We start from the raw sequence: 115,343 nt of genomic DNA on the forward strand, positions 1-115,343 counted from the left end.
ATCACAAATGTGTGGTGCAGGAAGACCTTTATAGGTAATGAGTCCTTCTTCTATTGTATGGCTGAGGTCTATCAGCTGTTCTTCAGAAGAGGGCTTATGAGCCGGTTTTCTTTTGTGGGGTTCGCTGAAGATCTCTTTGTTCAGGATATTTACTTTGCCGGCCATCAGAAGTCTCAGGTCTTCGATGATATAGTCTGCAAGCTCCTGATTTGTAATATCATTTCCTGCAATATCAAGCCTGAAGTCTTCTCCTTTGAGGCTTCCTCCATTGGTAAAATATACTTCAAAATCAAATTTTACTCTTTTGTCCATAATTGAATATTTAAGGCAAAAGTGAAGAAAATCAAATCTTATTTACTTGACTTAAATCAATTTGCTTTAATTTTTTACTTCTTATTCTGCTTAAGGTTTCCGGGCTCATTCCCAGATAGGAAGCAATATGGAAAAGGGGAATTCTTTCTTCGGAACGGGGAAACTGTTCCAGGAAATGCAGATAGCGTTCATTGGAATCGTGGAGAAGGAAAGAGCTTTCCCGCCTGCATTTTTTTATAAACTCATTTCTGAGGATCTGATTGAAGAGTATATGCCATTTCTGATCTTGTATTAACAGAGCCTCAAGCAGTGTTTTGGGGATGACCACCATCTCGGATTCTTCCAGACATTGAAAGCTGAGGTTTGTTTTTTCACCGGTTAAAAAGCTTGTCAGGGCGGTCAGGAAATTATTTTCAGGGAAAAACTCAGTATTGATCTCCCGGTGGTCTTTTGTATAGAAGCTTCTTACCATCCCTTTATGCAGGAAGAAAAGGTCATTTGCTACAGTATTTTCCCGGATCAGGAAACTGTCACTTTTTAAATGCAGAAGCTTTGTACCAGATAACAGCATCTCCTTTTCTGTATTCGTAAGGTCAAATAGAGGATACAGAGCCGCTTCAAAGAAAGTATGGAGATTAAAGCCAGTCAAGGTTTTGATGATTTTAGAGTTGGTGCCTTATTAATGCTGAGGTTACTCAACAGAGATATAAAAAACAGCGGGGAATATAAACTTCCCCGGCTGTTAACTCTTTATTTTACTTTTTCCAGAAGATATAGTTTGGCTCCTGAAAATGCCAGTTTAGGCATCAGGTTTCCTTCCAGGACCATAGTCTTGTTATTGGCATCGATGACCGAAATATAATTGTTGGAATTGTATTCAATATAGTTTTCCTTTTCTTTTGTTAAAGGATTTTTTCCAAATTCCAGAGAATATTTAACCCATTCTTCATCTTGTGTACTGCAGTGAACCGGCTTGAATTTGGATTTTTTAGCCTTGAAAATGATCTGGTCATAGCTATCCACACAATCTGAAGTAAAGGAAGCTTCCGGATTCTGGTCTTTGGAGAAATCTTCGAAAGAGCCACGGTAAACGCCTACCACTTTCCAGGTTCCGTCCAGACGGTCCTCATCAATTTTTCCTTTGGCTTTACTTACTGCCCAGCTGATTCCGTTTACGGTTCCTTTTACTGCTTTATACCCCAAATTTACAGCTCCGGATACTACTTTTGTAGCTGTTCTTACTACGCATGAATTCAAAACCAGTACTGCTGAAGCCAGAAATATTATTTTTTTCATATTGTCAGGTTTTATTATTGTTACGAAGATAGGGTTTTTGATAAAAAATATTCATCCAGTGATTCCTGATATGAAAAAATATTTACCGTTTCTGTTTAAATCTGTATAACTACGAAGCTATTACTGCCTGTTATTGTCAACTTTCAGTTTATTAACCAAAGGATTGGCATACATTGCCAGGAAATATTTCCTGGAAACAGGATCGGAAGGATCTATGCGCATTTCCAGTCTTCGGATAAATAACTGTTTTTCCTGCTCCGTATATTCGGAGGTGTATTTATTGGTATTGTGAAGGAGATCATAAGCGATGTACTTGGTAGGCCAGAGCTTATAATGACTGATGATGGAACGGTCAATCACCTGGGCAATTGCCTGAAGTTGCTTGTTTTTATTGTCGATAGTGACAGCAATTTCATCCAGTTCCGTATCAAGAATGTCGCCGGCATGAATGTGAATACGTTTCTTTTGTCCCAGAATTCCGCTCAGGATATTGGTAAAATCTTCATTTTTCCCCTTGATATATTCCTCATCTCTGTGCCGGGCCAGCAATTGTGGCATCTTTAAGGAATCTGTAGGATCATATTCATAGGAGATGGAGATCGGAACAATTTTTAAGGTTTTAAAATAATCTGTCAAAGACAAGTCCCCGGCTGCCATGGCCAGCATTTTCAAAACACCTTGCTGGGTAGAATCGTTACCGTCTTTGGTACGGCCTTCACGCTGGGCAATCCATACGGAACGTTTTTCGTTGTACAGCTGTTCCCTGATATATTCGGACATCGTCTGTGAACTGGTGAGCTGCTCACGAAGAGGAAGGCCTCTTTGCACCAAAAAGTTCCGGTTCAGCTTAGCAAGTACATTTAAAAACTTCTTGCGGACAAGATTATCTCCGATAGCCGAAGCGGTCATAATATAACCACCTTCCAGCAAGACCAGATTAAGCAGCGAAGTATCCAGAACAATATCCCTGTGGTTCGAGATGAAAAGGTAAGGGGTATTTTTATCCAGTTTATCAAAGCCCGAAGTTGTTAAGCCATCAGAGCTTTTCGCAAGGATCTGTCGAACGGCAAACGCCACAAACTGATGCTGGAAATCACTAATGGAATGAACATTTTTGAACTGCTCCAGCCAAACCTGCTCATCCGTATCCGGAAAAGTAAAGTTCATCAGCGCTTTCATCATAGGATCCCGGGCAATACTTCCCAGTGCTTCATTCACTTCATGATCATAGAAATACCGGATTTCATCAAATTTCGACATGCGGTTATTTAAAATTTAAATTTTTTGCAAAAGAACGAAAATTTATCTGGGGATGGAGTATAAAGGTTGTTAAAGTATTATGAAGGGCTTAGGAGTTCGGTGAAATAAACGTATTATAACAAAGCGATCTATGTGCGCGTTCACTTTATATACCAACACTTATGCGTTCACCTTGTCATTCCGCAGGAATCTAACCTGTTATTATCATCATGCATTAAGAAAAACTTTCTGTGTTTGGATTCCTACGGAATGACAAACTGTGCGGATAGTCTAAGTGAGTAATTGGTATTAAGTCTGCATTAAGTCTGGAGCAAGTAAGCGGTTATACACCAACATTTATGCGTCCACTTTGTCATTCCGCAGGAATCTCAACTCTTATTTTACCCTCTGAATTAAAACATTCCCGATGGACTTCTACTTTATGACGATATACAATTTTGTCATTCATATGAATATCCACATCAAAGCCAATTCTCAAATAAATAATTCAAAAATTCTAAGTTAGGATTTGCCCTTCTTATAAGTTCAAGTTTCTTAATTCTTGACCAGTTTTTAATTTCCTTTTCTCTTTCAATAGCATGATGAATCCAATCATATTTTTCGTAATAAATTAGAAATTCAAGATTGTATCTTGCGGTGAAACTACCGGGATTTAACTTTGTTTTGTGTTGATACAATCTCATGTGGAGGTTCCCTGTAATACCAGTATAAAGCACTTTTCTGTTTTTATTGGTAAGGATATAGATATAGTAAGTATGGCTTCCTTTTGAAAACTCATTCATTTGTGTTTGTTTTGCAAAAGTTACGAAAATATCCTACTGGTGTTGCAATAATCTAAACACTTATTTTGCCATTACTTATTACAATTAAAAGCTTTCACTGTGTGCAAATAAATATCCATATATACTTATGAACGCCCACCTTGTCATCCCGCAGGAATCTAAACTGTTTTATTATCAGAAAAATTTTCGCTGTCTGGATTCCTGCGGAATGACAAACGTTGTGGATAGCCTGGGTGAAAAAGTTTGTATTAAGTTTGAAACAAGTATAAAGCACTTCCCCGAAATGAAAGAAGTCCTTTCATTATCATTATAGTTTATATTTCTAAATATTTTAGCTGAATTCCTTCTTCTGTTTTCCATTCTAGGGGGCCGCTTGCTGATCTTGCTAATGTAGCAGCAGCAGCTCTTGAGGAGGAAGTAAAAATATAGTCTTTTGTCAATTTATAAAATCCATTTTCTATTTCTATTATTCCCTCAGACAGCATTTTTCTTCTCTCAGATACAATACCATCAGATAGTGATGGCTGTTCGGTCATCATCAAAAGAGAATCTTTATAGACAATAAAACCTTCAGTGGAAGGACTGCCTTTTCCGCAGGCACCAGCTCCGTTTTTACAAAATAATATCAACTGATTGGTTTCGTCCTGATCTATTGTTTCATCCAGTGATTCAAATATTTTATGTCCCAGAGTAGCTGTCAGTATTTTAATATTTGATAAAAACTCTTCAAGTTCTGCCTGTTCTGCTTCAGACAGTTCTGGGCGGGTAGGGATGTTTTGATTAATAGAATACCGCCCTGCATTTATAGCGAGTTCGTATAAACGGTTTTCTAAATATTTAACACCAGCTTTATTTAAATACTGATCTTTACTGCCAAAAAATAAGACTTCATTCCAGAAATCTCTGTTGGCAATATGATGAGCGAGACGATCAGCAATTACTTCTGCCTCACCAATATAGGCAACGTCTTCATTATTGTCACCCTTACCAATTAATATATATACCCCAGGTTTCCTGAACTCTGGCCGGTTGTTGTATTCTCTTACTTTAATACGTGGGACCTTTATACCTATGCCTGTCCAGTTACTAAGTTCTGCAGTAGTAAGGCCGTTTGGGGTGCCATCTACAAGGAACAGACGTATTGTTTTTCCGAAGATATTCATAAATAATTTAATGATTAATTCATGGAGGCCATGAGTATTAATTTATAGATAGCAATAATAATAAAAATCTTCAGTTTGTGCTTATGGGAAAGCGTAATTTCCTGCAAATCTTTTCTGATTGTATTTTTTTAGAAACTCAAAAATATTTCCCGCAATTATCACACGTCACTCCAAACACTTTTAAAAGTGTCGTGTTCATCAGAAAATGAAAACAGGATAATAGGGTTTGTTCTTTATGGTTTTTTTAAGAAAAAAAGAATGTGTAATGAATGAAATGATGAAATAGTAGGGTAGAGCTTCTTTCAGAGCTTATTATATTGTTTTTTTAGGCAGCGTTTTTCTAAATATTTTTTTATATTTAACTCTTTATAATAGATGATGAATATGGAACACAAAATACATCAGGGACGCAATGTAAAACGATTCAGGGAAATGCTGGGCATCAAGCAGGAAGCATTGGCTCTTGACCTTGGGGACGACTGGAACCAGAAGAAAGTTTCTCTTCTGGAACAGAAAGAAATTATAGAAGACCCTTTACTGAAAAGAATTTCTGAAGTATTGAAAATTCCGGTGGAAGCGTTTCAGAATTTTGATGAAGAGCAGGCGGTGAATATTATTTCTAATACGTTTGGGGAACACGCTTTCAGTAACTCATTCAATTATGGAACAATTAATTTTCATCCTATTGAAAAAATAGTTCAGTTGCATGATGAGAAAATTGCTCTTTATGAAAGGATGCTGAAGGAGAAGGATGAGATGATGGGGAGGCTGGAGAGGTTGATTGAAAAGGGGTAATTTAAGATATTATAAAAAGGTTCAGCTGCTGCTGAACCTTTTTTCATTTATTAGGCATTAACTCCGTCAATGAAAACATCAACAAAATTTTGAACCTTTTGAATAATTCTTCTCCCTATATTATTTCTTTCTGTAAGTTTTGGTTTTACTTCAAGAAGTTTTAAAGTATCACTAATTTTTGGTGTTTTGGAAGTGAAAAGAAAATCATCAATGGCATATCTGAATCTATCTTTATTTAAAAATTCCTCATCAGCAATTTTGTCAAATGCCGAATTTTTTTCTTTGTTCCAAAATTTTTCAAATTCATCATTCACATCATTCCCATCAGAAATATGGGGTAAATTTTCTTCTATAAATTTTTCTATTAACTCTTTTTTACTTCTCAGTTTAGCATCTCCGGAAAGGATATCTCTGATTTCTTTTTTCTTTTGTTCCAGTTTATCGCCTTTCAGATTTGAATCAGTAAGATTAGCTAATAATGAAAGAATATAACTGACATTTATTTCATCACGATGGATTAATTCCAGTTCAAAATCGACATCATCTAGAATACTTACTTTTCCTTCTCCACCTTCACGATTCCCTTTAATTTCAGTCCATAAATCAAGGTATTTGCTTTTATAATCATTAAACTCACTTTCATTCATTTCAAGTTTATCAAAGTTAAAATCAGCAAATGATTTTAAGATGTTTAGAACTCTCATTACTTCACGGAAAGAAGTTATAAATTCAAATTTTTCCTGTTCCGTTTGATAACCATTCACACTGTCAATTTCTGGAGCAACTAGCTTCAATGTCCCTAAGGCAGAATTAAAAAGCTCAATGTAACTTTCAATGGGCTGAATAATGATTTCCTGAATAGCTTCTTTGTTTGAAAATAAAGTCACGGCATCATCTGTTGCTGATTTTAAATTACGGAAGCAGACTATATTTCCTTGCGATTTCTTATCACCCAAAAGCCTATTGGTTCGGGAAAATGCCTGGATTAAGCCATGATATTTTAAATTCTTATCAACAAATAAAGTATTTAGTTGAGGGCTATCGAATCCCGTTAAGAACATATTAACGACAATAATTAAATCAACCTCTTTGCTACGAACTCTTTTGGCGATATCATTATAATAATTGTAAAAAGTTTGGGAGTCTTTTGTAGAAAAATTTGTATCAAACATTTCATTATAATGACCGATATATCTTTCCAATATGTTTCTGCTATGAGAATCACCATATTGAGCCTGCGGCTCTGCAACCATTGCAAAATCAGGTTCTTCATAGATTCCATTTGCATCTTTGGATTCTTCATTAGTTCCATAGCTGAAAATTGTTGCAATTTTCAATTGATGTTTACCTTCTTCTTTTTTCTTTTGGAAAAGGTCATAATACTTCTGCAAAACATCAATACTACTTACACAAAACATAGCATTGAAAGTATTGCTATGCGTTTTTCTTCCGTATTCTGCAATGAGATAATCTGCAATTTTTTCAAGTCTTTTCGGGCTTTCAAGAAGCTCCTGAGTATCTATTGCTTCAACATCAGTATCAATGTAAGTGTTACTCCCTTCTTTTTCCTTATATCTACCAACATATTCTACAGAAAACTTTAAAACATTATCATCCCGAATTGCATCTGTAATTACATATTTATGCAGACAATCTTCGAATAGTCTATTAGTGGTTGCCGGAGCTCCGTCTATTTTCCCAATTGAATTAACTTCAGAAATCGGAGTTCCTGTAAATCCAATCATTTGAGCATTCTTAAAGTACTTTTTGATATTCTGATGCGTATCTCCAAACTGACTTCTGTGACACTCATCAAAAATAAAAACAACTTTTTTGTCTTTTAGTTTTTCAATTTTGTTACCATGTTTTTCTTTGGTAATAGCAGTATTGAGTTTTTGTAAGGTTGTAACAATGAGTTTGGTGTTGTCAGAAAGTTGTTTCACTAAATGAGCCGTATTTTCAGTAGCATCAACGCTTCCTTTTTCAAAAGCATCAAATTCTTTTTGTGTCTGATAATCCAAATCTTTTCTGTCCACTACAAATACTACTTTTTCCACTTTCGGAATTTCTTTCAGAATCTGACTAGCTTTAAAAGAAGTTAATGTTTTTCCTGAACCTGTAGTATGCCAAATAAAACCATTCTTGTCCGTATTTCTTACCCGGTCAACAATTTTTTCCACTGCATAATATTGGTAAGGCCTTAGAACCATTAGTATCTTGTTGGTTTCATTTAAAACAATATACTTGGTAATCATTTTAGCAATGTGACAAGGCTCTAAAAATGCTGGTGCAAAATGATCCAGCTGTGTTATATTGTTGTTTTGATCATCTGACCAATAGAAGGTTTGTTTAAAGGTTTGCTTAGCGTTATTGGAATAATATTTTGTGTTAACTCCGTTGCTGATAATGAATAACTGAACATAATTAAACAGTCCGTTTCCAGAATTAAAGGATTGATGATGATAACGGTTGATTTGATTAAAAGCTTCTTTTAATTCGAGACCACGTCGTTTTAGTTCAATTTGAACCAAAGGCAACCCGTTAATTAGAATTGTTACATCATATCTATTCTTATAATTTCCTTCCTGAGCAATTTGATTGGTTACCTGAAACTGATTCTGGCACCAGTGATCCTGACTGATAAATTCAATCCATTCTGAACTTCCGTCATCCTTTGTAAAGTGAAATTTATCCCGAAGAATTTTTGCTTTCTCGAAAACATTTCCTTTAGAAAGATGATTTAGTATTTTTTCAAACTCTTTATCAGAAAATGTCTTTTTATTATGAATTTCGAGTTGAGTTTTTAGATTTTTAATTAGATCAGCTTCATTGCAGATTTTGACTTTTTTGTGGCCTAATTGCTGCAATTGTTCAACTAATTTCTGTTCTAAAATATATTCTGGTTGGCTTGACATTGTGGTTATTAATTTTTTTAACTTAAAAAGTTATTTCATCTTTAATTTTCTGATGACAAATTATGAAATTTTCTGCATTATCAAATAATTCTATTACTTCATTTCTTGCTATAGAAGTAGGTTTATTACTTAAAATAGTTTGATAAGATGAGTATTTGAATTGTCTGAAATTATCAGTTATTGAATGAAGTTGAGGATTCTGGTGAATATAAATTATGGTATTTCTTAAGTACTCTTCAGAAATAATTTCTTTTCGTCTGAAAGGAGATTCAATAAGAGCTCCATGTCTGTTATTTTCTTTATTAAAAGCTTGTGAGTAAGAATTAAAAACTCTTGAAAACTGTTTGGAAAAGATGTTTTGCAATGAATGTAACCCTTTTTCAGCTTTAGCAACATTATAAAGTCGAGTCTTAGCGAATGAATTTAGCTCCTTTTCTGATTTTATTTTAACCAAAAGATGAAAATGATTTGAAAGAAGACAGTAAGAATAGAGGTCACAGACCGGGACTAATAATTGAAATATTTTTTGAAGAAAGAAATATTGTGATCCGATTTAAAAATTACATCTCCATTTATTCCTCTGTTAAAGATATGATAATATTTATCTGGTTCTATAAAAGTAATTCTATTGTCACCCATCAAATGTTGTTTTTTCAAATATAAGAAATAAAACAATAAAATAAAGGAATGAGATGGGATGGTAGGAAGCCTTGTCAAGGTTTTAAACCTTGACAAGGCTGACAAATTACTTAAGGGCTTTAAACATCTGATCGATTGCTTTTTTCTTTTGTTCCAGATTAGGATGGACATAAAGATTTAGTGTAGTACTGATATTGGAATGGCCTAATAAAACACTAACTGTTTTATAATCACATTTACTTTCTATACATCTTGTTGCAAAACTGTGTCGTAATCCGTGAAATTTAATATCCGGAATTTCCAGATATCGCATCAGATTTTTATAGTAGCTTCGGTAGGTTCTTGGCTCTGTTGGCCTCGAATCATTAGTTAAAACATAAAACGCCGGATTAACAATTTTCTTAAAAGGTTTCAGCATTCTCAAAAGATCTCTACTAATCGGAATCTCACGGATTGAGTTTTTTGTTTTTGGTGTATCAATAAGAAGTTCAGTCCTACGTTCTCCTCCTTCAATAACATAGATTCTTTGGATGGTTTTTCGAATATTGATAATGCCATTGTCTGTATCAATATCTTCCCAAGTCAAGGCACAAATCTCACCAATACGCATTCCAGAGCAAAGACAAATATAAACACCTAAATTTCTAAAGGTAAAATGCTCCTGAATATAATTCATTACTTTTTTCTGATGTGTTCTGCTCAATACCTCTATTGTATGCGTTTCCCGAACCGTAGGGTATTGTACATCAAAATTGATGAACTCAATCCATTTATTTTTTGCTCCAAATTTCAATACCATTTTCAGCACAATGAGAATGTCTTTAATACTTTTCTGGCTTAGTCCCTGTTCCAGTTTTTGAAATACAAACTTTTGTACATCTTCATCTTCAATCTCAGAATAGTCCTTAAATACAGGGAGTAGATGATTTTCCAGCAACAATACATAAGCCGAAAAGGTTGATTTTTTTACATACAACTTTTTGTCATTCTTCCAAAGTTCAGCGATTTCTGCTAATGTTTTCTTTCTTGTCATAAATTTTTTGATTTTTAATGATTTTCTAACTAATCTCAAAAGTTATGAATTAAGATTGGGGATTTATAGTTATTGAGCTTTAACACAGGTTTTAATCAATCTTTGCCTTTCCTAATTTACGATTTCCGGGGTTTGAAGGGGAGTGGGAATCTAAAAGGTTGGGAGAAATTGCCACTTTTTCTAAAGGGAAAGGTATTTCTAAAAATGAAATAGTTGATAATGGCGAAACTGAATGTATAAGATATGGAGAGTTATATACTTTTTATGAAGAAGTAATTTCTGAAATAAAGTCAAAAACGAATACAGATATTTCCTCTCTTGTTTTAAGTGAAACTAATGACGTAATTATCCCTGCTTCGGGAGAGACCCAAATTGATATTGCAACTGCATCTTGTGTTATCAAATCAGGAATTGCATTAGGAGGAGATTTGAATATAATAAAAACTAAAAATAATGGTATTTTTCTATCATATTATTTGAATAGTAAAAAGAAATTAGAAATTGCAAAACTTTCGCAAGGTATCTCAGTTGTTCATTTATATTCTAGCCAATTAGCATCACTAAATTTAAAATTTCCACAATTAGAAGAACAAGAAAAATTATCAAGCTTTTTATCTCTTTTAAATTTTCGTATCCAAACCCAAAAGAAAATAATTGAGGATTTACAAATAACAAAAAAAGAAATATCTATTAAGCTTTTTAAAGAAGGATTTAACTCATCAGAATCCAAAAAAGAAAATTTCCAAAAATTAGGAGAGTTAACCTATATCGTCAATAAAAAAAATAAGGAAAACCTTAAATTACCAGTTTATTCAATCAACAATAAAAAGGGATTTGTAAGTCAGTCAGAACAGTTTGAAGGAATTGATAGTGACGAAAGAGGTTATGATATTTCATTATACAAAATAATAGGGAAAGAAACCTTTGCTTATAATCCCGCAAGAATCAATGTTGGTTCAATTGGTTATAGTGGAAATTTGGAAAACATTATCATTAGCTCTTTGTACGTTTGTTTTAAAACGACAGACACAGTCGATGATGAGTTTTTGTTTCAGTATCTCCGTACTGATATTTTCAGAAAAGAGGTTTTAAGAAATGTAGAAGGAGGTGTAAGAGATTATTTATTCTATGAAAACTTTTCAAGAATAAAAATTAATCTTCCAGATTTGAAAGAACAAATTAAAATAGCTAAATTTTTATCAAAATTTGATGAGAAGGTAAACGTTGAAATCGAGTTATTAACTCAATACGAAAATCAAAAAAAATATTTATTGCAAAATCTTTTTGTTTAGTAGAGTTTTATTTTCTGAAGAACCTTGTCAAGATTTTAAATCTTGACAAGGTTCTGTTTTTCAAACAAACAAATTAGCCAAAAGAAACTTCTTCTGAAGTTCTAATTTTTCTAAAATTTGTTTTTCTGTATCTATTTTTTCTTGAATAGAAGAAAGAAAATTGGCAATTTTATTTTGTTCTTCTAAACATGGAATCATTGATTCATATTTTGCAATATCATTGTTAGAAATATTTGGTTGTGCACTTGCTGTTGGAATTGAATTAATATAGCTAACAAAATTTTCAGTTTGCACTAATTGATAGAAAAATTCCAAACATTGATTAGTTCTAAAAGTAGCAACCCTTTGATTTATATATGCTTCTCCATTACAACTTATTTTCCCAACTTTACCAAATGTAGCACCAGATAAAGCCATTAAAAAATCACCTTTATTCACCATATACTTTTTATCAGGAATTTCTAAAGTAAAGACACCAGTAAACTCTTCTAAGTTAATGTTTCTACTTATATCTCCGATTCTCAAGACTTTTGTTGTCCCTTTATTGAATAAGATACTTTTAAAGGCAAAGCCTCCTTGAATTGTTAATACTTCTCCTAATTTGCTAAACTTCCAATCTGAAAAATGATTTCCTTTTTCATCCTTGAATCTTGATTTTTTTGAAAATAGTTTTTCTCGCCATCCATTAATTAAGGATTCTAATTTCTCAATTATTTTCTTTTGGGTTTGGATACGTTCATCCAAAAGAGATAGAAATTCAGAAATCTTATGTTGTTCTGAAAATGAAGGAAATGATAAATGAATGTTAGAGATTCTACCTACATTAATGCTTAAAACCTTAGAGCCTTGTGCTTCTCTTTTTATTTGATTTCTTACATTATCAGATTTTAATAAAAATCCTAGAAAGCCCTTAGAAAAATATTTTTTTTGTGGTCTTGCTAAAAGGGTATGTAAGCCTGAAAGTAATTTTTCTCCATTAAGATTTGTAATCTCGATACTTTTCCCAACATCATTCAAATCTTCAGAAGCATCTGCAAAAATTACATCTCCTTCTTGACAATAAAAATCTTCTGAAATTCTACTTAGAGAAATATCTTCATTTATATAAGGAACATTTTCATTTTCTAAATCAAATAGGGTTCGAAATTTTGTATGAATATCTCCATAGTGAATATTTTTTATGGTTCCTGATTCATAATTGAGGTTATCTCTTGAATAAGAATTAGTTACTTTGAAAGTCATTAAGGCTCCAAGTTTCTTATTTTCCCATTCATCACTGAATTCAGAAAACCTCAATTTAGGTACATTTCTCGAATTAGGAAAATTCTTCACATTTTTATTTTCTTTTGTCATCTCAGTCATCTATTGTTATAGCTATAAACATTAAGGATTTAATAAAAAATAAAAATTAGCTTACTAAGCCTAATTCTTTTAAATAGACTTCAATTTCGGTATCCAATTGAGAACGTTTGGCTTCAAGTTCTTTAATTTCAGCCATTACCGCCTGAATGTCAATTTCCTCTTCTTCTTCAAAAGTATCAACATAACGAGGAATATTCAAGTTATAATCATTGTCTGCAATCTCTTGTAAAGTAGCTTTATGACTAAATTTTTCAATTACCGTACGGTTTTGATAGGTGTCAACAATTTTGTCAATATGTTCATTGAGAAGTACATTCTGATTTTTCTGTTTTTCAAATTCTTTACTGGCATCTACAAAAAGAATATCTTCATCAGCTTCACGACATTTCTTAAAGATTAAAATACAAGTAGGAATACTGGTACCAAAGAAAATATTAGCAGGTAAACCAATAACAGCATCTAAATAATTTTTTTCTTTAATAAGGTATTTTCGGATAACTAATTCCGCTGCACCACGGAACAGAACACCATGAGGCATAACAACTGCCATAATTCCATTCTCATCCAAATGATGGATCATGTGTTGTATAAAAGCGAAATCTGCTTTTGAAGATGGGGCTAATTTTCCATATTGTGAAAATCTTTCATCTAAAAGATGTAGCTCATTAGCGCTCCATTTAGCAGAGAAAGGTGGGTTGGCAACAATAGCATCAAACGTTTTATCAAGATGTTGAGGCTTTTCCAGTGTATCTTCTTGGCGGATATCAAAATTACTGTAATTAACACCATGAAGAATCATATTCATTCTTGCAAGGTTGTAGGTCGTACGGTTCATTTCCTGACCGTAAAAATCACCTACTTTTGCTTCACGGGCAACACGTAAAAGTAAGGATCCACTACCACAGGTAGGATCATAAACAGATTTTAATTGTGATTTTCTACTGGTAACAATTCTTGCTAAAATTGTAGAAACTTGTTGAGGGGTATAGAACTCACCTGCTTTTTTTCCGGCACCGCTGGCAAACTGTGCAATTAAATACTCATAAGCATCTCCTAAAACGTCAGCATTAGTATCCGATAAATTGAAATCAATATCATCAAGATGGTATAAGACTTTTGAGATCAATGTGTTTTTTTCGTCTTCTGTTCTTCCTAATTTTGCAGAAGTAAGATCCAAATCATCAAACAATCCTTCAAAGTCATCTTCACTATTAGTTCCAAGAGTAGATTGCTCAATATTATTAAGGATTTTGGAAAGCTCAGCTAAGATGAAGTTAGATTTTCCTTCCTGCTTTTGATATCCTTTTTTAGCAATATTACTAAAAAGTTCAGAAGGTTTTAGAAAATAACCCAGATCTTCAACAACTTCTTCATAAATAGCTTCAACAATTTCCTTTCCAGATTCAGAATTTTCATCAACATCATTGTAATCAATATCTTCTCCAGAATCTAATAAAATTTTGCTTGCTGTAAAATGAATTTTTTCAGAAAGATACTTGTAAAAGATAAATCCTAAAATATAATCTCTGAATTCATCAGCATCCATTTTACCGCGTAAAGTATTAGCTATATTCCAAAGTTGCTGCTGCAACTGACGTTTCTGTTCTTCTGACATTTTATCCTTAATTAAAAACTTTAAAGATATTTTATTTTAGATTAAAAAGAAAGAATAGAACTGAAAATATCACATAATATTGAGTGTAAATCATAAAATGTTGTATTATAGGTGGATGATTGTCGTATTTGATGCTTAATCGTAGAGAGTAGGGAAATACAAATGGAGATTATTCTAATTCCCAAACTTCTTCACCCTAATCACCTTCTCCCTTACCTTAATAACAAAAGGCTCGAGACGTACTATTTTCCCGGCTTCCACTTTAAAGTTGGCTGTACTGTGTTCGCAGTAGGTGTTGGCTGGTAAGGAGTTTTTATTCAGCTCAATGCTGTAGATTCCGGACTCCAGAAAAGAAATGAATTCACCATTGTCATCGGTCATCATGTGCTGAACCGGTTGGCGGTTTCGGGAAATATTGAACAGGATGCCTCCGGTTTTAGGACTAAAGTCCAGTGCTGTTTTGGCGTCAAATTCATAGGAGATTTTTCCCTGAACAGTACCATTCTGATGGAGGGGAATTTCTAATGCATACTGATGGCGGTTTACTTCAAACTCAGTTTCATTATAATACCAGCCCTGCTGAATCACCTGTTTTAAAATATATTTACCATATGGAATAGCTTTATAGCTGATATTTCCTGAAGAATCGGTTTTAAAGGAAATGGTATTGAGCATGATGAGGTAGCCTGCCGCTTCTTTATCACCTTCATCGTACACATTGTTTTCGTTCAGGTCATAATAGACAAAAGCTCTGATATCTCCCTTCTTACCGGGGTTCAGGGTGCTGTTGCGCAGGCTCAGCGTAACGCCGGCTTCAATGGTGAAAAGGTTATTGGTAAAATTACCGGAAGAATAATTGAACCAGGAAGAGTTCAGGTAGAATCCATACCTTTCAGTGGCATATTTTATATTCACAAAACCGGAAGGGGATTTCCCGTATAAAACATCCTGTGTATAGGAAAGTCCGGAGGTAATATTCACTTTTTCATCCCATAAATGCTTATTGACAAAAGCAGAAAGAGAAAGTTTCTCATAGGTCTTGTTGATATTGAGCATTCTTGAAAAAGCATATTCAGAAAGGAAATAGCTTCCGTACTGATAAATACCATTCACTGTAAGCCATTTATAATTGTAGGTTGCATTCACTTTCATCTGGTATTGCAGCTGCGGAGTATCGGGATAACGGACCAGTCCGGTTTCCAGCCCCAGCAGGGAAGAGTGTTGTTTATCGGTGCTCAGCCAGGTAAGATATTCGGTAATGCGCTGGGCTTTCAGCTGCTTGGTATCAAGGTTGGGCCGGGTATTGAAAAAACTGTTATAGGTATTGGAACTTTCTTCCTGGTACTGATAGCCAAGTCCCATTCCGAAATTGCCTTTTTTGGAAAAGTTGATTCCGGTGTCCAGCCTCATGCTGCTTGAATCCAGCGTATTGCTGTAAAAATAAAACTTAGGGGAAAAGTGGGAAGCTGTGATATTGGCGTATACATAATGGTCCTTAAAAACCATAGTGGAGATGTTTTGCTGGATTTGTATGATGCCTCTCCGGTTTCCGGGGTAATAATCTGTGCTGTAAAAATAATTCCCGTTCAGGCTTAGTTTCCTGATCATTCCTGAGTACTGGGACTCCAGGGCCAGGGAAGGTTTAGCCTCTTTTGTATTTTCATAGAAGCTGAGCCCGCTGTAGATTTTCGCATTTACTTTCCAGTCGGTCCCGAAAGCATACTGCAGGTCGGTGCCTGCTACATGGTGCCTTGCTTTTTCATAGGGATCGTTCCTGAAAATATAGGTTCCTGAAATATTGCGGGAAGCATTTTGAGCACCCAGGGTTCCCCTGGTATAAAATCCGTATCCGTACTTCAGGAATGAATTTCTTTCAATAAGGCTGTAGGTCTGGTCTACGAAACCTACTTCGATTTTTTTATTCTTATCCGTGGTCGTATAGGTATATTCAGTTCCCCTTCCGAACATGGATAATTCCAGCAGTTTATTGATATTCCCAAACGTAAATTCATTATTTTCCCGGCGGTAGGTAATATAGGTGTTATTAACAACGGGATCACTTTGTTGGTTCATTGTATAGATATTCCCTCTGATAAAAATATAACCTGAAGGAAGGTTAAAACCACCTGATCCAGCCAGCTGGTACATATCCAGGTTGCTACCGGCATGCCGGTAGCTTGCGGTAATGCTGTTCTTCGTAAAATTGGAGAATGTGGTAGATTCCATATCCTCATAGCGCTGTACGGAAGAAACATTCTGTACGGAAACACTGGCATTTCCGAATATTTCTTTATCCGGTTCCCTGAAACCCGCAATATTGACGGAAAGCTGGGAGCTCCTTGCTCCGATTCCTGACGGCAGGAAGCGGAATACAAATACGGAATCCTTCTGAACACCGATGCTTCCTTTTTTCTCCACAAATGACTTTCTCTGGCCGGCTTCCGGAATTTTAAATACAACAGTAACATGCTGCTTTTTATTTCCGAGGTTGGACACCCTGGCCCGGACCTCCACAGAATCAGTGGCCCGGTTCATATAGATGACCGGATTTTCTGCTGTGATGCGCATGGCATTGTTTTCCGCTACGGTATGTGTTATTTGTTTTTCTGCTGCAGTTTGGTTCTTCTGGTCTGCCAGGCGGAAGATAAGGCGTGCTTCGCCGGAACCGGCATTATTACCGGCCAGTATTTTCACCGGAAGGTAAAGCCGTTCGCCGGATTTCAGGCTCACCTGGATGCTGTTTCCTGAAATATTCCTGAAGCCGGCAGGCAGTGCCATTTCAACCTTTCCTTTAAAATCGGTTGCCCCTTCGTTGTTCAGTATGATCATAAGGTCCAGGATCCCGGCTTTTCCGGTTCCGGATTCATTACGGATGTCAAGGCTTATCCCGGAACGTTGCTGTGCCGGAAGTGCTGTCAGGAAAAGAATCGAAAAAAAGGAAAAGAATTTTTTGAGCAGGAGCTGGAACATAATCTACTGGGGAATGATCTCGTATTGAAGGGTCGTGGAATATTCTTCGGACCTGGCATTAATGAGTCTCTCGTCACCTGCCTTTGTAGAATACCTGATATCATAGTATACTTCAGCTCCTCCGGTGGAACTTCCTGTAGCAATACGCTGTGGGGACGGGCTTAACAGGACGGGGGATACATTGGCCTGATTCCCGGAAACAGGGATAAGATTCAGTCCTACAGTTTCCAGCGGAATGGAATTCCCGGCAGGAGAACTGAACTGTCCCTGAAGGGCCCGTATTTTAATCTGGTATAGAGTGTTGCTGTTGACAATCAGTGCGTTGGGGTAGGTGACACTTACACCATTCCTGTAATCATCCATGCTTTTAAACTCAAGTGAACCGTTTACAGCTTTTGCAGAAAGTTTAAGGGAAAGCTCCGGAGTTTCGGCAGGGATACCGCTGAGGGTTCCGATCTGGATCTGGAACTGATGATCCGCTTTACCAATCACGTTATTGTACTGGTCGTAAGCGGTGAACTGTACCGGGACTATGAAACGGGTCCATGAAGGATAGCTTCCAAGGTAGGATCCTCCTGCCACATTCATGCTGTATTTCAGCTGCAGGCTGTAATAGCCTTTTGGAGATACTGGCTGGTTGTATAGCGGGGCATTGGATTGCGGAACCAGGAAAACTTCCTGATTTTCCTGAAGAAAAACGTTCAGGGGCATTCCGATCTGGGAAAGGGTAGGGATGGGACCGGGATAGCCCTGTCCTGTAGAAGATACCGGCTGAAAAGAAATCTTACCGGCTGGTATCATATATTTTCCGTCAGCCGAGGTAGCAGGTTGTTTCAGCCGGGCGGATATTCTCCAGTACGGCATATTGAACGGCCCGTTGCCGGACAGCATCAGGGTATACGCATCCGGATTGGTATTTCCACTGTAAGAACTGACCTGTAAATAGCTGTTCACCCATGAGCTGTATTGTACCTGTGAAAAGCATTGCAGGGAGATTAGAAGTGAAAGGCAGAAGAATGTTTTACTATTCATAACTGAAGCTTAATTCTCCCAGTTCCAGGCTGTTGCTGTCTCCGTAATCCATCATGACGGAAGCTGTATATTTTCCTTTTTCAAGGCCTGCCGGTAATGGAATGTTCATTTCCCGTTTATTTCCGGGCATGGTATAAAAGATTACCGGGTCCAGCGATGTTTTTTTCCCGTTTCCGGTATTGACAAAGTCTGTATATATCTTTCCGTCCGTCCATACGTCTCCCTGGTTTTCAAATAGCAAATTGACCATGTTGGTTGACTTTTCATAAGTAAGGTTACGGATCTCAAGCTTTTTGGTGCCGGCAGCAGGAAGTTTATGGAAAAGTTTGATCCCTGAGCGCACGCTTACTTTGATATGGGCCCCTTTGTGGTCCACATCATCTACGGGATTCATCTGGCTTACATACAGGATTGCCGTATGAACAGGCAGTTGGCCGGAAAAAGTATTAGGTACTGTAATGGTTACATCAATGTCTTTTTTCTCTCCGGGAGCCAGGGTAAAGTAATTGTCTTCTTTTTTTACAGAAACCCAGCTGGCACAGGAAGAGGGAAGGGTATTGGGGGCATAGGTCATGTTTTCACCTTTACCATCATATTCCCAGTCGCCGAGACTTACTGCAAGGTCCAGGGAATTTTTGGCACTTACATTCGTTACTGTTACTTTCTGCGTATTGCTGGTTCCGTTCCCGGATTCAAAATACAGTCTTGGAGGAGATACTGAGATCCCTGTCTGTGCATTTCCGTGGAAAAATAACAGGGAAAGAAAACTGAAAAAGAGAAAAGATAATCTGCTCATGACGGATCATTAGTTTTTAAGGACTGATAAAGTGCTGTGGTATGCAGCACTTTATCAGTACAGATTGATATATCCTATTGAGAAATAATAGTATACGTTAGCTCGGTGGTATATACGGTAGGATCCTGTCCTGCAATATAATTATCCAGGTAAGCGTTTGCTCCGGCACCTTTATATTCAATATTGATCTTTTTGTCTACCCCTCCGTTGGAAGAGCTTACCAGAGTGGTTTCATTGGCAGAAAGCTGAACGTTCTGTGCATACTGGGCACCGTTTACCGCTTCTGAGCCTGCACTTGCTTTGATCTGAATGGTATTGGCCTGGATGTTTTTGTTTCCGTTCTGTAAAGCTGCATTGGCGCTTTTTACTTTTACCTGGAATCCTCCGGTGCTGTAAATGCTCAGGTGATCGGCATTAACGGAAGATACCCCGTTTGCATAATCATCTTTGGTTACATAATCAAGGTTTACCACTTTCTGTGCATTGTTTACCACAAGGGTCTGGATAGGCTTCAGTCTTACGTTAAGGGTTACATTCTGCTGAGCTTTTAAAATTACAGTTCCCAAAAGAGCAAAAGATGCTAAAATACACTTGTTCATAGTTTAAATGATGTTTTTTGTATTAATAATTTTTTAATTCGGCGGCAAAGGTAGACACAAAAATGAACTGCGCTTTTGTGAAAAAATACTTATCATTTGTGAATTTTTACCGATAAATGACTGATTAACAGAAATGATTATTTATGAAGAAGAATACAAAAAGGATCATTTTGAAATTAATAAAATGAAAAAAAAATAAAAATAATGCCATTTTATTCTTAAATCCTCATTTTCACCTGATAGATTGAAAAAATGGAATTCTATGTAGTTATTATGCTTAGCATAATGATTTTTTCTGAATCTTAGTTTATTTTTTACTTAGAAATTAGAGTTAATGTTAAAAAAGTTTCATCTTTAGCGGGATTGCTGTCAAAATTTTTTACAGGATTTTGGATGTCTTTATCCATGGTGAACGTTTTCTGAACGACTCCTTTGTGGCGGCTGATAAGATTATATTCACCTGTTTTGTTGATCATCGGATCTTTGTAAAGAGGATCAGGGCTTTTGCCATAATGGGCTTTTACCTGAAAACCTGAGGGGCTGGATATTGTGACAGACTGAAGTTCGTTCGATGAAGCTCCATATCCGTCATCAGACAATCCTGTATGGATGGCAAGTGTCTGTACCGGATACAGCCGTACATTCAGCCGCAGGCCATCAGCAGCCTGGGCCAGCGACTTTTTGAAAGCAAAAAACAGTATAGCAATTAAAAACCATTTTGAAAGCATATCACCTGAATTTTCAGCAAATGGCTGTTCAGGTAAATATACAGATTATTTCATTTCGGAGGGATTTTTTCCGGTATGTTTTTTTATAAAGTTCGTAAAATTTCCTTCGTTGGTGAAACCCAGCTCATAGGAAATTTCAGAAATGGTGGAACTGGAAAAGTTTAAAGCTTTGCGGCACTCTGTGATGAGCTTTTCGATAATGATGTGCTTTGCGGTTTTACCCAGTACATATTCGGTCATTTCGGTCAGCTTTCTGGATGTAATGTTGAGTTCCCCGGCATAGTAGGAAACCTTTTTCTCTTTTTTGTAATCCCTTTGCAGCAGGATCTTGAACCGGTTGACATAATACATATAATCCAGCTTGATATCCTTTTTGATCTCCTCTGTCGGGATATGGAGAAAAGCATCCAGGATGAGCCTCTCGATGGCATTGTGGGCCGCAGAGACATACAGGCTTTCGTCCTTATTCCGGAAGCTTTCCATCCGTTCCATGAAAACCACTCTCATCTGTTCCTTATTGATAAAAGGAGCAACAAAAACATCAGAATGATAATTGTAAAAAAGCTGGGAATTGATGAAAAGGCTGTCTTTGGTAGACCGCTCATAAAAGCTGGACGAAAAAACGACCGCAAAAACTTCAGAACCTTTGGCAGGACCAAAAACGATTTTTTTCTGCGGACCTACAAATGCAATATGCCCCGATTTTATGGGATAAGGAACATCCTCTACCGTTAATATAATGTCTTCCAGAATAATATAAATGCAAAAATATTCCAGCGTGTTTAGTTCCCTTTTGTTATTGTTTCTGCTGATAATGTAATCTAAACGATTGATACTGAATCCTATATTTTTTAACTGATCCGTGATTTTGTACATAAATTATGCCTGATTCTGTCTGAGAAAATGTTTATTCTTTTTATTGTATAAATATAAAAAATTTGTTATTTATTGTGTTTTAAAGAAAAAAATTAATCTAACCATAAAACCGGAGATAAGTATTCCGGACTTAATACACATGTTATTAAATAAAGCTCCGGATGATAGCGACTAGGACTGTATCCCGGCAGGTACATCAGCCGTTCTGCACATCCATTTTTTCAGCCTCCACACCGGAAGATATACAAAGATCACAGATTGTACTCCGGCAAGCGCTCCCACTACCACAGCCATTGCAGTAGCATCCAGTTTATAATCCTTTGAAAAATTATACTGTCCTAAAAAAAGCATCGCTAAAACCAGAGAACAGGTAATCACACCATGCAGGATACTCAGTCTGGTCATCAGTTTTTTTATATTTAACTGCTCATCTACCGTAAATTCTATAGCCCCTTGCCCGGCGGCATCGGTTACCCTTTTGATGATGTCAATGGTAAGAACTACCGGAAGAAACAGGGACATAGGTAAAGTAAGACGTGCCAGATTCTGGGTTCCTGAGAAGAAATGAGTGTAGCCGAGCTCCTGAAAGCTTGCATAAGCGATAATGAAATTAAAAAATACATTCGGAAGGACATAATAGATCATCCGCTTAATGAGAAAGCGTTTGAGGGTAGTTTTCTTGAGCTTTTTAGGCGGTGCAGGCTTTATTTTAAATTTCATAGAGAGGTGGTCATGAGCTCGATGGCTTTATCTTTTATTTTGATGGCTTCTTCTTTGGGAAGGAAATTTTCGTTGGACATAAAGGTGAAATCCATCTGCTGGTTGTATGTGGTAGCCACCAGGGTATTGGAATTCAGCCACGGAAAGGCAACCGTAGGGCTGAAAATGGTTTCAATCTTAAAGTTTTTATAGTCATCCGGGATATTGATCTTTCCCATATTGGATAAGGTAACGTCATGTCCTCCGTTGCTGGATTTCAGCATGGCGATCATCCGGTCAACAATCGGGTGCATCTGTTCTCCCATCCATAATAATTCCCGGGCTTCCATGGTTTCTATTTTCTGAACCAGGTCAGTTTTGATCTGTCTGGCATTGTTCAGCAGATCAGAGCTTCCTTTTTTAATGGCAAGGTCTACCGTTGGGGCAAAAGCAAATAAATGATCCTGTTTGATTTCCGGAATAAAATGACGGACATCCACCGGACTGATGACTTTTCCTTTTGCTTTTTTACCCTTTATCTCCTGAAAGGCCTGCATAAAAGCAGCACAGAGTATGGCATGCACGGATATTCCGTTTGCTTTACATTTTTCTGTGATCAGGGAAGTGGTTACAGGGTCCAGCTTCCGGTGCAGGGCATAGTTTTTCCCGGTGTTCCTGTTTTTACTTTTCCGTTGCAGTAAAAAGAAAGCTCTGGCAAACAATAAATAAAGCTTTGCCTTGTATTTTTTGTTTTTCGTATCAAAATCCGTAGGCAGAAAATCATTCACTGAATTGAAAGCATAATAAGGTTTCAGCTCGAGGGAAGGGTCATCCAGAAGATCAAACAGTTCGCGCATCAGTGTAACTCCTGTGGTTCCGTCAGAGATACAGTGCGGCATGACCCACAGGATTTCCGAAACGTCCTTTCCCCGGACCCATACCAGTCTTGCCAGCGGCTTCTTTTCCTCATTAAACAGGCTGAACCATTCTGTTTCAGATTCCCGGAGCCAATCTTCGTCAGTGTGGCGCTCCACGATACGGACAGGAATAGGAGCAATTTCCCGATCCTCTACAAATAAAGGATACCGTTCACTTTTTTCATCAATGGAAGCCCTCAGCAGGGGATGTTTCTGCTGGATTTTTACCAGTGCATTTTTAAAGTGCCCTTCCGGAAGCTCACCGGAGATCTTTGCTGTAAATACACAGTTTAAAGGTGTTTTGGAATCCACATACATGATCCTTTCCACCATCATTAATCTTCGTTTCATCATGATACTACCAAATATTCCAGCTGGAGTTTAACGGTTTGAATGATTTCATCACGGATCGCCAGGGCCTCTGTATAAGGAAGATAACCTTCGCTTCCTACAAATGAAAAATCCATTTCACCTTTATAGGTTGAGGCTACCAGGGTGGTGGTATTGCCCAGCGGTCCGATCACTGACGGGCTGAAAATGGCTTCCACTGAAAACGCTTTGTACTGATCCGGGATCTGAATGCGCCCCAGGTTGGAGAACATACAGTCATTGGAGGACTTACCCTGTTTCAACAGTTTTGTGAAACTGTTCAAAGCATCATGCCCCGATTCCATAACCATCATGGTGATATAAGGGTCAAGCTTTGAAGTCTTACGTTCTACAGAAGCCTGCATGGAACGTACATTTTCCAGGAAGCTCAGTTTTTCATTTGCAGAAACCACAATCATCAGCCCAAAGGCGAAAATATGGTCTTCCTTGACCTGTTTGGCAAAACGCCGGATATCAACGGGACAGGAAACTTTATTGAAGGCAGCATTACCCCGCACTTTTTTAAAAGCCTGGAGAACCGTTGCACACAAAAAAGTATTTACTGTGACCTCATTGGCCTTACAGTAAGAAATCAGCTGCTGGCTGGTCTTCTGGTCCAGTTTCCAGTTGATCAGGTAATCGTTCTGCCGGTCAATAGCTTTTTTACCTACAGGAATATACCTGATGGCAGTTGCAGCCAGTCTTCCGATGAATCTGGCCTTTAACTTTTGCGTCCGGCTGTTTAAAATCTTTTCCGGAACTACATCTTCAATACCTAATATCGGATTCTCGGTTCCGATCTCAGCGGAGGGATCATCCAGTACTTTTAAAAATTCATACAGGAAAGCCATTGCAGAGCCCCCATCACATAAACAATGGTGGAACGCAAAAAGCATGTCCGAAACATCTTCACCTTTGATCCAGACAAACCGGATCAGGGGAAGTTTTTCATAATTGAACGGTGTATTCCATTCCCTCCTGGATTCTTCCTGCCACTGGTCTTCGCCCTGCCGGGCCAATATCCTTACAGGTATTGAAAGAGGGTGTTCAGGGATCTGAAACCACGGAATATTTTTTTCATCATGACTGATCAGTGCTCGCAGCCATGGATGTTTATTTTGAATCCGGGCCAGGGCCTGCTGGATTTCCTTTAATGTAAAGTTACCTCTCAATCTGAACGGGATCACTGCGTTAAAAGGCTCTGTACCGTCACCTAATAACATACGTTCCCCAAATAACAGTCTTCTTTTCATAGGCTATGATATGGATGCTGGTGTTGAATGTTCATGTACAAAATTTTCTAACAGTTCTACCGCTTTATCATTACCTCCGGCAAGCGTAAAGGTATTCCTGACTTCCCGGGCGGCTTCCCTGTATCCGGGATTTTCCAATAATTCAAAAACGGTTTCACGGAGAGCTTCTACCCGCAGCCTTTTGTAGCGGATACTGATGCCGCAGCCTGCCTGCTCGATCAGTTTGGCAATATGGAAATGATCATAGGCAATAGGAGTGATCAGCATCGGTAAACCATTACGGAAGGTATCATTAACCGTATTGAAGCCACCATGGCAGATTACCATATCCATTTGCTGCATCACGGCAGATTGAGGGACAAAGCTGTTCACGATAAAATTATCCGGCCATTCTTCAAAAATTTCCGGTGGAGTAGCGGCAACAATGGTAACCGGCTGGTCAGCAAATGCTGCAATGATCTTCTCAAAGAACGCTTTTCTGATGTCTACCAGAAGCGTTCCCAATGATACGAAGATCTTTGGTGTGGTGGAAGCGTTCAATTTATCCCAGTCAAATGGAGCATCGTTCGGACGGCCTTTTACCGGACCTACAAATTTCATATGAGAGGGTACCGTATCAAAACCGGCAAAGGCTTGTGAAGTAAAGACCATATTCAGTTTATGGGAATGGATATAAATACCTTCCTCATGAATGCCTACTTCTTTTTGTAAGTCTTTGATCAGGTTTTGCTGCCATTCCCAGATTTTAGGGGCACTTTTTTCAGTGTCTCCCATTACGTCCGGCGGAACGGGCGTTGTCGTTACACAGGGAATATGATGTTTATGGGCGAAAAGAGCCCCTCCGAAACTGATACAGTCATTCACGATAACATCCGGCATCCAGTGTTCTGTCAGCCTGGTTAATCCCGGCATCATCATTTTGGCAAAAGGAACGTAGGTTTCTTCCAGTGCGAGTTTCATCACTTCAGGTCCGGAACACGCAGGGCCATCATCCTGTCTTTTTAAAATCCGTGCGATTTCTTCCTGATACGGAATAAGATCTTCTTCAGGATAGAAATAAGAACCTCCTTCCGGAATATGTTTGCTGTCTAACGGAGTGATTCCGAACCATTTTACCTCATGGCCGCGGGCAATCAAACTGGCTCCAACACTTAATGTAGGGCTTACATGCCCGAAGAACGGAGGAACAACGAATAAAAACTTAGAGGACTTTTCAGGTTTTGAAGCTTTTGAGATAGCCTGTTCCAATAAACTGGCTGCCGTAGCTGTACCTCCTGCCTCTGCAAAAGATTGTCCCACTTTCTGAGCAGCTTCACGGTAGCCCGGGTTATTTAAAATCTGCTGTACAGCTTCTCTCAGGTGATTGGCTTTAAACCGGTTGAAGTTCAGACGCTCACCTGCTTCTGTACGTACCACACGTCCTGCAACGTGCGACTGGTCGTACGCAATCGGAATAACCACTAAAGGAATTCCGTTGGATAAGGTTTCAGAAACCGTATTATGACCTCCGTGGCAAACCACCCCATCCAGATGAGGTAACAGATCCAGCTGGGGAACCTGCCGGTATACCATAAAATTATCCGGCCATCGCTCAAAAAGCTGTGGATCGGAAACCACTACAACCGTTACATCTTCATCTTTAAAGGCATCTACTACTTTCTGAAAGAATGCTTTTTTATGATCATGATCGAACGTCGTTCCGATGCTTACTAAAATTTTTTTATTGGAAGCATTTTTTAACCGGTCCCAATCAAATTCACATGAGATACGTCTTTCGGTAAGGACCGGACCGGTAAATTTATACTGGGAGGGTAAATCTTCCATTTCACCAAAGAAATAACCGGAGGTTAAAACAAGCGTTAACAGTTCTGACGTTGCCAGAGAACGCTCTTCATGGAATCCCAGTTCTTTTTGTAATCCGATGATCTGATTGACTTCCCATTCATGTACCTTAGGCAGCTCATTCATAATTTTAACAGCCGCCGGCGCGGTAACGGAAGTCGCATAAGGGATTCCAAGGTTTTCTGCAGCAACGGGAGCGGCAAATAACTGGTGGTCACCGATAATGAGATCAGGCTGATATGTTTTTAATAAAGCTACAATTCCCGGATAGCAATGTCTGTTCAGTGGGATAAGAACCTCTTCATAAAGAAACTTAACGCTGTCGATTCCGTACACTACTTTTCTTGAAATAATATCGAGATATTGTTCACTTTCTTTCTTTTCTGCATCGGTCTGATCATATTGGATCAGTAATAACTTCCCCCCTTCCGGAAGCTTAGCCTCTAAAGTAGGATCAAGACTGATCCAGGCTGCTTCATGCCCTCTTTCCAGCAGAGCGGCACCGATGCTTAGGGTAGGGTTGACATGTCCTGTCAGTGGTGGGACTATAAATACAAATTTAGCCATGGTTTTGTGTTAAAGTTTTAGATAAAAACTGAGTGATCGTTTCTGCAATCAGGATGGGTTCCTGAATTGGAATATTATGATCACCCGGGATTAATTCGAGTCCTGAATTTCCGATTTGGGATTGCAGCCACTCTCCTGTAGGTCTGCAGTTGGAACCGGTGCCGTAAAGCAATAAGGTGGAAGCTTTCAGTTGACTGAAATCAGCTTCGCCAAGGAAATCTTTTTCCCTGATCATATCAGCTTTGATGCTGGTTTGATTAAACAGGAATTCATACATACGATGGTTCTTTTCCATTTGTCTTTTACCCATCCGGACTTTGGTGGTATCTGTAAAATTGGCTACATAATGCTCAAGGAATTCCTTGCTGTATTCATCAATGATATTACGGGCTTTTTCATCCTGAGGATCGGGAGCTTCCATTACCACCAGCTGATCAATGCGGTCAGGATATTTTAATGCTGTTTTCAAAACAATAAGTCCCCCGAAACTGTAGCCGGCGAGGTGTACTTTTTCCAGTTGAAGGTGATCCATTAAACCTATCAGATCGGATGACATGTTATCAAGGTCGTACCCATCCGGAAAACGCTCACTCATACCGTGGCTTTTCAGATCGTACATTACCACGTGGAAATGTTTTGCCAGCACAGGGGCAATATTAAAATAATAAATGGACAGGTTGCTGAACATTCCGTGGACCAGTACCACGGTTTGATCAGCACCTTTATTGAGTTCCTGTATATGTACCTGTCTGTTATTGACCGTGATTACTGGCATTCGTAAATGTAATTGATGATCATATTAAGGTCCAGGTTGATCAGTTCATCCAGATCCATAGAAGATAGCCAGCCGGTAAAATCAATCTGATCGCCAAAATGGGCTTTGATCTTTTCGGAAAAGGAAACGATCTCGATGCTGTCCATTTCCAGGTCTCTGGCAAATGAACTTTCCGGAGTAATATCCATCTCTTCTACAAATTCTTCACCTATCACTTCAGTAATAAAACCTTTTAAAAGTGTAAAAAGTTCTTCGTGGTTCATTTTTAATGTTGCGTTTACAGTGTCCATCCGATAATATAATTTTTATGTTTAATAGTTTTGATTTCAATATTGTTGATCCACAGGTGATCGTCTTTTATTATTTCGACTTCGAAGGCTTTAGGATTTCCTTTCAGCCCCGTTCCCAGGAACTTCCCATAGGCTTCTTTAGCTACCCAGAAGCGGGTGGTCCATTCTGCCTGGTCTTTGTCTTTTAATAATGCTAATTCATGGTTGGTAAATACCAGATCATAGAATCCTTCGCTGCGTTCTTCCATGATTTCCATATCAATTCCTACAGATTTTCCATATCTCGCAATTCCTACGGCATCTGTTCCTTTGTGAGCTAAGGAGATATGAATATCCTCTGTAAAATCACTGATGAGGTAAGGTTTCCCCACTTCATCGGAACGGATTTCAAACGTGATCGGGAAGCAGGCATGATTTTTTTCTTTGCGGAGAAGATTTCTAACAGCATCTTTCACGGCTACACGGCTTACCATCCAGTTTTTCTTCTTATTTGGCAATAGTTGCTGATGATGTTGTTTTTCCGTCTGGTTGAAATACCTTTTCAGGATAAAATCCCATGAAGCTACTCTGGTATATGCCTGGTGGAAGAAAAATACTTCCGGAGCAATCTCTTCAGAAAGGCGGTTGTGCAGCGGTGACATGGAAACATTCCATAAAGCGGCATCTATTTCCAGTCTTCTGTTCTGCCAGCCAGTGATGGCACACCAAACTTTTCCGTCTCTTTTCAGAATGATATCTGCGATGGCAAATTCATCATTAAGCTCGGTCAGCATACAGGTACATTCAAAAATACCTTGCTGATCATGCATATCTCCGAAGAATTCAATATCTCTGATCTTCACCGGGAATGCAATACGGTCTTTCACTAAAGTAAGCTGCAGCCAGAGCCCGAACAGCTGTCCTGCATTATCAAGCAAGGAGCCTTTACCACCATTTCCTTTTATTTTTCCGATGATTCCTTTGTCTCCAATGGCCGAAACTTCTGTAATTCCCTGGTATTTTTCTCCATGGAACATGTGCATATCATAGATTTCTTCAGGCTTTCTTTCAATAGGTAAAAGATTACCGATGGAAATACTGAATGCTGGTGTCGGAACAGGAGCAGATTTTAAGACTACCTCTGCATTGGCAAAGTTTTCAATGTCGAGATAAGCGTGATACGGTGAGCGCCATTCTCCTTTTACGGTTTTCCCGAAAGGCTTGGCAACATTCATCCACTGGAATACACTTACGTTCATGATTTTATGAACCTGTGTTCCCGGGATTTCTGCTTCTGCAATTTCTGCCAACTGCTCAAAGATCATCGTCATCGGAATTACCGGTTCCATATCTGCGACATGAGTCCATCCCTTAGGCTGTCTCAATAAACTGTGGTCAATCAGGTAAGGATGACTTTCCAGGGTTACATACAGGTCTTTTGAGAAGATTGTATTCCTTGGTGTCGGTTGAGCAACGTGTGTTACAGGTGCCGGCCCTGGGATTGTGATTTCCGGACGGTTCCGGAACAAAGTCAATACTTCTTCCTGCATACGGATCATATCGGCAACGTTATCCTGGAATGCCTGTACCAGCGGATGACCACTTTTGACACTCATAGCTGAAGCGTTAGCAGTATATTGTTTTGGAACATCAAAGGATGAGGCCAAAGCTTTTACTTCTTTAAAATTACGGACAATAGGAGAGCCTAATTCCAGCTTAATGCCTTTTCCTGTTGGTTTTTTTGACTGATGCTGAACTTCCAGGAAGTCAAGGGCAACGGTTTTTCCTTCCACAAATAATGAAGCTACTACACGTTGCAGCTGTGCCAATGCAGAACGGGTAGGAACACTGGAAGCAATTGTGCTGAATGCTTTTCCTTTTAAGGTATCATCAATAAATCCAATCAGACCGCCGGTACCTACCTGGATGAAAATTCTTGCACCTTCTTCATATAATTTATCCGTCAGTTCACGAAACCGGACAGGTTCAACTAAATGCTCGGCGCTCAGCTTTCTGATGGCTGCCTGGTCTGCCGGATAAGGTTCTAAGGTTGTAGCCGACCACAATGGAATCTTTGTCTGCTGGAACTGTGCTTTTTCCATTCCGGCAAGGATTACATCCAGTTTATCCGCGATAAAAGGAGAGTGGAATCCTGACTGGAAAGGCAGAACCTGGTGGAAAATCTGCTTTGCTTTTAACAATGGAACCAGTTCATCCAAAGCAGCATTGCTTCCGCAGAGAATCACCTGATTAGGACAGTTGTCATTGGAAACATACAGATTTGAAATCTCAGCAATAAAAGGTTTTATGGCTTCAATACCTGCTCCTATGGCAATGAATTTTGAATCTTTTAATTCAAATGTTTCAGGATTCAGCACGTCAATTAAAGCTTTTACAGAATTGGCTTCTGCCAGCTCAGACGAATATCCTGCCAGCCATTCTCCCAGGCTGTGCCCGGCATTCATATCGGGAATAATCCCCAGTTTTTTCAATGAATTGTCAAGGATACTGCAGTTGTTGAAGATATTCAAAGCATCAGTCAAAAGGCCTTCTCCTTCCGTTTCAATAGGTGCTGTTAACCCAAAATAACGGCTTACCGTTTTTACTTCACCTTTTGCCAGACCGTCTAAACCCGGAAATACAAAGGCTACTTTACCACCATCCTTTAATAATGGGGTAGAAGTGTACCAGATGTCCTGTTTATTTTTCCAGATGATATTCTTGGAAACAATTTTAATGGCTTTTTCTATTCTTGTCGGTGTCGGATCGAAGATGGCTACTCTGAAATCTCCTTCTCCAATGGCTGTTTCATTATTTTGTAAGGCTGAAAGCAGTTCTTCACGCGTAGGTCTGGCCAATAGCAATACTTTGTCCTTTTTGGGCATATCATAGCCCTCAAGAACAACATGAGCATTGATTCCTCCAAATCCGAAAGCATTGACAGCAGCTACTTTTGGCAGCCCTGTTTTTGACCAGTTCCTTGCTTCCTGTACCGGTTCAAATCTTGTGTTCCGCATTTCTGCACTAGGATTATCACAATACAGTGTTGGTGGTAAAGTATCGTGATGCAGGGCAAGACAGGCTTTGATCAGTCCTGCAATTCCTGCTGCCGGCATGGCGTGTCCGATATTTGACTTTACAGATCCGATTCCTGCAGCGGGAGTTTCTGCTTCTTTTCCAAAGAACTGAGCAAGGGTCTGCAATTCTGTTTTATCTCCAAGCGGAGTTCCGGTACCATGGGCTTCCAGGTAACCTATATTATTTTTATCCAGATCAGCATTGATCCAGGCCTGTTCCAAAGCTCTCAGCTGACCTTTTACGGATGGGCTCATTACGCTGGTTCCGTTACCATCACTGCTTACTCCAACGCCTTTAATAACCGCATAGATCTTATCCTGATCACGAACGGCATCTTCCAGTCTTTTTAACACAACGAAACCACAGCCTTCTCCAATCAGCAATCCATCCGCATCCATACTGAACGGTTTGATCTGCTCCTGACGGGACATTGCACCCAATTGAGCAAAAATACTCCAGAATGCAGCATTCTGCCCGGTGTGCACTCCTCCGGCGATCATCATATCAGAACGGCCTCTCTGAAGTTCCTGTATGGCATGATCTACAGCAATTAAAGCACTGGCACAGGCTGCATCAACGGTAAAAGCCACCCCTCCAAGATCAAAACGGTTGGCTGCCAATGAAGCTGCCAGATTAGGAATCAGCCCCATTGCAGTATCAGCTGCGAAACGTCCTTTGCGTTCCTGGAAAGCATGTTTTACTTTTTCAATATCAGCGGGAGATATCTGGGGTAAGAGCTCCTGCAATAATGAGGAAATCTGTTCTCCGGTTCTTACAATTTCAATGGCACGGGTAGCTCCCGGTCCGGTATAGTTTCCTTTCCCAATGACAATTCCGGTCTTTTCAAGGGAAGTATTTTTTTGAAATACTCCTGCATCTTCTAATGCTTTCTGAACCAGGTCAAGGGTCAGTAAATGGTCCGGTTCTGTTCCTTCTACAGCAAGGGGTAAAATCCCAAAACGGGTTGGATTAAACTCATAGTCAGGGAGAAATCCACCTCGTTTGCAATAGAAACGGTCCACAGGATTAGTGGCATCACTGAAGTGTACAGGATCTATCCGGTCAGCCGGAACCGGTTGTGTAGAATCTACTTTATTGATAATATTCTGCCAGAAAGTGTCGGCGTCCTGTGCTCCGGGAAAGACACAGGACAGTCCAACTACGGCAACATCTGTTTTTTTCATACGGGTAGATACAGAGGTTTACCAATTATTTCCTGACATAATAAGAACCTGGCTTTCAGTTCCATATTTTATTTCGTTAAGAAAAATTTCTTTCCCTTCGTCCAATGGGATCATAGAAATTCCTCTGCGTTCGTATTCAGATTCAAGGGTGGAAGAGACCATTCCGGCTCCTTTCCATGGCCCCCAGTTGATGGAGATTACTTTTCCTTTTAATCTTTTATTTAAAGCTTTGGCGTAATCATCCAGTACGCTGTTGGCAGCGGCATAATCTGTCTGGCCTTTGTTGCCGTATACAGATGCGATACTTGAGAATAATACGACGAACTGGCAGTCTGTACGAAGTTGTTCAGCCAACACACGAAGCGGTTTTACCTTGGTATCAAATACACGGCCGAAAGAGCTGGTTGTCTTCTGTTTGAATAATTTATCTTCTAAAAGGCCTGCTCCGTGAATTACCCCATCCAGGCGGTTGTATTTCTCATAAATACTGCTGATCAGATTGCTTAATCCTTCTTCGTTGCAAAGATCTAATGATTGATAAATAATTGTATTTCCAAGTGCTTCCATGTCACGGATCGTGCGTAAAATCTGATTGTTTTTGAAAATTTTTGTTGTTTCTTTTTCGATCTCGGCAGGAGAAGTGAATTTTCCGGATTTTATAAGGAAAGCCCTGATTTCTTCTTTTGTCTTCATTCCTTCAAATTCTATTGCAGAAGCTTCATTTCTCGGATCTGCCGATCTTCCTACTAAAATATAAGTACATGGATAGGCCTGAGACATATGTTTCACCAATTCTGCAGTAATTCCCTGTGCACCTCCCAATACCAGTACTACTGATTTCTGATCTAACTGAATGTGGGCTTCATGTAAGCTGGTGGACAGTGGGGAAGGGATGAGATCTACCTGATGTCTTTGTTCGTTTTTATAAATAACTTCAGCCGGTTTATCGTTGGTTAATATTTCTTTTAAGGTAATATCAGCGATTTGATCCACTTCCTGAGGTGTGCTTAAGCTGATCAGTCTGCAGGTGGTGTGGTCAAACTCTCGGGCCAGACTTTTGAAAAGGCCGGGATACCCCTGATGATGACGCAATATTCGGGCATCGGTTACTTCCTGAATATGGGCAGCAATGTCAGAAATTAAATATACCCATTTCACTTTATCAAAATCTAATTTTTTAATCAGGTCAACATGATCGATAATGCTTGGTTTATCTGTAGCGGAGAACAAATCCAGCATGATCAGTCCATCAACATGAGAAAGGTCTTTTTCTGCATCTACCAATTCTGCGATGGCTCCGTGTTTTTCCAGTTCAGCTTTAATTGCTGAGGTTTGCCTGCTGTTGTCACTGGTGATTGCAAAACGTTTTCCCTGCAGAATTTCACTGTTTTGTATTAAAGAAGCCTCTGTAGGAGTGATATCAAAACGAAGACGTGATAAGACATTATTTGTTACTTCAGAGGTATCAGTCTCCTTTATTTCCTCTTCCATGCCTTTGGTTTCTCCGTTCATTTCACTGATCCACCCGGCTAAACCACGAAGGGTTTTTATTGCTGCCAGTTTTTCCATCAGATCATCTGCCTGTTCCATGTCTTTACCAAAGCCAACCTGGGCTTTAAGATCTCCGATAATTTCCATACGTTTAATAGAATCAATGCTGAGATCTGCTTCCAGGTCAAGGTCTAATCCTAACATTTCTTTCGGATATCCTGTTTTTTCACTTACGATATTCAGAATAGCGTTTTGAAGATCTTCCAGAGAGAATGCTGCTTGAGCTTGTGTTTTTGAAACCGCCGGTTCAACTGATGACCCGTTTTTTTCGGACACATCTGCTGTAGCTGCACCTGAGAATTCAGTAAGCCATGAAACGAGACCGCTTAATGTTTTTATTCCGGCAAGCTGTTCCATAACAGTATCTTCACTGGTGTTTGCATTACCCAGAGTACCCAGTTCATTACGAAGTGTTCCGATGATCTCAACTCTCTTAATAGAGTCAATACTTAAATCAGCTTCAAGATCCATTTCCATCCCAAGCATTTCCTGAGGATATCCTGTTTTGTCACTTACTACCTGTAGTAATAAGGATTTGATATCTCTTGAAGGAGTTTGTTTTGTCACAGCAGCTATTGGTCTTTCCTGCTGAACAGGCTGTACGGGAATAGCAGATATTGACTGGTGTGCAGCAACTGGTTCCGGTGAATTGTATACAGGAGCAGGGAATGCCTGAGGGTTTTGTCCCATAAAGGAAAGCATTACATCACGCTGTGCCTGTATCATTAATTTCATACTATTTAAATATTCCTGCAGCATACGTTCAGCGGTAGATTGCGCTTCAGCTGCGGGTGCCTGATGATTCGTAGTAAAATTGTTCATGGGAATAGGGTTTATGAGTGGTAATGCACCATTAGATGGCAGATTACCATGGGTTGGATGGGCAGTTTGCCCGTTAACACGCCAGATGGCTGGACTTTTCTTGTAAAGTTCAGGCTGACTAAGATCAATAATCTTCACGTTTCGGCCATCGAAAAGTTTGTCAATATTAAAGCTTCGGCCTGTTCCTAAATATTGTGCCAGCATGCAAAGCAGATGACTGAATTTATTGTGGCTGTTATCTTCAACATATAGGGTCAGCTGATCTTTTTCCAGACAGGATTTGGTCAGGCCGGTAAGTACTTTTCCTGGTCCTACCTCGATAAATATTCTTGCACCGTCATTATACATCGCCTGCAGCTGTTCTACAAATCTTACAGGCTGTACCAGATGATCGGTAAGTCTTTCTTTTATTTCTGAAGGATCTGCCGGATATACTTCTGCCGTGGTATTAGACCAGACAGGAATCTGCATTTCCGCGAAAGGAATGTCTTTCAATACTTCAGCATATAAATCCCTGGATTTTGCTAATAATGGACTGTGGAATGCACAGGCAACTTCAAGCTTTTTAGCAGAAATACCTTCCTGTTTAAGAACTTCCAGCAATTTGCTGATTGCTTCTGTACTTCCTGCAATGACACACTGTGCAGGAGCATTAAAGTTCACAGGGTAGCATCCTTCTGTTTTAGCAATAATTGGCTGAAGACGTTCCGGTGTGGCACTGGCAGCCAGCATTGAACCCGGATCTCCGCCTTCCACTGAGTCTAAGATAGACTGAGCTCTCTTAACACTTAAATCCACCAGTTTATCTTCTCCAAATACTCCTGCAAAGCACAAAGCTGGTATTTCACCATAGCTGTGGCCGGCCAGCATATCCGGAATAATGCCCAATGATTTTAAGAATTTAGCCAATGCAAGATCAACAATTCCCAGAAGAGGCTGAGCTAAACGGGTATCTTTAATGGTTTCTTTTTGTCTTTTTAAATCAGCCTCATTGAATGTTTTGGATGGGAAAACCACTTTTTCAAGCTCAGGATACTCATTAATAATTTTGCGCATAGCCGGGAAGACTACGAATAAATCACGAGCCATATTGATTCTCTGGCTGCCTTGTCCGGGGAATGTGAAGGCGACTTTACCTTCTTTTTTATTTACAGTAAAGGTGTCTTTTGTCTCAATTCCCAGTAATACCAGTTCCAGCTTCATCATCAGATCTTCAACGGTGTCTGCCACGATGCTGAACTGAATCGGTTTTTCTGAACTGATGCTTAAGCTGTATGCGATATCCTGTAATGGAATACCATCATTAATTTCTAACAAAGCTTTTACCTGGCCGGACTGTCCTTTTGCTTCTTCATAAGTATCTCCACGAAAAACAAACAATTCCGAAGGCCATGACTGCATTGCGATTGAGTTGTCCTGTTTGGGATGACTGGCAATGACTGTATGGAAGTTGGTTCCTCCAAATCCGAAAGCGCTGATTCCTGCATAACGTTTTTTTTCTGACCATAATCCACTTTCTACATGGAATGCAAACGGGCTGGTTTCAGCATTATAGTAAGCATTAGGCTGTTGAAGATGAAGGGTAGGTGGTTTTACCCCGTGGTATACAGCAAGGGAGGCTTTGATTAATCCTGCTAATCCCGCAGCACACTTGGTATGTCCGATTTGTGTTTTCACCGAACCTAAATGGGTCTGACCGGGTAAAGCCCCTGAACGGCTGAATAAATTTGTTAATGCACTCAATTCTGTTTTATCACCTACTACTGTTCCTGTACCGTGAGCTTCTACAAGACCTACGGAAGCAGGACTTATCCCTGCCTGGGAATAGGCACGCTCCAGTGCTCTTACCTGACCTATTTTTCTTGGTGCAGTAAGTCCCAGTGCTTTACCGTCACTGGACCCTCCAACTCCTTTGATCACGGAATAGATACGGTCACCATCATGTACAGCATCCTCATATCTTTTCAGAACAAGAATGGCAATACCTTCTCCAAGGGCAATACCGTCTGCATCACTGTCAAATGTAGCACATCTTCCTTTTCTGGAAAGGGCATGGGTACTGGAGAACATCAGGTAATCATTAATGCCATTGTGTAAGTCTGCTCCTCCTGCAAGAACCATATCAGATTTTCCTAATACAAGTTCCTGGCAAGCCAGATCAATAGCTGCCAATGAAGAGGCACAGGCTGCATCTACGGTAAAGTTTCTGCCGCCAAGGTCCAGGCGGTTTGTAATTCTGCCGGCGATGACATTGGCAAGAATACCCGGGAATGAGTCTTCTGTAGTATGGGGAAAAGCTTCTTTTACTTCTTCATGAAGTTCTCCGAAAACCTGCTTATAGTATCCTCTGAAACTATAGCTGTTGGCAAGGTCGTTACCTCCCTCAGCACCTATAATGACAGAAATATTTTCCCTGTTGATTTGTTTTTCACCATATCCTGCATCTTCCATGGCACGTTTTGCCACCAGTAAAGTAAGCAGTTGTGTAGGCTCAATAGCTGCCAGAGATTGTGGCGGAATTCCGAATGCCAGCGGATCAAAATCAATTTTAGGAATAAAGCCTCCCCATTTGGAATGAGACACATCTGGTCCGTCAGAATCCGGATGGTAATACAATTCTTTATTCCATCTTTCATCCGGTACTTCGGTAACACTGTCTTTTCCTAAAATAATATTTCTCCAGTATTCATTCAGGTTTTTAGCGCCCGGAAAGATACATTCCATCCCTACGATCGCAATATCCAGTGGCTTTTCTGTAGAAACCGGTTCTTCAGGTAATACTGCATTCTGAACAAGCTCAGCATTGTCTGTGATACTTTGATGAAGAGCTGCAAGTGAAATCACGCGGTTGTGCATCGTAGCTACCTGACCAATCATGTACATTCCTAAGTCTAGTTGATCATCTTTAGGAATACTGACCAGTTTATCGCCCTGGCGTTCTATACCTTTAGCCGCAATACGTAAGCGGCCTACATTTAATTTTTCAAGTTGTTCCCATACTTCTTTTTTATCCATTCCGGCAGCCAAAAGCTTTGCTTTTTCTGTGTTGAAATAGTTGGCAAATGCTGTATTTAAGCAACGGGTTTCATGTCCGGGTGCTGTTTCCAGCAAAACGGTATCTTTTGCCTGCATGGCCTGTAGTTGGAATTCTTCCTGAATGGCTCCTGTAAGTACTGCTTCATGGGTATAAAGGTAAGCGGTTCCCATCAGTACCCCTATCTTTACTCCTCTTGCGGCTAATGGTGCTGCCATAATGGAGACAAACGCTGTAGAAAATGCGTTGTGTATCCCTCCTGCAAAAAAAACACTGATGTTTTCAGGATGTTCTTCTTTCAGAATCCGTTCAATCTGCTTTTCCCAAAGTACCATACTGGAAAGGGGTCCCACATGTCCTCCGCATTCACGTCCCTCGAAAATGAAGTTTGTAGCACCTTCTTTCAGGAAAATATCCAGCAGGGCGGGCGAAGGTACATGCAGAAAAGATTTTATTCCTGCTTTTTCAAATACTTTAGCCTGGGTAGGCCTCCCTCCTGCAATAAGAACTACAGGCGGTTTTGCTTCCAGGATATAAGATGTCTGTTCTTCCCTCAGTTCGGGCGGGGCAAATCCGAGGATGCCTACTCCCCAGGTCTTATCTCCGGCAAGTCTTTTAGTTTCCATTACAAGAGCTTTTGCTGAATTGCCCTTAAGTAGTGATAATGCAACGAATGGTAAAGCTCCGGCTTCAGCTACAGCATTGGCAAATAAGGGCACATCACTTACACGGGTCATAGGTCCCTGTGCTATCGGATAGCGCAGGTTAAGTTCCTGCGCTATTGCATTGTTTTCGTTAATTACCTGAAGTGCCTTAGCCTGTTTTACATGGCCGTACATCGCTTCTTTGAATCCAAAGACTAACTTTTTCAGGGTTTTAAAATCCTCATAAAGATCTGTAGCCAGAGAAATATCCTGTCCCATCGGGATATAATTTTTGCTAAGGTCAAAACCGTTAAAGTATGTTCTGAGCTCCTCAGTACTTATCTGGTCAGGTAAAGCAGGAGAATTAGGCCTTACCAATACACGATGGCTGGCAATGATTTTAGTTTCTGTGCCGTTCAGTTTTGAGCATACATCTTTGAGTTCCTGGGGAACTGAACTTTCAGGAAAAAGAGCCAGCTGGCTGTCCAGTATGATCCCTGCTGCACCCAATGCCTTTACGGCAGCGGCAGTATGAAGACCGATTCCGCCCTGTACCCATACTGGTATGCTTTTGACTTCTTTAATAATGCGCTGAAACAGGATGAACGCTGACTCATAACCTACAAGTCCCCCGGCTTCATTTCCTTTTATAATAATTCCTTTTGCTCCGGCTCCTTCTGCCTGTAGAGCCTCTTCCAGGCTTGTTACCTGATAAATGACCGGGATTTCCATATGAAAACTGCTGGAATTTCCAAAAGGAAGGATTATAAATTTTACTTTTTGAGGAATTTTCAATGATATCTGTTTATCATTGGTAATGTGAATGCCATAAGAAGGCGGATCAATCTGGTCAAGCTGACGAAGCACTTCTTCGGCAATTGTTGTATCCTGTCCTAAACTGAGAACGGGAAATGCACCTGCCTGATGCAATTTCGGGATCAGATTAACGTCCGGTTTTTCAAAAGGAGTCAGTCCGATAATGTTTAAATTTTTCATGGCATTTATGGTATTGAAATAGTGGATTAAAAACTGTATAATAAAATATTAAATCCTTTTATATAAAGAATAATTTTTTGTTATGACGGAATAAAAATAGTTAATTTATGTTATATTTTTAATAATAAATTAAAATTGATGATTGTTTTTTAAATAAAACACTATTAACCAACAGGTTATTTGAATCAGTTTTTTGCTTTCGGTTTTTCATCGGGATGTACCCACTAATAGTCAAGGTTTTCATTGCATTATAATATTGAAATGATCACAGTAAATTATATAACAGACAATCTGTTTTTTCTACACGAAAAGTAATTGTCGTTACGATGGAATAAAAGTAATAAAATTGTATTGTATTTTTAATAATACATATGATTTAATAATAATTTTTTAACAAAAGAAATTGATTTGTTTAAATATTATTAAAATTAGCGGTTTATTTTTTTTATTCTTACAAAAAAAATGGTACAATCTGAGAGGTTTAACTATAATCGATTATAGTTGAAATAATGTTAAGCAAAGATAAGAATAAAAAATAAAATATCTCAGTCCGGTGAGATTTGTTTTCTTAATATTACAAAAAGATAATATAGCGAACGTCCATAAAAAGGCAGATGAACCGGATTTATCTGTTCAAAAAAATTAACATATCGTTTTTGAGTAAAAAAACTGCAATGTAAACTTGTAAATGGCGAAACAAAAGAAAATAAAAAATAACCCTGCCTGAAAGAGCAAGGTTAGATCTGAGTAGCTGATGAATTATTTGACCTGAATTATTTGCTTTTGAAATATAAGCTGCTTAAGGTCAAATAATCTGAACCGGAGAGATCCCGGCCAGATATTCTTCGGTGTTGATTACAGTAGAGTAGAAATAGCTTAATGCAGAAAGAAAAGAGTCTTGTACCTCTCCGGCTGGAACTGTCTTTCCCTGGATTTCCATATTTTTTGTTGCACAGGCATCACCGATAATGGTACAGTTAAAACCAAAATCTTTAGCGGCCAGCGCAGTATTTGTTTTCATAAAATAAATAATAAGTTGTCTTGGAAACTAAGATAATGAATGGTTTATCATGCAAAAATTATATGACAGGATTTTTCCGGGATCTTAAACGGTCTATTGAATATTTGCCTGCTCCTTGTACAATAAGGGTAAGACAGATTCCCAATACCAGAAGATGATATTCAAATCCTTCTGCTCCTGCGGGTATTTTGCCAAACCAGTTCATGAAAAAACCGTGGGAAGCATGGTCTACTACAATCATTCCTATGAATAAAAAGAAAACAGCAATTGATGTGAGTTTTGTACAGAGCCCTATCAAAATCAGGAAGGTTCCCAGACATTCTACGATTATTGCAGCTGCTGCAACTAAAGGGTGGAGTCCGACGTGTGTGGTCATATAATCCATCTCTCCACCCAGACCGGGCCCTCCAAACCAGCCAAACAGTTTTTGTACTGCATGCGGAAATAATACAATACCCAGAGTAAGGCGTAAAATAAATGGTCCCCATTCATTTTTGGAAGATATCATCCATTGTTTGATTTTTGTATCCATTTTTTTAAATTTTATTGGACAAAATTAGGATGGGGACATCAAATTATGATGTGATTTTTGATAAAAAAAACCTGTGCTATATATCACAGGTTTTCTGAATGATCTTTATGTTGCTGGCCTCTGAGCCGGCTTAATGTCTCTCTTGTAATTCCTAAAAAAGAAGCAATATGCTGCTGTGACAGGCGTTGTTCAAACCATCCGTAGCTTTTCGTAAATTCAAGATATCTTTCTTCAGCAGGTTTTTGCTGATATAGCACCTTCTTTTGAAGGGAAACAAAAGCCAGCATGAACATTTTACGGAAATAACTTTCCAGTGCCGGTACTTCTGTATACAGCTGTTCCAGTCTTTTTTTTTCAATCATAAAAACTTCGGAATTTTCCAATGCCTCAATATTATACACGGAAGGCTGGTTATGGATCATACTGTACCAGTCGGAAATCCACCAGTTTTCAAAAGCAAACTGTACGGTATTTTCCCGTCCGCTCGGGCTTACTTCATATTGTCTCAGACAGCCACTGATAACAAAAAAATCGTGTGTGCAGATGGTTCCCTCCTGTAAAAGATATTGCTTGCGCCTGATTTTTTTGCAGAGCAGGGAAGAGCAGATGATCTCCTTTTCCTGATCTGTCAGGGAGACATGCTGACCAATATGCTTTAATATGATGTCATAAGGGGGCATATGATGTGTGATGTTTACTCAAATATAGTTACCTTTCTATAAGCTTCTGTAAAAATAAAGACCGGGAAATCAGAATATGCTCAGTCCATATTGTTTAACCATATCCAGGATCATATGATAACCTGCCAATGAATTTCCATGCTGATCCAGTGACGGGCTGAAAACGCCAATACCTATTTTTCCGGGAACACTTACTGTAATTCCTCCTCCTACTCCTGATTTACTTGGCAGGCCAACAGTCCGGGCGTATTCACCACTGAATTCGTACATTCCGGCAACCAGCATCTGTGATTCTACTAATTTTGCGACTTCGGTATTTTTATATTTATCATCTCCGTCAAACCGTACACATTGATGGGCAAAGAAGTATCCTATTTTTGCAAGGTCTTCAGCAGTTAGTTCTATTGAGCATTGTTTAAAGTAATTATCCAGCTGGTCTTCGTTGCCTGAGATCAGTCCGTTGTTTTTCATCAGGTAAAACATCCCGCGGTTACGGTGTCCTGTGGATTTTTCAGATTCATATACCGATTTACTGTAATCAATACCAGGGTTTTTGGTAATATACCTTACCATATCCAGTATTTTAAGAAAAGGTTTCTCTCCTTCTCCTGAAATCAGGGATGTGGTAAGAATAGCACCGGCATTCATCATTGGATTGAGCGGTTTTCCAGTGGTTTCAAGGTTTGAAAAATGATTAAAAGGTTTATCAGATCCGAAATATCCCATCTTGTCAAAAATATGGGCTTCTCCTTTTTCATTCACTGCAATCATTAATGCTATGATTTTTGAAATGCTCTGCATGGTGAATTTTTTGTGTACATCTCCGGTATTGTAGATGTTGCCATTTTTATCTACAACTGAAAGTGCAATAGCTTTGGCATCCATTTTTCCCAATTCAGGAATATAATCAGCAACTTTTCCCTGGGTGTAGTACGATCTGTTTTTTTCCAGGATGCTGCTGAGGGCTTTTTCAGAGACTGTTGAAATATCTGCAGTTTTTTGTGCATATGTCACAGCATTTAAAGAAAGGAAAGCGGCTGTCAGAATTCCTTTTGCAGAAAATAAAAAGCTATTTTTTTTCATATAGAATATATTCGAATACATGTTTAAATACGTCTTGAAAAACAAAGATAAAATATTTCTTACTTGTTAGTTTTAATTGGTGTATTTTTTGTTATGAATGATGACTTAAACAGCATATAATATGAAATTTTATTTGGGAACAGGAATTATAGGTGTATCGTTGATAAGTGTACTGGGGCTTAATTCGGCAGATGCCCGTCAGCCACTAACTTTGGAACCGAAAAAAATATATATTGATTCTGATTCGTTGAAAGTTGAGAATCTGGCTAAAGAATTAAAGAAGCTGAAGCCAATCAGTGCTTATGATCTTAAAAGTAAATTTAAAAATAATATTAATGGTTTTAAGCTTACGGGGGCAGATGCATTTGAAGATAAGGAAAGAGGTTCTGGTGCTACAGCAGATTACATAAAAGGATCACAGAATATTCATATTGTCGTAACAGACGGGGCAGGTCCCGGATCGGAAGAGATCAAAGGTAATCTTCTTAATTATCTGGAGCTGAAAAAAATTGATGAGCGCGGAGACGGTTTGGATATCAAGAGTTATAAAGGCTGGGAAGCTTATTTTGATTCGAGTATGTTTAAGAATGACCGTTTTACCAGTATACAATATCTGGAAAACAACAGGTATGCTGTAGTGGTGTCTGCTAATGAAGTTCCTATAGAAGAACTTAAAAGTTTCACAGATAACTTTACCCTGCAATAATCAGAAGGATTTTATAGTTTTCCTTTGAGATGCAAATACAAAATTCAAAAGTCTCCAATCAGCAACAGCTATTGAAGACTTTTGTGATCAAAAACAAAACTTAAACGGGAGCGTTAAAGCAAAATGCTCCTTCTTTATCTTTTAATCCAGAGGTGAATTCTCTGAAGATTTATTATCCGGTTATTTTACATATTCCAAAATATAGGTGTAGGTACCTCCGGGGTATACCATTGACATGTTGGGAGCACCTGTTATAATAGTCCGGGTTTCAGGACGGAAAGAGTAGACTGTATTCGTAAATAGAGACTTGTCTTTGTTGTAGATTGTAATACGGTACACAGCACTGATATTATTAATGATTGTTGTGTTCAGATCATTAAGGGTTACTGAAGTGCTCACTCCATCTGCTGCAAAAGATCCTTTAAAGCTGTAAACCGGCTTGTCATCAACCGTTACATTTGTCACAGACTCCTCTAAGGAAGTTATGGCAGAGGATCCTAATTTTTTCCATGTACCCCCGTTTAATACACTTCCAAATGAACCTGAATTATCATAATAATAGAAGCCTTTTGTAAGGGTACCCTTGAGTTTACCGCCACCCGGAGGTATTGTCCCACCTTCGGATACATTATAGACCAGAAACCCGTCATAAAGTGATGGGTAGTTTTGCGGGGAAAAAGGGGCAGATCCTCCGAACTGGCTGAAACTGGTAAGCTTTACTCTTGGAAAGAGTAGTCCTTTACCCAGGTTATCACTATCATTATATTCAGGATTAGATGAAGCATCAATGAATGCAGAGCTGCTCTGAGCATTAGAAAATAAACTTCCGTTTGCCATTCTCAGGCCTATCTGGCCAAATGAAAATATTGATAAAAATAATACAAATGCCGATAAGTATTTTTTTTCCATTTTTATAATTTAAAGATTAAATTCCAGAAAGATTGATCCATGGAGACAGATATTTTCCCGGGTCATTCGGGTCAGGGGTGTTTTTATCCCCAATGTACATAAAGACCTGAGTGTATCCGGAATATACTCTGGCAGCCGGAGAATAGTCCCGGGTTCCGGGAAGGTCCGGCTCTCCTTTCTTGTGAACTCCTACCGGAAGCGGATTGTTCCGGTAACTGGTGTTGGAAACATATATTTTTTTCCCGACAGGAAAATCATTGGAATCCCATGGAAGCAGAAGTTTAACAGTACCATTATCTCCTTTTCCCGAAATAAGAATAATATCGTCATCAGGCTTTACTTCATATAAGTAAATTCCCGGATTCAGAGGAGTGCCTGGTACATCAGCGGTAGATATTTTACGTATATTCATTGTGGAACCACTTGTAGCACTTACCCATTTCTGCAGGGTATGGTTGTAGTAGAATATACCGGTGCTCCTGATTTCTGAAGCCTTTCCTGTATAGCTGGCGTTATAGGTGACCGGCTGGGTTATAAACACCATGGTGCCATTCTGGGCTTCTCCATAAGCATTTTCTCTTGCTTTAATTTCATCAGCAGTAAAACGGGGTAATAACAGACCATCAGGAGTGTTGTTCTCGTCCTGTTTTACAATATCAAGAGTCGCTTTAGGTGTTTGTGTATTGATTCCGACCTGAGCGCTGATGTGTGCTGAATATAGCAGTAAGGTAGCTATAAATATATGTTTTTTCATAGATTTATGTTTTTTATTGTTAGATTTATTCAGTTTTTCTTAATTGAGTTTTTATTTTTCATTGGTATTGATAATATATATTATTTATTAAACTTATTTGTTTTATTTGGTTGTTTTTATGTGTTGTTTGTAAGTAATCGTTGATTTTGTTGCAAAATTAATACCTGTTTCGAATTAATGGTTTTAAAACAACAAAACCTTAACTGACATATCGTCAATATTAGTTTATGTTTTTATAATGCGTTGATTTTTAGTATTTTATTTAATTCTCCTGGTCTTGATAAAAATATTGATTCATGATGATTTTATATTGAAAAAAGAAATGAAATATGAATTCAGCAAAGGAATAGAGATGTGTAGAGGTTAAAAACTGATCTTTAATAGTTATCATAGTGAAGATAGTTCATAGTCTTCCTTATATAACTTACGGACACGGCAAGCGCATTGAAAAAACCTTTTATTTACATACAGTAAATGGTTTACGATTATCGTTTGGCTTTGTGTGAAAAGAAGAATGGTTTCAGAAATACCAGGATGGGTAGTATCGGTTTTGGATTAAAATGGGGGAGCCCAGATTTGGAAGAAGATGTAAACTTGTTGAATCATTTTAAGTAAAACAAGCTTCTTATATTTTCATTTATTTTTTTTACCTATTTTGTTGGAAAGTTTAAAATCTTATGAAGATTTTAAATTTATTTCGTCGGATTTAGTTTTTTTAATGCATTTTTTCTTGAAAATAAGTTTTAAAATGATCTTTTTTATATTTATTTTAAAGCTTTATTATTTTTATTTAATTAATTGATTTATAGTAATTTGTGTATATTGTAAAAGTTTTTTGATATTTTGTCAGTTCTGTTTTTTACCTTTTTATCTATGATTGAGAACAGCATATTATAATTTTGCCATGTAAAACAATTCCCTTATTTCTTAATGTTTCCTGTGCTGATTTCTTCGCTCAGTACAATTTTAAAAATTTGTTGGATTAATAAAGGTTAGCAAAATTAGAATAAAATAATATTAAAAAATGATATGCGAGTAAGAAAAATGATAACAACGCTTTCTATGATAGCTTTTATGCATAGTTATGCTCAGGTAGGAATAAATACTACTCAGCCCCATCCGTCATCAGCACTGGATATTGCAGGAGATAATAAAGGATTTTTACCTCCAAGAATTACATTAAAAGGGACTACAGATAATGTAACTATACCCGATCCTGCAAATGGGCTTTTAATTTATAATACAGCATCAGCAGGAAGTGGTATAAATACCGTAATTCCCGGATATTATTATTGGAATGGCAGTATGTGGGCTTTATTAGCAAATTCATTAAATACGTGGAGTACATCAGGAAATTCCGGAACTGATCCGCAATACAATTTTATAGGAACTCAGGATGATAAGGATTTGGTATTTAAGCGTAATGGAATTATATCAGGACGTTTTTTTAAAGAAAGTATAGGGTTGGGCACTAAGGCTTTAGAATCCCTTTCTCCAACCACACGCTTTAATATTGGGATCGGTAGTTTTAGTTTGGCTAAAAATGTTTCAGGGGAACACAATGTTGGAATAGGGATGAATACTCTTGCTGAAAACAGGACAGCTTATAATACAGCTATCGGATCATCAGCCCTGAGCAGGGTTTCTTCAGGAGATGCCAATACAGCTGTGGGAAACGGGGCATCACAAAATTTAATATATGGACGGATGAATACCAGCATAGGCCATAATTCTTTTTATAATGGTGTTACGGGAAGTTATAATACAGGCATCGGAAGTTATACGCTATACAATAACGGTTATGGTGAATATAATACAGCAGTGGGTGTGGAGGCATTGAATAAAACACAATATGGAAGCTTTAATACAGCATTAGGAAACAAGGCACTGTATAATTTAAAGCCTGCTGCAGTGAATGTAGGAGATAAAAATGTTGCATTAGGAAGCAATGCAGGAGATAATCTTGTTTCAGGAAGTAATAATATCATGTTAGGGGCAGATACCAAAGCAGTAAATACTTCGGGGAATAATCAGCTGAATATCGGAAATGGGATTTATGGGATAAATATGGGAAGTAATACCCAGCGTGTAGGAATCGGAATATCTGCTCCTGCAGCTGCTTTTCATAATAACGGAACTACTGCATTTACAGTGGGGACGCAAGGAACGGACAAAACTGTAATTTTGTTAAGTGATGGAATCTTTACTCCTCCTGATGCGGGTAGTAGTAATGGAGTACTATATATTATAAGAAATACCGGAACTGCAACGATTAAGATAAATAATATAGTGGATTATGGCTCTACAGCTGCCGGTCCTTTTCTCTTGACAGGTGCAGTAACCATTATCAGTAACGGAACTGACTGGTACAGAATTCAATAGGATAGTAAATAGGTAAAGAAGATTCTGTATATCCGGACAAAGTTAAATTGTTTATATAAAGCATGTCAGGCTATTGAGTTAATGGTATGTCTTTAAATAAATGATTGACTCTTCGGTAAACTGTTAATGAACAGTAAAACGCCATCGCTTCAAGTGATGGCGTTTTGTTGTTATAATAAATTATATACGCTTTGCAATGGTCGGGGTTATCTTTGAAAAAATCGGACTGATATTTGAATATTGAATTATAAGCTGCTGTTGTCTGCTGACAATAATGTAAAAATATTCACTCAACAATATTTTAACCCATACTAATATGATTGTTATTAATAGTTTTAATGAATATAAGTGTCTTGAAGGCCAGATGATCGGAGTTTCTGCATGGCATACCATAGACCAGGACCAGATCGACAGATTTGCAGATGCCACATTGGATTATCAGTGGATACATACTGATAAAGAAAAAGCGGAAAAGGAAGGTCCGTTTAAATCAACGATAGCCCACGGCTATCTGACATTATCTCTGATCCCATATCTATGGAAACAGATTGCCGATGTGAGGAATGTAAAAATGGAAATCAATTACGGGATCGAGAACCTTAAATTCGGACAGCCCGTTCTGGTAGACAGCGAGGTAAGACTTCAGGCTACTGTAAAGTCGGTAACAGATCTCAGAGGAACGGTAAAAGCAATAGTGGAAGCGAAACTCCTTATAAAGAATGAAACAAAACCGGCGTATACCGGAGATGTTATTTTTCTTTACCATTTCTCCCAGGAGGTTCTCTAAGAGTTGCTTTAACTAAAAATTTTATACCTATATTCTTATTTATTGCTGCTTTAAAGAATGGTATTGAGGAGTAACTTAACTGTTTCAAGAAATATTTATTATTATAGCAATAATTTTTACTTTTTAAAAATACCGTAATTACCTGTTTTTTTGTCTTCTTTAATGATATAACTGTCTTTTAACTGAAGTACCCAGCCATTTCCTTCAGCTCTTTGTTCTTCTGTTTTTGTAGGAATACTAACGGAAATTTTGCTCCAGTCCGGACTCATTAATGCTCCATTCCCGACTTCAAGAATGCCCCAATTGTCCGTAACCCTGATCGTAGGGTAGACAGTTCCCTGGCCTTCTATGGCTAAAATGTTCCTTGGATCAAAAGAGACATTCATTTTTTCAAATTTAATTTCTAAATGGGGCTGTTCAATAAACCTTGCCTGGTATTCAGCGATCTGTTCTTTTATTTTATTCTCCCTTGCCTGTTCTTCCGTGGCAATTATAACTCCATTATAATGATGAGCGTTTTTTTCGGAAGCCGATTTTAAATCTGTCGGGATACTGATTTTAAAATTTTTAATGAAAAAATCAGAAATGCTGGTATTTGTTGAGATCTTCTGATTCCACAATTTATTCTTTACACTTAATAGATATCCGTAAACGGGAATGGTGTAGTAAGCAAAAGATCTGATATAGGTAGGATTTGAGTAAAAAGTATCTATAGAACTGATAAAATGTTTCTTAGCCTGTTCTTGATTTCTTCCGCTGATCATGAATCCGGTGTATTCGGCAATTCCTTCATTCATTTCCAGTTGATTTTCAATAGCTGCTGATTCCGGAAAAAGAGAATTTCTGTATTTCCGGAAAATAAAAGCGTTGGTCAGGTGTTTTTTCTGTTCTTTTTCCGAATCAGAAAGAACCGCTTTTTTAAGGGCTTCCAATTCCATCCGAAGATATATCCTTCCTTCTTTCTGATCCAAATGATTACTCTCCTTATTGCTATGGACGAATCCTAAAGAAGGTTGTGCCTTGTGGAAAAGTTCATGTGCCAGCAGATTTATCCTGTCATAATGATCTTCAGGTAAAGGTAACATAATCATTGCCCAGGATTTTCCATTCCATTGGATTGATGTATTGGCAATATTCATATTGTCAGGTAATTTACCTGTGTATATATTGTTTTGAAGCTTAAAAATGTTATCCGGGTCGGGTTCATTACTGTAGATGTACCGTGTTTTAGGATCAACGAGAAGAATACTTCCATATAAATCTTTGTTCCATAATGTAAATCCTTTTTTAGTGGCATTTTCAATCTCCCTGAAATAACCGGAAATTTTCTCCGGATGTACAAGCATTGGCTCTTGCCCAAATAATGACGTGCCCTGAATTAAACATAAAAATGCAAAGAAAACTTTGTTCATTACCACTTCTTTAGAGATGAATAACCATAGAATATTTTGTCGTTTTTAAAGTTACTGAAAAACTGATTTATACAGAGGTTTAAAAATTAAAATAAATGTGTTGAGTATAATATTGAAAAAATAAAGGATGTAATAACAGTCCTTGAAGTTGTGAGCTAAAAAAAGACTACCTTTCGGGTAGCCTCTCTTTTTTAAGGACATTGGGAGATTTGAGCTTCACTGCACACTGTTTTGTTTAATCTCTCACAATACACACAATAAATTTTAGGTGCCCCGCCGTAAACTGATTTTAATTGGCTTTTGTTTAACTTCTTTAAATTTTTCATATTGTTTTAATTTATGGTTTAATAAATCTATAAAGTTTCTAACGGGATCTTTAATTTTTTATTATGAAATTAAAAATAAAATATTTCAGGTAACGACCTGAGACCTGTATTGTTTACAGCATATATACTTAAAGATTCATCAGGAATGCTCGTACCGGACAGGAGTAAATTTTTTTATTCCATTGATTCCATCCCGAATTTCTGTAAAATTGTGACAGCCATTTGCTTTCAGGATGCTAGCGGCAGTTATACTCCGGTAACCTCCCTGACAATACATATAAAAATGACTGTTATTCTCAATATCAGGAATCCATTGACTGATTTGGTCTAACGGTTTATTAATAGCTCCATCCACATGTCCGGCCAGATATTCGTTCTCTTTACGGACGTCTATAATCAGTTTATTGTTATTTACGATTTCAGTGACAAATTTTTCAGGTGTTATTCTTTCGATCATTTCTATTTTCTCTCCGGCATTTTTCCAGGTATCAAATCCGCCGTCTAAATAACCTGATACATTGTCAAAACCAATCCGTCCCAGTCTGATGACCGTTTCTTTTTCTTTACCGGTTTCTGTAACGAGTAGAACAGGAGTCTTTACATTACCGATTAAAGCTCCGACCCATTGTGCGAAATTTCCATCAAGTCCTATATTTACTGAACCTGGTATAAATCCGCAGGCAAAATCATTATGGTTTCTGGAATCCAGTATCAATACATTCTCACAGACCATTTTAACTTTAAAGTCTTCTATAGACAGCGGTTTCATTTCCCGGTGTAAGACATTATCGAAATGTTCATATCCTTGCTTATTCATCGCTGCATTCATTTCAAAATATCCGGGAGGAGGTAATAAACCATCTGTAACAGCTTTTATAAAAGATTCCTTATCGGGCTGGTTCAGTGCATAATTGGTCCTTTTTTGATTTCCGAGTGTGTCGGTTGTTTCTTTCATCATATTTTTACCACAGGCAGACCCTTCGCCATGCCCCGGGTATACAATAATATGATCGGATAGAGGTAATATTTTGCTGTACAGGCTTTCATAAAGAATTCCCGCCAGCTCTTCTTTACTCAGGTGGGTTGCTTTCTGGGCAAGATCTGGTCTTCCCACATCACCTAAAAAGAGACTGTCTCCGCTGAATAAGGCTGTGTCTTTTCCATCTTTATCGATGAGCAGAAAACATGCACTTTCCATAGTATGTCCCGGAGTATGGATCAGTTTAATGGTAACATCACCCAGTTCAAAAACCTGTCCGTCTTCTGCAATTACAGCTTTGTACTCTGGCTCTGCTGTAGGACCATATATAATAGGAGCTCCTGTTCTTCCGCTTAAATCAAGATGTCCGCTGACAAAATCTGCATGAAAATGAGTTTCAAAAATATATTTAAGTTGTACATCATCTTTTTTAAGCTTATCCAGGTAAGGTTGTATTTCCCGTAAAGGATCTATAATGGCTGCCTCACCATTGGAAGTGATATAATAGGCTCCGTGTGCCAGGCATTTCGTATAAATCTGTTCTACTTTCATTGATCTGTTTTAAAAGTTATAAAAATCCTGCTTTGGCGGCTTTGTTTCCGAGTGAAGTTAGTTGAAAAGATAGTGAATAGAGCCGGTTACAGATCTATATAATAATCAATGTTCTTTATAAATTTTAGTTAATGTAATAATAGAAGTGAATCCTACAAATTTATTATATAGAACAAGCCACCAAAGCGGATTTAATTTTATTCTTCAGGCCAGCCTGAAATATTTATCTGAGATCAAAGGTATTTATTAATTCTGTTCAAGTCCAGTAGGTTTTATTCTAAAATATACCGAAATCCACTAATAGTAATTTATTTTAACGGTATGTATTGATGAGATGAGGATCAATTTAACTATTTGGCAAATAAATTGTTGCATTTATACAGAAGTGTAGATATACTTCAGATTTTATCACCATTTAAAATTATTATTATGAAAAATTATGTTGTAACGCTTTTTGCGGCGGTTACCCTGGTAGCCTGTAAAAAAAATGAAACGACAACTGCCTATTCTTCTACAGATAGTGCAGCTACAGACAGTATGGCCACTATGCCAGTCTCTCCTGATTCCGGAACGGCAGTAAGTGATTCTGCGAATGCAGCCAATACCAATGGTATGAAGAATACCCTTAGTGATCAGGACAAGAAGTTTGCAGATGCAGCTGCACGGGGAGGAATAATGGAGGTCATGATGGGAGAGCTTGCAGGAACTCATGCTACTAATCCTGCAGTCAAATCGTTGGGTGAAATGATGGTCAAAGATCATAGTAAAGCCAATGATGAGCTTAAGAAATGGGCTTCCACGGCAGGATATAATTTACCAACTGGCCTGGATGCAGAAAAACAGAAGAAATACGATGATCTGAAGGCAAAAAACGGAGCTGAGTTTGATCGTATGTACACCGACCTTATGGTTAGTGATCATAAAAAAGATATAGAAGAGTTTAAAAAAGCAGGAGCAGAAAGTAAGGATTCATCCTTAAAAGCATTCGCAAATAAAACTCTTCCGACGCTGGAACATCATTTAATGGAGTCGGAAAAAGCAAAAAAAGCGGTCAGATAGGAATATCGGCCGACACCTCAAAGAAAGTGTATCTGTTGACTGATAGATACACTTTTTTACTTTATTATATTATTGCTGAAGTAGTTTCCAATGGCTATCTTACCATAAAGGATTCGGGCCTTCCCTTAAATTCTTTTTTACATTCCGGGCTGCAAAATCCATAAAGAGATCCTTTATAGACCAGCGTATCATTCAAAGATTCTGAAGTCTTCATATGGCAGACGGGATATACCGTATTAATCACTGCCACATCTTTAAGCATTTTTTTCTGTTCCATTCCTTTAGCTTTTTCCTGTTGACAGGAACTGACAATAAATATCAAAAAACAAATGATCATATAGTTTTTCATAAGTGAAGAAATAATGTTATTATTTAAAATAGTCAAGTTACTTTATAATACAAAGCTTCATTATGATCTCAGTCAGTTATTGAATTAATATCGGAATGGTCAAAGCAAAATTCCGGGGTAATTTCTGTAACAGAGGAGTTTGCCTTCCAATACTTTCTAAAAATCCGTATGTTACTGTCAGTTTCATTATTTTTGCAAAGAATCAACGTTATTTATGAACAACAGATTTTCAGGTTATAATCAGATTGGAGTGGTTTCTACCTTTTCGGAACTTATCAATACAGACTTTCAGGATGCTGTCAATGCGATTTGCTGGTACAGAGATTTAAGGGGAGATTTCAAGGAAATTGTCTCCAAGCTTCAGTTAAAAGATGATATTACAGAAATATATTCTGAAGATCTTTTATCACTTCAGTTATCTGAAAAAGGAAATCTTGCAAGGGAAATTATTTTACATGATTTACAGTTATTAACTGACTTTGGATCATCTCCTTCACTCAATTTGCTGAAGTGCTATGAACGGGATGAGGAGCTGGATTTTATTTCGGCAGATGTATATTCGTATCATGTTGATCGTTCACCCATTGGGACAGATACTCTTTTATGTACCTATCATGGTGCTGCCAGTGATATTATACCCAACGAACAGGTGGACCAGAAAATTTTGATTCCGGAAATCCGGGAGAAACTTAAAGAATTGCATGATGGCACGGAGGAAGAATTTGAGTCTTTTCTGAAGGATTGTTTTTTTGATTTGCATTATCAGGCAAAGCCCAATGCAGAACCTGTTAATCTAGGACTGGGACACCTTTGGAGATTAGCCGTGGATCACCCGGAACAAAAAGTTCTGCCCTGCGTACACCGGGCTCCTGTTGAAAAGGATGGTGAATATAGACTGCTTCTGATTTGCTGATCGAAATGATTGGAATATCATCTTTATAAGGCATTTAGTCTTCGGTTTCACTGAATGCTCATCGGGTTTTTAACCAGACCGGTAGTACTGAAAATAAAGTCAGTTTTCCAGGATATTGTATTAAATGATATCAGCTTGAATAATATCATTATTATTGGTTTCATTTCCTGAAGCTTCATGTTATGTTGTCATAGAATTATATCTATGCTGTTAATTTCTTTTATATCATGCAAATACAGTAATTTTGGACAAACATTAAATGATAAGAAAAATGCGAAACACATTGACTATATATATACACTGATTCTTCAGAATAAAACGACTTGAAATAAAACAGACCGGCAACCAGGAATTTCGTTTAAACAGAAATGCAGTGAGTTATTTGGATTTGTTTATAAAGAAGTTTGTTTTCCCTTTTATTAATCTCAGGCGTTATCCTGACATTTTACCGTAATTCAATCTTTAAAATCATACAAATGAAAAAAAGAAGACCTATTATTATACTCCTTCTGGGGGTAATTTATTCTTGTATTGGTTTTGTACACGCACAGGTAGGTATAAGGACATCATCTCCAATGGGTGTTTTCCATGTAGATGGTGCCAAGGACAATCCAACGGGTGGACTTCCGGATGCAAGCCAGGTGTCCAATGATGTTATTGTTAACAAAACCACAGGATTCATCGGAGTTGGAGTTTCAGCTCCCAAAGTAAAACTGGATATGAGGTCAGCAGGACCAGAAAATTCATTGGGGTTAAGTACCACTACCATGAGTGCTGTTGAGGCAGGAGCCGGAGCAGTTCGTTATGATGCAGTAAATATTCCTGTAGGACCGAAAATTGAGGTTTCAGATGGGGTTGTTTGGCATAAAGCGTATATAGCTCCTCAAAAAGCAGTTATTGTTGCCCGTAAAGTTACCGGCCAGTCAATTGTACAAGGAACTGCTACAAACATTACCAACTGGAATGTTGTACGGGACATGAGCAATAGTTTTGATGGTGCTTCAGGTATTTTTACGGCTCCGCGAAATGGTACATACACCTTTTTGTTTACTTTTAACTTTACCGGAGCTGTCATTAATGACGGGTCCAGGGTAGAGTCACAGTTTTATAATACAACAACGAGTACAGTTCTGGCAAGTGTTTATAAAACTTTCGGTCAATCAATGACAGGAACTGCAGATGATGCAAACGCTACCCGGTCTACTCAGGCAGGAGGCTCAAGTACTGTTACACTGACTCTGACCGCCGGTACAAAAGTAGTGACCAGGCTTTGGCATAATCTGATCTCAAGCGGATCGGTACCTTTAAGAGTTACTACAAATTCCACAGATCCTACCAATCCGGATGACGGGTTTAATAATTTAACAATCATAGAACATTAAGAAACAGATTCCTATGAAAAATAAAAACAATATTGCTTATCAATTCCTTACCTGTATTCTGTTTTTTTCTTCGGCTATGATAGCTGCGCAGGTAGGTTTTTTTACCCCTAATCCCGCACAATCCCTTCAAATAGATGCTGCAAAAGATAATGGGAGTAATCCTGATGCACAAAAGCTTGCGAATGATATTGTAGTGAGCAACACAGGTAACATGGGAGTGGGTGTTTTAAATCCTGTTACTAAAGTAGATCTCCGTTCACCGGATAATAAGGGACTGATTGGCCTTGGAACAGGAACACAAACTCCAGCTGAAGCCGGTGCCGGTGCAATACGTTACAATGCGGGAGGTTTTTTAGAGTATTCTGATGGTGAACAGTGGATTGCTTTGCCACTTACAGCGCCAACAAAAGCACTTGTTAATGCCAGTAAAAGTGTTGCTCAAAGTATTGGATCCGGCGCTACAACCTATATAACAGGCTGGACTGAAACTGTAGATCTGGGTACAGCTCCCAATGGTGATTTTAATCCTTCAACAGGCGTTTTTACCGCTCCCCGTGACGGATTTTATCTCGTATCCTTTACTATTACTTTAGCGAATGGAAATATTCCTAAAAATACCTTTATTGAAACAGCTATAGAAAGTGACCGGAATGTTGAAAATATTCAGGTATTTAAAACAGTGAATTCTTATCCTGCTTTCCAGGCTGGTGCAGTAAGTAACTATCTGAGCGGAAACAGTAATGCTATTTTTAATCTTAAAGCAGGAAATACTATTAAATTCAGTGTCAGACATAATATAGGTTCTGCAAGGAATACCTTAAATGACAGCAAACTTAATAATTTGAGTATTAGTGAATTATAAATAATGAATGATGGCACAACAATATAAAATAAAAAATTTAGTAAAAGTCATTGTACCACTGCTTTTTTGGGCAGCTCAAACCAATGCACAAATAGGATTGGGAGTAGCTGATCCGGTAAATCCTGTCGAAATTAAAACAGATGCAGGTAAAGTTATTGTAGACAAAGCAGGAAGGGTAGGAGTACTGATTGCCAATCCTAAAGTGGCTGTAGATCTGCGGGGCGGAACCAATGGAGCCGTAGCCCTGGGAAATACAGATAAAACCGCTGCACAAGCTGGTGCTGGTGCCTTACGGTATGTTGCAAGTCCGGCTATCGGGGTGAAGGGATATTTAGAATTTTCGGACGGGACCAATTGGGTAAGTTTTTTTCCTAAAGGTAAACCACGAATTGTGGTTATGGCCAGTAAAACAACTCAGGATACCTATGTTTTTGAAAGTGCAAGCCCCACAGAAATTGGTACGAAGTCTGGTATTGTTCAGCGCAGATCGTCTTATCTGACCAACTGGACGGAGAAACTGGACTCTGATTCGGGAGTTCCGACAAACAATTTTAATCCGGCTACCGGAGAATTTATTGCCCCTCGAACAGGGGTGTATTTTGCAACTTTTACTTTTGCTTTACAGTCAAGCCAGGTAAATACCGGCAGCAATAATCAGACGGAAGCAATCTGGGAGGTTAGAAATCCGGCAGGTACCATTACGCAGAGGGTAAAAACAAACAACGGGTATGCTTCTGATACCGGGGCTAGTCCCAATGCTGTACCAGTGGGTTCCGCCTGTACCGTCAGTGTTTATCTGAACAAAGGAGACAAATTAAGACCATTTACATGGATTACTGTAGCGTTTGACGGAACCACAAGCCAGTTTGATGTGTCAGGAAGCGGAGCTTATAATTCCCTTACCATTGTGGAGCAGTAAAAAAAATTTAAAATAATAGAAAATCTAATCTGATTATTTTACAACAGAAAGGTGTAAGGCCGGGAAAATTTTCCCGGCCTTTTATATGGTTCCGCTTTCTTTGCGCACTTAATTTGAATATAAAAACTACGGTATTTCGTACCTTTTTAAATATAGATTTTATTTTAAAATATTGATATTCAGTTATTAATGGGGTGTGGTGTATAGGTTGATCTAAAGTATCCAAATATTAAACTAAGAATTATGAGTACTAAAGAATTCAAGACTTTTGATATGCCTTGGGAAAAGGTATACGGATACGTACAATCAGTTAAAAGCGGTGATACGGTTTGGATCTCCGGGCAGTTGGGACACGATATGGAAGGAAATCTTGCAGAAGGAATGGAAAATCAATTCAGGCAGACATACCAGAATATAAGCAGATTATTAAGTGCGTTCGGATTAAATACCGGTCATATCACAGAAGAGGTTATTTATGTCACCAATATGCAGGAGGGGTTTGCAGGCAGGCAGATCCTGGGTAAAGAATTTTATGGTGATTCCTGTATCGTTGCCAGCACTATAGTAGGGGTAACTGAACTGGCGCTCCCCGGTCAAAAAGTAGAAATTAAAATTACAGCTAAGGTTTAATCTGGATAACCTGTACAGTAATAGTTAAGATCCGTATTGTTATTGGCAGTACGGATTTTTATTAATGGAATCAGAGGAGGATGTGAATACTTTTCCGTTAAAGAAAAACCTTTAATTTAAGAAATGTTGAATGTTCAAACTGATTTATGTGGATATTTTTCCACAAAAGGATCCATATAAATTTACAGGAAATTTTTTACTAGTGCTTTCTCTGATAATAGCTTTGCAAAAGAATTTTAAACTTAAAAAAATGATAAGAATTCCGGCAAAGTTCATTTTGGTATTGATATCTATGTGTCCTGTTGTTGTAATTGCACAGGCTGGAAATATTGGCGTTAATACAGCCCATCCGGGATCAACAATGCATGTCAATGGTTCCCTGGCTGCAAATTACAAAGCTGTAAATACAAGCATCTACAGTTTGACGGGTGAAGATTTCCATGTAGCTTATAACGGGACGACAAATGCTACTTTTACACTCCCTCCGGCAGTTTTAGGACAAGGGAATTTTAAAGGTCGTATTTATAGGATTAAGAACAACAGTAATTTTACCCTTACTGTGAATGCGGCAGCACCGGAAACAATAAACGGAAGCACAAGTTTGGTTGTGGATGCAAACCAAAGTTTACAGTTGATCAGTACAGGCCTTTCCGGAGCTGATTCCACTTGGGAAATATTGTTGTCAGGAAGTGGAAACCTAACAGCTGGTAATGGCTTAACTATAACAGGTTCAGATGTTAAACTGGGAGGGACGCTTTCACAGAATACTGAAATTGCTACTTCAACAAACAATTTGAGCATTACAGGAACAGGTAAACTACTGATGGGAACAAATGTGGTACCTGCGGGTGGGAACACTGCAAAAGTTATTATTGATAATGGAAATACCGGGGGAGCCATTCAGATTAAGGATGGTACACAGCAATTAGGATATGTACTGACAAGTAATGCAGATGGGTTGGCAACGTGGTCCTCCACAGTAACAACGGCATTTGCAGATAACTGGACTTCATATAGTGGAACATTGGTTAATCCGTTCACTGCCGGAGTTGGTGGAGGCGGGCTTTCTACAGGAATCCAGGTGACTGTTCCTGCCAGAGGATGGTATTTTTTCAGATGTGGTATATCCATCAATTCAGATTGTAATGATTACTTTTTCTATATTAATGGAATCGGTGATGTATGGAGAAGCTATTGTGGATCAGCTACAGTGGCTTATATGTTCCCCAGGGATCAGAACAGGGTTTTATATTTTTCCACTCCCGGTACCTATACTGTTTTTGCAGGAAAGACAAACGGCGTTGTACCCACATCTTTCAATGAAGGTAATCCCAATTTCTATTTAGATTTTGTAAAATTCCAAAATTAATATTCAACAAAAAATATATTAGTAGTAGTGGTTCTAGAAACATTAGTGATCAGCTGCATGGATTGTATTCATGCAGTTTTTTAGTTAACGGCATATACCAGGAAGGGGAATTCAGAATAGAACCTATGGTCTAAAATTTGCATTCAGGTAAGCACCAATTTTTTGCTAAGATCTTATAAATTGTAACCAAAAAACAAATGATATGAAGATTGATGAGGATCTGTTGCTCAGTTATGGCGCTATTTATATGGATTATGCTGCAAAGGAAAATATATTTTTTACCGGTCACTATCCAAGGTATTATTTTCAGATTGTTAAGGGTACTGTTGAACTCAGTAATGTACTTGAGGATGGAAAAGAAATTATCCTTGGTGTGTTTCTGGAAGGAAACAGTTTGGCGGAATCATTATTATTTACTGGTCAGCCTTATCCTATGAATGCTGTGGCAAAAACGGATTGTACGGTTTTAAGAATAAGCAGGACCGGTTTTCTCAGACTATTAAAGCATGATCCGGCAATTACTTTAGGAATGCTGGAACGTCTATCTTCTGATCTTTTTTACCAGTATCATATGCACACGATTGTTGCAGAATCGCAACCGCTTTCAAAAATTAAGTCTTTATTTGATTTTTATAAGGATTTCATAGGGGTTAATAACGGCAGAGTATTTAAAGTTCCTTTTACCAGGCAGGAAATTGCTAAAATGGTAGGGCTTCGTGTAGAAACCGTGGTGCGTACCATAAAAAAAATGGAACAGGAATGCCTGCTTACCATCCGGGATCGGAAAATATATTACTGAAGATCAATTACAATATCGGGCAAAATTGATAAAATAACGGACTCATATTATTTTATATAATTGCTTTACTAATCAGATAAGTCTTCTTAGCGGGAGACTTATTTTTGTTTTTATGTTTCTTCAAAACCCTGAGTGCTTACTACCTGTCTGAATGACATAATTTCCTTTCTTCTGACATTTTTTACCGGAGGATACGCTGGTACATACTTTGTAATGAGGATATTATGATTTGATGATTGACTAAAAAAGCTTTGGGTGAAGTAACCCGGATATATTTCATTTTAGTATTTGCAATAAAATTCTAACCGTTAAATACAGAGTATATGCTTTGGACAGTGTGTGTTTTATGTATGACAACGTTGGGACTGATGTTTTTGCTGAAAAAATTGAATCAGCCCTATCTTATTGCCTATATTGTCGCAGGAATACTGCTGGGGCCTTATGTCTTCAGACTATTTACAAGGATAGAGGAAGTAGAAGTAGTAGGAGAAATAGGGATATTGCTGCTGATGTTTTTTATAGGAATGGAAATTAATATTCCAAATAAAAAGACCCTTATTATCAAGCCCATTTTGGCACAAGGGATAAAAATACTGCTGAGTCTTTCCTTTGCTTACATTATCGGAAAGTTTGTGGGGCTTGACTATAAAAGCATTGTGCTTATTGCTATACTTTTTATATTTAACAGTACGGCCGTAGTAGTGGAATTTTTAAAAAAACACGGAACCATAAATACTGCTTTCGGAGTGGTGATTCTAAATATCTTGCTACTGCAGGACCTTCTTCTTGCACCAGCCCTGACTGTACTAAAATTCTGGAATGGAGCCGTTTTCAGCATTTTTAATTTTATACTGCCTTTTGCTTTTTGTGTTGCTATTTTTTATATTTTCAGAAGAATCAGACACCTCAGGGAAATCAAAATTTCTTTTTCTTTTTTAGAAAGTGATCATGATTTGCAGATTTTTTCAGGACTTTTTATTTGTCTGGGATTTGGTCTTCTGGCAGAAGCAATTGGCATGAGTGCTGCTTTAGGAAGCTTTATTGCCGGGGTTCTGGTTGGGAAGATGAAGGCATTCCACTGGCTTGAGCATTCACTGATGCCGTTTAAGATTTTCTTTGTTTCTCTATTTTTTGTATCCATTGGTCTTCGTATGGACCTTCCTTATCTCTGGTCGAACTATAAACTTATTGTTCTGGGCACTTTAGTAGTACTGGTAAGTAATAGTATGATGTCTGCTATTTTCTTCAGAGCTTTAAACTTCAAATGGAAAGATAGCCTTTACGGAGGTGCATTGTTGTCTCAAACGGGAGAATTTGGAATTCTTGCATTATCCATTGCTTATAAAACTCATATCGTTGAATATGATCTTTATAAATCAGGATTGGGAATCACCTGTCTGTCTCTGTTGTTTTCTACCATATGGATCAGTGCCGGAACCAGCTTTATGACCCGGAGAAGCCATAATCATCATTTATGAAATACTTAAGTTATCAAACAATATAATTATGACCAGTATCATAAAAAGACAAGGTCATTTATCACCATCTTTGGAATAATAAAAACAACTGATTTCCATGAAATAAGTACATCATAAGTTTTATACCTTAAAATATACTATTATGAAAGACTTATTTTATTATTCCTTTATTGGAAAAAGAAAAGACCAGGTGATACGCTTTTTTAAAAAAAGGTACAGCCACGTATTGAGAGTAAAAGATAACTGGATTCGTATTACCATTAATCAATGGTATAAGACACAGACAATATCCTGCCTGATGAGGAATGGTTTGGTAACCATGATCATAGTTAGAACCGTAGTTTTCCCGTTCTACGAGAAATATACAGCTTTCTAATCTGTATATAATACAATAAAGAGATGATAGATGTACCGAACATTTCAGAAGGAACAGCCTGACTATAATTGAAGGTGCAGCTTAAAGTGATGAATGGTAATTTAAAAATTATTTGATACAGCATTAAAAAGGTATCAACAACTGTTAAAATTTACCATTATGAAAGCAAAAAGAATTTTTTTTAGAAGTAAGTATATTGCTTTGCTTCTAATTGTTGCCATGATATTTCCGGCAGCGGCACAAGTGGGTATTAATACAACGACCCCTGATCCAAGCTCCATTTTAGATCTCAATTCGACAACCCGCGGATTACTTGCCCCGCGGATGACTACTGCTCAAAGGACAGCAATTACCTCTCCAGCCGATGGACTTTTGGTATATGATACGACCCAAAAACAGTTTTACTACTACACGGCCGGCTCTGCAACCTGGTCACCTGTAGGAAGTAATGTCTCAGAGAGATTGAATTTTAAAAGAATTAAATCTACCGATGTACTGGCTACGGTACTTGCCGCGGAATTAAGTGCAGGGGGAGGTACAAAATATTTGCTGAATGCAAATACGTTGTATGAAATCAACGGACAAATTGTTTTTGACCGTCCTATTGAACTCAACAATGCATACATACATGGACTTGATACAAATAATGATATTATTGTGCGGACGAGTGGGAACATTTTTGAAGGAGCAACAGGAGGAAGTATCAGAAGTGTTACGCTGAGTGCAGCTTCAGGAAGTGTCTTTAATCTGTCCGGAACACCAACACAGAATCTCATTTTCCGGGACAGTGTAGTAGCCAATTCAAGTAATGTAGGGACGGTTTCCGGCTTAGGACTCGTATTTTTCAGTATTATCCAGTTTACCGGTAATGCGAACGGAATTACCTATAATAATATTGGCCAGCTTTTACTCAGTAATATGGGATGGACGGCAAATAATTCAGGGACTTATGAAAAACTGACCGGCACGTTTACCTCAGTAGAAAAACAAGGCGGCTTTAGCCAGGTGAATGGTTCGGCAACCGGCTTTGATGTATCAACAAGCGGGTTAACCATTACGGGAGATGCAGTGATGGAATCAGTGGTTTTCACAGGAACCAATACAGCAGGATATATTAAACCATATACTACAGGAACTTATCCCGGATACAATTTCAACAACAGCTGGACGGTAAGAGCAGCAGGAATTCCGACGGAAGCAGATACGAATGCGGTGGGAGACTTTTCAGTAGATTATGCTGTAGGCACAGGTATAGGAGTTAGTTTTAATAGTTCAAATCCTAGTAATATTGTAAAAATAGGGACTTCAAGCTCTGTTTCTACCTCATCAAACCTGTTCCGCTTTTCAACAGACGGAGTTCCTAACAGGCTGAAGTATTTAGGTAAGAAGAAAAGGATTTTTCAGATAACCGGCTCGGTTTCGTTCCAGGTACCTGCATCAGGAACGTATATCATTTATATTGCTAAAAATGGAACTGCCCTCAGTCAATATAAAATATACGGAAGGGGTTCAGCTGTCAATGATATTGTCGTATTACCGATTAATGGAACAACTGAGTTATCCTCCAATGATTATATTGAAATATTTGCACAACGTTACACCGGAATCATAGGAGATATTGTAGTTCCTAATATGACGATAACGATTAAGTAGGGTCAATTATTTAGCCTTCCTGTCATATTGAGTCTGTTAATTAATCCGGCCAGCTGGCGGGTTGAATTGAAAATTTGTTTTATACAAAGAGCCAACAAAGCACTGCCAGACTAAAAAATGATCAGTTTTTTACCTGTTTCATTTATTATCAACAACAAAATGATAAGAGACTGTTTCAAAAAGACAGTCTTTTTTGATTTTATTTTATTTAGAATTAATCAAAATAATATATCTTTGCTTCCATTAATTAAAACAGGTATAAAAAGTTACCGGACTATTTACAAACAATGAAAGTTAATCAATGCAGCATGGCCAGATTGGCGGCCATACTATTATATTGTTCTTATTCGTTATCTTCAACAGTTTCCGCAGAGGTAACCTCTGTTTATAAAAAAAACTCATCTGTATATTTATTCCAGTTGCAACAAAAAGGAGCTATCTTTGGACGTATTGTCAACGAACAGGGTATTCCTTTGGCCAATGCAAATGTTCAGTTAGCCGGAGCAGGAAAGACCAGTACTGACAAGGATGGATATTTCAAATTTGAAAATATCAATTATGGAAAATATAATTTGGTAATAAGTTCAGAAGGGTTTGAAAACATCATCTATGAAGTTGAGGTGACCGAAGAGCAACATCAGTTTGCTGAACCATTTGTTATGCAGACAACGCGGCGGCATCTGGATGAAGTTGTTGTGACAGCAAGCAGGCTGGCAGAACATATTGACGAAGTTCCTTCATCAGTCACTTATATCGGAGGAAAGACACTTGATCAGCAAAGGCAGATTAACGATAACCTGCCCTCTATCCTGATGCAAAAAGTGCCCAGTATTTCACCCAGTGAAGAAAGCCAGAATAACTTTATTGCCAAGATTCGCGGACGTAATTTCCTTGTCCTGATTGATGGTATCCCGCAATCTACCCCTTTACGTAACGGCGGACGTGATCTCCGAACAATTGATGCCAGCGCCATAGATCATATAGAGGTTATCAATGGAGCTACAGCGATGTATGGTAATGGGGCTGCAGGCGGTGTGATAAACTATATTACTAAAAAGCCTAAGAAAGGTAAAAAACTTAGTTCGTCCACTTATCTCAATAATTCATTAAACCTGGTAAAACCAGCGGAAACTTATGGTTACAATATTGCACAGGTCTTCTCGGGGCAGATTGGCAAATGGGATTATGTTTTACAGGGCAAGATGGGGCGAACAGGGGTGGTAAGGAGCGCTGATGGAGTAGTAGTAAGCCCATTTTACGGGCTTGGTGAGACAAAGTCTTATAACGCATTGGCTAAGATCGGCTATCAAATTGCGCCGGATCATCATATAGAATTGATGGGAAACTATTATCGCAGTGTACAGGACAGCAAGTATGCAGGTACAACGGGCATCTTTGGGCAATCGCCGGCGATTGGTATTCCGTCCGATGCAGCCACTAACGGAGGCACTCCTTATAATAAAGCACTCCATTTAAAATATGACGGGCAGTATGGGAAAACGGCAGCAAACCTGAGCCTGTATTATGAAGATATGAATACAGTTTTTGAAACTTATAATCAGAATTATTCCGATCATAAAGGAGCAAGGCTTAACTTCAACACCCCTTTCCAATTGGGCAGCTTCTCTAAAATTTCGCTGATTTATGGTTTGGACCTGTTGAAGGATCATACAGTACAGAAAACTCTGAAAGACGAATTGGTTACACCGGATATGAATATGAACAATTTTGCTCTTTATCTGCAGAGTAAATTAAATATAGGTGCAGACTGGATTCTAAAGGGAGGAGTACGCTATGAAAATATACGGTTTAAGGTAGGTGATCTGACTAAGAACGGTAAACTAACTGCCGGTGAAAATAATAATTCGGATGCATTTGTATTTAATATAGCAACTCGGTATAATAAATATAATTACATACAGCCCTTTGCTTCTTTTTCGCAGGGGTATTCCATTGGTGATGTGGGGCTTATTCTGCGTAATGGTGTACCATTGAGCCAGATTGACCCCAAACCAGTTGTAGTCAATAATTTTGAATTGGGTATAAACGGTAAGTTATCAATATGGGATTATCAGCTGACAGGCTATTACAGTACTTCCAGGAAAGGGACTAATTTCGCTGAAACCTCTACACCGGGTAATTATGAGCTGATTCAGGTTCCACAGCGTATTTATGGAGTGGAATTTGTCGCAAATGTAAAACCTGTTCGGTGGCTGTCCATCGGAACGGTGCTGGGCTATATGGATGGCCGTCAGGATCTGAAGAATGAAGGAAACTTTAAAGACAAGCTGGACAATTCTATAATTTCCCCTTTCAAAATTAATTTGAATGTTGATTTTAAGCTGACGGAGCAATGGAATGTCTATGTGCAATACCTGCATCTGGGTGGAAGGGACGTCTTTCCTGCTGAAGCCTATAATTATGGAAAATATCCAGTTTCAGGTTATAACCTTGTTGATTTCCAGACCCGATATAAATATCAAAAATTTACTTTTCTATTCTCAGTTAATAATCTGTTCAATGCTGATTATTACCCTATTCATGCCGAAGTACGTGGCGCAACCAATGAAGGTCGCTATTACATTAAGGGATCAGGAACTACAGCAAATCTGGGAATACAGTTTGATCTGTAAATTTTATCAGTTAAGACCGGTCCGGTTAGTAATAATCGGGCTGATATATACTGAATAAAAGTAATATTAAGTTTTGCCTGATAATCTTATCAGGTTTCTTACGCTCATTGCCGATTGTTTTGCAGTACCTCTAAGGTAAGGTTTTCATGCGGCCGGTTTCTAAAATTACCGGTAATGGAATTAAGCCGCTGATCAGGCTCCGGTCTGCCTAAAGTGTTGGAAGTCCAAAATCTAAAAATCTAAAGTTTTTAGCATTGAAAAATGTCTTGCACCAACCAAGTTTAAAATATCAGGTGGAACATGATCCTTAGCGAAAAAAGACTGGACTTCTTTTTCGTTCATATCCCTTTTGAAATTAGGGAGTTCAATGGGTGTCCAATAATTTAATGCCCCGTTCTTTATCCCTACGTCCTCTGAAAAATATAAATACTGTTCTTTAAATCTGATCTCAAAGTCAAACCCATAATGATCAGTAAATATATTGGTAGCCTCTATATGGTCTGTTGAATAAACAGCTTCATCATAAAACTCATCAAAGATTAATTTCACGTGATTTACCTTATCATTAACCGCATACTTCCAGAATATTTCTTTTACATCTTTAAAAATCAGATATGAAAAATCTAATTTATCATATTTTTTTAATGTAGTGGATTGAGAACAGATATCAAATATTTCAAGGTTTATATACGGTATAATAAGATGATTACCAAAAAAATACATCTCTTTATTGTATGACTCAGAAGTATTTACCTCAAATAGAGTGTCTATGTTATTAATGATCATATGATTTCTTTTTAATGATTCATTATTATATTTTTTGTCAGTGTTCCATAATGGGTTTCCAAATCGTTCCAAAATATAATATAAAGTTACTAATATGCTGTAAGATAGATATACTTTTTCATGTATGCTTGTCTGAATTTTAACTTTTCCGGGATAACCCAGGATGCAATACTATTTTTTTGTAATTTTAAATTTATAATCTCAAGGCATGTTCAGAAAATTTAATCTTACGTTATTGTTTTTCTTTTTGTTGATCTCTTGTGAAAGGGACAGTGAGTTCAGCAACGATCCGGGGGATTATAATCATACCCGTTCAGTAGGTTCATCTTCAAATGATCTGCTGAATAATAGCAAATATAATGCTTTAGTTATTGAAATACTCTATATGCCGGGATATGCACCTAATGCCAATGCCATATCGCTGGTTAAAAACTTTCTTTCAACATTTCTTAATAAAGAAGGAGGAATAAGTATTATACAAAAAGAAATTGCAGGAGCATCTACTTCCGGTTTATCAGCGGAGGAAATCAGATCAATTGAAAATTCAAACCGGACGTCCTTTACCAGTGGATCTGTGATGGCTGTGAGTATTATTTATACCAATGGACAATATTCAGATAATGCGAATACATTGGGAATAGCCTATCGCAATACGTCTATTGCTTTGTTAGGAAAAACGATTCATGATAATTCAGGAGGCTTCGGGCAGGTTAGCAGAACAAAGCTTGAAGCTACGGTACTGGAACATGAACTTGGCCATTTACTAGGACTTGTTGATTTGGGATCTCAGATGCAGGCCAATCATAAAGACACTGCCCATGGAAATCACTGTGACAATAAGAATTGTTTAATGTACTATGCTTCAGAAACTACAGATATCTTGGGCTTCCTTAACACCAACAACATTCCTCAGCTTGATTCCAATTGTAAGGCTGATTTAAAGGCAAACGGAGGAAAATAGAGCTTTTGGACATGGAATTGCGTAAACATTTGCCATTATTTATTTTATAACCTTTTTCAAAAGACCCCGTTATAAAATCAGGGGTCAATTTCTAGTTACATCAGTTTCCGTATGCAGGGCACATAGCCAATTGTTGTCTTCTTTAACCCAGGTGGATGCACAGGCACAGTGAAATGGAGTTTCTTTTCCGTCGGATGTAAATTGCATTCTGATCATATAGACAATGATCATCGTTTCTTCATTGATTTTTTGGTATTTCTCATCATACAGATCTAAAACTTTCAGCTGCATACCCTTGCTCGATTCAAAATTCTTCTGAAATTCAGTTTCATCAACTTGCCTGATTCCATCTCTGCCGGCAACAATACAGGGGAATCTGGTAAGATTTCTGACGGTATTATAATCATGATTCTCCATCGCATTCCAATACCGCTTTTCGAATTCAATTACATTTGCTTCCATTTGTATCTGTTTTATTATCAGTATTCTACAAATATTGAACCAATATCTATTCTGAATGAATGTTCTTTATAGCGGCAGTCAGTGTATCAGTGCCGTAATAAGAAAAGACTGCCCAACATTTTGGACAGTCCCCAACCAAATAAACACAATGAAATATTTTCCGATTTCATGTTTTATCTTTAGATCAGTGTTCCGGAATCTAATATAGATTGTTTCTAAGTGTTTTAAATGCATTTCTCATCTCCTGTACAAAAACTTCAGGCTGTTCCCAGGCAGCAAAATGGCCGCCTTTTGTTGCCATGTGATAATAATACAGTGATGGATAAGCTGCTTTTGACCAGCTTTCAGGGGCCTGGTAGATTTCATGCGGGAATACCGTTATGGCTACCGGAACTTTAATATCTTTTGTTTTCTGGTGTTCTGAGCTGAAATTATTGTTATTGTTTTCCCAGTAGAAACGTGATGATGAGGCTCCCGTGTTAGTCAGCCAATATAATGTTATATCATCAAGGATGGCATCGCGGCTGATAACCTTTTCAGGTTTTAAGTCGCTTTCAGACCACTCTGCAATTTTTTCATAGAGGAATGCTGCCAATGCACCCGGAGAATCAGAAAGCAAATATCCGGTGGTTTGTGGCCTTGTTACCATCATTCCGCCATAGGCCGCATTCCTGCCGAAGAAGGTACTCATGGAATTATAAGCCTTTGTTTCGGATTCCGAAAGCCCGGCTGGGGCAGGGTCACCTGCATTGATCGGTTTTACCAGTTCTGCTGGAATAGTGGCAGGCATGGTCAGGTGAATACCTAAAAGCCCTGAAGGTGCCTGTCTTGCCAACGCATCTGAAATTACCGAACCATGATCACCTCCCTGAGAAACGTATTTTGTATAGCCAAGGCGCTTAACCAGGGTGTCCCAGGCTCTGGCAACACGATCAGGATTCCATCCCTGTTCCTTCGGGATCTCGGAGAAACCATATCCCGGAATTGCAGGAATAATCACATCAAACGCATCTTCGGCCTTTCCTCCATATTTAACAGGATCAGTTAGTGGGCCAATGGTGTCAATGAACTCCAGTGGTGAGCCCGGCCAGCCATGGGTAAGGATGATAGGTAAAGCTCCCTTTTCTTTTGAGCGTACATGGATAAACTGGATATCAAGTCCATCAATTCTGGTGATAAACTGTGGAAGTGCGTTCAATTTATTTTCCACTTTGCGCCAGTCATAACCATTTTCCCAGTAATTTATCAGTTCTTTGAGCTGGGCCAGTTGTAAACCCTGTGACTCGTCATTAACGGTTTCTTTGTCCGGAAAGCGGGTCCCCGAGATGCGTCTTTTGAGTTCATCAAGTTTAGACTGCGGAATATTGATTCTGAAAGGTCTGATCGCTGTATCAGAATTTGTAGCTTCCGTTCTTGTCTTTGTAGTTTGTGCATTGGTAATCATTGGAATACTGAATGCGAATGTCGCTAGCATAAGGATTGTAGTCAATTTTGTTTTCATTGCTTTTTGATTTTGATTTGTTGTGACAAAATTATGGGTGATGGAACGCACTTTAAATTAAGAATGGGTTCTGGTGGACATATTCGCTGCTGAGCTGGAAAATAGGAGAGGTGAACAGAAGTTTTATGCAAATGATTTAAACGCAAGCAAGCAAAAAATGCGTGGTTCGAAAAAAACACACATTTTTTACCTTATACACATTGTGAGGTTATCGGTAGTGTTGAAATAGATTGGTTCATAGGATTAATCAATCTGTATTTTTTACATACGATTGAATAGTGATGGAACTTCTGTTGGTAAAATTGCTCGTATTGGTTGCTGTAGGAGGTTTCTTTCCTACAAACAGATCCAGATTTCCTCCTAGATAATTATAACGTCTGGCTACTGCAACTCTGATCGTATGCTGTCCTGCAGATAAATTATTTATTGTTGTAGCAACCGTTTCTGTCTGGAAACCGTCAATTACGTCATATCCGAAAAAGCCAAGCCTTACTGCATGTAACTTATTATCTATGAAGACTCCTATCGCAAAACTTGTATAGGAATTAGCTGTAGGCAGGTTTCCGACAAACTGAATAATAGTTTGTAATGTTATTAATACAATTCTAACATATCGTATAATAAATTTTCAATCTGCAATGAAAAATCATTTGCTCTTGCCTTGGGAACATATGTAAAGATAATGGATTCTTACCTTTATGTCTGACTTTAAAATTGAGGATAAAAAAATTAACAGGATATGAATACATGAAAATTTAAATATATAACAATGAAAAAATAATCAACAAAAATTTCCCGGTAAAGAAGGAGGATAGTAGGGAAGGAGCTCTAAGACAATATAAATATAATTATTAATTAATAAAAAAACATGAAAAAAATTATTTCAATGGTGTTCCTTATTGTAGGTTTTTCTACAGTTTATAGCCAGATAGGGATTAATACACCTAATCCACAACAAGCTTTTCATTTAGACGGAAAGAAAAATAATCCTGAAACAGAGGTTCCCAATGCTAATCAGGTTACAGACGATTTCGTAGTCACAGATAATGGAAGAATCGGGATAGGAACCATATCTCCTGATGCTTCTGCAGCTTTACACCTTGCAGGAATGGATAAAGGATTTCTGCCTTCCCGTGTTATGCTTCAAAGTACGGATGATACTACCACCATTGCCTCACCGGCTATAGGTCTTCTTGTATATAATTTTATGACTGCCGGAACCTATCCCAAGAATGTTACTCCGGGGTATTATTATTGGGACGGGAAGAAGTGGTCAAGGTTTAGTACCGGATCGTCATCAGGTTCGTCGGATGCACTATATCTGATAGCTGATAGCACATTGCCGAGTATGGAATTTAACCTAAACAGTGATGTTAATGGGAAGGCGATCACGATCCTGAAAGAATTTCATAATCCAGGAGGATATTCTTTTAATAAGAATACAGGATCTCTGGTTGTCTCAGAGTCCGGGCTTTACTTTATTCAATTTCAAGCTGGTTGGTATAATACCACTTCTACTCCAAGAACTGTTAGTATAGGAATTAAACAAGGTTATCCAACGAATAATATCTGGAAAGGACGTACAGCTCAGAACGTGGCTCCAGTACCCCCGAATCTTGTTTTTGACCTTCCCATTGCATCGTCAGGTTATTTCTCTGCCTATTTAACAGCAGGTACTTCATATGTTTTAACAACAGCGGTTGTTGGTGGCAGCATTAAGCTCTCCACAGACAAGAGCCCAATTTCAGATCCTCATATCGGAACAAATGAAAATAAAGGATGGTCAACATCTTTTATTATCAAGAAAATATTGTAAATGATAAGGTTTTGATGATTCTTAATATGATCTCCGCAAATGTTCATCTTTTTATCAGTTTTTAATTAATGATTGCTTTTTTGTTGATAAAAATCTAAGAAGAGCCTTCTAGCCGTTATAATAATTGGCTGTTTGTGAATAAACGATATGTTTTAAGCTTGATTTACCTATAATTACAGGTAAGTCAGGCTTTTTTGTCTTTAGAATGCTATTATTTTAACCTCTTAATCAGGTTGGATTAATTAATGGATGATATATCCAATACACGAATCCCTAAAAGTAATCATCTGGAGGTAATGAATCCCAATGGCTGTATGCATGTCCGGAATCTGATTATAATGCAGTGTATATTGTCCGGGAGGAAGAGTGAGATCTTCCGTAACACTTTGATTTTTTAATGCACCTCCTGTGTGTTTAGATTTCTTTGTATTTGCCAGACAACTGTGCCGTAATGATCTTCTATCCAGCCATAATTGCACCATGAGCTGTAGGTCGTCGAGGTGCTCCATCAGCGCATCCTGTAACCACTGTAGGAAATCCATGCGCTGTTCCCTGCTTGTTTAAGAAAAAGAAGGTAAAGCTGCTGATGCAGCAACTACTGTAGGCATAACGTGGTAGAATGAGTTTATGTCTTTCAAGAAGATATGTAAGGAACTCTTGATTTTTAGGTAAAAAAAACGGGGATTTAAATTCCCCGCTTGTGACTTGCTAATATATGTTTCAAATATTTGCTGATATAAAATATCTGGACACATAATGCTTTAAAAACGTCTTTTACAGGTTAAGGTTCAAGTCCTGGGCCGCCACATGAATTATAAGGAACACATACTAATTTATCGCCTATAAAACACATTCTAACACAGTTTGAACCACCAAGAATTGATTTTAAATCTGCTTTTGTAAGTTTTTTTAGATTTTTCATATTAAATTATTTAATGTAAAAGTAAATTTCGTAAATATTTATTACACTATTTAAAAATTAATATCTTTTAACATAGGGACAGATATTCTGGTAGCGGTTTGGAAATGGAACAATCAATATGAAATTTTAAAGTGAGGTAAGAGAGACTGTAGTACTTTAATCAAAAATTTTGGTAAATATAGTAGTGTAAAAACTACGCCATGAATCAAAGCAAACTATAACGATTGAAAATATAGAATCAATCTTTAAAGGAGATCTAAATATCCAGACAAAATACCGGCTATTCTATAACTACAGTAAAGTTCACAAGGGAGTGGTGAAATTAAAATTGAATATTGTATTATTTCGGATAGAACGTTTTTTAATTTCTTAATTTTGATGAATGTTCAAAATTGAGCGTAACAGAAATTTGTAGTGACTTAAAATGATTAAAGAATTTTCATATAAAAAATTTGGTAAGCTGGAATTCAGCAAAACCTCAGCTCAGAACGATTCCCTGAATAAAATACGCGAGCATATTAAAGTCCTGTTTATCCCAAAAAATGCAATCATCCAGGTCGACTTTCAGGAGATAGCCATGAAAACCGATGCCTTATTGTTTATTAATCCACATGTGATTTTAAAGCCCTGTGAAACTATAGGTGGACAACTGATGCATTTTAACAAAGATTTTTATTGTGTAGAAATTCACGATCATGAAGTTGCCTGTGATGGTATTTTATACAATAATGTATTTGAGATCCCTTTTATCAATTTAAACGAAGAGCAGTCTGTTGAGATCCAAAAGATCATAAGCGATATTCAGTTTGAACTGGGGAACGAAGATTCTAGTACTGAAGAGATGCTGAGAACATTGTTAAAACTGATTATATTAAAATCGACAAGAATCTGGAAGCAGCAGCACGAATTATCTGACAGCGTGCAGCAGGCTGACGTACAGTTTTTGCGGAAATTCAGCAAATTGGTTGAACAGCATTTTAAAACGCATCACACGGTGGCCGACTATGCTGACATACTCTGTATTACACCAAAGAACCTCAGCAAAAAAATAAGCATGGTCAGTAAAGAAACGCCAAATGATATTATAAAAAACCGGATAATTCTGGAAAGCAAGCGCCTTTTAGCACATACCACCATGAATGTGAAAGAGGTTGCCTACAGCCTGAATTACGACGACGATGCGTACTTTGTCCGTTTTTTCACAAAACATACCGGAATATCACCAACGAACTTTAGAAAACAGTTTAAATAGAGCGTTATCAAATAATGCAAAAAGCACAACCTGTTGGGTTGTGCTTTTTGCATTATTATACCCTTTCGAACAGTAGATAATGCTATCTGACACCAAATAACCTTCGTCGGGGGAAAAAGTGCAATTCAAAGCGAAAACCATCCATTGATGGGCCCCTGAATTTACCCCAACTTTGCAATATCAAAATAAAACAACATTAAATAATAAAGACATGAACAAGTTTACAGTAAAAGATGGAACAGAAATTTATTTCAAAGATTTAGGTGAAGGACAGCCGATATTTTTTCACCATGGATGGCCATTATCATCCGATGACTGGGATGCTCAGATGATGTTTTTCCTTGAAAAAGGATTTAGAGTAATCTCCCATGATAGAAGAGGTCACGGAAGATCCACTCAAACCTATAAGGGAAATGACATGGATACTTATGCAGCTGATGTTGCAGAACTGGTAGAATTCCTGGATCTAAGGGATGTTATCCATGTAGGGCATTCAACAGGTGGTGGCGAGGCGATCAGGTATGCCGCCCAATATGGGAAAGACCGGGTCTCCAAAGTGGTTTTGATCAGCGCAATTACACCTTATATGATTGCTGACGACAATAATCCGGAAGGGGTGCCACTTGCAGTTTTTGACGATATCCGCCATAATACACGTCATAACAGACAACAGTTCTACCAGGATCTTACAGTTCCTTTCTATGGCTACAATAGGGAAGATGCGGTTATTAAAAAAGGAATACAGGACAACTGGTGGAGACAGGGAATGATGGGTGGTATCAAGGCGCAGTATGACTGTATCAAAGTATTTTCGGAGACCGATTTTACTGAAGATCTAAAAAGTGTAGAAATACCTGTGTTGGTATTGCATGGTGACGATGATCAAATTGTGCCTTATGCAACCACAGCCGTTAAAGCCGCTGAGCTTTTGAAAAACAGCAAGCTGATCATTTATCCGGGCTTCTCCCACGGAATGCCCACTATTAATGCCGATGTCATCAACGAGGATATTCTATCATTTATAAACGGATAAAATTAAAAGAGGTAAAAAGTGCAATTCAAAGCGAAAGCCGTCCATTGTAAGGGCTGATAATTAAGATCAACTTTGTACTATCAAACAGAATAAACAATAATAAATATTTAAAGAACATGAAAAATTTAATTTTAGCACTCGTATTATTTACAACATTAATTTCAAATACAGTTTTATCACAAACGAAGAGAACACCTGCATCCTATGGCAGAGAAGAATATATTGAAGTAGAGAAAAATGTGAAACTGCATGTGACCGACCTTGGTGAGGGAGAACCTATTGTCTTGATCCACGGATGGCCCTTGAGTGACGCCATGTACGAATATCAGTATGCCGATTTTATTCAAAAAGGTTACCGGGTGATTGGTATTACATTGAGGGGATTCGGATTATCAGATAAACCGGGCGGCAAATATAATTATGACGTATTTGCAGATGATATCAAGGTGGTATTAGACAAATTGGATATTAAGAATGCTACAATTGGTGGATTTTCTATGGGTGGTGCTACCGTGATTCACTATGTAGCCAAATATAATGCGGCTCACGTTTCCAAGATGGCACTATTTGGCGCGGCAGCACCAATCTGGACAAAGCGTGCAGACTTTAATTATGGCCTGTGGACCAAAGAAGATGTTAATGGTTTGATCAATCTTAACAACACCAACCGTCCGGAGCTATTTGCAACATTCGGAAAGATATTTCCAGCTAATAAAACCAGCGTTTCTCAAGGTCATGGCACTTGGTTGGGAGGTATCCAGGCTCAGGCATCACCTTATGCAATGGCTGAAGGGTTGAAAACTCTGAGAGATAGTGATCTACGTAATGATTTGAAGAAAATAACAATTCCTACTTTGATCCTGCACGGTAAATTGGATAAAATCTGCTCTTATGATCTTGCAGAACAGATGAATGCCTTACTAAAAAATTCAACACTAGTTCCTTTCGAAAAAAGCGGCCATGCCCTATTTATCGAAGAGTTGGATAAATTTAATGGTGAATTACTGAACTTTATTAAAAAATAAGAAAAAATAAAGAATAAGGTCAGTTGCTAAAAACTGACCTTTTTTTAAACCTTTCGAGATGAACAAATCAATAATATTGCTGCTGTCACTTACTCTCATGTCCTGCAATGTAGAAAAAAATATAAAAATTAGTAATCATACGGATCTTCCCAAAGCTATTGGTCCATATAGCCATTCGACGAGTTATGATAATCTTATTTTTGTATCGGGACAGATAGGCTTAGATAAAAATACGAACAGCTTAAAAAATGGAATTGAAGAACAAACTGTCCAGATTATGGAAAATCTGAAGATTATACTTCAAAATAATCAATCAGATCTCCAGCATATTACTAAGACAACAATATTTTTGACAGACATGAAGAATTTTGAAACAATCAATCAAATATATGGCCGATATTTTCACGGCCGTTTTCCGGCAAGGAGCACAATTGAGGTGGTTTCATTACCAAGGAATGCTGAAGTTGAGATAGAATGTATAGCCGTCAAAAGATGATGAGTTATAATGAAAAATTAGTTAGAAAATAAGATGTAGTCCATACGACAAAAACGGTATGATCATCCATACCCATAGTGGAATAGTTCAAGGTTTTCAATTTCTTTGAAGTTCTGGTTTCCGGTATCATAGACATTCAGTATTAATGGGAGAACACCGTTTACTGTTTCCAGGTCCGAGATTCCTTTTAAATGTAAAATTGCAACGTTGCGGACATGGAAACGCACAAGCTTCCTTCTTTATTTCCAAATTTATTGATGATCTTATTAAGCCGGTGTTCACCATCGGTAAGTTTGGTGGTATCAAGATTAAAAATAGGAGTTTGATAGTATAGTTTTAAGCTCAAACATCTGAATCACTTTTAGCAACATTGTTAGTTTTGGCTACAACAAAGCTATTTTTGGATACATTTAGGGGCATAAGAACCCTGAACTTTGCTTCATAAATAATAATAGACATGAAAGTATTTGTTACAGGCGCTACAGGTTTCGTAGGAACAGCTGTAGTACAGGAATTATTAGGAGCTGGTCACGATGTTCTCGGACTTGCACGGTCGGAAGAATCTGCAAAAAAATTAATTGAGGCAGGAGCAGAGCCCCACTATGGTGATCTTACTGATTTTGAACGTCTGAAATCGGGGGCTAAAGCCGCTGATGCCGTTATACACTTAGGATTTGTTCATGATTTTGGGCGTTTTCAGGAAATGTGTGAATTGGATAAGGAAGTGATCAATGCCATAGGAGATACTCTGGTCGGTACGGACAAGCCCTTTTTCATTACTTCTGGCACTGCCCTTTTTTCAAAAGATGGTATTACAACAGAGCAGGACCGCAGTGTCAATCACCCCCATCCGAGAATTGCAACTGAAAATGCCGCGGACGATCAGGTCGCAAAAGGCGTGCGTGTTGCCGTTATTAGATTATCTCCATCTGTGCATGGTGAAGGTGATAAAATCGGCTTTGTTCCGCTATTTGTTAAAATTGCAAGGGAAAAAGGTGTCTCAGCGATCATTGGCGATGGAATTAACCGTTGGCCAGCTGTGCATCTACTTGATGCGGCAAGGCTCTACCGATTGGCGCTGGAAAAACCATTTGCCAGTGGAACCAGGTATCATGCAGTATCCGAAGAGGGGATTGAGCTTAAGGCAGTAGCCGCTGAAATTGCAGAGCGTTTAAATATTCCAGTGATCTCCCTAAATTCCCTGGAAGCTGAGCAACATTTTTCTTGGTTTACGCATTTTGCAAAGCTTGATAACCCGAGTTCAAGTGAATGGACAAGGAAAGCGCTGGACTGGAATCCGTTACATCCAACTCTACTGGAAGATTTAAAAGGTTTGTATTATTTTTCGGAACTCCGATAATTTGTAATTTTGTTTCCTATCCATTAAAATATAAAAGCAGGTGAAACCATGTCCGATAATAAACCCATTCGAATAAAAACCATTTCCGATTTTCACAAACTGCGCGGTCTCCCGGGGCCGAAGCATCCGCAGATCAGTGTGATCAATTTTGAAGATATGACCGAGCCTTCAAAGGTCGGAAAACAGATCCTGCTGTTTGATTTTTATATGATTTCGGTAAAACGTGATATGGACCACAAGTACAGATATGGACAGAATGATTATGATTTTGATGAAGGCGTGATGTTCTGCATGGCCCCACATCAGGTTTTAAGTGTAATACGTGAAGAACAAGGTAAGAATCCTTCCGGATGGATGCTGATGATCCATCCGGACTTTCTTTGGAATACGGCGCTGTCCGCTTCGATCAAAAGATATGAATTTTTTGATTATTCGGTGAATGAAGCGTTGTTCCTATCAGAAGACGAGGAACAAAAAATGCAGCAGATCATCGCAAATATTAAGCAGGAATATCAGGGCAATATAGACCAGTTCAGCCAAAATATTATCATTTCTCAACTGGAGACGCTGTTTAATTATTCAGAGCGTTTTTATCAGCGTCAATTTATAACACGAAAGAAAGCCAGCCATCAGTTTTTGGAGAAGCTGGAAAATTTCCTTTCGGATTATTTTGAAGGAAAAAATATCATAGAAAATGGTCTACCTACGGTGCAGCTGCTTTCCGAAAAGCTGAATATGTCTCCACAATACATGCGGGGACTGCTCAAATCGCTGACAGGACAAACCACGCAACAGATCATCCATGAAAAGTTAATCGAAAAAGCCAAAGAGAAACTTTCTACAACTGAACTTACCATAAGTGAGATCGCCTATGAACTGGGTTTTGAGCACCCCCAGTCATTCAATAAACTGTTTAAAGCCAAAACCAATTTTTCACCGCTTGAGTTCAGGAATTCATTCAATTGAGTTCGTATTTATGGTTCTCATTCCATATTTTGATCATGTTCTCGACCAAATCAAAAAGTTGACTCAGTGAATTTGATATATTTTCTTTGATTTCATTGAAAGGGTTAATCCGATCCCTTTACAAACCTGATATTTACTTCTTTTAAATAAAACAATCTTTTACAAATGAAAATTCATATTGAGTAGGCGTAACCACTATCCTTAGTAAATGGGTTCTACTGTAAAAACGTCACAGATATCGCTCCGGGCAGGGGAAGAAACCTATCTGTATCACAGGAGTATCATAGTGTAACTAATTATTACTTTGCTATTGGATGGAGTACCACAATTTTATCATAATTGATATCTTCGTCGAGTTCCTTATTAAAACAGTCATAGTCCATCACCGCTTTTTCCAGAGCCATTAAATAAATGGTTTAATAATTTATGCTATATCTGTCAACCTAATTATCTTTCCATCAGCTGAAAACTCAAAAACAGACTTTCCTTTTAATGTAATTTCATCACCTTTTTTTGGGCCATTCGCAAAGTCCATTGCCGCGATTGCCCTGTAACTAATAGATATCTCAGTGGAATCGATACTGTGAATCACGGTCTCGATGGTTTGATGTCTTTCACTGAAATAAGAGAGCGCGTCGATGGCCTGTTTTTGAAATTGTTCGACGCCTTGCAGTTCCATTGTTTTTTCACCGTTCATGATGTTGAGGAAAACAATTTTATCATCAAAATCTGCTGTCATTTTTCCCACTTCCATACTGTTATAGGCCTCAACGTACGAGAAGATTTTGTTAGTTCTGTCATTTAGAACTGCTGGCTTCATTAGAGATTGTGCTTTTCTTGTTTCCATATTGATTGATGATTTTTATTATTGATCTACTAAGCATTAAAGATATTTAATTCTTAAGAGATCGTACAATAAAAACTTTATATTGAGTGTGCTTAAATTCTTTGCGTTTCAAAGCCAAAATCTTCCGGATAAAAAAAGACCGGATAAAAAAATAAGCTACTTGTCCGGTAGCCTATTTTGAAAACAGCCTTTTTTGCTTTATTACTTTTAAAGGCTTCTTTTTAAGTTAATTACTTGACGGCAACTGCTTCCAATTCTACTTTTAACGTCTCATAAAGTGCCACAACCTCAACAACAGTTAAGGCCTGCTCTATTTTATGCAGTGCTACCCATTTTTTTAGTATATGGAAATGCGACAGGAACTCGTCAGTAGCTGTGGAATAAACATTAAGTTTTACAATATTGGAGAGTTCATAACCGGCTGTAGAAATTACTTCTTCAAGATTACTGATCGCCTGCAGTAATTGGGATTTCATATCTGCATTGCTTGAAATTCCTTCCTGGTCAATTGCAGCCTGTCCTGAGCAATACAATGTGCTTTGCACGTTACTTACTTCGACAGCTTGGTTATAATTACGCTCTTTTTGCCAAGCCCAGGGATTGATGGTTTTTTTTTCCATGATGTTTGATTTTGTTGATGACATGTGATCTACTTGTTACCCTGCAAAATTGCTGATAACTTTGCTTTCACGCAGTTGACTCAACTCACCATTTTCATGTGATGAAGATCACATCATTGGGACAGGCGACTCAATGTTTCTCTCGATACTCCAAGGTATGCAGCAAGTAGAGATTTGGGAACGCGCTGAACTAATGTGGGATATCTTTTTAGCAACTCGGCATATCTTTGGGAGGTATTGGAAGTCATGGACGAAATAATGCGTTGTTGTGCGGCAATATAGCCAGCGTATGCTTTTTGAAGGAAAAAATGCTCCATCTTAGGAACTGTTTTACAGAGATTCCGATAGTCATCTAAAGAAAGGCACAGCACCTGGGTATCCTCTATACATTCCAGGGACATTGATGCATCGGCCTGCTGATAATATGCCTGAAAATCTGTTTCCCACCAGTCTTCCATGGCGAATCCGACAATAAAGCTTTTGCCGTTATCTTCTGTTAAAACTAACTTAAGCAGACCTTCCAAGATGAAATAATTATATTTTACCGGTTCACCTTGCTGGATCAAAAACTGATGTTTTTTATATTTCTTACTGACGAAGAAAGGAAAAACAAGTTCAGCCTCTTTATCTGTTAAAGGGATTATTTTTTCAATGTGCTTCCTGAGAATATCATACATAACGTTATTCAGAACTTTATCTAAAACGGAGATAACTTGGCTTCACCAAATTTATGGATTATTTATGATATTAACCTCCGCATTATAAGATGACAGGATTATATCAAGTTTACATATTAAAAATGGGCGGTTTCGATAAGCCGACTATATCTATCTGAAATTCAGATAACAATAAGATGCATTAAGATACCTTAAGCGAAGTTAGCTCTCCGTGTTAAAAAAAATGTTACAAACTCGGTTTTTGGGGACAAACGGGGGACAAAACAGATCAAAACGAACCAATGTTCACTAAATTAAAGCAAAATCAAAATTTTTAAGTTGTTGATTTTCAGTTTTTTTTGGTTTATTTCGGTTTATTTCGGTTTGCTCCGTTTTATATGATTACTTTCCGATACAAAAATAGTTATAATTAATTATCAGCAAGTTATATAAAATAGTAACAATGTAGAATCAAATGATTTGAATTTTTAAATTTTCATCAAAATTTCGTCAACTTTCAAGTTACAAAAATATTCATATAGATATTATATAGTAGTATAATTTATCATTGCAAAATTCTGAGCATTTTATCTCCATTACACACACTGCTAAAAATTGTGGAAAATTATTATTTTGAAAAAAGAATACATAGAATTACTTGATACCATTTTAGACATATAGAATAATAAAAGCAATCGCTATCTCTAAGTCTAAGAAATCCGCATTTCTTCTACAATAATTTGCATCATAGTGTTTTTTGCATTCTTATGCTTAGGTGGGTAATCCTTATCTAATTTTAAATTCAAGCAGGAAAAAAATTCCAAAAAAAATGTTGAAGTTTTTAAACATCCAAAAAACATTCACCATACTTTTTAAAGGTGGGGGGGATAGCAAAAACTCGTCTTATACCCTACCCCTAAGACTAATATGGTTACTCTTCCGAGACATCAAAAATAATTTTTAATACGACGACTTTTGTCGTATTACCATAAGAAATTTGAATAAAAGTAAATAAAAATGATGAAATATGTGGAAAACCCCATACTGTGAATAGTTTTTTTTTACTATACTTACGCATTTATTAACAAAATGGTTGAGATTAAACTTATTAATATTGTAAATGGCTAAAGGTAAGATAGATAGCAACTCAGGTGTTCATGCAAATGTAGGCTTCGATTTTCAGAGGAATACATGTGTTTACATTTTCTTAGAAAAATATGAGACATTAAAATTTCAAGATTATTTTATAATGCTTGAACATTATGATGACATTGTTTTTGGTTTTTTAAATGATAAAGGTGAACTGTCACAAGTAACAACTTACCAAGCAAAAAAATCATCTACGGTCTGGACAACAAACCAAGTTTACGAAATCATCCAAAAAATATGTGATATTGGAATTGAAATATTTAAAGACCCATTAAAAAAAACTAAAAATTACATACAGTCACAGCATTTTATTACCAACAATACAATTGCATTAGATTATAAATGCTCGACAAGTAAAAAAACTAAAAAAGTTTACATTAATGAAACTAATGAGTCCATCGCTTACTCTGCACTTAATAAAGACTGTCAAGATAATTTAAAAAAAGGTAATTCTGAGGTTATATTTAACAATGAACAAGCTAATCATTTTGATAACCTTAATTTTACATTTATTGATTTAGGTAGAAATACAAAAAATCAGTTGGAACTTTTAAGTGGTAAATTTAAATCTGTTTTCGGGAAATCAATTGTAGATCATGATGCGGCAAGAGATACATTTATTAAGCGTCTTAAGGAGATTGAAGGTATATTTAATCAGGGAGGTGAGCTCAGACTTGATAATAAGAAAAAAAGAATTGAATCTTCTCAAATTGATGAAATTTTAAAAATATTAACAACAAAAAATTTAGCATTAGAATTTTGTAGAAAAAAAGCGGAAAAAATATGTGAAGAACTTTCGATAAATGTTTATGAAGCAATGTCTTTCGAACTAAACTTTGAAAATAGCTTAGATGAATTTAAAGATTTGACACAAGGTGAACACCAAAAGATAATCCGTTTTATCGAAAATAAAAAAGATACATTTCATAATTTCACTAATGATGTACTTTGTATAAAAGCATTACATGAGTCATTTCTAACCGAACAAAATTCAACTTTAAGTCCACTACAACTAAAAGCATCTATATCTGCAGGATACTTTTTAACACTTATGCAACAATGAAAACATATCTGACGATTAACCAAATATTTATTCATAGTGAAGCCAATAACAAGAGCTTTTATACGAGTTTTGGCAAAAAACTCAATGTAATCTACGGAGCAAATACTGCTGGAAAAAGTACATTGATACAACTAATTTTGTTCACATTCGGTATAAACGATAACAAAGCTAAACTTGCAAAAATATTAGAAGAAAATATTTTCATAAGACTCGATGTTACTGTTAAAAAAAATAATGATACAATCGAATATGTCTTTATAAGAAAAGACGAAACTATTTATATTAAAGATTCAAAATCGGAAAAAGTCTTGACATTTAATGGTATAAGTGGAAATACCTCTGTTGAACATGCGAAATTAAAAGAGTTTTTCAATGAACTTTTAGACTTTAATTTAGTATTAGAATCTAAAAATGGTGTATCTAAAGCTCCCATAGAAACCATTTTCTTACCTTATTATGTTTCTCAAGATGTAGGATGGGTTTACTTGCGGAAATCATTTAGTAATTTGGATTTTTACAAAAATTTTAAAGATGATTTTTTAGATTACTATTTAGGGATTACCAAACTTGAAAACAAAGAACAAAGAAAAAATTTAGAAAACCAGCTTAATGAAAAAAAGTTTCGGTATAATTTTTACGTAAATTTTGAAAGAAAAGACCAAGCAATTATTGCTTCTAAATTGGTTGACGAATCATTTAAGGGAAAAGGGCAGGAATTTATTGATATAATAGCTAAGAGAAAAGAGGATTTGCTACAATATGAAAATAGTTATGTAAAAAAATCCAATCTATTGACTTACAATAATCAAAGACTTTCAGTGATTTCAAAAGTAAGTAGGAATCATAGCAAACAATTTCCTGGAAAAGATAATTGTCCAATATGTCAACAAGTATTACCTAATGATACAAGGCAAATTTACGAGCATTATCAGGAGGAAAATGATACTATCAAAATTAAGCAAAGAATCCAAACAGAGAATAAAAAAATCCAATCTGATTTAAATTCTTTAAACAAAAAAATTAATGAACTAAGAACTGTTTTAGAAGACGATTATCGTAAGCACGTAATTTATTCCAAAAACAATTTAACCCTTGATGAATGGATAAAGACTCAAGCTGACATTAAACTTGAAAACTCAATTCACGAAAATATTGGAATTTTAGCAATTGATATTGATGAAATCAAGGGACAACTCAAAGATTTTAAAAATGATGATGATATTGAAAGTGAAAGATTAGTCAAAAATAAAGCTTTTAAAAAACATTATAATTTGAACAATCAAAAATTAGATGTTTCTATTTTAAATGATAGTAGATTTAACTATGTCTACGAATTATCAAGCTTCCCTTTTCAAGGGGTTGAGTTACATTTAGCTGTCTTAAGTTACCATTTTGCTTTTAATAAAATTATTAATGAGACAGAATCGATACATAGACTTCCCTTCATTTTAGACAGTATTTTTAAAGAAGATTTAGAAGGTAACAGTAAAAAGAAAATTTTGGAATTTATCTGTAATAATCTACCATCTGATACACAAACAATTATTTCAATTGCTGATAATAAAACAAAAGATTCTAAGATTGAAGATTATCGCAAAGAATTTTTTGTAGATAACACAAAACTAATCTGTATCGGAGACTCAACAAGTAAAGAATCTATCCTGAAACCACACGGTCAAGAATTAGATGATATGCTAAATGAGACCTTTGAAATAATGGAATTTTTATAAGATATAGCAAATGTTGAAGAAATTTTCTCATTTTTGCAAACTACAAACAATTAAAACGGTTTAATTATTGATATAAAAAAATCATCTAAAAAGCTATCAGCTATTTTAGAAGACATCAACGAAAAATAATAAGTGTAAAGCTTATTGCTTTGTTAGAAAAATTTGGCGATTTTGAAAACACACGGAGCAAAAGTTAGACACCCACCCTACGGCGTGGGCGTTCTGCTTCTGTGTGTGGGTTACGCCAAATACCTTCTAACAAAGTGTGAATTGCTCACGCTTTATTTTTTGCCTAAACCAAGCATAAAAATTTAATAGAAATGGGTATTTTATTTTCCACAGACACCGTAAGAAGCCTTAATAAAAGGCAAAAATTAGCAATGCTAACAGTCGTAAAAACAATTTCCGACAATGCAACAGATTCAACAAAAAGATTAAATCAACAAAAAATCCTTACAAAGTATCTTTCAACATTCGAGTTGAATGATATTGCTATGTCAAATTATGAGCAACACTTGATAAGAATTGATTTAAGAAGCCTAACCCCGAATCAACGAGATTACTTCATTGTAATGGGTCATGAGTTACTTGGCTCAATTCAAGACAGAAGATTGGAAGACTACAACACTTTATTTGAAGCTTTTCAAAGCTACGGTAATATCACTAGTTCAGAATTTTCAGGCACAATTGAACGCTTACGAGGAAACAGCTATTAATATGAACCGATTATTTACATTCTCTTTTTTGGTAGTCTTTATAGTATCTTGTTCAAGCAATGGTAGAGGCGAACTTGAAATCAATTGGGGAATTGTTGGCTTACTTTCGTTTATTGCACTTGGATATTTTTTAAGCAAAAAGGAAAGAAGAGCCGAAGATGAAACCCGAAATCTTAACGAACAAGTCAGAAATCAAAGAGGAAACCCATTGACACAAAAACTTGTCTTCAATTACAGTAAAATAAAATTCACACACGAAATAACTTTTAAACCGATTCAAATTGCAACAGCTGAGGTTTACAAAGACAGATTTGAAATTACAATTTACCCCTACTCCGCATATTCGGGAACTTACGTTATTGTCAAATCTCAAAAGCAGGGCGACGGAATCCTAAACACTGTTGTCAAAGTTGACGGCGGAAATTTTTCTCAATACAATTCTCAAAAGCCTTGTTTCGTTCACATATCCGAACGAGCAAACATTCTTAAAATATATGATGAAAATCGAATTGGAATAATCTTAAAATTTTAAATACATGAAAAAATTAATTTTTACTTTAATGTTCGCATTACCAACTTTTTATTTCGCACAGGAAGAGAAACCGAAAGAATCACAAACAGCTAAAGAATGTAATTTGCCGAAAGATTTCAAAGAACCAATCAAAAATAACAGATTAAAGAAATTTGTTGCCATTGACAACGGTGTTGATGAAAAAGAGGTAACTATAATCAGAGCGCAAAATGGATTCGGTAGTGGGATTTATACAGCCTGTGTGAAAGGACAACCAATCCAATATCAAAAAATGGGAACAGTTTTTATGAGAGAGGGAAAAAATCCTTTTAGTAACGCAAAATGATACTGCTGTTTTGGAGAGACTGCATTCCGCCATACAAACTGCATTGCGCTTATGATCGTATTCTTACTCTAAAAAGCGTAATGCGAAGGCTCAAAAATTATTATTGCAAAAACAATATGTAAAAAATCGTAAAACCTGCTTATTAAAGCAGGTTTCTTCTTAATAAAACGAATTGTTTCTTTTTTTTTGAATAAGTGTTAATATTTGATATATTTGCTATTATTCATAATATTAAGCGATAAAAAACATAATATTCACAAATAAAATGAGAGAAAATCATTTCTTCGAAAATCAAACTATTTCGTCAAAAATTAAAGCGAGTATAATTTCGGAATACTTCCCAAGCTATTGCAGTATAATAACAAGTAAATATCAGCCTAAACAGATTAGATATATAGACTTATTTGCTGGTCCTGGAGTTTATGAAGACGGAAATCCTTCTACACCTATTTTAATCGGGAAGCATTGTAGTAAAATAGAATTATTAAGACGAAATGTAAAAATGATTTTTAATGATAATTATTATCATGATGCTTTAAAAACAAACTTCAAAAAAGAATTTCCTGAAGGTACTTTTGCTAAATCCATTCATTTTGGAAAAAGTACGGTAGGAGAAAGCACCGCTATCACCGAATTTTTAAAAGCTAACACACATAGTGGGGCAAGAAATAAATCAAAAAATGATTTTCCTTCATTACTTTTTATTGATCCTTTTGGATATAAAGGTATTGAAACGCTTGTTTTAGCTGAATTTCTAAAAAATTGGGGAAATGAAATATTTATTTTCGTCAATACAAAAAGGATTCATCCTGCTTTAGAAAATGATAAGTTTGAAGGATTGATGCAGGATTTGTTTCCTACTACGTTTAAAAAACTTAGAAATGATAGACGCTTTAAAGCTACAGTACCCGAAAAACTAAATTTAATTATTGATAGCTTAGGAGATGAATATAAAACGCATCTTGGACAAAAGGTTTTTTACACAGCTTTTAAATTCCAAGAAGAAGATATTGATGCTACCAGTCATTACATACTACATATAACAAAAGGAGCAAGAGGGTATGACCTAATTAAAACAATCTACAATGATTTTGCAAATGTTGGAACTGTTTTCGACGGAGTTAATACCTACACTTTTGATGCAAAAAAGTATGGAACAGAAATCAATGAACTTTTTGATGAAAAATCAATCAATATTGACAAACTTGCTAACGAACTATTACTAAAGTATAAGAACAAACAGCTATCTGCTAGTCAACTTTTTGATGAACATCAAGTAAGTGGTCTTTACAGTAGATTCCATTACACTGAAGCTTTAAGAAAACTAGTACATCAAAAAAAGGTGAAAGCAATATTTACAGATAATAAAAATCATAAAGTGACAGTTTTAATTTCTAAAGACTGTTTATTAAATTTTAACTAATGGCAAATTCATCAATTGAATGGACTGAAATGACTTGGAATCCTACTACGGGATGCACAAAAATTTCAACAGGTTGTAAATTTTGTTATGCCGAAATCATGACTCGTAGATTGAAGGCTATGGGACAGGAAAAATACAAAGAGGGTTTTAAAATAGTTAAAGCACATCCAGATACTTTAAGTATTCCTTATACTTGGAGAACACCAAAGGTTGTATTTGTAAACTCTATGAGTGATCTTTTTCATAAGGATATTCCAATTGAGTTTATAAAAGATGTATTCAAAGTAATGAACGAAAATCCACAACATGTGTTTCAAGTATTGACAAAAAGAGCAGAACGTCTATTTGAGCTTCATCAAGATCTTAAATGGACTCATAATATTTGGATGGGAGTCTCTGTAGAAAATAAAGATGTAATTGAGCGGATAGATTTTCTTAGGAAAACAAATGCAAAAGTAAAATTTTTATCTCTTGAACCACTGATTGGAAAATTAGAAAATTTGAATCTACAATTTATCGATTGGGTTATTGTTGGTGGTGAAAGTGGACATCGACCTAGACCAATGAAATATGATTGGGTTATTGATATACAGAAACAATGTCAAAATGCTGATGTAGCATTCTTTTTTAAGCAATGGGGAGGTAAGAATAAAAAAGCAGCAGGAAGATTATTAAATGGTAGAACCTATGATGAAATGCCAACTAACAAGGAATAAAAATAGAAAAAATACAAAACCTATAATTAAATAAATAATGAAAAAAAAAATGACATTTCTGTTCTGTCATAGAAAACTAAATCTAATAAAAGACTTTTTAACTTTGCTAGGAGTATTTTGGTTACTTATTGAAGTAACATCCTTTTTTTGGGAATGGTTTAATGAATTTTCTAACAAAAACTTAGGTCTATTTATTTTTATTTTAATACTTACATTACTTATTGCGGTGAAAATAAATTTTCCAAAAAAAGAAATTTCAAGAGAGTTTAAAAATCTAAATAATACTATTGTCAAAATTGAAATTGGTGAACTTTTAAGCAAAGAAGGAAATATTATTATTGGATCAAGTGATTTTTTTGATACTACTACGAATAATACGACCTCTATAAAAAGGCAAATTATTGACAAATTTTTCAATGGAGCAATCCAAAGTTTGGATAGTCAAATAGAAACAAGTTTAAATGCTCAAAACATTCAGGGAACACAAGTTTCAATTAACGAAAAACCAGTTGGAAAAAGAATTAGATATGACATAGGTGAAACTGCCAATTTTTCTATCCCATCAAATATAAATATTCAAGTTTTCATTTCTGCAATATGTAAAATAGTTTACAAAGGAGGAGTTAAAACAAAAGAAGCAGACATTAAAATGCTAACTGAAGCATTAGAAAAAATATGGTTAACTATTAGAAATAATAGCAACAATAAAAACATATATATACCTATACTAGGTGCAGGAATAACAGGTTTGAATATGTCTAAAACAACTATATGTCAGCTCATAATTGTTTCATTTTTAATAAACTCAAAAAATAATAGAATCGGAAAATCATTAAATATTATTATTCCTGAAAGAAATTATGACCCTGAAATGTTTAGCAACTTAGAAATATTTATAAAGTCATTTAGCATATGAAAAGGTTTATATTTTATAGAAATTTTATAATAGTAATTTCAATCATAATAATAATTTTCATATTAATTGTAACTTTTCAATTAATTGATAATGAACCTCAAAGAGTGTATGAAATAGATTTTAATGGTAAACAAGCAGAAATATCTGCCTATGCTTCACTCATAGGAAGTCTTTTAAGTTTTTTATCAATTGCTTTTGTAATATATACTATTATTTATCAAAAAAATGAGAGTATAGTTATTGAAAAGACGAAAGTAACTGATGAAAAAGATGACTTAAAAAAAAGATTGCAATTAGTAGTAAATCACATTGAGTCATTTATTAATTCATTGGAAGAAATGAATAAACAAATTACTATTTATATAGAGAAAGAAAAAAAAGCCCCTTCTCAAGTACACACATTATATTTCAATGTAAATAAAAATTTTTCTAGAATAATCAGTAATGATCCACAAAGTATCTATAATGCTTTAAAAGCTTTAAGTCCTAATCCTAATCAAGATTTTGAAATTTTATTTTCAGAATTATTTAAATATTTGGATTTTTATAATGACCTATTGATTGAACTCAAAAAAAATAATAAAAGCTATAAGAAAGAAAAATTCAAAAAATTGGAAAATTTAGGTGAAGAAATTTTGGATTTATATAATATGAAAGCAGACTTAATAACAAATTACAAAAGAGCTTTTCCAGGAATTCATCATATAAAACCATGGGTTGAAAAAGTCAATAAATCAATCGAAAAATACTATAAATATTTAGAGCATTGTGCTAAAAAAAACGAACAAAATGATATTGATTATTTAAATGAAACTGTGTTTAAAGAATTTATTGAAGGAGCAAATTTTACTATAAAAGCAACTGGTCCAGATGAATATGGAGGAATGGAAATAATGCAAAAACTTTCACAAATTAGAAAACATCTTTATTTTATTAAATCAAATGTATTTGTTTATTTAGAAGATTTAGAACATTACCAAAATGAATACTTAAAAGATGAATCAAATGGAATAGTAGAACTCAAATCAATCAATTCAAAAATTGCTAATTATTTATCATAAAAAGTAGGAAATTACTCCTACTTTTTATTGGTACTTACGCTTTTTATACAATGTCCGTAAACTAACTATCTAATAACTCTCCAAACTTACTATCCATAAGGTCTAACAGTACATTTTTATGTTCCAATAAATTATTTTTATCAAAATATGGATAGACTTTTTTTGATTCAATTTTGAATTTATCGTCATCCAATTCTGACCAAAATTTATGGGCACAATATTTATAAATCTTATTTTTCTTATAATTTGTGAATTGTCTGTTTTCAATATCATCTACGCACATTAGCTTAAATTTCACAAGATTGTATAGTTTATCATATAAGAAAATAAGATTATCTCTATCTTCCAAATCACTTAGCACAAAGATTCCATTTTTATTGAATTCTCTTTTATCTAAAAACTTAACTTCAACTCTCAAAATATTCTCTCCATTACATTGTTGTCTACCTTTGTGGTAAATTTTCAATCTATAATTACCTTTTTCAAATTCTTTATACACTTGTTCATCATTGGGTGGAGGTGATTTTGATGCAGGAAAAAAATCGTAAAGTACACATTCATTAAGAATAAAGTGGTTTAAATCAAAAGGCAATCTTAAATTCAAACCAAATTCTAAACTTTGTGAAATGTGTAGATTTTCAGGAGAAAATTTAATTTGTTCCTCCAAAAAATCAATGGAATTTACAATCGCCGAGCGACTAAAATCATTATAATTCCCATCAATGTTATGCACAAACTTATTATAAAAATGGTGTAAGGAATTGTGAATATATGCACCTTGATTGGTAATTTTTAGTTCCATATTTTCAAATTCCTTTTTGTATGTTTCATACAGAACAGTTTCATTTTTAGTTTTATCAAATCGAGAATAGCTGATTTTTTCGAGATTGTAATTTTCTCTCATAATTTTAAGAATTTCATTTTTATCAGGAAAATATGCTTTAATGTAATCTATCATGTCTGTAAGAATTAAGATTAAACATATTTTCTACTATCAAAGTCACGATTTACCTCGGATTCAATCATTGAAAGGGATTTATATTGTTGTCCAGACATAATCTCTTTCATTAAATCTCTTCTCAACACAAGAAATTTATTTGCAAATTCAGGTTTGTACGCTGGAATTAATCCAGAATTAATTTTATCTCTAACAACCCTTTCATTCATCCCAAGAAGCTCAGCAACCTCTTTTGTGGTTAAAACTTCTTTTGTATGCGCTATACGGCTAACAATATCTAATCTTGTTACATAAGCAGAAAATAGTTTGGTTACTATTTTTTGCACCAATTTTTCGATTATAGAACCGAAATTTTCGTTATGGCTGGATTTCGCCGTCATGATTTGATTTATCATGAAACGGTTACATCAAGAACTTAGCGAGTATGCCAAAAATGAAAAAACTCCTACGTTACCATAGGAGTTTTAAGTATTTGAATTTTAACATATTACAAGATTGATAAAATGCTGTTTGAGTTATCAGCTCAAATTTTATCGGAAAAAGTGAAAAAAAGTGAAAAAATTTGCAAAGGTGGAGTGAGATTTAAGCGATAATTTTTTTCAGTAAGTCAAATATGCTTTCAAGATCAGCCAAAATTTTAAAATTGGTTGACTTTTTTTTGCTTTTAAGTTCTTCTCTTGAAATTTCGGAATCATTTTTAAGAATAAAATAATCAGCCAAAATTTTCCAATGTTCACCTTCTGCATCCTGAATAATTTTATCATCTTCCATTATTTTATAAAATGTAGCCAAAGATGTAATGTCTTTTAGCCAAATGATTTTTGGTAATTCTCTTCTTTTGTTGTCGAAGAGATCATAAACCTGTTCAAAAGTGGTTATCTCAGAAATAAATCCTTTATCTATCAAATTTTGTTTAATGGATTCAACAATTTTTGCTCTTGCCTCTATATCTTTTAAATTCCGATAGTTTTTTCTCGTTGCAAGTTTAAAGGATTGAACTTCTTTTTTAGAAGGATAAACAAGCTTTTTTAAGGCTTCAAAATTTTCAGTTGTAAGATAATCTACAAAATTGGAATAAAAATCTCTAAAAACTTCTAAATAAACTTCCTTAACTGCCATTCCATATTTTGCAAAGACATTTTTCTCTTTTCTAATTGCATCATCTAAATCATAGTAATCATTAAAAAGTAGTTTAGTAAGCTTATTTATATATAAATATTTATTTTTAGATACAATATATTCATGTCTGAGTAATTTCTGAGATTTGACTTTCTCTTCTATTAAAGCATTATACAGTGGCTCAAAAAAGGAAACAGTCTTTAATCCTCCGTTTTTATCTTCAATTTGCATTTTACCTTCAACTTTGTATTCAAATTCATACTCTTTAATATGAATAAAGTAATGATATGCGATAAGATAAAAATAATCTCCTCTGATAAAGATATTTTTAAACATATCAAATCTTTCTATTTGCTCTTCATCAATTTTCAATGTCATTATTGGCAATCTTTCTCTGTCCAAAAAGAAATATTTAAGCCTGAAGAATGGATACATTCCAAAATCAGTAACATCTGTATGACCTTCTTCATAATTTTGAAATAATGATGAAAATGTAAAATCCTCATCTTCAATTGGTAGAAAATTTATCATAACCCTAAAACTATATTTTTAACCGTACTTGCCTTACGACTGTCAACAATTTTTGCGTAAATCTCTGTAGTACTTACATTCTTGTGACCTAGCATCTTAGAAATTAAATAAATATCTGCTCCTGCTTCTAATTGTGCAACAGCATAAGACGTTCTAAAGTTATGAAAAGTAACTTTCTTGTCAATTCCAGCTTTTGACAACCATTTCCTTAGATTATCATTGAGCGAATGATAGGCAATTCTATCAAAAACAAAATCTGTTCTGAATTTTCTATCTCCCATTAGCTTTACAGCTTCTTCCGAAATAGGATGATACTGAAATGCTGAGGTTTTCTTCATCCTGAAATATATATAATCAATTCCTTCTCGATTAGTCACATCAACCCACTGCAAATTATTGATATCACTATACCTTAAACCTGTTAAAAGGGCAAACATGCAATACTTCTTCAATGCTTCATCAGGAAAATCAGTCATAAATAATTTTCTACATTCATCTAAAGTCAAAAAACTTTTCATTGGCTCTTCTTCCTCAATCCAATCTATACGCCCTTTGAAACTTTGAGAAAGATAGTTTTCATCATATGCCATTTCCAAAACCTGTATAAATCTGATAAAATAACTTGCCGCCGAATTTCTACTAATTTTGTGCGTTGTACTTCTTAACTGATAAGCATTAAGTAATTTACTTTTAAAATCCTCTATTAAAGTCTTATTAATATCTTGAAACAGGATATTTCCATAAAATTTTACAAAATGTCCGTAACTCGCATTCCATGCTCCTACAGAACTTGTTGCACTTTCCGCTTTCTCTCTAAAATATTCAGTAAAGACTTTACTTCTATTTTCTGCTAACTCCAAAGATTTTAGCTCGGTTTCTGTATAAATATCAGGCTTTGTAATTTCTTTAAACCTTTTTGCCCTATATAATTCAACCATTTCTAAGGCTTCTTTATTATGAAGTTTTTGAGCAGGAGTTAATGTTAATTTTTTAGGACTACCTTTTTTATCTGTAATAATTTCAACTCTTGATTGCTTTTTACCTTTTGTATCTGTATAATAAACAGCCTCACTCTGAAAATCATTATATAAAAAATAACTGGTCTTTTCATAACGTGTATATTTCCCTGTCTTTCTATTGAAAACAGGCGGATAGAAGTTTAAAGATAAATTACTCTTGTTGCCTTTTACAAGTTTTTTCAGTACTGTGACTTTTTTACCCATTATTGAAGATTGTATTTACTAAGTTTTTAGGAACATAAACATTTTTACCTTTTGGAATTTTCGGGATATTATGTTTTTTGCATAAATGATAAAATGAGCCTGAACTTACTTTAAATGTATTTAAGACTTCATTGATCGTGTAATAATTATCATCACAGAAATATGGTAAATTGTACTGTTTTTCTCCGTTATTTTCAGTTTTTTGCCTAAAGAGTATATCTAAGTCTACTTTCCTAATTCTAACCGCTTTAAAACCCTCTAATTTACTTAATCTACCATCTTTTAACATTCGATAAATTGATGTTCTACTAATATTGAGTAAAAGCATAACTTCTTTGATGGATAAGTAATCTTTCTTTTGAATTTCTTCAATATCATAACCTTTAATTTGCACTTCCAAATCCTTATCACTCGCTAGAATCTTTTCATCACGCTTTCTCTTTTTGTAAAATTTCTTAGCGCAGTCATCAGAGCAACATTGAGTAGTTGTTCTTTTGGCTACAAATCTATTTCCGCAGAATTGACAAATTTTATTGACTTCCATAACAATTAAATTCTCCTCAAAAATGTTTCACATTGTTTCTCTATGTTTCCTGATGTTTCAAAATGTAACATTTTTTAACGATAAAATTACAAATTTTATTCCAAATAAAATTCATAGAAACGAAATAGAAACAAATAGAATGTATATATTTTGCAATATTAAATTTTGAAACAAAACACAATGCACATAAAAAACCCTTTAAACATTGCATTTAAAGGGTTTTTCGTATTATTGTAATTGCAATCTATATACAGTATAAAACGTCGTCTATTTTCCGATACAAAACTTAGAGAAAATATTCCCTAACACTTCATCATTTGTCACTTCACCGGAAATTTCCCCAAGATGCTCCAAAGCATTTCTAAGCTCATACGCCAGTAATTCCGTGGAGATCTGAATAGAAATAGCTTCTTTTACTTTATGAACAGTATCCAGGGACTTTTTTAATGCTTCAAAGTGACGCTGATTGGTAATCACTACATTGTTTTCTTCTGATTTCAAATGTTCAACATAAGAAGACAGCTCATTTTTAAGATCCTGGATATTCTGATTTTCAACAGCAGAAATCTTAATAAAATCGAATTCATGGGAAATGGCGTTTCTGAAAATATCTTCTACTGCTTCATACTTCGCAGGAATTACTTCATCAATTTTAGTGGCGCAGATAATCAGTTTAAGTTCATCTCTTAGAAGGGACCTGATCATTTCAATGTCTTCCGAAAAATCTTCAGTAGCGGCATCAGTGAGGTATACCAGAATATTGGCATTCTCTACTTTTTCTTTAGCTTTTTTTACTCCGATAGCTTCAATTTCATCCACGGTTTCGCGAAGTCCGGCAGTGTCGATCAGGCGGAAGGCATGTCCTTTAATATGAAGCACCTCTTCAATTGTATCGCGGGTAGTTCCCGCAATATTGCTTACAATGGCCCTTTCTTCTTTTAACAGAGCATTGAGCAGTGTGGATTTTCCGGCATTCGGTTTTCCGATGATCGCAACTGCCGTTCCGTTTTTAATAGCATTTCCGTATTGGAAGCTCTCAATAAGGGAATTTAATTTCAGTTCAATCTTATCCAGTAAGCTGCTCAGGGCACTTCTGTCTGCAAATTCCACATCCTCTTCAGCAAAATCCAGCTCCAGTTCAATTAAAGAAACGAAGTTCAGGAGATCAGTTCTTAATAATGAAATTTCGTTGGTAATGCCCCCTTTCAATTGGTTAATAGCCACCTTTCTGGAAGCTTCGTTTTCAGAGGCGATTACATCTGCAATAGCTTCTGCCTGAGACAGGTCTATTCTTCCGTTAATAAAGGCACGGAGGGTAAACTCCCCGGCTTTAGCCATTCTGGCTCCGTTTTTAATGAGGGTTTCAAGAATCCGTTTACCAATGTGCGGAGAACCATGAAAGGCAATTTCTACAGAATTTTCTGTAGTGAAACTTTTCGGAGCCAGGAAAATGGAAAGCATTACTTCATCAATAGCTTCTTCTCCATCCATGAAATAACCATAATGAATGGTATGGGATTTCTGTTTATCCAGGTTTTTAGCTGGAAAACTTTTCTGAACTACAGGTAAAGCTTCATTTCCTGAAACCCGGATAATGCCTAAAGCACCGATTCCGTTGGCGGTTGCCAGTGCGCAGATGGTATCGTTATTCATATTGCAAATTTAAGCTTTTTAATATAAATTTTTGCACAGACGTGTCATACAGACACTGTCACTTTTATTGGAATATATCAGTAAGTATTATAGACCTGATTGTACTTCAAATCAGGTGTATCCTGAATTCTTTACAATCCTATTAATGTCTATTGAAAATTCAAATAACAACAAGAGATAATGTAAATGATAGCACAATAAGCTTCTTATAAAACTCCTGTTTTACTATTCTCCTGTTGTTGAATATTGTTTTGCAAATCCAGGTTTGACAGCCAAAATTTAACTAATGAATAACAATTTGGTATGCTAATCGCAGGTAAGGCCCGATAATGTTAAAATATTAAATATTTTTTATTAAAATGAGAATAAAGTGTTAATATGGTTAAAATAAGTATGGATAATTTAAATTTTTTAGCAATTAATAAGAAAATATTTTCTTTGTTAGTGTTTGCTTTTTATAGTATGGTAACCGGGCAATGTATCCCTTATACAGGACAGGCAATAACCAGTGGTAATACGTATTGTCTGAATGGAAACTTAACGGTAAGTTCCAGTATTGCTATTCCAAACGGTGCAAAACTTATTGTTCAGTCCGGGCAGTTGCAGTCTTTCGATATCCAGGTAAATGGTGATCTGGAAATTAATGACGGAGCGAGTGTTAAATCTGCAGGATCTATTACAATTGGTACATTCGGGACACAGAAAAACTCAAAGGTCAGGTTAGGGAAAAAGGCATTTCTTTCACTGACAGGATCTGTTTCACAGGGAGACCCTACATTTATGGGAGCTTTCCCAGGGACAAGCGCAACGATTGAAATGGATGCAGGAAGTGTGGTTGAAATATGTGGGACTTTTACCCAGCAATCCACTACATATCCTTCGGTTAATTATGTAGGAGCTGCTACCGGAAGGGCATACTGTATTGCAAAAGCAGAAGTGAGTGGAGGAGGACCTGGATCTGTAATTAGTAATGACAGTCAGATCGTGGCGATAGCTATGGGGTCGGTAACAGGTCTTGGTGCGGGAGGTTCCAGCTTTTGTGGTCCGAATGCGACCCAGGCAACATGTCCTTCTCTGTGGCCGGAAGGGTTATCAAACAATAAAAATGATTGTGGGAATGCTCCTGTTATCATTAGCGAAGAGGATGCTTTTTGTACAAAACCAGGAATTTCAGGAACGCCTGATAGCTTTACCAAATTTGGAATTACGGTACAGCAGAAAAGCAATGACTGGCCTGAAAATATTCCAAACGGATTTCTTGCCATGGAATCAAAAAACAAAGGTTTTGTGATCACAAGAGTTCAGCACGTAAGTCAGACCCCGCAGCCGGGAGATGCTATTGCTGAACCTAAAGAAGGAATGCTTTTGTATGATATTCAGGACAAATGTGTGAAACTTTACAATGGTACACAATGGAAATGTGTGGAAAGAAGCTGTAATAATTAATCTGATAAAAATAAAAATGAGAAATATAAAAAAGTTAAGTATTGCCGCTGCCTTTATTCTTTTTAGTTCCTTCAATGCTCAAGTAGCTATTGGGAAAGATTCAGTAGACGGAAACAGTACTGTTTTAGATTTTAACAACGTATCCGGTAATACAAAGGGGCTGATCCTTCCGGCAACAACAGGACTTCCTGGAGGTTCCCCGGTGAATGGTACCTTTGTTTTTGATATGACGGATAAAAAGGTTAAAATGTATGAAAATAATGTATGGAAAGATTTGTCTGATGCCGGAGATTCAGGCGTTGTCCCGGTAAATACTTCGGCCCAGTCCGGAAATGGGGTAGTTATAGGAGCATCCGAAAGTTCTGCAGACGGTGTTCTGGTTCTGGAATCCCCGGATAAAGCCATGATTCTTCCTAAGGTTGCTGAACCGCATCTGAATGTAAAAAGCCCTTATCCGGGTATGGTATGTTATGATACAGTCAGTAAAACATTGGCTGTATTTGATGGAAAAGTCTGGAATTACTGGAAATAAATGTCTTTATTTTGAGATGTAAAAAACAGCTGTACATAAGTGCAGCTGTTTTTTTGCGGCTGATTCGGGTGTTAAAGGATCTGGGCACTCTCTTTAATGCTGTTCATGACAAAAATGCTTTTCGTCTGACCGATCCCTTCAATTTCTGAAAGCTTGTTGATAAAGAACTCGTGGAACTCATCCATATTGGGGGCCAGGATTTTCAGCATAAAATCAAAATCACCACTGATGTTATAAAACTCCACTACCTCTTTCAGTTTGCCCACTTCTTCAATAAACTTTCCTGCGGTCTTTTTATTGTGAACATTCAGGGCGATCATACAGATCACCATCATTCCTTTATTTACTTTTTTGCGGTCTACAACTGCGGTGTATTCTTTTATAATTCCCAGTTTCTCCATGCGTTTGATCCGCTCATGAGTGGGAGTGGGGCTTAGGTTGATCCTTGCAGAGATGTCACGGATACTCATCTTGGCATCTTTCTGAAGCAAACGGAGTATAGAAAGGTCTTTATTGTCCGGAGTATAGTTTTCTGTTGTCATTTGTCCTGTTTTAAAGGTGAAATTCTGGTGAATTGGTGTATTTGTTCTTTTAATTATCTTACAATAGTATTGTTGTTCCAAAATTAATGAATAATTTTCATATATGTTCTGTTAACTTTAATTTTGCAGGAAATTTGAATATATGGATACAAGGAAAAACATGATATTAATTTTAGCATCAGTAGGGACATTTGTTGAAGCTTTGGATATTGCCATTATTAATTTAACGATTCCTTCTATTCAGGAACAGTTTCACATTGGAGCAGAAACCGTACAGTGGCTGCAAACCTTATACGTTCTGTTTTTCGGGGGATTTCTGATTATCGGAGGTAAACTTTCAGACCAGATCGGAAGGAAAAAAATATTTTTGCTGGGTGCATTTATTTTTATGTTGACATCGCTGGGCGCAGGAGTATCAGGAAGTTTTGAGGCATTGGCGGTATTCCGTGCTTTGCAGGGGTTAGGAGCTGCTTTTGTAATGCCCTCTGCTTTATCTATTGTCACCAGTACATTCAGGGAAGAACAGGAAAGGAACAGAGCGATAGGAATCTTTAGTTCGTTTGCCGCTATCGGTTCGGGAAGCGGGCTTTCTGTAGGGGGAATTATAAGTACTTATCTGAGCTGGCACTGGGTATTTCTGATCAATGTTCCGATTCTTCTGGTTACTTTGGTCCTGTCTTTTTATTATCTGCCGGCAGATGAAAAAAACAAAACCGGTAGGAAAACAGATGTTGTTTCAGGAATATTGATGGTTCTAGGACTTTTAAGCCTGACCTACGGAACACACGAACTGGTTCATATTAAAGAACAGCCTTTCCTGGTAACAGGTTCATTGGTTTCAGCATTGATACTTCTTGTTATGGTGTATTACCGGTTGAAATCTGTTGTTGAGCCATTAGTTGATGTAAAGCTGTTTAAACATAAATCTTTAGTAGTTTCCAATGCTGTATTCTTTACATTAGGGGCATTTTTTATCGGGTTTTTATTCCTGATTTCACTGATGCTTCAGAAAGATATGGGATATAGCGCTGCTTCCGCAGGATTAATGCTGGTGCCGTTCAGTATCATATCTGCTTTGACGGCGAAATTTATTTTACCTCACATTTCAAAACGGTTAAGCTCATCTCAAATGGGAATTTTCGGATGGTTATTTATGCTGGCGGGAGGAGTTGCATTATTAATATCTGTATATACAGGACATCCTTTAGCGTTGGTATTAATAGGAGCGGCCTGCATTTCCGGAATTGGAATGACGTTTTGTTTTACTGCACTTTCGGTAATGGGAATCCAGGATGTTGAGCCTTCAAACTATGGACTGGCATCAAGTCTGAGCTCTACAAGTTACTTTTTGGGAGCTGGGATCGGGCTGTCATTCATGACTTTAATGTCTCAGATCTTTCCGTCAGAATGGTCAGTCGGAAGCCTTAACCTGATTATATTGATCTGTTATGCTCTTTTAGCGCTCGGAATGTTATTCTGTTTTATATGGAAAAACTTAAAAGTGAAGCAGGCAAAAGTGATGGTTTCATAGAAGCGGTCTTAAAATACACAAACTATATGAAGAAGAATCGGCGCTTGGGTACCGGTTCTTTTTTTCTTTTGTTTTACCGCTTATTTACTACCTTTATCCCTTTACTATACGTCATGAAAATACAGGTCATCAGTGATCTTCACAGGGAATTTGGAACTACTGAATTATGTTTTGATCATTCGGATATTGTTGTACTGGCAGGAGACATCAATTTGGGAACCAAAGGAATTGAATGGATAAAAAAAGCAATTCCCCGTAAACCCGTAATTTATGTCCTGGGTAATCATGAGTACTATAAAGGTTCCTATCCGAAAACCCTTAACAAGATCAAAGATACCGCTTTGAATTCCAATGTATTTGTGCTGGAAAATTCATTTGTAGATATTGAAGGAGTACGCTTCCATGGTGCTACCTTATGGACGGATTTTTCAATCTTTGGGAATCCTGTTCAGTACGGAATGCTGTGCCAGTCCAAAATGAATGATTATAAAATGATCCGTCGGGATCCTTCTTATTCGAAAATGAGAACATTGGATACTTTTAAAATCCATCAGTTTTCAAAACAATGGCTGCAGGAAAGCCTTGAAGATTCAAAAGGGCTTAAAAATATAGTAGTTACCCATCATGCACCCAGTATCAGATCTGTTCCTGAACATTACAAAGAAGATCCTGTTACATCTGCTTATGTTTCCGATCTGGAAGATTTAATTGTCACCTATCAACCTTTGTACTGGATTCATGGACATATTCATACTCCATGCAGATATAAAATTGAAGGAACGGAAGTAATCTGCAACCCTCATGGTTATATTGATGAAAAGTACAACGGATATGACAGAGAACTGATAATTGTCGTGTAGCAAAAAAAGAAAAAAGAAAAAATAAATTTGCAGATCGTTTTCAGGCGTTCTTCACGTAGCTATTCTTTTACCCTTTCTCCTTAATTGCTATCTTCGTGTTCAAATTTTTTCCCATGCCTAAAAAAAAGTATCCGGAATCTGATTTTATTTCGCAGCTGGCATTTGATGAAGTCTTGCAGCAGGTAGAGTTTGATCTTAGAATCAAGGAATTTGTTGTAATGGAAATCGATAAGGTAAACTATATCATAAAACCGAATGTTCCTTACCGTTCCGATTATTTCTGTGTTTTTCTGGTACAGAGAGGAGGAGTTACATTCAGCTTGGATGATAAGAGCTATAAAGTTTCCAAAGGAGATATTGCTTTTTGCCCAAGACTTGAAACTTTTTGGCTGGATGAAATTACTGAGAATTACAAAGCCAAATATATTTTCTTTTCATTGAATTTTATTTCCAATGCAGGTTTTAACTATAAGTCAAACAATGTCCTGAAAAGTTTGTCATCAGATCCTACCCATATTATCAGAAATGAGGCGGATATGTACAGAAAACTGAATTTCCACCTTGATGAACTTAAAATTTTGAATAATAAGGAAAAAGATAATTACTATTTTAATGAAATGATCTGGCACCACTTTTCGCTGGTGATCTATGAAATTGATAATTACTTTAAAAAAATTGAAAAACCTCATGTTGTAACCAACAGAGAAGATGAACTGACAACCAGTTTTTTTAAACTGGTTCAACAATATTTTAAAGAAGAACATAATGTGCAGTTCTATGCAGATAAACTTTTTATCAGCCGTAAATATCTTACTAAAGTGATCAATAAAACTGTTTTTAAATCGCCAAGAGATATTATTCATCAGGTTTTAGCGATAGAAGCACGGCTACTGCTAAGAAATCCCAATTTGAATATCAATGAAGTGGCGGCTCTGCTGAAGTTTTCAGATCAGGCAGCTTTCAGTAAGTTTTTTAAAAAACACGTAGGCAGAGCTCCTTTGGAGTATAGAAAAGATGATTTATATTGATAATCAGTTATTTATGTGTATTGGTGTTTTTTTGCCAAATTTAATGTTTTTATTGATGGAACATATCGGGATGTTTTATTACAAATGGCTATAAATGATATTTCTCATGTTTTAAATAATAAGGAGTCTTTTTGACAAAATAAAAAGTTTTTTGAATAATCCTATTGAGTTTTTTTCGTTCGAATTTTGTACGGTAAATTTAAAAGGATATTGTTATGCAAAGATTTTTTATTCAGAAATCAACTTTACTTTTCCTCTCACTCATTGTCCTTACCGGATGCAGGAAAAACAAACAGGATCAGTCTCTTCAGCAGAAGGCTCCGGAACTTCCCGTGGAAATAGTGAAGCAGGGAGATGCTTCTGTTTCCAGAGAATACGCCGCTTCCATAGAAGGTATTTCCAATGTGGAGATCAGGCCTCAGGTGACAGGATATTTAAGTAAAATTTTTGTAGATGAAGGAGATTATGTAAGAGCAGGCCAGCCTCTTTTCAAAATTGAAGATCAGGTATTCCGGGAACAGCTGAAAAGTGCACAGGCTGCTTTGATTACTGCACAGGCCAATCTTTCCACTTCAAAAATTGATCTGGACAGAAAGAAAGAGTTATTCAGAAATAAAATGGTTTCGGAAATTCAGGTAAAAGAAGCAGAGGCTGCATATAATGCCGCAAGAGGAGCAGTCAGCCAGTCAAGTTCTTCTATTGAATCAGCCAGAATTAATCTTAATTTTTCTACAATAAAAGCACCGGTAAACGGATTTGTCGGAAGATTCAACTATCGTCTGGGAAGTCTAATGACTCCCGGTAATCCGGAACCTATTACTTTACTTTCAGACATTCATCAGGTATATACATATTTCAGTTTAAGTGAAAATGACTTTAATAATTTCCAGAAGCAATATACAGGAACCAGTATTCATGAAGTAATTAAAAATACACCGGCAGTATCCTTATTACTCTCCGGAGGTGAAAAATATGCAGAAACAGGAAGAATAGATGCCGTTGAAGGACAGTTTAACAAGACTACGGGATCTATTACTTTAAGGGCAAAGTTTAATAATCCAAACAACTTTCTGAGGAGTGGAAATACCGGCAAAATAGTGCTTGACCAGTTTTACAGTAATGTTATCCTGCTTCCTATAGCTTCTACAAGAACCATTCAGGATAAAGTTTTTGTTTTTACCATTAAAGGTGGAAAAGCTGTCATGCTTCCGGTTGAAATCAATGGGAAAGCCGGGGATTATTTTATAGTATCCAACGGGCTTAAAGCTGGGGATCAGTATATTGTATCCGGTTTCGACAGGTTACAGCCGGGAACCCCTGTAGTAGCTCAGAAAAAGAATGCTCAACAGAAAAAATCGTAAAAAGAAATCATGTTAAAGAAAATTATAAAAAGACCCGTACTGGCAACGGTTATTTCCGTCCTGCTTGTTATTTTGGGGATTGTTGGCATGGTGAGCCTCCCGATCACTAAATTTCCTGATATTGCTCCTCCGACAGTAATGGTTACGGCTGCCTATCCGGGAGCCAATGCGGAGACTATAGCCAGATCAGTGGCCCCACCATTGGAAAATGCGATCAATGGAGTTGAAAATATGGATTATATTACTTCCACAGCAAGTAATGACGGAACATTAAATATCACTGTTATTTTTAAATTAGGAACAGATCCGGACCAGGCTGCCATTAATGTCCAAAACAGAGTTGCCCAGGTAACAAATCAGCTTCCTGCGGAGGTTATTCAGGCCGGGGTTACTACAGTTAAAAGACAGAACAGTATGATTGCGATGGTTTCATTAACCAGTAAGGACGGCTCAATGAGTGACCTTTTTCTTGAAAACTATGCAAAAATCAATATTGTACCTGAGCTGAAAAGGGTAAAAGGAGTAGGCGATGCTATGGTATATGGAAATAAAGATTACTCAATGCGTATCTGGCTGGATCCCAATAAGCTTACCTCATATAATCTTACTCCGGCAGATGTCTCCCGGGCAATTCAGACTCAAAACCTGGAAGCAGCACCGGGAAGACTGGGAGAAAGAAGTAAGGAGGTAATGGAGTATGTACTTCGCTATAAAGGGAAATTTACAGAACCTGAACAATATGAAAATATTACGATCAAAGCATTGAATGATGGTTCCGTTTTAAAATTAAAAGATATTGCTAAAGTGGAGTTCGGAGCGTATAGTTATACGGTTTCTTCCAGTTTCAATAAGAAGCCTTCGGTGACAATGGCAATATTCCAGATGGCGGGATCTAATGCCAATGAAGTACAAATTGCCCTTCAGGAAAGAATGAAGGAGCTGGAAAAATCCTTTCCGGAAGGGATGGATTATGAAATCCCGTATGCTACAAAAGACGCGCTGGACCAATCCATAGAGCAGGTAGTACATACCCTGATAGAAGCCTTTATTCTTGTTTTTATTGTTGTGTATATATTCCTTCAGGATTTTCGTTCTACCCTGATCCCGGCCATTGCAGTACCGGTGTCTATCGTGGGAACTTTCTTTTTTATGAAAATTTTCGGATTCTCCATCAATATCCTGACCCTGTTTGCTTTGGTACTGGCTATTGGAATTGTTGTAGATGATGCGATTGTAGTGGTGGAGGCAGTTCATGCTAAAATGGAACATAAAAAGCTAAATCCAAGGGCCGCAACCATGTCTGCGATGAGTGAAATCACAGGGGCAATCGTTTCCATTACCCTGATCATGTCTGCTGTGTTCGTACCCGTAGCATTTATGAGCGGTTCTACAGGATTATTTTACCAGCAGTTTGCCCTTACACTGGCTATAGCAATTGTTATTTCAGCGGTAAATGCCCTGACATTGAGCCCTGCTTTATGTGCTTTATTCCTGAAACAGAATCATGGAGAAGGACATGAAAAAATGAATTTTAAAGACCGCTTTTTTGCAGGCTTTAATGCAAGTTTCAATAAACTTACATTCCGTTACGGGAAAGCAATATTATTCCTGTTAAAAAGAAAGTGGGTGACACTGATTATAATTATTGTCTTTGGTGGATTGTTTGCCTGGATGTCTATGACCACTCCTAAAGGATTTATTCCGGATGAAGACCAGAGTTTTATCATTGTAACGGCTAATCTTGCACCGGGGGCGTCAAAAGACAGAACTTCAAAAGTGGTTTCCGATACAGAGGATCTTTTAATGAAGAATCCGGCTGTAGAAAAGGTGATTTCGGTAGATGGACTTAACCTGTTCAGCAGCTCCATGTCATCTTCAGCAGCTACTATTTTCGTTAAATTAAAAAAAGGAGGAGAAAGGGGACCGGTTAATGATATTAATGCCATAATCGGACAGACCCAAGGGATGCTTTCTCAGGATAAAAGAGCCAATTTTCTTGTAATCAATACCCCGACGGTAGATGGTTTCGGAAATACAAGTGGAACGGAGCTCGTACTTCAGGACCGTACGAATGGAGAACTTCAGAATTTAGGAAATATCTCCTATGGAATGATGGGAGCTTTAATGCAGAGACCTGAGGTGGCAGTAGCGTTTACAACGTTTGATGTTACCTACCCACAGTTTGAAGTACTGGTGGATGAGGTGAAGTCTGCCCAGCTTGGAGTGAACGTTTCTGACGTATTGGGAGTGATGCAGGGATATTACGGAAGTATTCAGGCTTCAGACTTCAACAGGTTTGGTAAATATTACAGGGTACTGGTGCAGTCTACTCCTGAAATGAGACAGGATAAAGAATCACTGAACGGGATTTTTGTAAAGAATAATTCCGGGGAGATGGTTCCTGTAAATACGCTGGTAAGCCTGAAGCAGGTAACAGGAGCTGAAGTGGTAGACCGTTTCAATCTTTTCAATTCTTCTAATCTAACGGTTATGGCGGCACCGGGATATAGTACCGGACAGGCTATGGCAGCCATTGAAGAAGTAAGTAAACAGGTCCTTCCTCCAGGATATACTTATGATTATAAAGGGATGAGCCGTGAAGAAGCAGGTTCAGGGTCACAGTCGGTAATGATTTTCGGATTATGTATCGTGTTTGTATTCTTTCTGTTATCTGCACAGTATGAAAGTTATATTTTGCCATTGGCTGTGTTAATAGCTATTCCGGCAGGACTTTCAGGAGTATTTGTAGGAATTACATTTGCAGAACTGTCTAATAATATTTACGTTCAGATTGCTCTGGTAATGCTGATCGGGCTTTTAGCAAAGAATGGTATTTTGATTGTGGAGTTTGCAATACAGAGACGCAGGGCGGGTAAAAGCCTTATTTCTGCTGCTATTGAGGGGGCAAAAGCCCGTCTGCGTCCTATTTTGATGACTTCACTGGCATTTATCACCGGACTGATTCCTTTGTTGTTTGTAGTTGGCCCTTCGGCGTTAGGTAACCATTCCATTGGGTATGCGGCAATATCAGGAATGCTTTTCGGAACGATCCTGGGTATTTTTGTGGTTCCGGTACTTTTTGTAGTGTTCCAGGCGTTACATGAAAGGATTAGTGGAAGGGTTATAACAGAGGCAGACTGGGAATATTAATTCAAATGAATTTAAAAATGAAAATTAAAAATATAGCATATATCATCATTTCAGGAGTGGCAATATCCTGTAAAGTTCAGAAATATGAGCGCCCTCAAATTCAAATGCCGGAAGCTTTCAGAAATGACAGTATTGTTGCAGAAGATGATAAAAATATAGCTGCGATCAACTACAAAGATTTCTTTAAAGATCCTGTTCTGGTTGGCTTGATTGACCAGGCAATGATCCGGAACAATGATCTTCAGCTTGCTTTAAAACAGATCGAATTTGCTTCGTTAGCTTATAACCAGAGCAAATGGGGAAATGTACCTGTTATAAGTGCAGCTGCCAATGCCAATATCAGCCGTCCTTCAGACAACAGCATGAATGGGATGATGGCAGGACAGTTTATGGGAAAACGTTATATGGAAGACTATACAGCTTCTGTTAATATTTCCTGGGAAGCTGATATCTGGGGAAAGATCAAAGGAAGAAAAGAACAGGCCCTTGCAGAGTATCTTAAAACCCAGGAAGCAGGAAAAGCTGTAAAGACACAGCTGGTAGCTGCCGTTGTACAGGGATATTACAACCTGCTGATGCTGGATACCCAACTGGAGATTACAAAGTCTAACCTGACATATGCTGATAATACCCTGAAATTTCTGATCAAGCAGCAGGAACTGGGGATAACAACAGCTTTGGCCGTGCAGCAACAGGAAATTATAAAAGATCAGATCCTAAAATCAATTCCTGCCATTGAAAGCTCCATTGCAACACAGGAGAATGCATTAAGCCTGCTGACAGGTTCAATGCCGGGTAAGATTGAAAGAAGCGGCAGCCTGAATACGGTGCTGTCTCCGGATCGCATTTCAGCAGGAATTCCTTCAGAACTGTTAAGTTACCGGCCGGATGTAAAGAGTGCTGAACTTGAAGTAAGGAAAAGTGCTGCAGCCATTCATGTTGCGAAAATGAGCATGTATCCGTCACTGAATATTACAGCCCAGGGCGGGGTAAATGCTTTTCAGTTCAGCAAATGGTTCAGTATTCCCGGATCCCTGTTCGGAATGGCTGCGGGAGCTATTGCACAGCCTGTACTGAACGGGAAGCAGCTGAAAACTCAATATGAACAGTCTAAGGTACTGGCAGATCAGGCAGAAATCATGTTTAAGCAATCTGTTTTAAAGGCTGTAGGCGAGGTTTCGGATGCACTGGTTCAGATTCAGAAGCTTGAGGAGCAGGAAAAAATTGCGGAGGGGCTGGCCTTGAAGTCAGGTGAAGCGGTAAAGAAGGCAGATGTGTTATTTAAATACAATTCAGCTACGTATGTGGAAGTGATCATGGCACAAACAAACAAGCTTCAGGCAGAACTTGAATTGGCTTCCCTCAAAGCACAAAGACTGAATGCCATAACAGTACTCTATCGTTCCGTAGGAGGTGGATGGCAATAAAGTAAAATTAAACCTGCTTCGTCTATAGTGATGCAGCAGGTTTTTAATCCATTATCATTATGAAGAATACAAATATACAAGAGGGGATTATTCTTATTCCGGATTTTAGCGGATTTACAGAATTTGTGTTCAATACCAAACTATATACAGGAGAATATATTGTAAGACAACTACTTTCTACGCTGATCGATGTGAACAGCCATTATTTTGAAATTTCTGAAATTGAAGGAGATGCTATCTTGTTTTACCGGTATGATGAAAGTCCATCGTACCAGCGTATTTCAGGAATGCTCACAAAAATGCGCAATGCTTTCAACCGGAAAATTGAAGAGCTCAGCAAAAACCTGAGTATAACGATTGAGCTGTCTTTGAAGTTTATAGTACACTATGGAACATTTTCACAATACAATATCGGGAATTTCAGAAAATTATATGGCAAAACCATTGTAGAAGCCCATCAGTTTTTGAAAAATGAATGGGCGGAACAGCCCTCCTATGCTTTGTTCAGTAATTCCTTTCTGGAAAACAGCAGCAATAAGGAAGCTGATTTCAATACAGGCAAACTTCATTTGCCGGATGTAGGGGTTATCCATTATTTTGAAAATTTAAACTAGCATATTTTTTAATATTAATCCTTGTAAATTTGCTATTGCTAGGGCCCGGATGAGAGAGATCCGGGCTTTTTATTTTACTGTTTTATCGAAAATTAGAAAATTATTCAATTTTTTCACAATCCGGTGTAACAAAAACAACAGGATAGTGGTCTTATAGAATAAACTAGAACTTCAAATGAAAACAATATTATTTCCAATCGTAGCAATAGCAGGATTTCTGAATGTGGCCCGGGCCCAGACCCAGACTGTAAAAGATACTGTTAGCCAGAAGGAAATTGAAGCGGTAACATTGGTGGCCCGAAAGCCAACCGTAGAATCGAAAGTAGACAGAACCGTATTTAATGTTGCCAACAGTGCTATCCTGGCAGGAAATACAACATGGGATGTTCTTAGAATGACCCCCCTGGTGAGTATTGACAATAATGATGATGTAAAAGCCGAAGGCCAGAATGTTACGGTTTATATTAATGACAGGAAATCCGTTTTTACCGGAAAAGAACTGAAAGAATACCTTAAAACGATTCCTGCTGATAATCTGTTAAAAATAGAAGTGATTACCAGTCCGTCCTCCCGTTATGAAACTTCAGGATCCGTTATTAATATCGTTTTGAAAAAGAGAGATGATGAAGGAATGAAAGGAAGTATCTCTCTGAATAACAGACAGAGTACGAAAAACTCACAATACACCAATTTTAACCTGAACTATCATAAGAAAAAGTTCACCCAGACATTTATCGGAGGATATAACAATGGTACTTATGTACAGAAGAATGAAATCGAAAACAGGAGATATGAAAATGACAGGGTTTCCAGACTAAACCTTGAAACAGAGATGAGAGATGAAAGTCCCTCTCTTTCTTCTACTTCTGAATTTGAACTTAATGATAAAAATAATATAGGGCTTGTCCTTGAATATTATCAGAACAGAAACTTATCTTTTGGGGAATCCAGTGGTACGGAATCCGAAAACGGTTTACTTAAAGATGCCTTTCATCAGACCCAGAATACATGGGGGTTCAGACGTAACCTGGGAACCAACCTTTTTTATAAATACTATGATAAAGAGAAAAATAAAATCCTGGATATTAATGCAGGAACCAATTATACCGGCAATGATAATGATGATCTGATCCTTAAGACCGGATCATCAAAAACTCAGGAATTGGGTGTGGTAAGGAATAATCAGATGCGTAATTATTACCTGAAAATAGATTATACCCAACAGCTGGGGAAGTCAGGAGGTACCATTGAGGCAGGAGGTAAAACAGAAATAAATAATCATGTTATTCCTAATTATCTATATGGATCCAGTATAAATGACCCGTTGTCTGAATATTACAACCTGGCGAGAAATGACAGGTTTCATTACGAAGATCATCTCAGTTCTGTATATGCCAATTACAGCAAAACGTTTTTTAAAAAGCTGGAAGCCAGAATAGGACTTCGATACGAGTATATTGATCTGAAAGTACGTCAGGATGTGGCAGGTACGGAAAGAAGGGACTCGTATGGGACGTTCCTCCCCAATTTATTGCTGAAATACACCTTTTCTGATAAATATGACGTGAGCCTTACCTATAACCGCAGTATCTGGAGACCCTGGTATGCGGAATTCAATCCTTTCCTGGTACCGGATATTAACGGAACATATTCAAGGGGAAACCTGTACCTGAATCCGAATCCGAATGACAGGCTTTATCTGAAATTCGGAATCTTAAAGAAGTACTTTATTTCTGCAAGATATATGTATACTGATCAGGATTACTGGACGACCTATTTAACGGAAAACGGAAGAACAGTTTCATTACCCGGGAATTTTGATGGGAAGGTTCAGAAATATTATCTTTTTGCCAATACCAATCAGAACTTCCTGAAAAATAAACTGAATGTAAATGTCGGATTTGGATGGTATTATATTAACAACAAAGATTTCAATGAAAGGAATGATCTTAAAGGGAAAAATTATATCAGCTATTGGGGCGGATCTGCTAATATCTCTTATACAAATCTTTTCAGCAAGAATATTAACCTGAGTGCATGGATGGAAATAGCAAATCAGAATAACGGGAATTCCTATGCTAATAATACCAATGTTTTTCATAATATCTCGGTCACAAAGATATTCCCTAAAACACAGATGGAACTGAGTATGCAGCTGATGAATATTTTCAAAAGACCTTATGCGGATACCACAACGTATAGTCCGGATGGTACCTTCAGGGAATATTCAAAATGGGACTGGTACGGGGTTTCCCTTACCTTCGTGAAGCGTTTTGGAAATCAGAAAGTAAAAGAAAATACCAAACCTGATTTAGGGAAAAATTCCGGAGGAGAAAAATAATGCGATTAATCATATTCAAAAGCAGGCTTCATTCCGAAGCCTGCTTTTTTATTTATTCGGTAAGAGAAATTTTCTGAATTCTCATTATGTAAGTAAAAAAGCAGGCCTCCATCTGAAACCTGCTTAAAACATTTCTACAAATAAATTTTGGAAGCTAATCTCTGCGGGTAAGTTTCATCTTCATTTTTTCAGCCTCCTGTCTGTCTATTTCAGTGTAAACTTCACTTTTGTTTTAATGGCATCGGAAGAATTTCCGATCAGGGCTTCGAAATCTCCCGGTTCAGCCACCCATTCATGCTTTCCGGCATCAAAATAACTTAATGCAGTTCTGTCAATGGTAAAGGTTACCTCTTTTTGTTCTCCCGGGTTTAAATATACTTTTTCAAAGCCTTTCAGTTCTTTTGCCGGGCGCGGAACCGATGATTTCAGATCACTGATATAAAGCTGGACAACTTCAGCACCTGCTTTTTTGCCGGTATTTTTCACGGATACTGTAAAGGTAATTTTACCATCCTGTGAGATTGAGGCCTGATCCGCTTTTGCTTTTCCGAATTCAAAAGTTGTATAGCTCAAACCATGTCCGAAGCTGAACAAAGGCTTTATGTTTTTAGTATCATGCCAGCGGTATCCTACGAAAATCCCCTCATTATAAGTTATATTGATAGGATTCTTCTGATCTTTTCCTTTTCCCGCGGCCAGTTCATCCTTTTGTCCCGGATACTCTCCGAGCTGATGGGCTGAATTGTCTTCAAGTTTGACAGGGAAGGTAAACGGAAGTTTTCCTGAAGGATTGGTATCACCTGCCAAAATCGATGCAATGGAATTTCCCGCTTCTGAGCCAAGATACCAGGCTTGTACAACTGTTGGGACCTCTTTGATCCAGGGCATAGCTACTGCATTTCCGGAAACCAGAACTACAGCCAGGTTTTTATTTGCCTTTGCCAGGGCTGAAATCAGCTGGTCCTGATTGTATGGAAGACCGTAGCTTTTACGGTCATTTCCTTCACTGTCCTGAAAGTCTGCCTTATTGAGTCCGCCTACGAAAATTACATAATCCGATTTTTTGGCCAGTTCTACGGCTTCGTTCAGTAATTCGGATGCAGAACGGGAATCTTTCAGATCCTGTCCGGATTTTACACCGTTGTATTCTCCACCGATATCTCCCACATAACCTCTTGCATACTGTACATCTGCCTGTTTTCCAAATCTGGACTTAATTCCATCCAGAGGAAGGGTTTCATACTTCACTTTTAAGGATGAGGAGCCTCCGCCAACCGTCATTATTTTGATGGCATTTTCACCGATAACAGCTATTTTTTTTGCTTTATTAATGTCGATAGGAAGAACGTTTCCCTGATTTTTTAATAACACAATACCTTCTTCTCCTATTTCTTTTGCAACTGCTTTATGCTCTTCAGAAGCAATGTTTCCGAAAGGTTTGTTACGGTTCATTGTTGTTTTATAGGCAAGACGAAGTAATCTTGTGACTTTATCATCAAGTTCCTTTGTTCCTACTTTTCCGGCTTTTATCAGATCGAGATAAGGTTTTGCCAGATAATAGTTGTCATAGGCATTTTTTGTTCCGGCAGAAAGACCGTTGGTCCAGCTTCCGAATTCAAGGTCCAGACCATTATGGATGGCCTGCTCCGTATTGTTTACAGCTCCCCAGTCAGATACCACGACACCTTTATAGTTCCATTCCTTTTTCAGGATATCGTTTAAAAGGTATTGATTCTGGCTGGCATACTGGCCTTTATACATATCATACGCTCCCATAATCGTCCATGAATCACCCTCCGTTACCGCTGCTTTGAAAGGAGGAAGATAAATTTCATAAAGCGCTCTGTCATCTACATTCACATTACTGGTATGACGGAACATTTCCTGGTTATTTAATGCAAAATGCTTTACCGAAGTTGCCACGCCATTAGACTGCACCCCTTTGATGTAAGGAACCACCATCTTTGACGTCAGATAAGGATCTTCACCCATATATTCAAAATTTCTTCCGTTTAAAGGGGTTCTATAAATATTAACTCCGGGTCCCAGAAGAATATCTTTTTTCCTGTAACGGGCTTCTTCCCCCAAAGCTTTACCATAATTCCATGACATTTTTTTATTCCATGTCGCGGATAAAGCAGTCAGGGCAGGGTAGGCGATAATAGAATCATTGGTCCATCCGGCCTGGTCCCACTCATCCCACATCACCTCAGGACGTACACCGTGCGGACCATCTGTGGTCCAGAATTCAGGAATTCCCAGTCTGGGAACACCTGGTGAGCTGAATTTGGATTGAGCGTGCAGCATTGCTACCTTTTCTTCCAGGGTCATTCTGGAAAGTGCATCCTGGATACGCTGTTCCACAGGTTTGGATTCATCTAAATAAACGGGGAGGGTATTATTTGTCTGAGCCATATAAGAAACAGAAATAAAGGTGAATAAACTTAGAATGGCGGTTTTCTTTAACATAATGCCTTTTTATTTGATTGTAAGCAAAAGTAAAGAAAATTTTTATTATCTCAAATTGAGAAAATAAATTTTAACGGATAAAAAAAGTGCCTGCTTATTTGCAGGCAGCTCATTATTAAATATTTTATCTATAAAGATCAAAGGCAGTCTTAAAATTAGAGATCTGTGCTTATCGAAACATATAAACACATTCCTCTGAGCTTACCAGTCTTATATTACATCCTTGATTAATCCCATCCCTTCACGGCACCTCCTTTAAAAATTTCTCTGGCTTTCTTTTCCACTTCTGCAGACTGATAGGCTTTTACAAAGTTTTTTACTTTCTGGCTGTTTTTATTATCCTGTCTGGCTACAACCACATTCACATATGGAGAATCTTTATCTTCAACAAGCACACCCTGCTTTTCCTGATCCAAACCTGCCTGCGCTGCAAAATTATTATTGATAATTCCTACCATAACATCCCTGTCATCTAAAACCCTTGGGATCTGGGCTCCTTCAATTTCCATAATTTTCAGCTGTTTCGGATTTTCAGTAATATCAGTTACTTTCGGGAGAAGCCCGACTCCGGCTTTTAGTTTCAACAGACCATTTTTCTGTAGCAGAAGCAGAGACCTCCCTCCGTTGGTAGGATCATTCGGAATTACAATAGTGTTGCCGTCCTGCAGCTGGCCGATATTGCTGATTTTTTTTGAATACGCTACAATGGGATAAACAAATGTATTTCCTACAGGAGCAAGGTTATATCCCCTCTGTTTGGATTGTTCTGTCAGATAAGGAATATGCTGGAATGCATTAGCATCTATATCTCCATTGGTCAGAGCTTCATTGGGAACCACGTAATCATTGAAAGGAATCAGCTCCACTTCAAGGTTATACTTTTCTTTAGCAACTTTTTTGGCCACTTCTGCAATTTCCTGTTCAGGCCCGTAGGTGATCCCTACACGGATAAAATTCGGATCGTCTTTTCTTCCGGAACATGCTGTCATAAAAAGGATGCCGGCAGTTAAAAAACCTAAAATTTTTATTTTTTTCATTGTCAATTTTTTATTATCTCTTCAATGCTAAAACCAGATTCGGACATTATCTGTGATCAAAATGTTTTGACAGCCTGTCACCCAGAAACTGTATGATAAATACCAAAAGGACGAGTAATATAAGGACTGTATTCATAATAACAATATCATAACCGATATAGCCGTACTGATATCCTACCTGTCCTAATCCGCCGGCTCCTACTGCACCTCCCATAGCAGAATATCCTACCAGGGTGATCAGGGTAATCGTTGCATTGTTAATAAGGGAAGGAAGTGCTTCGGGAAGTAATACTTTCCTGATAATCTGTAATGGAGATGCACCCAATGCCCTTGCAGTTTCTATTAAGCCATGAGGTACTTCAAGAAGGCTGTTTTCTACAAGTCTAGCTATAAAGGGAGCAGCACCGATACTTAATGGTACCAATGCGGCATTAACCCCGATTGAAGTTCCTGCCAGTATCCTTGTAAAAGGGATCATCCACACAATCAGGATAATAAAAGGAATCGCACGGAAAATATTGACGATAACAGACAGGCCTCTGTGGTATAATGGGTTTTCCAGAAGCTGTCCTTTCCGTGTTAAAAATAAAAGTATTCCCACCGGAAGGCCTAAAACAAAACCGAAAAATCCGG

The 115,343-nt window shown here is 37.1% G+C and carries 99 protein-coding genes (2 of these 99 running past the window's edge); 45 read left to right on the forward strand and 54 right to left on the reverse strand.

The window, feature by feature from the left end:
* From DRF59_RS06390 to DRF59_RS06410, 5 genes are all read right to left on the reverse strand, one after another.
* Positions 1-312: the 5' end (the start) of a cyclase family protein gene (locus DRF59_RS06390; RefSeq protein WP_115957918.1), read on the reverse strand. It extends 579 nt beyond the left edge of the window; the window shows 312 of its 891 coding nt (coding positions 1-312); it begins with the start codon at positions 310-312; its stop codon lies beyond the left edge, outside the window.
* A gap of 31 nt (positions 313-343) precedes the next feature.
* Entirely contained in the window at positions 344-961 is a 618-nt protein-coding gene (locus DRF59_RS06395) for a Crp/Fnr family transcriptional regulator (protein ID WP_123873654.1), read from the reverse strand.
* A 101-nt stretch (positions 962-1,062) separates the two neighbouring features.
* Entirely contained in the window at positions 1,063-1,608 is a 546-nt protein-coding gene (locus tag DRF59_RS06400) for a membrane lipoprotein lipid attachment site-containing protein (RefSeq protein ID WP_115957921.1), read from the reverse strand.
* Between the two features lie 120 nt (positions 1,609-1,728).
* On the reverse strand, positions 1,729-2,868 hold the full coding sequence (locus tag DRF59_RS06405) for a 1-acyl-sn-glycerol-3-phosphate acyltransferase (protein WP_115957923.1): 1,140 nt from the start codon (positions 2,866-2,868) through the stop codon (positions 1,729-1,731).
* Positions 2,869-3,329: 461 nt separating this feature from the next.
* On the reverse strand, positions 3,330-3,650 hold the full coding sequence (locus DRF59_RS06410) for a GIY-YIG nuclease family protein (RefSeq protein ID WP_115957925.1): 321 nt from the start codon (positions 3,648-3,650) through the stop codon (positions 3,330-3,332).
* Positions 3,651-3,777: 127 nt separating this feature from the next.
* Between DRF59_RS06410 and DRF59_RS20650 the strand changes: the two genes are divergently transcribed.
* Positions 3,778-3,963, forward strand: a complete 186-nt coding sequence (locus DRF59_RS20650; RefSeq protein ID WP_123873655.1) for a hypothetical protein — start codon at positions 3,778-3,780, stop codon at positions 3,961-3,963.
* A gap of 1 nt (position 3,964) precedes the next feature.
* Here DRF59_RS20650 and DRF59_RS06415 read toward each other — a convergent pair whose 3' ends face one another.
* A complete protein-coding gene (locus DRF59_RS06415) occupies positions 3,965-4,813 on the reverse strand; it encodes a GIY-YIG nuclease family protein (protein ID WP_115957927.1) in 849 nt (282 codons plus the stop codon).
* Positions 4,814-5,197: 384 nt separating this feature from the next.
* Here DRF59_RS06415 and DRF59_RS06420 point away from each other — a divergent pair, with 384 nt between their 5' ends.
* A complete protein-coding gene (locus DRF59_RS06420; RefSeq protein ID WP_115958195.1) occupies positions 5,198-5,608 on the forward strand; it encodes a helix-turn-helix domain-containing protein in 411 nt (136 codons plus the stop codon).
* Positions 5,609-5,658: 50 nt separating this feature from the next.
* Here DRF59_RS06420 and DRF59_RS06425 read toward each other — a convergent pair whose 3' ends face one another.
* The 3 genes from DRF59_RS06425 to DRF59_RS06435 all read right to left on the reverse strand — a co-directional run bounded on the left by DRF59_RS06425 (position 5,659) and on the right by DRF59_RS06435 (position 10,195).
* Entirely contained in the window at positions 5,659-8,523 is a 2,865-nt protein-coding gene (locus DRF59_RS06425; RefSeq protein ID WP_115957929.1) for a type I restriction endonuclease subunit R, read from the reverse strand.
* Between the two features lie 22 nt (positions 8,524-8,545).
* Positions 8,546-8,977 (reverse strand): hypothetical protein, encoded by a 432-nt coding sequence (locus tag DRF59_RS06430; protein ID WP_241505487.1) that lies wholly within the window; start codon positions 8,975-8,977, stop codon positions 8,546-8,548.
* Positions 8,978-9,268: 291 nt separating this feature from the next.
* The gene (locus DRF59_RS06435) at positions 9,269-10,195 is read right to left on the reverse strand and encodes a tyrosine-type recombinase/integrase (protein WP_115957931.1); all 927 of its coding nucleotides are present in this window, start codon (positions 10,193-10,195) and stop codon (positions 9,269-9,271) included.
* Between the two features lie 98 nt (positions 10,196-10,293).
* Here DRF59_RS06435 and DRF59_RS06440 point away from each other — a divergent pair, with 98 nt between their 5' ends.
* Positions 10,294-11,487 (forward strand): restriction endonuclease subunit S, encoded by a 1,194-nt coding sequence (locus tag DRF59_RS06440; RefSeq protein WP_262510605.1) that lies wholly within the window; start codon positions 10,294-10,296, stop codon positions 11,485-11,487.
* Positions 11,488-11,547: 60 nt separating this feature from the next.
* On the opposite strand, the gene DRF59_RS06445 is transcribed toward DRF59_RS06440, so the two are convergent.
* The 20 genes from DRF59_RS06445 to glsA all read right to left on the reverse strand — a co-directional run bounded on the left by DRF59_RS06445 (position 11,548) and on the right by glsA (position 42,781).
* Positions 11,548-12,840, reverse strand: coding sequence for a restriction endonuclease subunit S (locus tag DRF59_RS06445; protein WP_167456652.1), 1,293 nt, complete (start codon positions 12,838-12,840; stop codon positions 11,548-11,550).
* Between the two features lie 55 nt (positions 12,841-12,895).
* Positions 12,896-14,464, reverse strand: coding sequence for a type I restriction-modification system subunit M (locus DRF59_RS06450; RefSeq protein ID WP_115957937.1), 1,569 nt, complete (start codon positions 14,462-14,464; stop codon positions 12,896-12,898).
* A 174-nt stretch (positions 14,465-14,638) separates the two neighbouring features.
* Positions 14,639-17,434, reverse strand: a complete 2,796-nt coding sequence (locus DRF59_RS06455; RefSeq protein WP_115957939.1) for a COG1470 family protein — start codon at positions 17,432-17,434, stop codon at positions 14,639-14,641.
* Between the two features lie 3 nt (positions 17,435-17,437).
* Positions 17,438-18,466, reverse strand: coding sequence for a hypothetical protein (locus tag DRF59_RS06460; protein WP_115957941.1), 1,029 nt, complete (start codon positions 18,464-18,466; stop codon positions 17,438-17,440).
* Positions 18,459-19,262 carry a fimbrial biogenesis chaperone gene (locus DRF59_RS06465; RefSeq protein ID WP_115957943.1) on the reverse strand — a complete coding sequence of 268 codons (804 nt, stop codon included), beginning with the start codon at positions 19,260-19,262 and terminating at the stop codon, positions 18,459-18,461. Before DRF59_RS06465 ends, DRF59_RS06460 begins: the two co-directional genes overlap by 8 nt.
* A 74-nt stretch (positions 19,263-19,336) precedes the next feature.
* Positions 19,337-19,861: a hypothetical protein gene (locus DRF59_RS06470; RefSeq protein ID WP_115957945.1), complete on the reverse strand. Its 525-nt coding sequence runs from the start codon at positions 19,859-19,861 to the stop codon at positions 19,337-19,339.
* 314 nt (positions 19,862-20,175) lie between these two features.
* Positions 20,176-20,589 (reverse strand): hypothetical protein, encoded by a 414-nt coding sequence (locus DRF59_RS06475; protein WP_115957947.1) that lies wholly within the window; start codon positions 20,587-20,589, stop codon positions 20,176-20,178.
* A 45-nt stretch (positions 20,590-20,634) separates the two neighbouring features.
* A complete protein-coding gene (locus DRF59_RS06480) occupies positions 20,635-21,465 on the reverse strand; it encodes a helix-turn-helix domain-containing protein (RefSeq protein ID WP_115957949.1) in 831 nt (276 codons plus the stop codon).
* Positions 21,466-21,636: 171 nt separating this feature from the next.
* Positions 21,637-22,185 carry a hypothetical protein gene (locus DRF59_RS06485; RefSeq protein WP_115957951.1) on the reverse strand — a complete coding sequence of 183 codons (549 nt, stop codon included), beginning with the start codon at positions 22,183-22,185 and terminating at the stop codon, positions 21,637-21,639.
* Positions 22,182-23,435 (reverse strand): condensation domain-containing protein, encoded by a 1,254-nt coding sequence (locus tag DRF59_RS06490; RefSeq protein ID WP_115957953.1) that lies wholly within the window; start codon positions 23,433-23,435, stop codon positions 22,182-22,184. Before DRF59_RS06490 ends, DRF59_RS06485 begins: the two co-directional genes overlap by 4 nt.
* On the reverse strand, positions 23,432-24,703 hold the full coding sequence (locus tag DRF59_RS06495) for a condensation domain-containing protein (RefSeq protein WP_115957955.1): 1,272 nt from the start codon (positions 24,701-24,703) through the stop codon (positions 23,432-23,434). The genes DRF59_RS06490 and DRF59_RS06495 overlap by 4 nt, the downstream gene beginning before the upstream one ends.
* A 3-nt stretch (positions 24,704-24,706) precedes the next feature.
* The gene (locus tag DRF59_RS06500) at positions 24,707-27,112 is read right to left on the reverse strand and encodes a glycosyltransferase (protein WP_115957957.1); all 2,406 of its coding nucleotides are present in this window, start codon (positions 27,110-27,112) and stop codon (positions 24,707-24,709) included.
* A complete protein-coding gene (locus DRF59_RS06505; protein ID WP_115957959.1) occupies positions 27,105-27,887 on the reverse strand; it encodes an alpha/beta fold hydrolase in 783 nt (260 codons plus the stop codon). The genes DRF59_RS06500 and DRF59_RS06505 overlap by 8 nt, the downstream gene beginning before the upstream one ends.
* Positions 27,878-28,177, reverse strand: coding sequence for an acyl carrier protein (locus tag DRF59_RS06510; RefSeq protein ID WP_115957961.1), 300 nt, complete (start codon positions 28,175-28,177; stop codon positions 27,878-27,880). Before DRF59_RS06510 ends, DRF59_RS06505 begins: the two co-directional genes overlap by 10 nt.
* Positions 28,165-32,418 carry a type I polyketide synthase gene (locus tag DRF59_RS06515; protein ID WP_115957963.1) on the reverse strand — a complete coding sequence of 1,418 codons (4,254 nt, stop codon included), beginning with the start codon at positions 32,416-32,418 and terminating at the stop codon, positions 28,165-28,167. The genes DRF59_RS06510 and DRF59_RS06515 overlap by 13 nt, the downstream gene beginning before the upstream one ends.
* An 18-nt stretch (positions 32,419-32,436) precedes the next feature.
* Entirely contained in the window at positions 32,437-39,348 is a 6,912-nt protein-coding gene (locus DRF59_RS06520; protein ID WP_407643385.1) for an SDR family NAD(P)-dependent oxidoreductase, read from the reverse strand.
* Between the two features lie 922 nt (positions 39,349-40,270).
* Complete coding sequence (locus DRF59_RS06525) at positions 40,271-40,486, reverse strand: cysteine hydrolase family protein (RefSeq protein ID WP_185144905.1); 216 nt, start codon at positions 40,484-40,486, stop codon at positions 40,271-40,273.
* 58 nt (positions 40,487-40,544) lie between these two features.
* Complete coding sequence (locus DRF59_RS06530; protein WP_115957967.1) at positions 40,545-41,018, reverse strand: DoxX family protein; 474 nt, start codon at positions 41,016-41,018, stop codon at positions 40,545-40,547.
* Between the two features lie 83 nt (positions 41,019-41,101).
* Positions 41,102-41,698, reverse strand: coding sequence for a Crp/Fnr family transcriptional regulator (locus tag DRF59_RS06535; RefSeq protein ID WP_115958197.1), 597 nt, complete (start codon positions 41,696-41,698; stop codon positions 41,102-41,104).
* A gap of 69 nt (positions 41,699-41,767) precedes the next feature.
* Positions 41,768-42,781: a glutaminase A gene (gene glsA, locus DRF59_RS06540; RefSeq protein WP_115958199.1), complete on the reverse strand. Its 1,014-nt coding sequence runs from the start codon at positions 42,779-42,781 to the stop codon at positions 41,768-41,770.
* A 121-nt stretch (positions 42,782-42,902) separates the two neighbouring features.
* Here glsA and DRF59_RS06545 point away from each other — a divergent pair, with 121 nt between their 5' ends.
* The gene (locus DRF59_RS06545) at positions 42,903-43,487 is read left to right on the forward strand and encodes a hypothetical protein (RefSeq protein WP_115957969.1); all 585 of its coding nucleotides are present in this window, start codon (positions 42,903-42,905) and stop codon (positions 43,485-43,487) included.
* A gap of 180 nt (positions 43,488-43,667) precedes the next feature.
* Here DRF59_RS06545 and DRF59_RS06550 read toward each other — a convergent pair whose 3' ends face one another.
* Both DRF59_RS06550 and DRF59_RS06555 read right to left on the reverse strand, forming a co-directional pair.
* Complete coding sequence (locus DRF59_RS06550; RefSeq protein WP_115957971.1) at positions 43,668-44,396, reverse strand: hypothetical protein; 729 nt, start codon at positions 44,394-44,396, stop codon at positions 43,668-43,670.
* A gap of 16 nt (positions 44,397-44,412) precedes the next feature.
* Positions 44,413-45,150, reverse strand: coding sequence for a hypothetical protein (locus DRF59_RS06555; protein WP_115957973.1), 738 nt, complete (start codon positions 45,148-45,150; stop codon positions 44,413-44,415).
* Between the two features lie 1,044 nt (positions 45,151-46,194).
* On the opposite strand from DRF59_RS06555, the gene DRF59_RS06560 reads away from it, so the two are divergent.
* Positions 46,195-47,532 (forward strand): autotransporter outer membrane beta-barrel domain-containing protein, encoded by a 1,338-nt coding sequence (locus DRF59_RS06560; protein ID WP_123873656.1) that lies wholly within the window; start codon positions 46,195-46,197, stop codon positions 47,530-47,532.
* Between the two features lie 316 nt (positions 47,533-47,848).
* Positions 47,849-48,319 carry a MaoC family dehydratase gene (locus DRF59_RS06565; RefSeq protein WP_115957977.1) on the forward strand — a complete coding sequence of 157 codons (471 nt, stop codon included), beginning with the start codon at positions 47,849-47,851 and terminating at the stop codon, positions 48,317-48,319.
* 116 nt (positions 48,320-48,435) lie between these two features.
* On the opposite strand, the gene DRF59_RS06570 is transcribed toward DRF59_RS06565, so the two are convergent.
* The 3 genes from DRF59_RS06570 to DRF59_RS06580 all read right to left on the reverse strand — a co-directional run bounded on the left by DRF59_RS06570 (position 48,436) and on the right by DRF59_RS06580 (position 51,588).
* Positions 48,436-49,731, reverse strand: a complete 1,296-nt coding sequence (locus DRF59_RS06570) for a hypothetical protein (protein ID WP_115957979.1) — start codon at positions 49,729-49,731, stop codon at positions 48,436-48,438.
* A gap of 191 nt (positions 49,732-49,922) precedes the next feature.
* Complete coding sequence (locus DRF59_RS21255) at positions 49,923-50,057, reverse strand: bacteriocin-like protein (protein ID WP_115957981.1); 135 nt, start codon at positions 50,055-50,057, stop codon at positions 49,923-49,925.
* A gap of 139 nt (positions 50,058-50,196) precedes the next feature.
* Positions 50,197-51,588, reverse strand: a complete 1,392-nt coding sequence (locus DRF59_RS06580) for an MBL fold metallo-hydrolase (protein ID WP_115957983.1) — start codon at positions 51,586-51,588, stop codon at positions 50,197-50,199.
* 429 nt (positions 51,589-52,017) lie between these two features.
* Here DRF59_RS06580 and DRF59_RS06585 point away from each other — a divergent pair, with 429 nt between their 5' ends.
* A complete protein-coding gene (locus tag DRF59_RS06585; protein ID WP_115957985.1) occupies positions 52,018-52,647 on the forward strand; it encodes a DUF4142 domain-containing protein in 630 nt (209 codons plus the stop codon).
* A gap of 94 nt (positions 52,648-52,741) precedes the next feature.
* Here DRF59_RS06585 and DRF59_RS06590 read toward each other — a convergent pair whose 3' ends face one another.
* Positions 52,742-52,924, reverse strand: a complete 183-nt coding sequence (locus DRF59_RS06590) for a YHS domain-containing protein (protein WP_115958201.1) — start codon at positions 52,922-52,924, stop codon at positions 52,742-52,744.
* A gap of 286 nt (positions 52,925-53,210) precedes the next feature.
* On the opposite strand from DRF59_RS06590, the gene DRF59_RS06595 reads away from it, so the two are divergent.
* The 11 genes from DRF59_RS06595 to DRF59_RS06645 all read left to right on the forward strand — a co-directional run bounded on the left by DRF59_RS06595 (position 53,211) and on the right by DRF59_RS06645 (position 66,010).
* Positions 53,211-53,909, forward strand: coding sequence for a DUF1826 domain-containing protein (locus tag DRF59_RS06595; RefSeq protein WP_115957987.1), 699 nt, complete (start codon positions 53,211-53,213; stop codon positions 53,907-53,909).
* A 476-nt stretch (positions 53,910-54,385) separates the two neighbouring features.
* Complete coding sequence (locus DRF59_RS06600; protein WP_241505488.1) at positions 54,386-55,291, forward strand: hypothetical protein; 906 nt, start codon at positions 54,386-54,388, stop codon at positions 55,289-55,291.
* A 13-nt stretch (positions 55,292-55,304) separates the two neighbouring features.
* Positions 55,305-56,153, forward strand: a complete 849-nt coding sequence (locus DRF59_RS06605) for a complement C1q domain-containing protein (protein ID WP_115957989.1) — start codon at positions 55,305-55,307, stop codon at positions 56,151-56,153.
* A gap of 7 nt (positions 56,154-56,160) precedes the next feature.
* On the forward strand, positions 56,161-57,072 hold the full coding sequence (locus DRF59_RS06610; RefSeq protein WP_115957991.1) for a hypothetical protein: 912 nt from the start codon (positions 56,161-56,163) through the stop codon (positions 57,070-57,072).
* A 243-nt stretch (positions 57,073-57,315) separates the two neighbouring features.
* Positions 57,316-57,702, forward strand: a complete 387-nt coding sequence (locus DRF59_RS06615) for a Rid family hydrolase (RefSeq protein WP_115957992.1) — start codon at positions 57,316-57,318, stop codon at positions 57,700-57,702.
* A 250-nt stretch (positions 57,703-57,952) separates the two neighbouring features.
* Positions 57,953-59,071: a hypothetical protein gene (locus DRF59_RS06620; protein WP_115958205.1), complete on the forward strand. Its 1,119-nt coding sequence runs from the start codon at positions 57,953-57,955 to the stop codon at positions 59,069-59,071.
* Between the two features lie 202 nt (positions 59,072-59,273).
* Positions 59,274-59,870 (forward strand): Crp/Fnr family transcriptional regulator, encoded by a 597-nt coding sequence (locus DRF59_RS06625; RefSeq protein ID WP_115957994.1) that lies wholly within the window; start codon positions 59,274-59,276, stop codon positions 59,868-59,870.
* A 323-nt stretch (positions 59,871-60,193) separates the two neighbouring features.
* The gene (locus DRF59_RS06630; protein WP_241505489.1) at positions 60,194-61,348 is read left to right on the forward strand and encodes a cation:proton antiporter; all 1,155 of its coding nucleotides are present in this window, start codon (positions 60,194-60,196) and stop codon (positions 61,346-61,348) included.
* Positions 61,349-61,490: 142 nt separating this feature from the next.
* Positions 61,491-61,724 carry a hypothetical protein gene (locus DRF59_RS06635; protein WP_115957998.1) on the forward strand — a complete coding sequence of 78 codons (234 nt, stop codon included), beginning with the start codon at positions 61,491-61,493 and terminating at the stop codon, positions 61,722-61,724.
* A 159-nt stretch (positions 61,725-61,883) separates the two neighbouring features.
* On the forward strand, positions 61,884-63,377 hold the full coding sequence (locus DRF59_RS06640) for a hypothetical protein (protein ID WP_241505490.1): 1,494 nt from the start codon (positions 61,884-61,886) through the stop codon (positions 63,375-63,377).
* A gap of 287 nt (positions 63,378-63,664) precedes the next feature.
* Entirely contained in the window at positions 63,665-66,010 is a 2,346-nt protein-coding gene (locus DRF59_RS06645; protein ID WP_115958000.1) for a TonB-dependent receptor, read from the forward strand.
* Between the two features lie 231 nt (positions 66,011-66,241).
* Here DRF59_RS06645 and DRF59_RS06650 read toward each other — a convergent pair whose 3' ends face one another.
* The gene (locus DRF59_RS06650) at positions 66,242-66,868 is read right to left on the reverse strand and encodes a hypothetical protein (RefSeq protein ID WP_157967436.1); all 627 of its coding nucleotides are present in this window, start codon (positions 66,866-66,868) and stop codon (positions 66,242-66,244) included.
* Positions 66,869-67,004: 136 nt separating this feature from the next.
* Between DRF59_RS06650 and DRF59_RS06655 the strand changes: the two genes are divergently transcribed.
* Positions 67,005-67,757 carry a M12 family metallo-peptidase gene (locus DRF59_RS06655; RefSeq protein WP_115958004.1) on the forward strand — a complete coding sequence of 251 codons (753 nt, stop codon included), beginning with the start codon at positions 67,005-67,007 and terminating at the stop codon, positions 67,755-67,757.
* Between the two features lie 84 nt (positions 67,758-67,841).
* On the opposite strand, the gene DRF59_RS06660 is transcribed toward DRF59_RS06655, so the two are convergent.
* Complete coding sequence (locus tag DRF59_RS06660; protein WP_115958006.1) at positions 67,842-68,219, reverse strand: DUF4440 domain-containing protein; 378 nt, start codon at positions 68,217-68,219, stop codon at positions 67,842-67,844.
* Positions 68,220-68,418: 199 nt separating this feature from the next.
* Complete coding sequence (locus DRF59_RS06665) at positions 68,419-69,720, reverse strand: epoxide hydrolase family protein (RefSeq protein WP_115958008.1); 1,302 nt, start codon at positions 69,718-69,720, stop codon at positions 68,419-68,421.
* A gap of 868 nt (positions 69,721-70,588) precedes the next feature.
* On the opposite strand from DRF59_RS06665, the gene DRF59_RS06670 reads away from it, so the two are divergent.
* Positions 70,589-71,536 carry a hypothetical protein gene (locus DRF59_RS06670; RefSeq protein ID WP_115958010.1) on the forward strand — a complete coding sequence of 316 codons (948 nt, stop codon included), beginning with the start codon at positions 70,589-70,591 and terminating at the stop codon, positions 71,534-71,536.
* Between the two features lie 242 nt (positions 71,537-71,778).
* Here the strand turns inward: DRF59_RS06670 and DRF59_RS06675 are convergent, their stop codons facing one another.
* On the reverse strand, positions 71,779-72,078 hold the full coding sequence (locus DRF59_RS06675) for a hypothetical protein (RefSeq protein ID WP_115958012.1): 300 nt from the start codon (positions 72,076-72,078) through the stop codon (positions 71,779-71,781).
* 239 nt (positions 72,079-72,317) lie between these two features.
* Complete coding sequence (locus tag DRF59_RS20655; RefSeq protein WP_123873658.1) at positions 72,318-72,458, reverse strand: bacteriocin-like protein; 141 nt, start codon at positions 72,456-72,458, stop codon at positions 72,318-72,320.
* A 424-nt stretch (positions 72,459-72,882) separates the two neighbouring features.
* On the opposite strand from DRF59_RS20655, the gene DRF59_RS06680 reads away from it, so the two are divergent.
* The 4 genes from DRF59_RS06680 to DRF59_RS06695 all read left to right on the forward strand — a co-directional run bounded on the left by DRF59_RS06680 (position 72,883) and on the right by DRF59_RS06695 (position 76,264).
* Entirely contained in the window at positions 72,883-73,710 is an 828-nt protein-coding gene (locus DRF59_RS06680; RefSeq protein ID WP_115958014.1) for a helix-turn-helix domain-containing protein, read from the forward strand.
* Between the two features lie 211 nt (positions 73,711-73,921).
* Positions 73,922-74,743, forward strand: coding sequence for an alpha/beta fold hydrolase (locus tag DRF59_RS06685; RefSeq protein WP_115958016.1), 822 nt, complete (start codon positions 73,922-73,924; stop codon positions 74,741-74,743).
* A 116-nt stretch (positions 74,744-74,859) separates the two neighbouring features.
* Positions 74,860-75,768: an alpha/beta fold hydrolase gene (locus DRF59_RS06690; protein WP_115958018.1), complete on the forward strand. Its 909-nt coding sequence runs from the start codon at positions 74,860-74,862 to the stop codon at positions 75,766-75,768.
* A 58-nt stretch (positions 75,769-75,826) separates the two neighbouring features.
* Positions 75,827-76,264: a Rid family detoxifying hydrolase gene (locus DRF59_RS06695; RefSeq protein WP_241505491.1), complete on the forward strand. Its 438-nt coding sequence runs from the start codon at positions 75,827-75,829 to the stop codon at positions 76,262-76,264.
* 187 nt (positions 76,265-76,451) lie between these two features.
* Here the strand turns inward: DRF59_RS06695 and DRF59_RS20720 are convergent, their stop codons facing one another.
* The gene (locus DRF59_RS20720; protein WP_157967437.1) at positions 76,452-76,610 is read right to left on the reverse strand and encodes a hypothetical protein; all 159 of its coding nucleotides are present in this window, start codon (positions 76,608-76,610) and stop codon (positions 76,452-76,454) included.
* A 111-nt stretch (positions 76,611-76,721) separates the two neighbouring features.
* Between DRF59_RS20720 and DRF59_RS06700 the strand changes: the two genes are divergently transcribed.
* Both DRF59_RS06700 and DRF59_RS06705 read left to right on the forward strand, forming a co-directional pair.
* Positions 76,722-77,624, forward strand: a complete 903-nt coding sequence (locus tag DRF59_RS06700) for an SDR family oxidoreductase (RefSeq protein WP_115958022.1) — start codon at positions 76,722-76,724, stop codon at positions 77,622-77,624.
* 48 nt (positions 77,625-77,672) lie between these two features.
* Positions 77,673-78,590: a helix-turn-helix domain-containing protein gene (locus DRF59_RS06705; RefSeq protein WP_115958024.1), complete on the forward strand. Its 918-nt coding sequence runs from the start codon at positions 77,673-77,675 to the stop codon at positions 78,588-78,590.
* A gap of 424 nt (positions 78,591-79,014) precedes the next feature.
* Here DRF59_RS06705 and DRF59_RS06710 read toward each other — a convergent pair whose 3' ends face one another.
* The 3 genes from DRF59_RS06710 to DRF59_RS06720 all read right to left on the reverse strand — a co-directional run bounded on the left by DRF59_RS06710 (position 79,015) and on the right by DRF59_RS06720 (position 80,734).
* A complete protein-coding gene (locus DRF59_RS06710; protein ID WP_115958026.1) occupies positions 79,015-79,437 on the reverse strand; it encodes a nuclear transport factor 2 family protein in 423 nt (140 codons plus the stop codon).
* Between the two features lie 230 nt (positions 79,438-79,667).
* Positions 79,668-80,057, reverse strand: a complete 390-nt coding sequence (locus DRF59_RS06715) for a RidA family protein (protein WP_115958209.1) — start codon at positions 80,055-80,057, stop codon at positions 79,668-79,670.
* 113 nt (positions 80,058-80,170) lie between these two features.
* Positions 80,171-80,734 carry a Crp/Fnr family transcriptional regulator gene (locus DRF59_RS06720; RefSeq protein WP_115958028.1) on the reverse strand — a complete coding sequence of 188 codons (564 nt, stop codon included), beginning with the start codon at positions 80,732-80,734 and terminating at the stop codon, positions 80,171-80,173.
* Between the two features lie 1,099 nt (positions 80,735-81,833).
* Here DRF59_RS06720 and DRF59_RS06725 point away from each other — a divergent pair.
* The 9 genes from DRF59_RS06725 to DRF59_RS06760 all read left to right on the forward strand — a co-directional run bounded on the left by DRF59_RS06725 (position 81,834) and on the right by DRF59_RS06760 (position 90,344).
* Positions 81,834-82,925 (forward strand): hypothetical protein, encoded by a 1,092-nt coding sequence (locus DRF59_RS06725; protein ID WP_115958030.1) that lies wholly within the window; start codon positions 81,834-81,836, stop codon positions 82,923-82,925.
* Positions 82,922-84,655, forward strand: a complete 1,734-nt coding sequence (locus tag DRF59_RS06730; protein WP_115958032.1) for an ATP-binding protein — start codon at positions 82,922-82,924, stop codon at positions 84,653-84,655. The genes DRF59_RS06725 and DRF59_RS06730 overlap by 4 nt, the downstream gene beginning before the upstream one ends.
* Positions 84,656-84,975: 320 nt before the next feature.
* Positions 84,976-85,371 (forward strand): hypothetical protein, encoded by a 396-nt coding sequence (locus DRF59_RS20660; RefSeq protein WP_123873659.1) that lies wholly within the window; start codon positions 84,976-84,978, stop codon positions 85,369-85,371.
* Between the two features lies 1 nt (position 85,372).
* A complete protein-coding gene (locus DRF59_RS06735; RefSeq protein WP_123873660.1) occupies positions 85,373-85,903 on the forward strand; it encodes a hypothetical protein in 531 nt (176 codons plus the stop codon).
* 4 nt (positions 85,904-85,907) lie between these two features.
* On the forward strand, positions 85,908-86,228 hold the full coding sequence (locus DRF59_RS06740) for a hypothetical protein (RefSeq protein ID WP_115958037.1): 321 nt from the start codon (positions 85,908-85,910) through the stop codon (positions 86,226-86,228).
* 265 nt (positions 86,229-86,493) lie between these two features.
* Positions 86,494-87,651 carry a three-Cys-motif partner protein TcmP gene (gene tcmP, locus DRF59_RS06745; protein ID WP_115958039.1) on the forward strand — a complete coding sequence of 386 codons (1,158 nt, stop codon included), beginning with the start codon at positions 86,494-86,496 and terminating at the stop codon, positions 87,649-87,651.
* A complete protein-coding gene (locus DRF59_RS06750) occupies positions 87,651-88,367 on the forward strand; it encodes a DUF5131 family protein (RefSeq protein WP_115958041.1) in 717 nt (238 codons plus the stop codon). Before tcmP ends, DRF59_RS06750 begins: the two co-directional genes overlap by 1 nt.
* 37 nt (positions 88,368-88,404) lie before the next feature.
* Positions 88,405-89,283: a macro domain-containing protein gene (locus DRF59_RS06755; protein WP_115958043.1), complete on the forward strand. Its 879-nt coding sequence runs from the start codon at positions 88,405-88,407 to the stop codon at positions 89,281-89,283.
* On the forward strand, positions 89,280-90,344 hold the full coding sequence (locus DRF59_RS06760; protein WP_115958045.1) for a hypothetical protein: 1,065 nt from the start codon (positions 89,280-89,282) through the stop codon (positions 90,342-90,344). The genes DRF59_RS06755 and DRF59_RS06760 overlap by 4 nt, the downstream gene beginning before the upstream one ends.
* Before the next feature lie 61 nt (positions 90,345-90,405).
* On the opposite strand, the gene DRF59_RS06765 is transcribed toward DRF59_RS06760, so the two are convergent.
* The 6 genes from DRF59_RS06765 to mnmE form a co-directional block, all read right to left on the reverse strand.
* On the reverse strand, positions 90,406-91,302 hold the full coding sequence (locus DRF59_RS06765) for a hypothetical protein (protein ID WP_115958047.1): 897 nt from the start codon (positions 91,300-91,302) through the stop codon (positions 90,406-90,408).
* 17 nt (positions 91,303-91,319) lie between these two features.
* Positions 91,320-91,697, reverse strand: a complete 378-nt coding sequence (locus DRF59_RS06770; RefSeq protein ID WP_115958049.1) for a helix-turn-helix domain-containing protein — start codon at positions 91,695-91,697, stop codon at positions 91,320-91,322.
* A gap of 187 nt (positions 91,698-91,884) precedes the next feature.
* On the reverse strand, positions 91,885-92,952 hold the full coding sequence (locus DRF59_RS06775; protein ID WP_115958051.1) for a hypothetical protein: 1,068 nt from the start codon (positions 92,950-92,952) through the stop codon (positions 91,885-91,887).
* Positions 92,949-94,175: a tyrosine-type recombinase/integrase gene (locus DRF59_RS06780; protein WP_115958053.1), complete on the reverse strand. Its 1,227-nt coding sequence runs from the start codon at positions 94,173-94,175 to the stop codon at positions 92,949-92,951. Before DRF59_RS06780 ends, DRF59_RS06775 begins: the two co-directional genes overlap by 4 nt.
* A complete protein-coding gene (locus tag DRF59_RS06785; protein WP_115958055.1) occupies positions 94,168-94,719 on the reverse strand; it encodes a helix-turn-helix domain-containing protein in 552 nt (183 codons plus the stop codon). Before DRF59_RS06785 ends, DRF59_RS06780 begins: the two co-directional genes overlap by 8 nt.
* A gap of 267 nt (positions 94,720-94,986) precedes the next feature.
* Complete coding sequence (mnmE, locus tag DRF59_RS06790; RefSeq protein ID WP_115958057.1) at positions 94,987-96,372, reverse strand: tRNA uridine-5-carboxymethylaminomethyl(34) synthesis GTPase MnmE; 1,386 nt, start codon at positions 96,370-96,372, stop codon at positions 94,987-94,989.
* A 393-nt stretch (positions 96,373-96,765) separates the two neighbouring features.
* On the opposite strand from mnmE, the gene DRF59_RS06795 reads away from it, so the two are divergent.
* Together DRF59_RS06795 and DRF59_RS06800 are read left to right on the forward strand one after the other, a co-directional pair.
* Positions 96,766-97,818, forward strand: a complete 1,053-nt coding sequence (locus tag DRF59_RS06795) for a hypothetical protein (RefSeq protein WP_123873661.1) — start codon at positions 96,766-96,768, stop codon at positions 97,816-97,818.
* A 16-nt stretch (positions 97,819-97,834) separates the two neighbouring features.
* Positions 97,835-98,350: a hypothetical protein gene (locus tag DRF59_RS06800; RefSeq protein WP_167456653.1), complete on the forward strand. Its 516-nt coding sequence runs from the start codon at positions 97,835-97,837 to the stop codon at positions 98,348-98,350.
* Between the two features lie 71 nt (positions 98,351-98,421).
* Here DRF59_RS06800 and DRF59_RS06805 read toward each other — a convergent pair whose 3' ends face one another.
* Positions 98,422-98,892, reverse strand: a complete 471-nt coding sequence (locus DRF59_RS06805; protein ID WP_115958061.1) for an Lrp/AsnC family transcriptional regulator — start codon at positions 98,890-98,892, stop codon at positions 98,422-98,424.
* A gap of 160 nt (positions 98,893-99,052) precedes the next feature.
* Here DRF59_RS06805 and DRF59_RS06810 point away from each other — a divergent pair, with 160 nt between their 5' ends.
* The 8 genes from DRF59_RS06810 to DRF59_RS06845 all read left to right on the forward strand — a co-directional run bounded on the left by DRF59_RS06810 (position 99,053) and on the right by DRF59_RS06845 (position 111,204).
* Complete coding sequence (locus DRF59_RS06810; RefSeq protein ID WP_241505492.1) at positions 99,053-100,423, forward strand: MFS transporter; 1,371 nt, start codon at positions 99,053-99,055, stop codon at positions 100,421-100,423.
* 26 nt (positions 100,424-100,449) lie between these two features.
* On the forward strand, positions 100,450-101,283 hold the full coding sequence (locus DRF59_RS06815) for a metallophosphoesterase (RefSeq protein ID WP_241505493.1): 834 nt from the start codon (positions 100,450-100,452) through the stop codon (positions 101,281-101,283).
* Between the two features lie 113 nt (positions 101,284-101,396).
* On the forward strand, positions 101,397-102,311 hold the full coding sequence (locus DRF59_RS06820) for a helix-turn-helix domain-containing protein (protein WP_115958065.1): 915 nt from the start codon (positions 101,397-101,399) through the stop codon (positions 102,309-102,311).
* Positions 102,312-102,526: 215 nt separating this feature from the next.
* A complete protein-coding gene (locus DRF59_RS06825; protein ID WP_115958067.1) occupies positions 102,527-103,672 on the forward strand; it encodes an efflux RND transporter periplasmic adaptor subunit in 1,146 nt (381 codons plus the stop codon).
* Positions 103,673-103,681: 9 nt separating this feature from the next.
* Positions 103,682-106,822 (forward strand): efflux RND transporter permease subunit, encoded by a 3,141-nt coding sequence (locus DRF59_RS06830; RefSeq protein ID WP_115958069.1) that lies wholly within the window; start codon positions 103,682-103,684, stop codon positions 106,820-106,822.
* Between the two features lie 17 nt (positions 106,823-106,839).
* The gene (locus DRF59_RS06835; RefSeq protein ID WP_241505494.1) at positions 106,840-108,249 is read left to right on the forward strand and encodes an efflux transporter outer membrane subunit; all 1,410 of its coding nucleotides are present in this window, start codon (positions 106,840-106,842) and stop codon (positions 108,247-108,249) included.
* Positions 108,250-108,308: 59 nt separating this feature from the next.
* A complete protein-coding gene (locus DRF59_RS06840) occupies positions 108,309-108,863 on the forward strand; it encodes a DUF2652 domain-containing protein (RefSeq protein WP_115958073.1) in 555 nt (184 codons plus the stop codon).
* Between the two features lie 175 nt (positions 108,864-109,038).
* Positions 109,039-111,204 carry an outer membrane beta-barrel family protein gene (locus tag DRF59_RS06845; protein ID WP_115958075.1) on the forward strand — a complete coding sequence of 722 codons (2,166 nt, stop codon included), beginning with the start codon at positions 109,039-109,041 and terminating at the stop codon, positions 111,202-111,204.
* Positions 111,205-111,408: 204 nt separating this feature from the next.
* Here DRF59_RS06845 and DRF59_RS06850 read toward each other — a convergent pair whose 3' ends face one another.
* The 3 genes from DRF59_RS06850 to metI form a co-directional block, all read right to left on the reverse strand.
* Positions 111,409-113,619, reverse strand: a complete 2,211-nt coding sequence (locus DRF59_RS06850) for a glycoside hydrolase family 3 C-terminal domain-containing protein (RefSeq protein ID WP_407643386.1) — start codon at positions 113,617-113,619, stop codon at positions 111,409-111,411.
* 281 nt (positions 113,620-113,900) lie between these two features.
* Positions 113,901-114,710, reverse strand: a complete 810-nt coding sequence (metQ, locus tag DRF59_RS06855; protein WP_115958078.1) for a methionine ABC transporter substrate-binding lipoprotein MetQ — start codon at positions 114,708-114,710, stop codon at positions 113,901-113,903.
* A gap of 46 nt (positions 114,711-114,756) precedes the next feature.
* Positions 114,757-115,343, reverse strand: partial view of a methionine ABC transporter permease MetI gene (gene metI / locus DRF59_RS06860; RefSeq protein ID WP_115958080.1) — the 3' portion only. It continues 70 nt past the right edge of the window; the window shows 587 of its 657 coding nt (coding positions 71-657); its start codon lies off the right edge, out of view; the stop codon is at positions 114,757-114,759.

Origin of the sequence: Chryseobacterium flavum, from assembly GCF_003385595.1 — a bacterium.
In the GTDB taxonomy this organism is placed as follows: domain Bacteria; phylum Bacteroidota; class Bacteroidia; order Flavobacteriales; family Weeksellaceae; genus Chryseobacterium; species Chryseobacterium flavum.

Excerpts from the sequence above, each read along its gene's own strand:
- DRF59_RS06780 (WP_115958053.1), bottom strand. The coding sequence starts at position 94,175 with ATGGGTAAAAAAGTCACAGTACTGAAAAAACTTGTAAAAGGCAACAAG.
- DRF59_RS06490 (WP_115957953.1), bottom strand. The coding sequence starts at position 23,435 with ATGATGAAACGAAGATTAATGATGGTGGAAAGGATCATGTATGTGGAT.
- DRF59_RS06640 (WP_241505490.1), top strand. The coding sequence starts at position 61,884 with ATGAAAGCAAAAAGAATTTTTTTTAGAAGTAAGTATATTGCTTTGCTT.
- DRF59_RS06820 (WP_115958065.1), top strand. The coding sequence starts at position 101,397 with ATGCCTAAAAAAAAGTATCCGGAATCTGATTTTATTTCGCAGCTGGCA.
- DRF59_RS06515 (WP_115957963.1), bottom strand. The coding sequence starts at position 32,418 with ATGAAAAAAACAGATGTTGCCGTAGTTGGACTGTCCTGTGTCTTTCCC.
- DRF59_RS06720 (WP_115958028.1), bottom strand. The coding sequence starts at position 80,734 with ATGTATGATATTCTCAGGAAGCACATTGAAAAAATAATCCCTTTAACA.
- DRF59_RS06555 (WP_115957973.1), bottom strand. The coding sequence starts at position 45,150 with ATGAAAAAACATATATTTATAGCTACCTTACTGCTATATTCAGCACAC.
- DRF59_RS06505 (WP_115957959.1), bottom strand. The coding sequence starts at position 27,887 with ATGCCAGTAATCACGGTCAATAACAGACAGGTACATATACAGGAACTC.
- DRF59_RS06525 (WP_185144905.1), bottom strand. The coding sequence starts at position 40,486 with ATGAAAACAAATACTGCGCTGGCCGCTAAAGATTTTGGTTTTAACTGT.
- DRF59_RS06715 (WP_115958209.1), bottom strand. The coding sequence starts at position 80,057 with ATGGAAAAAAAAACCATCAATCCCTGGGCTTGGCAAAAAGAGCGTAAT.
- DRF59_RS06685 (WP_115958016.1), top strand. The coding sequence starts at position 73,922 with ATGAACAAGTTTACAGTAAAAGATGGAACAGAAATTTATTTCAAAGAT.
- DRF59_RS06710 (WP_115958026.1), bottom strand. The coding sequence starts at position 79,437 with ATGGAAACAAGAAAAGCACAATCTCTAATGAAGCCAGCAGTTCTAAAT.
- DRF59_RS06660 (WP_115958006.1), bottom strand. The coding sequence starts at position 68,219 with ATGGAAGCAAATGTAATTGAATTCGAAAAGCGGTATTGGAATGCGATG.
- DRF59_RS06590 (WP_115958201.1), bottom strand. The coding sequence starts at position 52,924 with ATGGAACAGAAAAAAATGCTTAAAGATGTGGCAGTGATTAATACGGTA.
- DRF59_RS06655 (WP_115958004.1), top strand. The coding sequence starts at position 67,005 with ATGTTCAGAAAATTTAATCTTACGTTATTGTTTTTCTTTTTGTTGATC.
- DRF59_RS06485 (WP_115957951.1), bottom strand. The coding sequence starts at position 22,185 with ATGAAATTTAAAATAAAGCCTGCACCGCCTAAAAAGCTCAAGAAAACT.
- DRF59_RS06695 (WP_241505491.1), top strand. The coding sequence starts at position 75,827 with ATGAACAAATCAATAATATTGCTGCTGTCACTTACTCTCATGTCCTGC.
- DRF59_RS06500 (WP_115957957.1), bottom strand. The coding sequence starts at position 27,112 with ATGGCTAAATTTGTATTTATAGTCCCACCACTGACAGGACATGTCAAC.
- DRF59_RS06850 (WP_407643386.1), bottom strand. The coding sequence starts at position 113,619 with ATGGCTCAGACAAATAATACCCTCCCCGTTTATTTAGATGAATCCAAA.
- DRF59_RS06420 (WP_115958195.1), top strand. The coding sequence starts at position 5,198 with ATGGAACACAAAATACATCAGGGACGCAATGTAAAACGATTCAGGGAA.
- DRF59_RS06535 (WP_115958197.1), bottom strand. The coding sequence starts at position 41,698 with ATGCCCCCTTATGACATCATATTAAAGCATATTGGTCAGCATGTCTCC.
- DRF59_RS06730 (WP_115958032.1), top strand. The coding sequence starts at position 82,922 with ATGAAAACATATCTGACGATTAACCAAATATTTATTCATAGTGAAGCC.
- DRF59_RS06785 (WP_115958055.1), bottom strand. The coding sequence starts at position 94,719 with ATGGAAGTCAATAAAATTTGTCAATTCTGCGGAAATAGATTTGTAGCC.
- DRF59_RS21255 (WP_115957981.1), bottom strand. The coding sequence starts at position 50,057 with ATGAAAAATTTAAAGAAGTTAAACAAAAGCCAATTAAAATCAGTTTAC.
- DRF59_RS06405 (WP_115957923.1), bottom strand. The coding sequence starts at position 2,868 with ATGTCGAAATTTGATGAAATCCGGTATTTCTATGATCATGAAGTGAAT.
- DRF59_RS06845 (WP_115958075.1), top strand. The coding sequence starts at position 109,039 with ATGAAAACAATATTATTTCCAATCGTAGCAATAGCAGGATTTCTGAAT.
- DRF59_RS06770 (WP_115958049.1), bottom strand. The coding sequence starts at position 91,697 with ATGATAAATCAAATCATGACGGCGAAATCCAGCCATAACGAAAATTTC.
- DRF59_RS06455 (WP_115957939.1), bottom strand. The coding sequence starts at position 17,434 with ATGTTCCAGCTCCTGCTCAAAAAATTCTTTTCCTTTTTTTCGATTCTT.
- DRF59_RS06775 (WP_115958051.1), bottom strand. The coding sequence starts at position 92,952 with ATGATAAATTTTCTACCAATTGAAGATGAGGATTTTACATTTTCATCA.
- DRF59_RS06705 (WP_115958024.1), top strand. The coding sequence starts at position 77,673 with ATGTCCGATAATAAACCCATTCGAATAAAAACCATTTCCGATTTTCAC.
- DRF59_RS06580 (WP_115957983.1), bottom strand. The coding sequence starts at position 51,588 with ATGAAAGTAGAACAGATTTATACGAAATGCCTGGCACACGGAGCCTAT.
- DRF59_RS06410 (WP_115957925.1), bottom strand. The coding sequence starts at position 3,650 with ATGAATGAGTTTTCAAAAGGAAGCCATACTTACTATATCTATATCCTT.
- DRF59_RS06475 (WP_115957947.1), bottom strand. The coding sequence starts at position 20,589 with ATGCTTTCAAAATGGTTTTTAATTGCTATACTGTTTTTTGCTTTCAAA.
- DRF59_RS06570 (WP_115957979.1), bottom strand. The coding sequence starts at position 49,731 with ATGAACAAAGTTTTCTTTGCATTTTTATGTTTAATTCAGGGCACGTCA.
- DRF59_RS06825 (WP_115958067.1), top strand. The coding sequence starts at position 102,527 with ATGCAAAGATTTTTTATTCAGAAATCAACTTTACTTTTCCTCTCACTC.
- DRF59_RS06725 (WP_115958030.1), top strand. The coding sequence starts at position 81,834 with ATGGCTAAAGGTAAGATAGATAGCAACTCAGGTGTTCATGCAAATGTA.
- DRF59_RS06415 (WP_115957927.1), bottom strand. The coding sequence starts at position 4,813 with ATGAATATCTTCGGAAAAACAATACGTCTGTTCCTTGTAGATGGCACC.
- DRF59_RS06470 (WP_115957945.1), bottom strand. The coding sequence starts at position 19,861 with ATGAACAAGTGTATTTTAGCATCTTTTGCTCTTTTGGGAACTGTAATT.
- DRF59_RS06425 (WP_115957929.1), bottom strand. The coding sequence starts at position 8,523 with ATGTCAAGCCAACCAGAATATATTTTAGAACAGAAATTAGTTGAACAA.
- DRF59_RS06560 (WP_123873656.1), top strand. The coding sequence starts at position 46,195 with ATGATAACAACGCTTTCTATGATAGCTTTTATGCATAGTTATGCTCAG.
- DRF59_RS06830 (WP_115958069.1), top strand. The coding sequence starts at position 103,682 with ATGTTAAAGAAAATTATAAAAAGACCCGTACTGGCAACGGTTATTTCC.
- DRF59_RS06615 (WP_115957992.1), top strand. The coding sequence starts at position 57,316 with ATGAGTACTAAAGAATTCAAGACTTTTGATATGCCTTGGGAAAAGGTA.
- DRF59_RS06670 (WP_115958010.1), top strand. The coding sequence starts at position 70,589 with ATGAAAAAAATTATTTCAATGGTGTTCCTTATTGTAGGTTTTTCTACA.
- mnmE (WP_115958057.1), bottom strand. The coding sequence starts at position 96,372 with ATGAATAACGATACCATCTGCGCACTGGCAACCGCCAACGGAATCGGT.
- DRF59_RS06630 (WP_241505489.1), top strand. The coding sequence starts at position 60,194 with ATGCTTTGGACAGTGTGTGTTTTATGTATGACAACGTTGGGACTGATG.
- DRF59_RS06680 (WP_115958014.1), top strand. The coding sequence starts at position 72,883 with ATGATTAAAGAATTTTCATATAAAAAATTTGGTAAGCTGGAATTCAGC.
- DRF59_RS06565 (WP_115957977.1), top strand. The coding sequence starts at position 47,849 with ATGATTGTTATTAATAGTTTTAATGAATATAAGTGTCTTGAAGGCCAG.
- DRF59_RS06545 (WP_115957969.1), top strand. The coding sequence starts at position 42,903 with ATGAAATTTTATTTGGGAACAGGAATTATAGGTGTATCGTTGATAAGT.
- DRF59_RS06435 (WP_115957931.1), bottom strand. The coding sequence starts at position 10,195 with ATGACAAGAAAGAAAACATTAGCAGAAATCGCTGAACTTTGGAAGAAT.
- DRF59_RS06765 (WP_115958047.1), bottom strand. The coding sequence starts at position 91,302 with ATGATAGATTACATTAAAGCATATTTTCCTGATAAAAATGAAATTCTT.
- metQ (WP_115958078.1), bottom strand. The coding sequence starts at position 114,710 with ATGAAAAAAATAAAAATTTTAGGTTTTTTAACTGCCGGCATCCTTTTT.
- DRF59_RS20660 (WP_123873659.1), top strand. The coding sequence starts at position 84,976 with ATGGGTATTTTATTTTCCACAGACACCGTAAGAAGCCTTAATAAAAGG.
- DRF59_RS06635 (WP_115957998.1), top strand. The coding sequence starts at position 61,491 with ATGAAAGACTTATTTTATTATTCCTTTATTGGAAAAAGAAAAGACCAG.
- DRF59_RS06625 (WP_115957994.1), top strand. The coding sequence starts at position 59,274 with ATGAAGATTGATGAGGATCTGTTGCTCAGTTATGGCGCTATTTATATG.
- DRF59_RS06645 (WP_115958000.1), top strand. The coding sequence starts at position 63,665 with ATGAAAGTTAATCAATGCAGCATGGCCAGATTGGCGGCCATACTATTA.
- DRF59_RS06530 (WP_115957967.1), bottom strand. The coding sequence starts at position 41,018 with ATGGATACAAAAATCAAACAATGGATGATATCTTCCAAAAATGAATGG.
- DRF59_RS06585 (WP_115957985.1), top strand. The coding sequence starts at position 52,018 with ATGAAAAATTATGTTGTAACGCTTTTTGCGGCGGTTACCCTGGTAGCC.
- DRF59_RS06735 (WP_123873660.1), top strand. The coding sequence starts at position 85,373 with ATGAACCGATTATTTACATTCTCTTTTTTGGTAGTCTTTATAGTATCT.
- DRF59_RS06665 (WP_115958008.1), bottom strand. The coding sequence starts at position 69,720 with ATGAAAACAAAATTGACTACAATCCTTATGCTAGCGACATTCGCATTC.
- DRF59_RS06740 (WP_115958037.1), top strand. The coding sequence starts at position 85,908 with ATGAAAAAATTAATTTTTACTTTAATGTTCGCATTACCAACTTTTTAT.
- DRF59_RS06700 (WP_115958022.1), top strand. The coding sequence starts at position 76,722 with ATGAAAGTATTTGTTACAGGCGCTACAGGTTTCGTAGGAACAGCTGTA.
- DRF59_RS06610 (WP_115957991.1), top strand. The coding sequence starts at position 56,161 with ATGATGGCACAACAATATAAAATAAAAAATTTAGTAAAAGTCATTGTA.
- DRF59_RS06795 (WP_123873661.1), top strand. The coding sequence starts at position 96,766 with ATGGATAATTTAAATTTTTTAGCAATTAATAAGAAAATATTTTCTTTG.
- DRF59_RS06750 (WP_115958041.1), top strand. The coding sequence starts at position 87,651 with ATGGCAAATTCATCAATTGAATGGACTGAAATGACTTGGAATCCTACT.
- DRF59_RS06805 (WP_115958061.1), bottom strand. The coding sequence starts at position 98,892 with ATGACAACAGAAAACTATACTCCGGACAATAAAGACCTTTCTATACTC.
- DRF59_RS06675 (WP_115958012.1), bottom strand. The coding sequence starts at position 72,078 with ATGGATTTCCTACAGTGGTTACAGGATGCGCTGATGGAGCACCTCGAC.
- DRF59_RS06810 (WP_241505492.1), top strand. The coding sequence starts at position 99,053 with ATGATATTAATTTTAGCATCAGTAGGGACATTTGTTGAAGCTTTGGAT.
- DRF59_RS06400 (WP_115957921.1), bottom strand. The coding sequence starts at position 1,608 with ATGAAAAAAATAATATTTCTGGCTTCAGCAGTACTGGTTTTGAATTCA.
- DRF59_RS06800 (WP_167456653.1), top strand. The coding sequence starts at position 97,835 with ATGAGAAATATAAAAAAGTTAAGTATTGCCGCTGCCTTTATTCTTTTT.
- DRF59_RS06815 (WP_241505493.1), top strand. The coding sequence starts at position 100,450 with ATGAAGAAGAATCGGCGCTTGGGTACCGGTTCTTTTTTTCTTTTGTTT.
- DRF59_RS06450 (WP_115957937.1), bottom strand. The coding sequence starts at position 14,464 with ATGTCAGAAGAACAGAAACGTCAGTTGCAGCAGCAACTTTGGAATATA.
- tcmP (WP_115958039.1), top strand. The coding sequence starts at position 86,494 with ATGAGAGAAAATCATTTCTTCGAAAATCAAACTATTTCGTCAAAAATT.
- DRF59_RS06835 (WP_241505494.1), top strand. The coding sequence starts at position 106,840 with ATGAAAATTAAAAATATAGCATATATCATCATTTCAGGAGTGGCAATA.
- DRF59_RS06760 (WP_115958045.1), top strand. The coding sequence starts at position 89,280 with ATGAAAAGGTTTATATTTTATAGAAATTTTATAATAGTAATTTCAATC.
- DRF59_RS06495 (WP_115957955.1), bottom strand. The coding sequence starts at position 24,703 with ATGAAAAGAAGACTGTTATTTGGGGAACGTATGTTATTAGGTGACGGT.
- DRF59_RS06840 (WP_115958073.1), top strand. The coding sequence starts at position 108,309 with ATGAAGAATACAAATATACAAGAGGGGATTATTCTTATTCCGGATTTT.
- glsA (WP_115958199.1), bottom strand. The coding sequence starts at position 42,781 with ATGAAAAAAAATAGCTTTTTATTTTCTGCAAAAGGAATTCTGACAGCC.
- DRF59_RS06595 (WP_115957987.1), top strand. The coding sequence starts at position 53,211 with ATGAACAACAGATTTTCAGGTTATAATCAGATTGGAGTGGTTTCTACC.
- DRF59_RS06480 (WP_115957949.1), bottom strand. The coding sequence starts at position 21,465 with ATGTACAAAATCACGGATCAGTTAAAAAATATAGGATTCAGTATCAAT.
- DRF59_RS06465 (WP_115957943.1), bottom strand. The coding sequence starts at position 19,262 with ATGAGCAGATTATCTTTTCTCTTTTTCAGTTTTCTTTCCCTGTTATTT.
- DRF59_RS06605 (WP_115957989.1), top strand. The coding sequence starts at position 55,305 with ATGAAAAATAAAAACAATATTGCTTATCAATTCCTTACCTGTATTCTG.
- DRF59_RS06550 (WP_115957971.1), bottom strand. The coding sequence starts at position 44,396 with ATGGAAAAAAAATACTTATCGGCATTTGTATTATTTTTATCAATATTT.
- DRF59_RS06510 (WP_115957961.1), bottom strand. The coding sequence starts at position 28,177 with ATGGACACTGTAAACGCAACATTAAAAATGAACCACGAAGAACTTTTT.
- DRF59_RS20655 (WP_123873658.1), bottom strand. The coding sequence starts at position 72,458 with ATGAAAAATCTAAAAAAACTTACAAAAGCAGATTTAAAATCAATTCTT.
- DRF59_RS06620 (WP_115958205.1), top strand. The coding sequence starts at position 57,953 with ATGATAAGAATTCCGGCAAAGTTCATTTTGGTATTGATATCTATGTGT.
- DRF59_RS06445 (WP_167456652.1), bottom strand. The coding sequence starts at position 12,840 with ATGACAAAAGAAAATAAAAATGTGAAGAATTTTCCTAATTCGAGAAAT.
- DRF59_RS06690 (WP_115958018.1), top strand. The coding sequence starts at position 74,860 with ATGAAAAATTTAATTTTAGCACTCGTATTATTTACAACATTAATTTCA.
- DRF59_RS06600 (WP_241505488.1), top strand. The coding sequence starts at position 54,386 with ATGAAAAAAAGAAGACCTATTATTATACTCCTTCTGGGGGTAATTTAT.
- DRF59_RS20650 (WP_123873655.1), top strand. The coding sequence starts at position 3,778 with ATGAACGCCCACCTTGTCATCCCGCAGGAATCTAAACTGTTTTATTAT.
- DRF59_RS06460 (WP_115957941.1), bottom strand. The coding sequence starts at position 18,466 with ATGAATAGTAAAACATTCTTCTGCCTTTCACTTCTAATCTCCCTGCAA.
- DRF59_RS06755 (WP_115958043.1), top strand. The coding sequence starts at position 88,405 with ATGAAAAAAAAAATGACATTTCTGTTCTGTCATAGAAAACTAAATCTA.